At 55.0% G+C, this 115,343-nt stretch carries 103 protein-coding genes, 1 tRNA gene, 3 rRNA genes and 1 riboswitch (2 of these 108 only partly in view); of the genes, 53 read left to right on the top strand and 54 right to left on the bottom strand.

From position 1 onward, the window contains the following. The 12 genes from atpD to asnC form a co-directional block, all read right to left on the bottom strand. Positions 1-1,184: the 5' portion of a F0F1 ATP synthase subunit beta gene (gene atpD / locus SP99_RS22360; protein WP_003862362.1), read on the bottom strand. 199 nt of this gene lie to the left of the window's left edge; the window shows 1,184 of its 1,383 coding nt (coding positions 1-1,184); the start codon lies at positions 1,182-1,184; its stop codon lies beyond the left edge, outside the window. A 31-nt stretch (positions 1,185-1,215) separates the two neighbouring features. Continuing rightward, positions 1,216-2,079: a F0F1 ATP synthase subunit gamma gene (atpG, locus tag SP99_RS22355; RefSeq protein WP_025756959.1), complete on the bottom strand. Its 864-nt coding sequence runs from the start codon at positions 2,077-2,079 to the stop codon at positions 1,216-1,218. Positions 2,080-2,130: 51 nt separating this feature from the next. Beyond that, positions 2,131-3,672, bottom strand: coding sequence for a F0F1 ATP synthase subunit alpha (atpA, locus tag SP99_RS22350; RefSeq protein WP_025756958.1), 1,542 nt, complete (start codon positions 3,670-3,672; stop codon positions 2,131-2,133). Positions 3,673-3,684: 12 nt separating this feature from the next. After that, positions 3,685-4,218 (bottom strand): F0F1 ATP synthase subunit delta, encoded by a 534-nt coding sequence (gene atpH / locus SP99_RS22345; protein WP_013099407.1) that lies wholly within the window; start codon positions 4,216-4,218, stop codon positions 3,685-3,687. Positions 4,219-4,232: 14 nt separating this feature from the next. Next, positions 4,233-4,703 carry a F0F1 ATP synthase subunit B gene (atpF, locus tag SP99_RS22340; protein ID WP_003862370.1) on the bottom strand — a complete coding sequence of 157 codons (471 nt, stop codon included), beginning with the start codon at positions 4,701-4,703 and terminating at the stop codon, positions 4,233-4,235. A 47-nt stretch (positions 4,704-4,750) separates the two neighbouring features. Then, positions 4,751-4,990, bottom strand: a complete 240-nt coding sequence (gene atpE, locus SP99_RS22335) for a F0F1 ATP synthase subunit C (protein ID WP_000429386.1) — start codon at positions 4,988-4,990, stop codon at positions 4,751-4,753. A 49-nt stretch (positions 4,991-5,039) separates the two neighbouring features. After that, on the bottom strand, positions 5,040-5,855 hold the full coding sequence (gene atpB, locus SP99_RS22330; RefSeq protein ID WP_008500193.1) for a F0F1 ATP synthase subunit A: 816 nt from the start codon (positions 5,853-5,855) through the stop codon (positions 5,040-5,042). A gap of 8 nt (positions 5,856-5,863) precedes the next feature. Beyond that, positions 5,864-6,244 carry a F0F1 ATP synthase subunit I gene (gene atpI / locus SP99_RS22325; protein ID WP_008500194.1) on the bottom strand — a complete coding sequence of 127 codons (381 nt, stop codon included), beginning with the start codon at positions 6,242-6,244 and terminating at the stop codon, positions 5,864-5,866. Between the two features lie 616 nt (positions 6,245-6,860). After that, positions 6,861-7,484: a 16S rRNA (guanine(527)-N(7))-methyltransferase RsmG gene (rsmG, locus tag SP99_RS22320; RefSeq protein WP_047959742.1), complete on the bottom strand. Its 624-nt coding sequence runs from the start codon at positions 7,482-7,484 to the stop codon at positions 6,861-6,863. 105 nt (positions 7,485-7,589) lie between these two features. Further along, entirely contained in the window at positions 7,590-9,479 is a 1,890-nt protein-coding gene (mnmG, locus tag SP99_RS22315; RefSeq protein ID WP_045285347.1) for a tRNA uridine-5-carboxymethylaminomethyl(34) synthesis enzyme MnmG, read from the bottom strand. Between the two features lie 374 nt (positions 9,480-9,853). Continuing rightward, positions 9,854-10,303 (bottom strand): FMN-binding protein MioC, encoded by a 450-nt coding sequence (mioC, locus tag SP99_RS22310; RefSeq protein ID WP_003862381.1) that lies wholly within the window; start codon positions 10,301-10,303, stop codon positions 9,854-9,856. A 90-nt stretch (positions 10,304-10,393) separates the two neighbouring features. Beyond that, a complete protein-coding gene (gene asnC / locus SP99_RS22305) occupies positions 10,394-10,852 on the bottom strand; it encodes a transcriptional regulator AsnC (RefSeq protein WP_008500198.1) in 459 nt (152 codons plus the stop codon). Positions 10,853-11,003: 151 nt separating this feature from the next. Between asnC and asnA the strand changes: the two genes are divergently transcribed. Further along, entirely contained in the window at positions 11,004-11,996 is a 993-nt protein-coding gene (gene asnA, locus SP99_RS22300; RefSeq protein WP_045285348.1) for an aspartate--ammonia ligase, read from the top strand. On the opposite strand, the gene viaA is transcribed toward asnA, so the two are convergent. Continuing rightward, entirely contained in the window at positions 11,997-13,448 is a 1,452-nt protein-coding gene (viaA, locus tag SP99_RS22295; RefSeq protein ID WP_047959741.1) for an ATPase RavA stimulator ViaA, read from the bottom strand. Beyond that, positions 13,442-14,938 carry an ATPase RavA gene (gene ravA / locus SP99_RS22290; RefSeq protein WP_047959740.1) on the bottom strand — a complete coding sequence of 499 codons (1,497 nt, stop codon included), beginning with the start codon at positions 14,936-14,938 and terminating at the stop codon, positions 13,442-13,444. Before ravA ends, viaA begins: the two co-directional genes overlap by 7 nt. A gap of 222 nt (positions 14,939-15,160) precedes the next feature. Between ravA and kup the strand changes: the two genes are divergently transcribed. From kup to rbsR, 7 genes are all read left to right on the top strand, one after another. Then, a complete protein-coding gene (gene kup / locus SP99_RS22285) occupies positions 15,161-17,029 on the top strand; it encodes a low affinity potassium transporter Kup (protein ID WP_008500202.1) in 1,869 nt (622 codons plus the stop codon). 225 nt (positions 17,030-17,254) lie between these two features. After that, the gene (gene rbsD, locus SP99_RS22280) at positions 17,255-17,674 is read left to right on the top strand and encodes a D-ribose pyranase (RefSeq protein WP_008503495.1); all 420 of its coding nucleotides are present in this window, start codon (positions 17,255-17,257) and stop codon (positions 17,672-17,674) included. A gap of 7 nt (positions 17,675-17,681) precedes the next feature. Next, positions 17,682-19,187 (top strand): ribose ABC transporter ATP-binding protein RbsA, encoded by a 1,506-nt coding sequence (rbsA, locus tag SP99_RS22275; protein ID WP_047959739.1) that lies wholly within the window; start codon positions 17,682-17,684, stop codon positions 19,185-19,187. A gap of 4 nt (positions 19,188-19,191) precedes the next feature. Next, positions 19,192-20,157, top strand: a complete 966-nt coding sequence (gene rbsC / locus SP99_RS22270; protein ID WP_025756950.1) for a ribose ABC transporter permease — start codon at positions 19,192-19,194, stop codon at positions 20,155-20,157. 27 nt (positions 20,158-20,184) lie between these two features. Then, complete coding sequence (rbsB, locus tag SP99_RS22265) at positions 20,185-21,075, top strand: ribose ABC transporter substrate-binding protein RbsB (RefSeq protein ID WP_047959738.1); 891 nt, start codon at positions 20,185-20,187, stop codon at positions 21,073-21,075. A 106-nt stretch (positions 21,076-21,181) separates the two neighbouring features. After that, on the top strand, positions 21,182-22,111 hold the full coding sequence (gene rbsK / locus SP99_RS22260) for a ribokinase (protein WP_047959870.1): 930 nt from the start codon (positions 21,182-21,184) through the stop codon (positions 22,109-22,111). A 3-nt stretch (positions 22,112-22,114) separates the two neighbouring features. Beyond that, positions 22,115-23,107 carry a ribose operon transcriptional repressor RbsR gene (gene rbsR, locus SP99_RS22255; protein ID WP_025756948.1) on the top strand — a complete coding sequence of 331 codons (993 nt, stop codon included), beginning with the start codon at positions 22,115-22,117 and terminating at the stop codon, positions 23,105-23,107. Here the strand turns inward: rbsR and mdtD are convergent. After that, positions 23,073-24,506 carry a multidrug transporter subunit MdtD gene (gene mdtD / locus SP99_RS22250; protein WP_047959737.1) on the bottom strand — a complete coding sequence of 478 codons (1,434 nt, stop codon included), beginning with the start codon at positions 24,504-24,506 and terminating at the stop codon, positions 23,073-23,075. The genes rbsR and mdtD overlap by 35 nt on opposite strands. Beyond that, positions 24,503-25,210, bottom strand: coding sequence for a FadR/GntR family transcriptional regulator (locus tag SP99_RS22245; RefSeq protein WP_025756946.1), 708 nt, complete (start codon positions 25,208-25,210; stop codon positions 24,503-24,505). The genes mdtD and SP99_RS22245 overlap by 4 nt, the downstream gene beginning before the upstream one ends. A gap of 456 nt (positions 25,211-25,666) precedes the next feature. Here SP99_RS22245 and SP99_RS22240 point away from each other — a divergent pair. The 4 genes from SP99_RS22240 (at position 25,667) to rrf (ending at position 30,638) form a co-directional block, all read left to right on the top strand. Beyond that, positions 25,667-27,206, top strand: a 16S ribosomal RNA gene (locus SP99_RS22240). Positions 27,207-27,291: 85 nt separating this feature from the next. Continuing rightward, positions 27,292-27,367: transfer RNA gene (locus SP99_RS22235), tRNA-Glu, on the top strand. Between the two features lie 183 nt (positions 27,368-27,550). Then, positions 27,551-30,453 (top strand): 23S ribosomal RNA (locus SP99_RS22230). Positions 30,454-30,522: 69 nt separating this feature from the next. After that, positions 30,523-30,638, top strand: a 5S ribosomal RNA gene (gene rrf, locus SP99_RS22225). Together the 16S, 23S and 5S rRNA genes with 1 tRNA gene alongside form the textbook arrangement of a ribosomal RNA operon. 99 nt (positions 30,639-30,737) lie before the next feature. On the opposite strand, the gene mobB is transcribed toward rrf, so the two are convergent. After that, the gene (gene mobB / locus SP99_RS22220; RefSeq protein WP_047959736.1) at positions 30,738-31,241 is read right to left on the bottom strand and encodes a molybdopterin-guanine dinucleotide biosynthesis protein MobB; all 504 of its coding nucleotides are present in this window, start codon (positions 31,239-31,241) and stop codon (positions 30,738-30,740) included. Beyond that, positions 31,238-31,822, bottom strand: a complete 585-nt coding sequence (mobA, locus tag SP99_RS22215) for a molybdenum cofactor guanylyltransferase MobA (protein WP_047959735.1) — start codon at positions 31,820-31,822, stop codon at positions 31,238-31,240. Before mobA ends, mobB begins: the two co-directional genes overlap by 4 nt. A 68-nt stretch (positions 31,823-31,890) precedes the next feature. On the opposite strand from mobA, the gene SP99_RS22210 reads away from it, so the two are divergent. The 3 genes from SP99_RS22210 to dsbA all read left to right on the top strand — a co-directional run bounded on the left by SP99_RS22210 (position 31,891) and on the right by dsbA (position 33,873). Continuing rightward, complete coding sequence (locus SP99_RS22210) at positions 31,891-32,160, top strand: YihD family protein (protein ID WP_003861904.1); 270 nt, start codon at positions 31,891-31,893, stop codon at positions 32,158-32,160. A gap of 75 nt (positions 32,161-32,235) precedes the next feature. After that, positions 32,236-33,222 (top strand): serine/threonine protein kinase, encoded by a 987-nt coding sequence (locus tag SP99_RS22205; RefSeq protein WP_047959734.1) that lies wholly within the window; start codon positions 32,236-32,238, stop codon positions 33,220-33,222. Positions 33,223-33,249: 27 nt separating this feature from the next. Next, positions 33,250-33,873: a thiol:disulfide interchange protein DsbA gene (gene dsbA / locus SP99_RS22200; RefSeq protein WP_047959733.1), complete on the top strand. Its 624-nt coding sequence runs from the start codon at positions 33,250-33,252 to the stop codon at positions 33,871-33,873. Between the two features lie 23 nt (positions 33,874-33,896). On the opposite strand, the gene SP99_RS22195 is transcribed toward dsbA, so the two are convergent. After that, entirely contained in the window at positions 33,897-34,805 is a 909-nt protein-coding gene (locus SP99_RS22195) for an acyltransferase (RefSeq protein WP_025759568.1), read from the bottom strand. 440 nt (positions 34,806-35,245) lie between these two features. Between SP99_RS22195 and polA the strand changes: the two genes are divergently transcribed. Next, entirely contained in the window at positions 35,246-38,038 is a 2,793-nt protein-coding gene (gene polA / locus SP99_RS22190; RefSeq protein ID WP_025759567.1) for a DNA polymerase I, read from the top strand. Between the two features lie 166 nt (positions 38,039-38,204). Beyond that, positions 38,205-38,252, top strand: coding sequence for a small protein SpfP (locus SP99_RS25400; RefSeq protein WP_071892919.1), 48 nt, complete (start codon positions 38,205-38,207; stop codon positions 38,250-38,252). 98 nt (positions 38,253-38,350) lie between these two features. Here SP99_RS25400 and yihA read toward each other — a convergent pair whose 3' ends face one another. Further along, positions 38,351-38,980 carry a ribosome biogenesis GTP-binding protein YihA/YsxC gene (gene yihA, locus SP99_RS22185; RefSeq protein WP_045285688.1) on the bottom strand — a complete coding sequence of 210 codons (630 nt, stop codon included), beginning with the start codon at positions 38,978-38,980 and terminating at the stop codon, positions 38,351-38,353. Between the two features lie 579 nt (positions 38,981-39,559). Between yihA and yihI the strand changes: the two genes are divergently transcribed. Together yihI and hemN are read left to right on the top strand one after the other, a co-directional pair. Further along, positions 39,560-40,072, top strand: coding sequence for a Der GTPase-activating protein YihI (yihI, locus tag SP99_RS22180; protein WP_025759565.1), 513 nt, complete (start codon positions 39,560-39,562; stop codon positions 40,070-40,072). Positions 40,073-40,260: 188 nt separating this feature from the next. After that, on the top strand, positions 40,261-41,634 hold the full coding sequence (gene hemN / locus SP99_RS22175; RefSeq protein ID WP_047959732.1) for an oxygen-independent coproporphyrinogen III oxidase: 1,374 nt from the start codon (positions 40,261-40,263) through the stop codon (positions 41,632-41,634). A gap of 67 nt (positions 41,635-41,701) precedes the next feature. Here the strand turns inward: hemN and SP99_RS24810 are convergent, their stop codons facing one another. The 4 genes from SP99_RS24810 to glnA form a co-directional block, all read right to left on the bottom strand. Then, positions 41,702-41,812 (bottom strand): YshB family small membrane protein, encoded by a 111-nt coding sequence (locus SP99_RS24810; protein WP_032670298.1) that lies wholly within the window; start codon positions 41,810-41,812, stop codon positions 41,702-41,704. 110 nt (positions 41,813-41,922) lie between these two features. Then, on the bottom strand, positions 41,923-43,335 hold the full coding sequence (gene glnG / locus SP99_RS22170; protein WP_020883985.1) for a nitrogen regulation protein NR(I): 1,413 nt from the start codon (positions 43,333-43,335) through the stop codon (positions 41,923-41,925). A gap of 11 nt (positions 43,336-43,346) precedes the next feature. After that, a complete protein-coding gene (glnL, locus tag SP99_RS22165; RefSeq protein WP_045285690.1) occupies positions 43,347-44,396 on the bottom strand; it encodes a nitrogen regulation protein NR(II) in 1,050 nt (349 codons plus the stop codon). A gap of 170 nt (positions 44,397-44,566) precedes the next feature. After that, positions 44,567-45,976, bottom strand: coding sequence for a glutamate--ammonia ligase (gene glnA / locus SP99_RS22160; RefSeq protein WP_008501856.1), 1,410 nt, complete (start codon positions 45,974-45,976; stop codon positions 44,567-44,569). Positions 45,977-46,352: 376 nt separating this feature from the next. Between glnA and typA the strand changes: the two genes are divergently transcribed. From typA to fabY, 5 genes are all read left to right on the top strand, one after another. Further along, complete coding sequence (gene typA, locus SP99_RS22155) at positions 46,353-48,176, top strand: ribosome-dependent GTPase TypA (RefSeq protein WP_008501854.1); 1,824 nt, start codon at positions 46,353-46,355, stop codon at positions 48,174-48,176. Between the two features lie 131 nt (positions 48,177-48,307). Then, a complete protein-coding gene (gene yihX, locus SP99_RS22150; protein ID WP_047959731.1) occupies positions 48,308-48,907 on the top strand; it encodes a glucose-1-phosphatase in 600 nt (199 codons plus the stop codon). Continuing rightward, the gene (locus SP99_RS22145) at positions 48,901-49,782 is read left to right on the top strand and encodes a virulence factor BrkB family protein (RefSeq protein ID WP_045285692.1); all 882 of its coding nucleotides are present in this window, start codon (positions 48,901-48,903) and stop codon (positions 49,780-49,782) included. The genes yihX and SP99_RS22145 overlap by 7 nt, the downstream gene beginning before the upstream one ends. Next, on the top strand, positions 49,779-50,216 hold the full coding sequence (gene dtd / locus SP99_RS22140) for a D-aminoacyl-tRNA deacylase (protein ID WP_008501836.1): 438 nt from the start codon (positions 49,779-49,781) through the stop codon (positions 50,214-50,216). The genes SP99_RS22145 and dtd overlap by 4 nt, the downstream gene beginning before the upstream one ends. A 44-nt stretch (positions 50,217-50,260) precedes the next feature. Further along, a complete protein-coding gene (gene fabY / locus SP99_RS22135) occupies positions 50,261-51,202 on the top strand; it encodes a fatty acid biosynthesis protein FabY (RefSeq protein WP_025759561.1) in 942 nt (313 codons plus the stop codon). A gap of 12 nt (positions 51,203-51,214) precedes the next feature. Here the strand turns inward: fabY and SP99_RS22130 are convergent, their stop codons facing one another. After that, a complete protein-coding gene (locus tag SP99_RS22130; protein ID WP_047959730.1) occupies positions 51,215-52,132 on the bottom strand; it encodes an alpha/beta hydrolase in 918 nt (305 codons plus the stop codon). A gap of 199 nt (positions 52,133-52,331) precedes the next feature. Here SP99_RS22130 and SP99_RS22125 point away from each other — a divergent pair, with 199 nt between their 5' ends. Both SP99_RS22125 and SP99_RS22120 read left to right on the top strand, forming a co-directional pair. Beyond that, entirely contained in the window at positions 52,332-52,574 is a 243-nt protein-coding gene (locus SP99_RS22125; RefSeq protein ID WP_020686881.1) for a ribbon-helix-helix domain-containing protein, read from the top strand. Positions 52,575-52,576: 2 nt separating this feature from the next. Continuing rightward, a complete protein-coding gene (locus SP99_RS22120; RefSeq protein WP_082137929.1) occupies positions 52,577-52,948 on the top strand; it encodes a type II toxin-antitoxin system VapC family toxin in 372 nt (123 codons plus the stop codon). Between the two features lie 39 nt (positions 52,949-52,987). Here the strand turns inward: SP99_RS22120 and fdhE are convergent, their stop codons facing one another. The 4 genes from fdhE to fdnG are packed head-to-tail and all read right to left on the bottom strand — an operon-like array spanning position 52,988 to position 58,511. Next, the gene (gene fdhE / locus SP99_RS22115) at positions 52,988-53,917 is read right to left on the bottom strand and encodes a formate dehydrogenase accessory protein FdhE (protein ID WP_025759557.1); all 930 of its coding nucleotides are present in this window, start codon (positions 53,915-53,917) and stop codon (positions 52,988-52,990) included. Next, positions 53,914-54,549 carry a formate dehydrogenase cytochrome b556 subunit gene (gene fdoI / locus SP99_RS22110; protein WP_045285696.1) on the bottom strand — a complete coding sequence of 212 codons (636 nt, stop codon included), beginning with the start codon at positions 54,547-54,549 and terminating at the stop codon, positions 53,914-53,916. The genes fdhE and fdoI overlap by 4 nt, the downstream gene beginning before the upstream one ends. Continuing rightward, positions 54,546-55,448 (bottom strand): formate dehydrogenase subunit beta, encoded by a 903-nt coding sequence (fdxH, locus tag SP99_RS22105; protein WP_025759554.1) that lies wholly within the window; start codon positions 55,446-55,448, stop codon positions 54,546-54,548. Before fdxH ends, fdoI begins: the two co-directional genes overlap by 4 nt. Positions 55,449-55,460: 12 nt before the next feature. Then, a complete protein-coding gene (gene fdnG, locus SP99_RS22100; RefSeq protein ID WP_156167811.1) occupies positions 55,461-58,511 on the bottom strand; it encodes a formate dehydrogenase-N subunit alpha in 3,051 nt (1,016 codons plus the stop codon). Between the two features lie 371 nt (positions 58,512-58,882). Between fdnG and fdhD the strand changes: the two genes are divergently transcribed. Both fdhD and SP99_RS22085 read left to right on the top strand, forming a co-directional pair. Beyond that, positions 58,883-59,719: a formate dehydrogenase accessory sulfurtransferase FdhD gene (gene fdhD / locus SP99_RS22090; protein WP_047959728.1), complete on the top strand. Its 837-nt coding sequence runs from the start codon at positions 58,883-58,885 to the stop codon at positions 59,717-59,719. Positions 59,720-59,833: 114 nt separating this feature from the next. Then, the gene (locus SP99_RS22085; protein WP_010436865.1) at positions 59,834-60,046 is read left to right on the top strand and encodes a YdgH/BhsA/McbA family protein; all 213 of its coding nucleotides are present in this window, start codon (positions 59,834-59,836) and stop codon (positions 60,044-60,046) included. A 39-nt stretch (positions 60,047-60,085) separates the two neighbouring features. Here SP99_RS22085 and SP99_RS22080 read toward each other — a convergent pair whose 3' ends face one another. Together SP99_RS22080 and SP99_RS22075 are read right to left on the bottom strand one after the other, a co-directional pair. After that, on the bottom strand, positions 60,086-60,409 hold the full coding sequence (locus tag SP99_RS22080; RefSeq protein WP_047959727.1) for an AzlD domain-containing protein: 324 nt from the start codon (positions 60,407-60,409) through the stop codon (positions 60,086-60,088). Further along, on the bottom strand, positions 60,409-61,068 hold the full coding sequence (locus SP99_RS22075; RefSeq protein WP_032644337.1) for an AzlC family ABC transporter permease: 660 nt from the start codon (positions 61,066-61,068) through the stop codon (positions 60,409-60,411). Before SP99_RS22075 ends, SP99_RS22080 begins: the two co-directional genes overlap by 1 nt. A 102-nt stretch (positions 61,069-61,170) precedes the next feature. Here SP99_RS22075 and SP99_RS22070 point away from each other — a divergent pair, with 102 nt between their 5' ends. From SP99_RS22070 to yiiM, 6 genes are all read left to right on the top strand, one after another. Further along, positions 61,171-61,719: a helix-turn-helix domain-containing protein gene (locus tag SP99_RS22070; RefSeq protein ID WP_025760217.1), complete on the top strand. Its 549-nt coding sequence runs from the start codon at positions 61,171-61,173 to the stop codon at positions 61,717-61,719. A gap of 17 nt (positions 61,720-61,736) precedes the next feature. Then, positions 61,737-62,732, top strand: a complete 996-nt coding sequence (locus SP99_RS22065; protein ID WP_047959726.1) for a LacI family DNA-binding transcriptional regulator — start codon at positions 61,737-61,739, stop codon at positions 62,730-62,732. A 104-nt stretch (positions 62,733-62,836) separates the two neighbouring features. Beyond that, entirely contained in the window at positions 62,837-64,960 is a 2,124-nt protein-coding gene (locus SP99_RS22060) for an alpha-galactosidase (RefSeq protein WP_047959725.1), read from the top strand. Positions 64,961-65,004: 44 nt separating this feature from the next. Further along, entirely contained in the window at positions 65,005-66,270 is a 1,266-nt protein-coding gene (locus SP99_RS22055; protein ID WP_025760219.1) for an MFS transporter, read from the top strand. 162 nt (positions 66,271-66,432) lie between these two features. Next, on the top strand, positions 66,433-67,053 hold the full coding sequence (gene sodA / locus SP99_RS22050; RefSeq protein WP_047051664.1) for a superoxide dismutase [Mn]: 621 nt from the start codon (positions 66,433-66,435) through the stop codon (positions 67,051-67,053). Between the two features lie 70 nt (positions 67,054-67,123). After that, on the top strand, positions 67,124-67,798 hold the full coding sequence (yiiM, locus tag SP99_RS22045) for a 6-hydroxyaminopurine reductase (RefSeq protein WP_047959724.1): 675 nt from the start codon (positions 67,124-67,126) through the stop codon (positions 67,796-67,798). Positions 67,799-67,901: 103 nt separating this feature from the next. Here the strand turns inward: yiiM and cpxA are convergent, their stop codons facing one another. Then, positions 67,902-69,275, bottom strand: coding sequence for an envelope stress sensor histidine kinase CpxA (cpxA, locus tag SP99_RS22040; RefSeq protein ID WP_025758806.1), 1,374 nt, complete (start codon positions 69,273-69,275; stop codon positions 67,902-67,904). Further along, complete coding sequence (gene cpxR / locus SP99_RS22035) at positions 69,272-69,970, bottom strand: envelope stress response regulator transcription factor CpxR (protein ID WP_025758808.1); 699 nt, start codon at positions 69,968-69,970, stop codon at positions 69,272-69,274. Before cpxR ends, cpxA begins: the two co-directional genes overlap by 4 nt. 150 nt (positions 69,971-70,120) lie before the next feature. Between cpxR and cpxP the strand changes: the two genes are divergently transcribed. The 6 genes from cpxP to SP99_RS22005 all read left to right on the top strand — a co-directional run bounded on the left by cpxP (position 70,121) and on the right by SP99_RS22005 (position 76,245). Beyond that, positions 70,121-70,627, top strand: a complete 507-nt coding sequence (gene cpxP / locus SP99_RS22030; protein ID WP_025758810.1) for a cell-envelope stress modulator CpxP — start codon at positions 70,121-70,123, stop codon at positions 70,625-70,627. A 153-nt stretch (positions 70,628-70,780) separates the two neighbouring features. Beyond that, positions 70,781-71,674, top strand: a complete 894-nt coding sequence (gene fieF / locus SP99_RS22025; protein WP_023333865.1) for a CDF family cation-efflux transporter FieF — start codon at positions 70,781-70,783, stop codon at positions 71,672-71,674. Between the two features lie 174 nt (positions 71,675-71,848). Then, entirely contained in the window at positions 71,849-72,811 is a 963-nt protein-coding gene (gene pfkA / locus SP99_RS22020; protein WP_014172210.1) for a 6-phosphofructokinase, read from the top strand. Positions 72,812-73,025: 214 nt separating this feature from the next. Next, positions 73,026-74,015, top strand: a complete 990-nt coding sequence (locus tag SP99_RS22015) for a sulfate ABC transporter substrate-binding protein (protein ID WP_025758814.1) — start codon at positions 73,026-73,028, stop codon at positions 74,013-74,015. Between the two features lie 108 nt (positions 74,016-74,123). After that, entirely contained in the window at positions 74,124-74,867 is a 744-nt protein-coding gene (locus SP99_RS22010; RefSeq protein WP_047959723.1) for a CDP-diacylglycerol diphosphatase, read from the top strand. 73 nt (positions 74,868-74,940) lie between these two features. Next, positions 74,941-76,245, top strand: coding sequence for an SLC13 family permease (locus SP99_RS22005; protein ID WP_047959722.1), 1,305 nt, complete (start codon positions 74,941-74,943; stop codon positions 76,243-76,245). A 47-nt stretch (positions 76,246-76,292) separates the two neighbouring features. On the opposite strand, the gene tpiA is transcribed toward SP99_RS22005, so the two are convergent. Next, complete coding sequence (gene tpiA / locus SP99_RS22000; RefSeq protein WP_006808674.1) at positions 76,293-77,060, bottom strand: triose-phosphate isomerase; 768 nt, start codon at positions 77,058-77,060, stop codon at positions 76,293-76,295. 111 nt (positions 77,061-77,171) lie between these two features. Further along, a complete protein-coding gene (locus tag SP99_RS21995; protein WP_025758819.1) occupies positions 77,172-77,768 on the bottom strand; it encodes a DUF1454 family protein in 597 nt (198 codons plus the stop codon). A gap of 112 nt (positions 77,769-77,880) precedes the next feature. On the opposite strand from SP99_RS21995, the gene SP99_RS21990 reads away from it, so the two are divergent. Beyond that, positions 77,881-78,300 (top strand): DUF805 domain-containing protein, encoded by a 420-nt coding sequence (locus SP99_RS21990; protein WP_025758820.1) that lies wholly within the window; start codon positions 77,881-77,883, stop codon positions 78,298-78,300. Here the strand turns inward: SP99_RS21990 and fpr are convergent, their stop codons facing one another. The 4 genes from fpr to SP99_RS21970 all read right to left on the bottom strand — a co-directional run bounded on the left by fpr (position 78,301) and on the right by SP99_RS21970 (position 82,641). Next, positions 78,301-79,047 (bottom strand): ferredoxin--NADP(+) reductase, encoded by a 747-nt coding sequence (gene fpr, locus SP99_RS21985; protein ID WP_047959721.1) that lies wholly within the window; start codon positions 79,045-79,047, stop codon positions 78,301-78,303. Positions 79,048-79,143: 96 nt separating this feature from the next. After that, the gene (gene glpX, locus SP99_RS21980; protein WP_047959720.1) at positions 79,144-80,154 is read right to left on the bottom strand and encodes a class II fructose-bisphosphatase; all 1,011 of its coding nucleotides are present in this window, start codon (positions 80,152-80,154) and stop codon (positions 79,144-79,146) included. A 111-nt stretch (positions 80,155-80,265) separates the two neighbouring features. Then, complete coding sequence (gene glpK / locus SP99_RS21975) at positions 80,266-81,774, bottom strand: glycerol kinase GlpK (RefSeq protein WP_014885706.1); 1,509 nt, start codon at positions 81,772-81,774, stop codon at positions 80,266-80,268. Positions 81,775-81,795: 21 nt separating this feature from the next. Next, positions 81,796-82,641, bottom strand: coding sequence for an MIP/aquaporin family protein (locus tag SP99_RS21970; protein WP_014885705.1), 846 nt, complete (start codon positions 82,639-82,641; stop codon positions 81,796-81,798). Positions 82,642-83,040: 399 nt separating this feature from the next. Here SP99_RS21970 and zapB point away from each other — a divergent pair, with 399 nt between their 5' ends. Beyond that, the gene (zapB, locus tag SP99_RS21965) at positions 83,041-83,280 is read left to right on the top strand and encodes a septal ring assembly protein ZapB (RefSeq protein ID WP_008501806.1); all 240 of its coding nucleotides are present in this window, start codon (positions 83,041-83,043) and stop codon (positions 83,278-83,280) included. A 583-nt stretch (positions 83,281-83,863) separates the two neighbouring features. Here the strand turns inward: zapB and rraA are convergent. From rraA to priA, 7 genes are all read right to left on the bottom strand, one after another. Next, the gene (gene rraA / locus SP99_RS21960) at positions 83,864-84,349 is read right to left on the bottom strand and encodes a ribonuclease E activity regulator RraA (RefSeq protein WP_025758826.1); all 486 of its coding nucleotides are present in this window, start codon (positions 84,347-84,349) and stop codon (positions 83,864-83,866) included. 92 nt (positions 84,350-84,441) lie between these two features. Next, positions 84,442-85,362, bottom strand: coding sequence for a 1,4-dihydroxy-2-naphthoate polyprenyltransferase (gene menA, locus SP99_RS21955; protein ID WP_047959719.1), 921 nt, complete (start codon positions 85,360-85,362; stop codon positions 84,442-84,444). A 68-nt stretch (positions 85,363-85,430) separates the two neighbouring features. Continuing rightward, positions 85,431-86,765 (bottom strand): ATP-dependent protease ATPase subunit HslU, encoded by a 1,335-nt coding sequence (gene hslU / locus SP99_RS21950; RefSeq protein ID WP_047959718.1) that lies wholly within the window; start codon positions 86,763-86,765, stop codon positions 85,431-85,433. Positions 86,766-86,774: 9 nt separating this feature from the next. Further along, complete coding sequence (gene hslV, locus SP99_RS21945; protein ID WP_008501802.1) at positions 86,775-87,305, bottom strand: ATP-dependent protease subunit HslV; 531 nt, start codon at positions 87,303-87,305, stop codon at positions 86,775-86,777. 94 nt (positions 87,306-87,399) lie between these two features. Next, positions 87,400-88,398: a cell division protein FtsN gene (gene ftsN / locus SP99_RS21940; protein ID WP_047959717.1), complete on the bottom strand. Its 999-nt coding sequence runs from the start codon at positions 88,396-88,398 to the stop codon at positions 87,400-87,402. Positions 88,399-88,491: 93 nt separating this feature from the next. Continuing rightward, positions 88,492-89,517: a DNA-binding transcriptional regulator CytR gene (cytR, locus tag SP99_RS21935; protein WP_025758831.1), complete on the bottom strand. Its 1,026-nt coding sequence runs from the start codon at positions 89,515-89,517 to the stop codon at positions 88,492-88,494. Positions 89,518-89,636: 119 nt separating this feature from the next. After that, a complete protein-coding gene (gene priA / locus SP99_RS21930) occupies positions 89,637-91,832 on the bottom strand; it encodes a primosomal protein N' (RefSeq protein ID WP_047959716.1) in 2,196 nt (731 codons plus the stop codon). Positions 91,833-92,032: 200 nt separating this feature from the next. Here priA and rpmE point away from each other — a divergent pair, with 200 nt between their 5' ends. Then, positions 92,033-92,245, top strand: coding sequence for a 50S ribosomal protein L31 (gene rpmE / locus SP99_RS21925; RefSeq protein ID WP_003862040.1), 213 nt, complete (start codon positions 92,033-92,035; stop codon positions 92,243-92,245). A gap of 48 nt (positions 92,246-92,293) precedes the next feature. On the opposite strand, the gene metJ is transcribed toward rpmE, so the two are convergent. Further along, positions 92,294-92,611, bottom strand: coding sequence for a met regulon transcriptional regulator MetJ (metJ, locus tag SP99_RS21920; protein WP_003862042.1), 318 nt, complete (start codon positions 92,609-92,611; stop codon positions 92,294-92,296). A 276-nt stretch (positions 92,612-92,887) separates the two neighbouring features. On the opposite strand from metJ, the gene metB reads away from it, so the two are divergent. The 4 genes from metB (at position 92,888) to katG (ending at position 99,926) form a co-directional block, all read left to right on the top strand. Beyond that, on the top strand, positions 92,888-94,048 hold the full coding sequence (gene metB, locus SP99_RS21915) for a cystathionine gamma-synthase (RefSeq protein ID WP_021242813.1): 1,161 nt from the start codon (positions 92,888-92,890) through the stop codon (positions 94,046-94,048). A gap of 2 nt (positions 94,049-94,050) precedes the next feature. Then, the gene (locus SP99_RS21910) at positions 94,051-96,483 is read left to right on the top strand and encodes a bifunctional aspartate kinase/homoserine dehydrogenase II (RefSeq protein ID WP_047959715.1); all 2,433 of its coding nucleotides are present in this window, start codon (positions 94,051-94,053) and stop codon (positions 96,481-96,483) included. Positions 96,484-96,709: 226 nt separating this feature from the next. Continuing rightward, positions 96,710-97,597, top strand: a complete 888-nt coding sequence (gene metF / locus SP99_RS21905; RefSeq protein WP_023331596.1) for a methylenetetrahydrofolate reductase — start codon at positions 96,710-96,712, stop codon at positions 97,595-97,597. Positions 97,598-97,745: 148 nt separating this feature from the next. Beyond that, complete coding sequence (gene katG, locus SP99_RS21900) at positions 97,746-99,926, top strand: catalase/peroxidase HPI (protein ID WP_047959714.1); 2,181 nt, start codon at positions 97,746-97,748, stop codon at positions 99,924-99,926. Positions 99,927-100,009: 83 nt separating this feature from the next. On the opposite strand, the gene gldA is transcribed toward katG, so the two are convergent. The 5 genes from gldA to argE form a co-directional block, all read right to left on the bottom strand. Continuing rightward, positions 100,010-101,113, bottom strand: a complete 1,104-nt coding sequence (gldA, locus tag SP99_RS21895; protein WP_047959713.1) for a bifunctional L-1,2-propanediol dehydrogenase/glycerol dehydrogenase — start codon at positions 101,111-101,113, stop codon at positions 100,010-100,012. A gap of 12 nt (positions 101,114-101,125) precedes the next feature. Further along, positions 101,126-101,788, bottom strand: coding sequence for a fructose-6-phosphate aldolase (gene fsa / locus SP99_RS21890; protein WP_047959712.1), 663 nt, complete (start codon positions 101,786-101,788; stop codon positions 101,126-101,128). A gap of 128 nt (positions 101,789-101,916) precedes the next feature. Continuing rightward, positions 101,917-102,681, bottom strand: coding sequence for a helix-turn-helix transcriptional regulator (locus tag SP99_RS21885; protein ID WP_047959711.1), 765 nt, complete (start codon positions 102,679-102,681; stop codon positions 101,917-101,919). A gap of 95 nt (positions 102,682-102,776) precedes the next feature. After that, positions 102,777-105,428: a phosphoenolpyruvate carboxylase gene (gene ppc / locus SP99_RS21880; protein ID WP_025758842.1), complete on the bottom strand. Its 2,652-nt coding sequence runs from the start codon at positions 105,426-105,428 to the stop codon at positions 102,777-102,779. A 246-nt stretch (positions 105,429-105,674) separates the two neighbouring features. Continuing rightward, on the bottom strand, positions 105,675-106,826 hold the full coding sequence (argE, locus tag SP99_RS21875) for an acetylornithine deacetylase (protein WP_025758843.1): 1,152 nt from the start codon (positions 106,824-106,826) through the stop codon (positions 105,675-105,677). 88 nt (positions 106,827-106,914) lie between these two features. Between argE and argC the strand changes: the two genes are divergently transcribed. The 4 genes from argC to oxyR all read left to right on the top strand — a co-directional run bounded on the left by argC (position 106,915) and on the right by oxyR (position 111,372). Continuing rightward, positions 106,915-107,919, top strand: coding sequence for an N-acetyl-gamma-glutamyl-phosphate reductase (argC, locus tag SP99_RS21870; protein WP_047959710.1), 1,005 nt, complete (start codon positions 106,915-106,917; stop codon positions 107,917-107,919). A 6-nt stretch (positions 107,920-107,925) separates the two neighbouring features. Further along, positions 107,926-108,702 (top strand): acetylglutamate kinase, encoded by a 777-nt coding sequence (gene argB, locus SP99_RS21865; protein ID WP_094919457.1) that lies wholly within the window; start codon positions 107,926-107,928, stop codon positions 108,700-108,702. A 74-nt stretch (positions 108,703-108,776) separates the two neighbouring features. Then, positions 108,777-110,150: an argininosuccinate lyase gene (gene argH / locus SP99_RS21860; RefSeq protein ID WP_047959709.1), complete on the top strand. Its 1,374-nt coding sequence runs from the start codon at positions 108,777-108,779 to the stop codon at positions 110,148-110,150. A gap of 304 nt (positions 110,151-110,454) precedes the next feature. Continuing rightward, positions 110,455-111,372, top strand: coding sequence for a DNA-binding transcriptional regulator OxyR (gene oxyR / locus SP99_RS21855; protein WP_025758848.1), 918 nt, complete (start codon positions 110,455-110,457; stop codon positions 111,370-111,372). Here oxyR and sthA read toward each other — a convergent pair. Beyond that, the gene (sthA, locus tag SP99_RS21850) at positions 111,355-112,755 is read right to left on the bottom strand and encodes a Si-specific NAD(P)(+) transhydrogenase (RefSeq protein ID WP_025758849.1); all 1,401 of its coding nucleotides are present in this window, start codon (positions 112,753-112,755) and stop codon (positions 111,355-111,357) included. The two genes, oxyR and sthA, sit on opposite strands and share 18 nt — an antisense overlap. Before the next feature lie 196 nt (positions 112,756-112,951). On the opposite strand from sthA, the gene fabR reads away from it, so the two are divergent. Next, complete coding sequence (gene fabR, locus SP99_RS21845; protein WP_008501784.1) at positions 112,952-113,590, top strand: HTH-type transcriptional repressor FabR; 639 nt, start codon at positions 112,952-112,954, stop codon at positions 113,588-113,590. Between the two features lie 9 nt (positions 113,591-113,599). After that, positions 113,600-113,959, top strand: coding sequence for a YijD family membrane protein (locus tag SP99_RS21840; RefSeq protein ID WP_025758852.1), 360 nt, complete (start codon positions 113,600-113,602; stop codon positions 113,957-113,959). Positions 113,960-114,038: 79 nt separating this feature from the next. On the opposite strand, the gene trmA is transcribed toward SP99_RS21840, so the two are convergent. Continuing rightward, complete coding sequence (trmA, locus tag SP99_RS21835; protein ID WP_047959708.1) at positions 114,039-115,139, bottom strand: tRNA (uridine(54)-C5)-methyltransferase TrmA; 1,101 nt, start codon at positions 115,137-115,139, stop codon at positions 114,039-114,041. A gap of 104 nt (positions 115,140-115,243) precedes the next feature. After that, positions 115,244-115,343: riboswitch (cobalamin riboswitch) on the top strand (it continues 76 nt past the right edge of the window).

Raw genomic sequence — 115,343 nt, 5'->3', positions numbered from 1 at the left:
CGCGCACGTGCTACCACCAGTTTGTCTTCTTCAGACAGTTCATCCATACCCAGGATGGCGATGATGTCTTTCAGTTCCTGGTAACGCTGCAGCAGGGACTGTACGCCACGCGCGGTGTCGTAGTGTTCCTGACCAACAACCAGTGGATCCAGCTGACGGCTGGTGGAGTCCAGCGGGTCAACGGCCGGGTAGATACCCAGAGACGCGATCTGACGGCTCAGTACCACGGTTGCATCTAAGTGCGCAAAGGTGGTGGCTGGAGATGGGTCAGTCAAGTCATCCGCAGGTACGTATACCGCCTGAACGGAGGTGATAGAACCGGTTTTGGTAGAGGTGATACGTTCCTGAAGAACACCCATCTCTTCCGCCAGAGTCGGCTGATAACCTACCGCTGAAGGCATACGACCCAGCAGTGCAGATACTTCCGTACCAGCCAGGGTGTAACGATAGATGTTATCGACGAACAGCAGAACGTCACGGCCTTCGTCACGGAACTTCTCAGCCATCGTCAGGCCAGTCAGCGCAACGCGCAGACGGTTTCCTGGTGGCTCGTTCATCTGACCGTAAACCAGGGATACTTTGTCCAGAACGTTGGAGTCGGTCATTTCGTGGTAGAAGTCGTTACCCTCACGAGTACGTTCACCTACGCCCGCAAATACGGAGTAACCGGAGTGCTCGATCGCGATGTTACGGATCAGCTCCATCATGTTTACGGTTTTACCTACACCCGCACCACCGAACAGACCCACTTTACCGCCCTTCGCAAACGGACACATCAGGTCGATAACTTTGATGCCGGTTTCCAGCAGTTCCTGAGAGCTGGACAGCTCTTCGTAGGAAGGTGCCGCGCGGTGGATAGCCCAACGCTCTTCTTCACCAATGTCGCCTTTCATGTCGATTGGTTGACCCAATACGTTCATGATACGACCCAGTGTTGCTTTACCTACCGGGACTTCGATCGGATGCTCAAGGTCTTTTACTTCCAGACCACGACGCAGACCGTCGGAAGAACCCATCGCGATGGTACGCACGATACCGCCGCCGAGCTGCTGCTGAACTTCCAGCACCAGGCTCTCGTTACCATTCTGTACCTCAAGCGCGTCGTACACGCGTGGTACGGCGTCCTGAGGGAACTCGACGTCCACCACGGCGCCGATTACCTGGACAATCTTTCCAGTAGCCATCTTGAATCCTCTACGTAATTCGTAAACCTGGTTAAACCGCGGCGGCCCCCGAGACGATCTCGGTGAGTTCCTGAGTAATGCTGGCCTGACGAGCTTTGTTGTAAACCAACTGCAGCTCTTTAATCAGGCTGCCGCCATTATCGGTCGCGGCTTTCATCGCCACCATTCGTGCGGCCTGCTCGCTGGCCAGGTTTTCTACAACGCCCTGATAAACCTGTGATTCAACGTAACGACGCAGCAGGGTATCCAGCAGCGGTTTCGGATCGGGTTCATACAGGTAATCCCAGGCTTTTTGCTTCAGCTCGTCATCTTCTGATGCCGGTAACGGCAGCATCTGAGTGAGCGTTGGAACCTGAGACATGGTGTTAATGAATTTGTTGCTGACAACGTACAGTCTGTCCAGACGGCCTTCATCATAAGCCTGCAACATCACTTTAACCGGGCCGATCAGTTCGGACAGGGACGGGTTATCACCCATACCGGTCACCTGAGCGACAATGTTGCCACCAACGGAGTTAAAGAAAGAGACGCCTTTAGAGCCGATCAATGCGAGATCGCACTGAACGCCTTTTTCAGACCATGCTTTCATATCCGCCAGCAGTTTTTTGAACAGGTTAATGTTCAAGCCGCCACACAGACCACGGTCGGTCGACACCACCAGGTAGCCCACGCGCTTAACGTCGCGTTCTTCCAGGTAAGGGTGCTTATATTCCAGATTACCGTTCGCAAGGTGACCAATCACTTTGCGCATGGTTTCTGCATAAGGACGGCTGGCCGCCATGCGATCCTGCGATTTACGCATTTTGGAAGCGGCGACCATCTCCATCGCTTTAGTGATCTTTTGCGTGTTCTGGACGCTTGCGATCTTACTACGTATCTCTTTTGCGCCGGCCATGAGCTTCTCCTCAATGCCAGGCGGCTTGTCCTGAGACAAGCCGCCGGACGATTACCAGGATTGGGTTGCTTTGAAGGAATCGAGGATAGCTTTCAGCTTGCCTTCGATTTCGTCGTTATAGCCACCGGTCTGGTTGATCTCTTGCATCAGCGGAGCGTGATCACGGTCAGCGTAAGCCAGCAGAGCGGCTTCGAAGCTACCGATTTTCGCCAGTTCCACATCTTCGAGGTAACCGCGTTCAGCCGCGAACAGTACCAGGCCCTGCTGAGCAACAGACATTGGTGCGTACTGTTTCTGCTTCAGCAGCTCGGTCACTTTCTGACCGTGGCTCAGCTGTTTACGGGTTGCTTCGTCCAGATCGGATGCGAACTGAGAGAACGCAGCCAGTTCACGATACTGTGCCAGCGCGGTACGGATACCACCGGACAGTTTCTTGATGATCTTGGTCTGAGCAGCACCACCTACACGGGATACGGAGATACCCGGGTTAACTGCCGGACGAATACCGGAGTTAAACAGGTTGGTTTCCAGGAAGATCTGACCATCGGTAATAGAGATTACGTTGGTCGGAACGAACGCAGAAACGTCACCCGCCTGAGTTTCAATGATCGGCAGCGCGGTCAGAGAGCCCGTTTTACCCTTCACTTCACCTTTGGTGAAGTTCTCGACGTATTCCGCGTTAACGCGGGAAGCACGCTCCAGCAGACGAGAGTGGAGGTAGAATACGTCGCCAGGGAACGCTTCACGTCCAGGTGGACGACGGAGCAGCAGGGAAACCTGACGATAAGCAACAGCCTGTTTAGACAGGTCATCGTATACGATCAGCGCATCTTCACCGCGGTCACGGAAGTATTCGCCCATTGCGCAACCGGCGTATGGTGCCAGGTATTGCAGAGCAGCAGATTCAGAAGCGGTCGCCACAACAACAATGGTGTTAGCCAGTGCGCCGTGCTCTTCCAGTTTACGAACCACGTTAGAAATGGTGGACGCTTTCTGGCCGATGGCCACGTACACACATTTGATGCCGGAATCACGCTGGTTGATGATGGCGTCGATTGCCATCGCGGTTTTACCGGTCTGACGGTCACCGATGATCAGTTCACGCTGACCACGACCGATTGGGATCATGGCATCAACGGACTTATAACCTGTCTGAACAGGCTGATCTACGGACTGACGGTCGATAACGCCTGGTGCGATAACTTCGATTGGGGAGAAGCCATCGTGCTCAACCGGACCTTTACCGTCGATTGGCGCACCCAGGGTGTTAACAACGCGACCCAGCAGGCCACGGCCAACCGGCACTTCCAGAATACGGCCAGTACACTTAACCTTCATGCCTTCGGCGAGGTCAGCGTATGGACCCATCACAACGGCACCTACGGAGTCGCGCTCCAGGTTCAGTGCGATAGCGTAACGGTTACCCGGCAGGGAAATCATCTCACCCTGCATACAATCGGCCAGGCCGTGGATGCGGATAACACCGTCACTTACAGAAACAATAGTACCTTCGTTGTGAGCTTCGCTCACAACATTGAACTGAGCAATGCGCTGCTTGATCAGTTCGCTGATTTCGGTGGAATTCAGTTGCATGCTCCAGTCCCCTTAAGACTGCAAGACGTCTGCAAGGCGCTCAAGACGGCCGCGTACGCTGCCATCAATGACCATATCACCCGAACGGATGATTACGCCTGCCATTACAGACTTATCGATTTTGCAATTCAGCTTAACTTTGCGTGACAGACGTTTTTCCATCGCGGCGGTAATTTTCGCAAGCTGTTCATGACTCAGTTCAGTCGCAGAAGTGACTTCAACTTCAGCGGTAGCTTCACTAAGGGCACGTAAGTGCTCAAACTGCTCGAGAACATCCGGGAGCACACGGAGACGACCATTTTCTGCCATCACCTTGATCAGGTTCTGGCCGTTGGCATCCAGTTGCTCTCCGCACACGGCGATAAACGACGCGGCGAGAGTTTCAGGTGCTAACGCACCGGAAAGCAACTCGGCCATTTGTTCGTTTTTCGTCACCTCAGCGGCAAACGCCAGCATATTCTGCCAGCGATCGACATTTTGGTGTTCGACAGCAAAGTCAAAAGCTGCTTTGGCGTAGGGGCGAGCTACCGTAACAAATTCAGACATCAGCCCCTCCCTCCTTACAGTTCAGCGACAAGTTTGTCCACGATGTCGCTGTTAGCAGCTTCATCCACGGAACGTTCGATGATCTTCTCGGCGCCAGCAACAGCCAGAATCGCAACCTGCTTACGCAGTTCTTCACGAGCACGTTTACGCTCAGCTTCAATTTCAGCCTGAGCCTGTGTCACGATCTTAGTACGTTCCTGTTCTGCTTCAGCTTTGGCTTCGTCCAGGATCTGCGAACGGCGTTTGTTAGCCTGTTCGATGATAACCTGAGCTTCCGCTTTCGCTTTTTTCAGCTGGTCTGTCGCGTTGGCCTGTGCAAGGTCCAAATCTTTCTTAGCGCGTTCTGCAGAAGCCAGACCGTCAGCAATTTCTTTCTGACGTTTTTCGATGGCAGCCATTAAAGGCGGCCATACATACTTCATGCAGAACCAGACAAAGAGAATAAACGCGATGGCCTGGCCGAGGATTGTTGCGTTCATGTTCACAGCACAATACCTCTTTAATTTCTGTGGCTTAGGGTTTTAAACTACTACTACGCGACAGCAAACATCACGTACAGACCCAGACCTACAGCGATCATTGGGATAGCATCCACCAGACCCATAACGATAAAGAACTGAGTACGCAGCAGAGGAATCAGATCAGGTTGACGCGCAGCGCCTTCCAGGAATTTGCCCCCGAGGATGCCGATACCGATCGCAGCACCGATAGCCGCCAGACCCATCATCACAGCGGCAGCCATGTACAGCAGATCCATATTCAGGTTTTCCATGACAGTCTCCAGTTTGTTTCAATTAAAACGTAGTAGTGTTGGTAAAAAATCAGTGCTCTTCAGACGCCATCGACAGATAGACGATCGTCAGAACCATGAAGATAAAGGCTTGCAGCGTAATGATCAGGATGTGGAAAATGGCCCACGGCACATTCAGAACCCACTGTGACCACCACGGCAGAAGACCCGCGATCAGAATGAAAATCAGCTCACCCGCATACATGTTGCCGAACAGTCGCAGACCCAGTGAAACAGGTTTGGACAGCAGGCTAACGCCTTCCAGGATCAGGTTGACCGGAATAAACGCCCAGTGGTTGAACGGCTGCAAGGTAAGCTCTTTCACAAAGCCGCTTACGCCTTTCATTTTGATGCTGTAGAAAAGAATCAGGATAAACACGCCCAGCGCCATCGACAGGGTGATGTTCACGTCAGCAGACGGAACCACGCGCAGCGCAGGCAGGCCGAAGATGTGCTCGCCGATAAACGGCAGCAGATCGATAGGCAGCAGGTCCATCAGGTTCATCAGGAAGACCCAAACGAACACAGTCAGGGCCAGCGGAGCAATCAGCTTGCTCTTACCATGGTACATGTCTTTGACGCTGCCATGGACGAAGCCGATGATCATTTCGATGAATGTCTGGAATTTCCCTGGTACACCGCTGGTCGCTCTTTTAGCAACACCGCGGAACATGGCCAGGAACAGAAGACCCAAAACCACCGAGAAGAACATGGAGTCGATGTTGATCGTCCAGAAGGTGGCCGGGGGGTTATGTGGATCCACCAGCGAGAATGTACGCAGGTCCAGCTGAAGGTTATTCAGATGGTGACCTATGTAATCCTGCGGCGTCATATTTTCTGAAGCCATGATGCCTTTTACCCTTTGTTATTGATTACAGCTGGAGCCAGAACTTGTACCACCAGCACCAAAACCCACGTTGCTATCAGCGGCATGAAGACCACTTTCAAAACCGCCAGCGCCATCACCAGTAGAGCAAAGGTCAGCAACACCTTACACACTTCGCCGAGGGCGAAGGACCAGGCCACGCGGCCTTTGGCGGGTGTATGCGCCTGATGACGCCAGGCAAAAATCATAAACAACACGTTTGGCAGCACAACCGCCAAACCCCCGCACACGGCGGAGATGCCCCAGAAGGGGTCTTTGAGGCTAAACAGCAGTCCACTTGCTATCACAGCCAGAAACTGAATGAACAGAAGCTTACGAGCAACGTTTCTACTCAAGAGCGACACAGACATCACGTTTTTACTCCTGCTCCCTTCGAGGTATGCCGCGTGTCGTATAAAACGTCCTTTAAGGCTCAGAGTCAAGCATCAAAAAGCGGTCAAATTATACGGTGCGCACCCGTGATTTCAAACATTAAGTAGCGAAAAGGTGAATAAATGTTTAAATATTTTTCCCCACCGCTATTTTTTAACTTTCGCGCAAAGCACCAACCTTCGACCAAAACTGCAAACAGCGCGAAAACGTTGGCGATAAAGCGTGCACGGGATCACAAAACACACATTTGCGATAAGGTTGTATTTATCAAAGGCGCAAATCGTGAAAATTTATCTTTATGAAATTAAACGCAAAATACCGTAACTATTTTCAAAACAGCCCGGTACACAATAAAAACCTTTTATTGACATTCTTAATAAATAATTAACATTGCGTTCTGGTTACTGCCTTCCACTTTTAGCAGACTTATATTTTCACAGATGACTATCTTCACGGAAAATAACCGCCGCCACGTTAACCGTAAGAAAAACCTTAGTGAAAAAGAGGTTAACGGCTCACCGATAAATCCCCATGACTTGTGCTGTTTTTTAACATGGTCAGAACAGCACAAATTCCACATTTTTTATTAATTTTTTAAAAATTGTTTGGCTTAATTATCACCAGATGACGCTCACCTTCGAGCTGAGGAATGTGTAATTTCTCAATAGACTCGACCGCAAAACCGTCCGGAAGCTGTTCAATTTCCTCGCCAGGTAACTGTCCTTTCAGCGCATAAAAACGGCCATGCTCTGCCGGTAAGTGCTTACACCAGCTCACCATGTCATTAAGAGAAGCAAAGGCACGGCTGATAACCCCGTCAAACGGCGGCTCAGCCGGGAACTCCTCTACCCTGCTCTGCACGGGCGTGATGTTCTCAAGCTTCAGCTCATGCTGTACCTGACGTAAAAAGCGCACGCGCTTGCCAAGGCTGTCCAGTAGCGTGAAATGGCTATCAGGACGCACAATAGACAGCGGAATCCCCGGCAGGCCCGGGCCCGTGCCCACATCAATAAAACGCTCACCGTTCAGATACGGTGCCACCACGATGCTGTCGAGAATATGGCGAACCAGCATCTCGTCAGGGTCCCGAACAGACGTCAGATTGTACGCTTTGTTCCATTTGTTCAGCATATCGACATAGGCCACCAGCTGAGTTTTCTGGTGATCGGTGAGCGAAATGCCTGCCTGATCCAGCAGACGAGAGAGTTTATTGAGCACGGTGAATACCTGTTGAGATGCTTACTGGCGGGTGGCGTTTCGCTTACCCGCCCTACGGGTTCAGTAGGCCCGGTAAGCGCAGCGCCACCGGGCTATGTTCAAACGTTATGCGCTGCGGCGCAGCATGCCCTGCTTTTTTAGCCACACCAGCAGGATCGAAATCGCGGCGGGGGTGACACCGGAGATACGGGATGCCTGGCCGATCGACACCGGCTTATGATCGTTCAGCTTGGCGATCACTTCGTTGGAAAGGCCTGTCACCTGACGGTAGTCCAGCATTTCCGGCAGAAGCGTATTTTCGTTACGCTGCTGTTTTTCAATCTCATCCTGCTGACGCGCAATGTAACCTTCGTATTTCACCTGGATTTCAACCTGCTCTGCCGCTTCAGCGTCTTCCAGGCCTGGCGCAAACGCGGTGAGTTTCACCAGATTTTCATAGGTCACTTCCGGGCGACGCAGCAGATCTTCGCCGCTGGCTTCACGAGAGAGCGGCGCAGTTAAGTGAGCGTTCACTTCAGCTGCTGTTTCCGCCTGCGGATTAACCCATGTCGTTTTCAGGCGCTGACGTTCCTGCTCGATACGCTCCAGTTTCTCGTTGAAGCGTGCCCAGCGTTCGTCATCCACCAGACCCAGCTCACGGCCGATTTCGGTCAGACGCAGGTCGGCGTTATCTTCACGCAGCATCAGGCGATATTCCGCGCGAGAAGTAAACATACGGTATGGCTCTTTGGTACCCAGGGTGCAGAGGTCGTCAACCAGCACGCCCAGATAGGCCTGAGAACGGCCTGGTGCCCAGCCCTCTTTCTCGGCTGAGAAACGTGCGGCATTCAGACCGGCAAGCAGGCCCTGTGCCGCCGCTTCTTCGTAACCGGTGGTACCGTTAATCTGGCCCGCGAAGAACAGACCGTGGATAAATTTGCTCTCCAGGGTTGGCTTCAGGTCACGTGGATCGAAGAAATCGTACTCAATAGCGTAGCCAGGGCGAACGATTTTCGCGTTCTCCATCCCCTGCATTGAACGAACAATTTGCATCTGAACATCGAATGGCAAGCTGGTGGAGATACCGTTCGGGTAAATTTCGTTCGAGGTGAGTCCTTCAGGCTCAAGGAAGATCTGATGCTGGTTACGATCGGCGAAACGCATCACTTTGTCTTCGATCGACGGGCAGTAGCGCGGGCCGATCCCTTCGATCACGCCGGCATACATTGGGCTGCGATCGAGGTTATTGCGGATCACATCGTGGGTTTTCTCGTTAGTGTGCGTGATGTAGCACGGGACCTGCTGCGGATGCTGCGCCGCATTGCCCATAAACGAGAAGACCGGCATTGGGTTATCACCGTGCTGTTGCGCCAGCACGCTAAAATCAATGGTGCGCGCATCAATACGCGGAGGCGTACCGGTTTTCAGGCGACTGACGCGCAGCGGCAGTTCACGCAGACGGCGAGACAGCGGGATAGAGGGCGGATCGCCGGCACGGCCACCGCTGTAGTTATCCAGACCGATATGTATTTTACCATCAAGGAATGTCCCCACGGTCAACACCACGGCTTTCGCGCGGAATTTGAGGCCCATCTGGGTCACCGCGCCAACGACGCGATCGTTCTCGACGATAAGATCTTCAACAGCCTGCTGGAAGATCATCAGATTCGGTTGGTTCTCCAGTGCAGTTCGTACCGCCTGACGATAGAGCACGCGGTCTGCCTGCGCACGGGTCGCGCGCACTGCGGGACCTTTGCTCGCGTTTAGTATCCTAAACTGGATGCCTGCATGATCGATCGCTTTCGCCATCAGGCCGCCAAGTGCATCCACTTCTTTTACCAGGTGTCCTTTCCCAATGCCGCCAATCGCCGGATTACAGGACATTTGTCCCAGCGTGTCGATATTGTGTGTCAAAAGCAGGGTCTGCTGACCCATACGCGCTGCGGCCATTGCGGCCTCAGTGCCTGCGTGACCCCCGCCAATGATGATGACGTCAAAAGGATCCTGATAAAACATGGTGGTCTGCCTCGCGTAAAGCGGTATGAAAATGGATTGAAGCCCGGGCCGTGGATTCTACTCAACTTTAGTCTTTCGAGAAAGCATTGGGATCCTGGGCTATTAAAAAGAAGATCTTTTTATTTAGAGATCTGTTCTATTGTGATCTCTTATTAGGATCGCAAACCTGTGTGGATAAGTCCGATCTCATAAAGAAGATCATGCAGTTAGAAAGGATCGTTTGCTGTGAATGATCGGTGATCCTGGCCAGTATAAACTGGGATCAGATCGCGACTTTATGCACAGGTCAAAATCGACGCTACGGTTGTTCTTTGGATAACTACGGGTTAATACGAGCTTTTAACCAGAGTTATCCACATCCGTTCGCGCGATCTTTAATCGTTTTTGAGTAAATTTTTCCATTCCGCGAGCCAGATCTCAGCCGGATCTTCCGGAATGTCATGATCGAGGATGTTGATCTTGAGGGTTTCACCCAACTGTTTTGCCCCACAAGCGGTAACAGCGGCTTCAACTTTCTCGATAGCCCCGCAAAAAGTGTCATATTCACGGCTGCCGATCCCCACTGCGCCAAAACGGACGTTTGACAGGTCAGGCTGTTGTTCCAGCAGTTCGTCATATAAAGGTTGCAGGTTATCCGGCAGATCGCCCGCGCCGTGCGTGGAGGTAATCAGCAGCCAGACCCCGTCAGTCGGGAGATCTTCAAGCAACGGGCCGTGCAGGGTTTGTGTGGAAAAGCCCGCATCTTCCAGCTTTTCAGCCAGATGTTCCGCTACGTATTCCGCACCGCCAAGGGTGCTGCCGCTGATAAGGGTAATGTCCGCCATTGATCGCTCGCTCAGATAAAGAGACGGCCATTGTACGCTGTGAACGAGCTGGGATCTACCTGTGGAAAATGTGGGAATGAATTTGCCCGATCATGGGCGGATGGTACGCATGATCGGGTTTTGCAGTGAGATCAGTGTCTCAGTGGACTGAATTTCATCGATTGTTTGGATCTTGTTGATAAGTACCTGCTGGAGGGCGTCGATGGATCGGCACATGACTTTAATAAAGATGCTGTAGTGCCCGGTGGTGTAGTAAGCCTCGGTGACTTCATCCAGCGCGTTGAGCTTCGCCAGTGCAGAAGGATAGTCTTTGGCGCTTTTAAGAATAATGCCAATGAAGCAGCACACGTCATAACCCAGCTGCTTAGGGCTAACGTCAATACGCGCACCGGTAATGATCCCCGCCTGTTTCATCTTTTCTACGCGAACGTGAATGGTGCCGGGGCTGACGCCAAACTGTTTCGCCAGTTCGGCGTAGGCGGTACGGGCATTGGCCATTAACGCCTCCAGAATGCCGCGGTCGAGATTGTCGATCTGATAATTTTCCATAGCTTTTTCTTATGAAGATTAATGATTCCCTCTATTCTAGCGTCTTATTTTAACGAAACAAAAGTGAAGTAGGCTTTTTGTTGATGGGTTATTGAATAAGGTGGCATTTCTGTTGCTTAATCAATACCAACAGGACGCAGGAGTATAAATAATGAAAACCGCTTATATCGCAAAACAACGCCAGATCAGTTTCGTTAAATCCCATTTTTCCCGCCAGCTGGAAGAGAAGCTTGGGCTGATTGAAGTCCAGGCTCCAATCCTTAGCCGCGTGGGTGACGGGACCCAGGATAACCTCTCTGGATGCGAAAAAGCGGTACAGGTAAAAGTGAAAACACTGCCAGATGCCCAGTTCGAAGTGGTTCATTCCCTTGCGAAATGGAAGCGTCAAACCCTGGGACAACACGACTTTAGCGCGGGCGAAGGGCTCTACACGCACATGAAAGCCCTTCGTCCCGATGAAGACCGCCTGTCTCCCATTCATTCCGTTTACGTTGACCAGTGGGACTGGGAACGCGTCATGGGGGATGGCGAGCGTCACGTTGGGACGCTGAAATCTACCGTTGAAGCGATCTACGCCGGGATCAAAGCCACCGAAGCGGCCGTAAGCAAAGAGTTTGGTCTGGCACCGTTTCTGCCGGAGTCGATCCACTTTGTTCACAGCCAGGAACTGCTGAGCCGTTTCCCGGATCTGGATGCCAAAGGCCGTGAACGGGCGATCGCCAAAGAGCTGGGCGCGGTGTTCCTTATCGGTATCGGCGGCAAACTGTCTGATGGTAAACGCCACGACGTGCGTGCGCCGGATTATGATGACTGGAGCACCCCGGGCGAGCGCGACTATGCCGGTCTGAACGGCGATATTCTGGTCTGGAACCCGGTGCTGGAAGACGCGTTCGAGCTCTCTTCTATGGGGATCCGCGTGGATGCTGACGCGCTCAAGCGCCAGCTGGCGGTGACCGGTGATGAAGATCGTCTCACATTAGAGTGGCATCAGGCGCTGCTGCGCGGCGAAATGCCGCAGACCATCGGCGGCGGTATTGGCCAGTCCCGCCTGACTATGCTGCTGCTTCAGTTGCCGCATATCGGTCAGGTTCAGTGCGGGGTCTGGCCGCAGCAGGTACGCGAAAGCGTCGGCTCTCTTCTGTAATTAACGCTGCCAGCGTCTGAGCAGGCGGCTACGTAACCCGGTATCAAAGCGCCAGATATGATCGAAGATGCGCATGATGCCGGGTTTTCCATGGGCGGACATGGCCACCGCGTGGAAACGATGCTGATGTACCCGCTGCAACTCCTTCACTTTACTGACCACATCATCCGGCAGCCGCTGGGCAATAAAATCAGAAATCACCACCGCGTCAGCGTCGTACCAGTCGCCACCCTGCATGCGTTCCACAATGCTGCGAAAACAGCTGGCCAGATCGGTACCGCCGCGAAAACGCTGGCTTAAAAAGCGGATCGCCTGTTCGAGCCCCTGCTGGTTCGTCAGTTCATAACCCACCACTTCGCTGGAGAAAAGCATGATGAAGCAGCGACGGCGATCGGCCAGCGCCACGCGCATCAGTGCCAGACAAAACGCCTTCGCACACTGCTCGTTAAACCCGCCCATCGATCCGGATGTATCCACGCAAACAATGAATGGCCCGCGCGGCTGTTCATCAAAATCCTGATGAACGACCGGCCGCTGGCTGACTTTCTTACGCCAGGCTTCGCCGTGCAGGCGATAGGTAAGCAGCTGCTTTTCCACCAGCCGACGGTAAAATTCATACTCCAGCTCGGTCATCCCGAGTGTGCTCAGCTCCGTCGGCAGCAGACGCAAAATGTCATCGCTCTGCTGGAGCCCGTCGACCTGCTCGGGCACGGTAGCCGGTTCGCGCACCAGGGTGCGGAAAGTTTCCATTGGGGCATCTTTCTTTGGGACCGATTTTGCCTCCCTGGAGCGGCCCAGCTGTTCTGCAAGCTTCATCAGCTCGGGCTGCTGCGCCAGAAAATCCCCGTACCTGACGATCAGTTGATAGTCCCCGCGCCGCAGCTGGCCGGCGCTCATATCCCAGAGCCGTCCGGCGGCGTTCTCATTTTCCACCAGCACCTGCTCCAGCTGGCCGCTTAAGGTCATGCGTTCCTGCACTTCGCTGAGCAGTTGTTCACGCTCTTCATCCAGCAGCTGCTGGTTGAGGGTTGTGGCCTGCACCACCAGGCTTAGGCGCCAGCGCTGTAAAAAGAGCGTGTGCAGAGCAGGGGTAAAGGTGGCGTTATCCGTGACCAGCGCCCGGGCCTGGCTGGCGAACGGCGAGTGAACGTTATCGAGCAGCGTCAGGGTTTGCGGGAGCTGAACGATAAACTGCGACGTGGAGAGCCGCTGGCACTGCTGGTAACAGGCTACCTCTTCCGTTAACTCAGGAGGTACTTCGGTCTCTTTAAACCGCTGGCGCAGGTTTTCTCGCCAGCGTGGGAGATCGTCCGTCATCGCTTTTTTAAGCTTCGGAAATTTTTCAAAGAAGGCTGCCAGCTGCGGCGAAGCCAGAAGGGTAATCACCACCTCTTCGATCAACCCTTCCTCGCTGACGGCCAGCATGACGTTAAGCGTATCCAGAGTTAGCATTGACGCGCCTGTTTGATCTGCGCGCTGACATCCTGCAGGCTGGCTTCGATGCGACCTAACCAGTCGCTATGAATAAAGAGGCATTTTTGCTGCTCGCTGAAGCGGGTGTGCTGCTGGTGCCATTCTGTATCCAGCGCTTCCAGCTGCTGCTTAATCTCTTCAGGAACGCTGTCTGAGGCGGTGCCAGGAAGCGCAAGACGCGATCCCTGCAGGCTGACGTCGCGGATCACCAGGTGCTGGCTACTGTCCACTTCCATATTAAGCGGCTGCGCGAAACCGATGCCGTTGAGTTTTCCCCGGATCTCTCCGCCCTTATCCAGCCACTGGGCCAGCGCTTCACGCTCAAGCGTAATGTGCACGACCTGCATGTCATGCAGCTTGAGCGGCTGCTGAAGCAACAGCGTCAGCGTCGGGCTGGTCAGTTCAGCGGGTAACTCATAGTGCGGTTTGCGGGCGAACATTCCCCCCAGACGATTCACCTTCAGCGCGGTTTTATCGCTTTGCTGCTGCTGGAGCTGAATGCGCCGCTGGGCGATTGCCCCCAGTTGGTTGAGCATCGCCTGCTGCCCCCAGGCGTGTCCGGTCATCAAAACGTCAAGCTGCTGCTGCATCAGGTTCATGCCTTCTGCATCGTGCCAGAGGCAATCTTTCAGCAGGATCAGGTCGATGGGCGCAACGGCATCACGCCCGCTGAACAGGGCGCTGGCCTGCAACAGGCGGATTGCTTTTTTCCAGCGGCGATCGGAGACATAGGGCGCGGAGGGAAGGAGATCGAGCTGCTGACGCAGGAGGTAGATCAGCTCAAAGACCGCGTCCGGCAGTTTGATTTTGCCAATGTCCTGCTGCCACTGGTGATACTCCTCATCCGTCACTTGCAGTGAAGGGGCAACCGGGTTTTCATTCTCATCCTGCTGGCTGACCAGCATGGAACGGAAATTGGATTTATCCTGCACTTTGTCCAGCCACAGACGGATCAGCATACGGTCATACAGCGCTTCCAGGCTGCTGTCAGCTTCAGGCAGTTCGTTTGAGGCGGCCACCAGCAGGCGCATCGGGATTTTCTCTTCGCTGGCGCCGTTGCGGAACCGACGTTCGTTTATCGCTGTGAGCAGGGTGTTCAGAATCGCCGGTCCCGCTTTCCAGATCTCATCGAGGAAAACAATCTCCGCCTCCGGAAGATACCCCTCGGTCAAACGCTGATAACGCCCCTCATCTTTCAGCGCCTGGATGGAAAGCGGGCCGAAAACTTCTTCAGGGGTGGAGAATCGGGTCATCAGGTATTCGAAGGCGCGGGCATTCTGAAAAGCAAACTTTAACCTGCGGGCAATCAGGCTCTTGGCAATGCCTGGGGGGCCGAGCAGAAACACGCTTTCCCCGCTTAACGCCGCCAGCAAACAGAGGCGGATGGCGTGGCTACGCTCGAAAAGGCCTTTCTCCAGCGCGCTGCTGAGGCGGGAAATTCTTTCTGCTAATAAATGTGAGTGAGCCATAATAGTTTTGCATCCTTTCGCCGTCGTGGCGGCCAATTGAAGCGAGTATAGACGTTTCAGTCAGGGCTGGTAATAGACTGAAGTGCGGCGCAATTTTCTTTGCGCTACATTAATGCGGTTGCATTTAGGGGTTCGATTTTGCAACGAATCGTGCATACTGTGCGCTTTTTGTGGACCAAGGGACCAGGAACACATTTGTTATTCAAACGAAAAGACTAGTCTATGAGCACTGATAATAAGCAATCATTACCCGCAATAACGCTTGCGGCGATCGGGGTTGTCTACGGTGATATCGGCACCAGCCCGCTTTATACGCTTCGTGAATGTTTGTCCGGCCAGTTTGGCTTTGGTGTTGAACGCGATGCCGTATTTGGCTTCCTGTCCCTCATCTTCTGGCTGCTGATTCTGGTGGTTTCTGTTAAATATCTCTCCTTCGTGATGCGGGCGGATAACGCAGGTGAAGGTGGGATCCTGACGTTGATGTCGCTGGCCGGGCGCAACACCTCGGCCAGAATGACCTCTGTGCTGGTCATTATCGGTCTGATTGGCGGCAGCTTCTTCTACGGGGAAGTGGTGATAACGCCGGCTATTTCGGTGCTCTCGGCAATAGAGGGGCTGGAGATTATCGCGCCGCAGCTCGATACGTGGGTGGTTCCGCTGGCAATCATCGTTCTGACGCTGCTGTTTGTGATCCAGAAGCACGGTACCGGGCTGGTAGGGAAATTGTTCGCACCGATTATGCTGGCCTGGTTCCTGATCCTGGCAGCGCTTGGTTTACGCAGCATTATTGCTAACCCGGAAGTGCTGCATGCGCTGAACCCCTACTGGGCGGTGCATTTCTTCCTCGAGTACAAAGTGGTCTCCTTTGTTGCGCTGGGGGCGGTCGTGCTCTCCATCACCGGCGTTGAAGCGCTGTATGCCGACATGGGGCACTTTGGGAAACTGCCTATCCGTGTGGCATGGTTTATCGTGGTGCTGCCGTCGCTGGTGCTGAACTATTTCGGTCAGGGGGCGCTGTTGCTCAAAAACCCGGAAGCGATTAAGAACCCGTTCTTCCTGCTGGCGCCAGACTGGGCGCTGGTACCGATGCTAATCCTGGCGACGCTGGCGACAGTCATTGCCTCTCAGGCGGTGATTTCCGGGGTGTTCTCGCTGACGCGCCAGGCTGTGCGTCTGGGGTACCTCTCACCGATGCGCATTATCCATACCTCAGAGATGGAGTCGGGTCAGATCTACATCCCGTTCGTTAACTGGCTGCTCTATTTCGCGGTAGTGATTGTGATCGTCAGCTTCGAGCACTCCAGCAACCTGGCGGCGGCGTACGGTATCGCCGTAACGGGAACCATGGTGCTGACGTCCCTGCTCTCCACCACGGTGGCGTACCGAAACTGGCACTGGAATAAATTCCTTGTGGCAATGATTCTGGTGGGCTTCCTCTGTATCGACGTGCCGCTGTTCTCGGCAAACCTCGACAAGATTGTTTCCGGTGGCTGGCTGCCGCTGACGCTGGGTCTGGTGATGTTCATCGTTATGACCACATGGAAGAGCGAGCGTTTCCGTCTGCTGCGCCGTATGCATGAGCACGGAAATTCTCTTGAGGCGATGATTGCTTCACTGGAAAAATCACCGCCGGTCCGCGTACCGGGTACCGCGGTATACATGTCTCGAGCCCTGAACGTGATCCCGTTTGCGTTGATGCATAACCTCAAGCACAACAAGGTCCTGCATGAACGCGTCATTCTGCTGACACTGCGCACCGAAGATGCGCCGTATGTACACAACGTTCGCCGGGTGCAGATCGAGCAGTTATCACCGACCTTCTGGCGCGTGGTGGCGAGCTACGGCTGGCGTGAAACGCCAAACGTGGAAGAGGTATTCCACCGCTGTGGTCTGGAAGGGCTGAGTTGCCGGATGATGGAGACGTCATTCTTTATGTCGCACGAGTCGCTGATCATCGGCAAACGCCCGTGGTATCTGCGCCTGCGCGGCAAGCTGTACCTTATCCTGCAGCGTAACGCCCTGCGTGCGCCTGACCAGTTCGAGATCCCGCCTAACCGCGTGATTGAGCTGGGAACGCAGGTCGAGATTTAAGTCTCCGTGCGGCCTGATGCCCTCACCCCGACCCTCTCCCACGGGAGAGGGCGCAAACATAAAAAACGGTAACCTGACGGTTACCGTTTTGCATTTACCTCCCCTCCATTTCACTTAGCGAAACGTTTCGACGTTGATCACAAATCTGTTACGTCACGGTGGTTTTCTGAACACTCTTAAGACTAAACTGATATCAGCGAAACGTTTCGCTAGTGGAGCAAGAAAATGAAGAAAGGCACGGTTCTCAACTCAGAAATCTCGTCGGTTATTTCCCGTCTTGGGCATACCGATACGCTGGTGGTTTGCGATGCAGGCTTACCGGTTCCGCGCAGCACAACCCGTATTGATATGGCATTAACCCAGGGCGTGCCCTCGTTTATGCAGGTACTGGATGTTGTGACCGCGGAGATGCAGGTTGAGGCAGCCATTCTCGCCGCGGAAATCAAACAACATAATCCGCAACTCCACGAAACGTTGCTCAGCCACCTTGAGCAGCTGCAACAACACCAGGGAAACACCATAGAAATTCGTTACACAACGCACGAACAATTTAAACAACAAACCGCAGACAGTCAGGCGGTGATTCGCAGCGGGGAGTGTTCCCCGTATGCGAATATTATTCTCTGTGCTGGTGTCACCTTCTGAGGCCATCATGGACGCATTACTGCAACTCAAAGGGATCGATAAATCGTTCCCGGGCGTAAAAGCCCTCTCCGGTGCGGCGCTGAATGTCTACCCCGGGCGCGTGATGGCGCTGGTAGGTGAGAACGGCGCCGGCAAATCCACCATGATGAAAGTGCTGACCGGTATCTATCAACGCGATGCCGGTTCACTCATCTGGCTGGGTAAAGAGACCACATTCAACGGCCCGAAATCCTCCCAGGAAGCCGGTATCGGTATCATTCACCAGGAGCTGAACCTGATCCCGCAACTTACCATTGCGGAGAACATCTTCCTTGGCCGTGAATTTGTGAACAGGTTTGGCAAAATCGACTGGAAAACCATGTATGCCGAAGCGGACAAACTGCTGGCGAAGCTGAACCTGCGCTTTAAGAGCGACCGTCTGGTCGGCGATCTCTCTATCGGCGATCAGCAGATGGTGGAAATCGCGAAGGTGCTGAGCTTTGAGTCGAAGGTCATCATTATGGATGAGCCGACCGACGCCCTGACCGATACCGAAACTGAATCCCTGTTCCGCGTCATCCGCGAGCTGAAATCGCAGGGCCGCGGGATTGTCTATATTTCTCACCGCATGAAAGAGATCTTCGAGATCTGCGATGACGTTACCGTTTTTCGCGACGGGCAGTTTATTGCCGAGCGCGAAGTGGCCACGCTGACCGAAGATACGCTCATCGAAATGATGGTGGGACGCAAACTTGAAGATCAATACCCGCACCTGGATAAAGCGCCGGGCGAGATCCGCCTGAAGGTGGACAATCTCTGCGGTCCGGGGGTGAACGACGTGACCTTTACCCTGCGCCAGGGCGAAATCCTGGGCGTGGCGGGCCTGATGGGCGCCGGCCGTACCGAGCTGATGAAAGTGCTTTACGGCGCGCTGTCGCGCACCAGCGGGTATGTCACTCTCGACGGTCGTGAAGTGGTGACCCGTTCGCCGCAGGATGGCCTCGCGAACGGCATCGTCTATATCTCCGAAGACCGCAAGCGCGACGGCTTAGTGCTCGGCATGTCGGTGAAAGAGAACATGTCGCTTACCGCGCTGCGCTATTTCAGCCATAGCGGCGGTACGCTGAAACACAAAGACGAACAGCAGGCGGTCAGCGATTTTATCCGTCTCTTTAACGTCAAAACCCCGTCGATGGAGCAGGCCATCGGCCTGTTGTCCGGCGGGAACCAGCAGAAAGTGGCGATTGCGCGCGGGCTGATGACGCGCCCGAAAGTGTTGATCCTCGACGAGCCGACCCGCGGCGTAGACGTGGGGGCGAAGAAAGAGATCTATCAGCTGATTAACCAGTTCAAGGCCGACGGGCTGAGCATCATTCTGGTCTCTTCCGAGATGCCAGAAGTATTAGGCATGAGCGATCGCATTATCGTCATGCATGAAGGGCATCTCGGCGGTGAATTCACTCGCGAGCAGGCCACCCAGGAAGTTCTGATGGCTGCCGCTGTGGGCAAGCTTAATCGCGTGAATCAGGAGTAAGAAGATGACTACCCAGGCTGTCTCTGGTCGCCGTTATTTCACAAAGGCATGGCTGATGGAACAAAAATCGCTGATTGCCCTGCTGGTGCTGATCGCGATTGTGTCGACCATGAGCCCGAACTTTTTCACCGTTAATAATCTGTTCAACATTCTGCAGCAGACCTCCGTGAACGCCATTATGGCGGTCGGGATGACGCTGGTGATTTTGACCTCAGGGATCGATCTGTCCGTCGGTTCCTTGCTGGCGCTCACCGGTGCGATCGCCGCTTCCCTTGTCGGAATTGAAGTCAATGCGCTGGTGGCCGTGGCGGCAGCGCTGGCGGCAGGGGCGGCAATTGGTGCCGTGACCGGCGTGATTGTGGCGAAAGGCCGCGTCCAGGCGTTCATCGCGACGCTGGTGATGATGCTGCTGCTGCGCGGTGTGACCATGGTTTATACCAACGGCAGTCCGGTGAATACCGGTTTTACTGATAATGCCGATCTGTTTGGCTGGTTCGGTATTGGTCGTCCGCTGGGTATCCCTACTCCGGTCTGGATCATGGCTATCGTCTTCCTGGCGGCGTGGTACATGCTGCATCACACTCGTCTGGGTCGTTATATCTATGCCCTGGGCGGTAACGAGGCGGCAACGCGTCTGTCCGGGATTAGCGTGAATAAAGTCAAAGTTATCGTTTACTCCCTGTGTGGTCTGCTGGCTTCTCTGGCGGGTATCATCGAAGTGGCGCGCCTCTCCTCCGCGCAGCCAACGGCGGGGACGGGTTATGAGCTGGATGCCATTGCGGCAGTGGTGCTGGGCGGTACGAGTCTTGCGGGCGGTAAAGGTCGCATTGTTGGGACATTGATCGGCGCACTGATTCTTGGTTTCCTGAATAATGGTTTGAATTTGTTAGGTGTTTCCTCCTATTACCAGATGATCGTTAAGGCAGTGGTGATTTTGCTGGCGGTACTGGTAGACAACAAAAAACAGTAACTGACGACACTACAGGACATCTTAGATATGAACATGAAAAAACTGGCTACCCTGGTTTCTGCTGTCGCGCTGAGCGCAACCGTAAGTGCTAACGCCATGGCGAAAGACACCATCGCGCTGGTTATCTCCACGCTGAACAACCCGTTCTTTGTCTCCCTCAAGGATGGTGCGCAGAAAGAGGCAGACAAACTGGGTTACAACCTGGTGGTGCTGGATTCCCAGAACAACCCGGCGAAAGAGCTGGCTAACGTTCAGGACTTAACCGTTCGCGGCACCAAAATCCTGCTGATCAACCCAACCGATTCTGACGCCGTCGGTAACGCCGTTAAGATGGCAAACCAGGCGAAAATCCCGGTGATCACCCTGGACCGTCAGGCAACCAAAGGTGACGTGGTGAGCCATATCGCGTCTGACAACGTGCTGGGCGGTAAAATCGCCGGTGACTACATCGCGAAGAAAGCCGGTGAAGGCGCGAAAGTGATCGAACTGCAGGGGATTGCCGGTACGTCTGCCGCCCGCGAGCGCGGCGAAGGCTTCCAGCAGGCGGTGACAGCGCATAAATTCAACGTACTGGCCAGCCAGCCAGCTGACTTCGACCGTACTAAAGGTCTGAACGTCATGCAGAACCTGCTGACCGCCCACCCTGACGTGCAGGCTGTGTTCGCACAGAACGACGAAATGGCGCTGGGCGCGCTGCGTGCCCTGCAGACTGCCGGTAAATCTGATGTGATGGTTGTCGGATTTGACGGCACGCCGGATGGTGAAAAAGCGGTAAATGATGGCAAACTGGCTGCAACCATCGCTCAGCTGCCTGAGCAGATTGGCGCGACTGGCGTGCAGACTGCTGACAAAGTGCTGAAGGGCGAAAAAGTTCAGGCCAAATACCCTGTTGACCTGAAACTGGTTATTAAGCAGTAAAAGGCGATTCAGGCAGTCGCTGGCTGCCTGAGGGACACCAATAAAGAAAAGTGTGGCATACGCCACCGGGTAACACCGGTGGCGCTCTCAGATGGACAACCCAACCATGAAAACCGCAGGCAACCTCGTCGTCCTTGGCAGTATCAATGCCGATCACATTCTTAACCTTGAATCATTCCCGACGCCGGGCGAAACCGTCACCGGTAACCAGTATCAGGTGGCATTTGGCGGTAAAGGTGCAAACCAGGCCGTTGCTGCGGGGCGCAGTGGGGCGAATATCGCGTTTATCGCCTGCACGGGTGATGACGATACCGGCGAGCGTGTACGCAAGCAGCTGGCAGGCGATAACATCGATATCGCGCCAGTGAGCGTAGTTGCTGGGGAATCTACCGGTGTGGCGCTGATTTTCGTCAACGCAGAAGGTGAGAATGTCATCGGTATTCATGCTGGTGCTAACGCTGCATTAACCACTGAGCGTGTTGAGGCGCAACGTGAGCGTGTCGCAAATGCTGAAGCGTTACTGATGCAGCTGGAATCGCCGGTCGAAAGCGTCCTGGCGGCCGCTAAAATAGCGCATGAAAATCATACCACTGTCGTACTTAATCCTGCGCCTGCCCGTGTATTATCAGACGAATTGCTGGCGCTGGTGGACATCATCACACCCAACGAAACTGAAGCCGAAAAACTGACGGGCATTCGTGTTGAAAATGATGGCGATGCAGCGCGTGCCGCGCAGGCGCTGCACGACAAAGGCATTGGTACCGTGATTATCACCCTCGGCAGCCGTGGGGTGTGGGCAAGCGTAAACGGCGAAGGCCGTCGCGTGCCGGGTTTTAAGGTGAAAGCGATTGATACCATCGCGGCGGGAGACACCTTCAATGGTGCACTGGTGACCGCGCTGCTGGAAGGCAAAAACCTGGATGATGCGATCCGCTTCGCACATGCTGCCGCGGCTATCGCCGTTACGCGCAAAGGTGCCCAGCCTTCCGTTCCGTGGCGTAAAGAGATCGATGAATTCTTAAGTCAGCAGGGGTAACGCTTGGCCACAATGAAAGATGTCGCCCGCCTGGCGGGCGTTTCTACGTCGACAGTCTCTCACGTGATTAATAACGATCGCTTCGTCAGCGAGGCGATTCGGGAGAAAGTCGACGCTGCCATTAAAGAGCTAAACTATGCGCCGTCGGCGCTGGCGCGCAGCCTCAAGCTGAACCAGACGCGTACCATCGGTATGCTGATCACCGCCAGTACCAACCCCTTTTATTCTGAACTGGTTCGCGGCGTAGAGCGCAGCTGCTTCGAGCGTGGCTACAGTCTGGTGCTGTGTAATACCGAAGGGGACGAGCAGCGCATGAACCGTAATCTGGAAACGCTAATGCAAAAACGCGTCGACGGGTTACTGCTGCTCTGTACCGAAACGCATCAGCCCTCGAAAGAGATCATTCAGCGCTACCCTTCTATCCCTACGGTGATGATGGACTGGGCGCCGTTCGACGGCACCAGCGATCTTATTCAGGATAACTCTCTGCTGGGGGGCGACATGGCCACCCAGTATCTGATCGATAAAGGCCATACCCGCATTGCCTGCATTACTGGTCCACTGGACAAAACCCCCGCGCGTTTGCGTCTGGAGGGGTATCTTGCCGCAATGGCGCGGGCGGGGCTTTCTGTTCCAGAAGGCTACCGTATTACCGGTGATTTTGAATTTCATGGCGGCTTCGAGGCGATGCAGACATTGCTGGCGCAAGCGCAGCGCCCACAAGCGGTCTTTATTGGTAACGATGCCATGGCATTTGGGGCCTATAAGGCGTTGTACCAGGCGGGACTGCGTGTTCCGGACGATATGGCGATAATTGGCTACGATGATATCGAACTGGCCAGCTACATGACTCCCCCGCTGACCACAATCCATCAGCCGAAGGATGAACTGGGTGAACTGGCCATCGATGTGTTGATCCACCGGATGGCACAGCCCACACTGCAGCAGCAACGTCTGCAGCTTACTCCTGTTCTGATGGAACGGGGTTCGGTTTAGCCTTTGTTTTGTGGCGTTCTTTGATCAGGTTGCGTCCGTCTTTCGGTTTTAACAGCATAAAGACCAGCGCCGAAACCACGGTGAGCGCACCCATGGTAATAAAGGTATAGTGGAACTGCTCAACGGTGTTCGCGCTGTCAAAACCTTCATAAAACCGCAGTACCGCTGCACTCACGGCAACCCCTAAGCTTATCGACAGCTGTTGCGTTACGGCCAGCACGCTGTTGCCGCTACTGGCGTTCTCGTCAGTCAGATCGGCAAGGGTGATGGTGTTCATCGACGTGAACTGCGTTGACATGGCCATGCCCAGTACAAACAGCGGCAGGATCAACATCCAGACGGGAAGAGAGGCGGATTGCAGCGAGAACTGCGCAATCATCAGGCCGATAAAGACCGTCACACCAACCAGCGTCTTACGATAGCCAAACCAGCGCAGCACTTGCGTAACGGTTGATTTTGCCAGAATCGAGCCCATTGCCGTGGGCGCCATCATGCAGCCAGCAATCAGAGCCGGATAGCCGAAACCGACCTGGAGCATCAGTGGCATCAGGAACGGTACGCAACCCGTCCCCAGGCGCGAGGCAATGTTGCCCGCGATCCCGACGGAAAATGTTCGGGTGTTAAAGAGCCCCAGGGAGATTAACGGTGTCGGGTGGCGGCGCGCATGACGTATATAGAGAAGAAACAGCAGAACGCCGGCGAGAATAACGGAGAGTGCAATCCACGTTGCCACAATCTTCTCACCAAACAGCTCCATCCCGCTGGAGAAGAGCACCAGGCTCAGGCCAAACAGGAAAAAACCACCCATATCGAAACTGCGTCTTGGCGTGGTGAAGTTCGGCATATATTTGCGGGCATACAGCAGCCCTGCAACGCCAATCGGAATATTAATCAGGAAGATCCAGTGCCAGCTGGCCCATGTGACAAACACGCCGCCGAGCACCGGGCCAAGTATGGGACCGACCAGGCCCGGCATGGTGACAAAATTGAGCACGGGCAGCAGTTCACTTCGAGGGTAGGCTCGCAGCAAGGCAAGGCGTGCCACTGGCATCATCATCGCGCCGCCAATACCCTGCAATACGCGGAAGATCACCAGCTCTGTTAAGGATGTGGAGAGTGCACAGGCCAGAGAGCCGAGCGTAAACAGCGTCACGGCCAGCATGAAAACTCTGCGGGTGCCGAAGCGGTCGGCCAGCCAGCCGCTTACCGGGATCAACATCGCAACCGTCAGGGTGTAGCTGATGATGGCGGACTGCATTGCCAGTGGGGAACGGTTGAGGCTTTGCGCAATAGCGGGAAGCGCGGTGTTGAGGATGGTGGCATCCAGTGCCTGCATAAAAAACGCCATGGCTGCAATCCACGGCAATCCGGCCATGCTGCGCGCTTTTTTCTTCGTCATTTATTTACCTGCTGGTGGGTTGGTGCGGCCAGTAATGCCTGACACGCACTCAGGGCTTGCTGCCCGTCGCTTTCCTGAATGGCATCCACTATCGCCTGATGCAGATCCAGTTTTACCACTTCGTCCTGGGTAATAGAGGTAAAGTAAGTGTGGTACACCGAATGGAATAAAGAAGCAAAAGAGGTGAGGAACGGATTGGCGCTCATCATATAGATATGTTCATGCCATGCCATGTCGACCTCAACCCAGCGTTCGCGGTTGAAGTGTTTTTTCAGGAACACCATCTCTTCCATCAACGCGTTAAGCTGCGCTTTCTGCTCAGCCGTTCCAAGCGTGGCGGCAAGCAGACATGCCTGAGGTTCAAGGCTACTGCGCATTACCAGAAAGTGATCGATCACCTGATGAAAGTTGTCTTCCGTCATCCACCAGGAGAGCAGCTCCTGATCGAGAAAATTCCAGTTACTTTGTGGCATCACGCGTGTGCCAATACGAGGGCGTGGAAGTACCATACCTTTTGCCGTCAGGGTTTTTACCGCTTCGCGCACGGCGGTACGGCTCACCCCAAACTGCTCACCCAGCTCCATTTCACCCGGCAGGATGCTTCCCGGGGCATATTTACCCGCTAAAATCCGCTGAGCCAGCTTTTCGGCCAGCACATAGGAGAGGTTTTTTTGGGCGGCCAGCTGTTGCGCGCTTAATGGCATCGCTTTTATTCCTTAAAGATTCATGCTGATAATTATGCCATCTCGAATGTGATTGTGGTTGCAGATACATCAAATAGAACAATTTGTAGCTTGATTTCACCTCTGTTGGTGAAAAAAAACACGGATGGAAACTTTTTTTAAATTTCCTCTTGTCACGTCAGAATAACTCCCTATAATGCGCCTCCACTGACACGGAACAACGGCACACACGCCGCCGGGTCAGCAGAGAAAAGCGAAAATAATCACTTGACTCTGAAGCGGGAAAGCGTAATATGCACACCCCGCGCCGCAGCGAAAACGAAGCGGCACTGCTCTTTAACAATTTATCAGACAATCTGTGTGGGCACTCAAAGTGACATGGATTCTTAATGTCTTAGGACAATAAATGAATACCAAGTCTCAACGAGTGAACACGTAATTCATTACGAAGTTTAATTCATTGAGCATCAAACTTTTAAATTGAAGAGTTTGATCATGGCTCAGATTGAACGCTGGCGGCAGGCCTAACACATGCAAGTCGAACGGTAGCACAGAGAGCTTGCTCTCGGGTGACGAGTGGCGGACGGGTGAGTAATGTCTGGGAAACTGCCTGATGGAGGGGGATAACTACTGGAAACGGTAGCTAATACCGCATAACGTCGCAAGACCAAAGAGGGGGACCTTCGGGCCTCTTGCCATCAGATGTGCCCAGATGGGATTAGCTAGTAGGTGGGGTAACGGCTCACCTAGGCGACGATCCCTAGCTGGTCTGAGAGGATGACCAGCCACACTGGAACTGAGACACGGTCCAGACTCCTACGGGAGGCAGCAGTGGGGAATATTGCACAATGGGCGCAAGCCTGATGCAGCCATGCCGCGTGTATGAAGAAGGCCTTCGGGTTGTAAAGTACTTTCAGCGGGGAGGAAGGCGTTGTGGTTAATAACCACAGCGATTGACGTTACCCGCAGAAGAAGCACCGGCTAACTCCGTGCCAGCAGCCGCGGTAATACGGAGGGTGCAAGCGTTAATCGGAATTACTGGGCGTAAAGCGCACGCAGGCGGTCTGTCAAGTCGGATGTGAAATCCCCGGGCTCAACCTGGGAACTGCATTCGAAACTGGCAGGCTAGAGTCTTGTAGAGGGGGGTAGAATTCCAGGTGTAGCGGTGAAATGCGTAGAGATCTGGAGGAATACCGGTGGCGAAGGCGGCCCCCTGGACAAAGACTGACGCTCAGGTGCGAAAGCGTGGGGAGCAAACAGGATTAGATACCCTGGTAGTCCACGCCGTAAACGATGTCGACTTGGAGGTTGTGCCCTTGAGGCGTGGCTTCCGGAGCTAACGCGTTAAGTCGACCGCCTGGGGAGTACGGCCGCAAGGTTAAAACTCAAATGAATTGACGGGGGCCCGCACAAGCGGTGGAGCATGTGGTTTAATTCGATGCAACGCGAAGAACCTTACCTACTCTTGACATCCAGAGAACTTAGCAGAGATGCTTTGGTGCCTTCGGGAACTCTGAGACAGGTGCTGCATGGCTGTCGTCAGCTCGTGTTGTGAAATGTTGGGTTAAGTCCCGCAACGAGCGCAACCCTTATCCTTTGTTGCCAGCGGTTAGGCCGGGAACTCAAAGGAGACTGCCAGTGATAAACTGGAGGAAGGTGGGGATGACGTCAAGTCATCATGGCCCTTACGAGTAGGGCTACACACGTGCTACAATGGCGCATACAAAGAGAAGCGACCTCGCGAGAGCAAGCGGACCTCATAAAGTGCGTCGTAGTCCGGATTGGAGTCTGCAACTCGACTCCATGAAGTCGGAATCGCTAGTAATCGTAGATCAGAATGCTACGGTGAATACGTTCCCGGGCCTTGTACACACCGCCCGTCACACCATGGGAGTGGGTTGCAAAAGAAGTAGGTAGCTTAACCTTCGGGAGGGCGCTTACCACTTTGTGATTCATGACTGGGGTGAAGTCGTAACAAGGTAACCGTAGGGGAACCTGCGGTTGGATCACCTCCTTACCTTAAAGAACCTGCCTTTGCAGTGCTCACACAGATTGTCTGATGAAAAGTAAATAGCAAGGCGTCTTGCGATTGAGACTGACACGTCCCCTTCGTCTAGAGGCCCAGGACACCGCCCTTTCACGGCGGTAACAGGGGTTCGAATCCCCTAGGGGACGCCACTTGCTGGTTCGTGAGTGAAAGTCACCTGCCGTCATATCTCAAAACTGACTTGCGAGTCACGTTTGAGATATTTGCTCTTTAAAAATCCGGATCAAGCTGAAAATTGAAACGACACACATGTTATGTGTGTTCGAGTCTCTCAAATTTTCGCAATCATGAAGTGAAACATCTTCGGGTTGTGAGGTTAAGCGACTAAGCGTACACGGTGGATGCCCTGGCAGTCAGAGGCGATGAAGGACGTGCTAATCTGCGAAAAGCGCCGGCGAGGTGATATGAACCTTTGACCCGGCGATGTCCGAATGGGGAAACCCAGTGTGTTCCGACACACTATCGTTAACTGAATACATAGGTTAACGAGGCGAACCGGGGGAACTGAAACATCTAAGTACCCCGAGGAAAAGAAATCAACCGAGATTCCCCCAGTAGCGGCGAGCGAACGGGGAGCAGCCCAGAGTCTGAATCAGCTTGTGTGTTAGTGGAACGGTCTGGAAAGTCCGACGGTACAGGGTGATAGTCCCGTACACGAAAACACACAGGTTGTGAACTCGAAGAGTAGGGCGGGACACGTGGTATCCTGTCTGAATATGGGGGGACCATCCTCCAAGGCTAAATACTCCTGACTGACCGATAGTGAACCAGTACCGTGAGGGAAAGGCGAAAAGAACCCCGGCGAGGGGAGTGAAAAAGAACCTGAAACCGTGTACGTACAAGCAGTGGGAGCACCTTCGGGTGTGACTGCGTACCTTTTGTATAATGGGTCAGCGACTTATATTCTGTAGCAAGGTTAACCGTATAGGGGAGCCGAAGGGAAACCGAGTCTTAACTGGGCGTTAAGTTGCAGGGTATAGACCCGAAACCCGGTGATCTAGCCATGGGCAGGTTGAAGGTTGGGTAACACTAACTGGAGGACCGAACCGACTAATGTTGAAAAATTAGCGGATGACTTGTGGCTGGGGGTGAAAGGCCAATCAAACCGGGAGATAGCTGGTTCTCCCCGAAAGCTATTTAGGTAGCGCCTCGTGAATTCATCTTCGGGGGTAGAGCACTGTTTCGGCTAGGGGGCCATCCCGGCTTACCAACCCGATGCAAACTACGAATACCGAAGAATGTTATCACGGGAGACACACGGCGGGTGCTAACGTCCGTCGTGAAGAGGGAAACAACCCAGACCGCCAGCTAAGGTCCCAAAGTCATGGTTAAGTGGGAAACGATGTGGGAAGGCACAGACAGCCAGGATGTTGGCTTAGAAGCAGCCATCATTTAAAGAAAGCGTAATAGCTCACTGGTCGAGTCGGCCTGCGCGGAAGATGTAACGGGGCTAAACCATGCACCGAAGCTGCGGCAGCGACACTATGTGTTGTTGGGTAGGGGAGCGTTCTGTAAGCCGTTGAAGGTGACCTGTGAGGGTTGCTGGAGGTATCAGAAGTGCGAATGCTGACATAAGTAACGATAAAGCGGGTGAAAAGCCCGCTCGCCGGAAGACCAAGGGTTCCTGTCCAACGTTAATCGGGGCAGGGTGAGTCGACCCCTAAGGCGAGGCCGAAAGGCGTAGTCGATGGGAAACAGGTTAATATTCCTGTACTTGGTGTTACTGCGAAGGGGGGACGGAGAAGGCTATGTTAGCCGGGCGACGGTTGTCCCGGTTTAAGCATGTAGGCGGAGGTTCCAGGTAAATCCGGTACCTTTTAACGCTGAGGTGTGATGACGAGGCACTACGGTGCTGAAGTAACAAATGCCCTGCTTCCAGGAAAAGCCTCTAAGCATCAGGTAACATCAAATCGTACCCCAAACCGACACAGGTGGTCAGGTAGAGAATACCAAGGCGCTTGAGAGAACTCGGGTGAAGGAACTAGGCAAAATGGTGCCGTAACTTCGGGAGAAGGCACGCTGATATGTAGGTGAAGCCCCTGCGGGTGGAGCTGAAATCAGTCGAAGATACCAGCTGGCTGCAACTGTTTATTAAAAACACAGCACTGTGCAAACACGAAAGTGGACGTATACGGTGTGACGCCTGCCCGGTGCCGGAAGGTTAATTGATGGGGTTAGCGGTAACGCGAAGCTCTTGATCGAAGCCCCGGTAAACGGCGGCCGTAACTATAACGGTCCTAAGGTAGCGAAATTCCTTGTCGGGTAAGTTCCGACCTGCACGAATGGCGTAATGATGGCCAGGCTGTCTCCACCCGAGACTCAGTGAAATTGAACTCGCTGTGAAGATGCAGTGTACCCGCGGCAAGACGGAAAGACCCCGTGAACCTTTACTATAGCTTGACACTGAACACTGGTCCTTGATGTGTAGGATAGGTGGGAGGCTTTGAAGTGTGGACGCCAGTCTGCATGGAGCCGTCCTTGAAATACCACCCTTTAATGGCTGGTGTTCTAACGTAGACCCGTTACCCGGGTTGCGGACAGTGTCTGGTGGGTAGTTTGACTGGGGCGGTCTCCTCCCAAAGAGTAACGGAGGAGCACGAAGGTTAGCTAATCCTGGTCGGACATCAGGAGGTTAGTGCAATGGCATAAGCTAGCTTGACTGCGAGAGTGACGGCTCGAGCAGGTGCGAAAGCAGGTCATAGTGATCCGGTGGTTCTGAATGGAAGGGCCATCGCTCAACGGATAAAAGGTACTCCGGGGATAACAGGCTGATACCGCCCAAGAGTTCATATCGACGGCGGTGTTTGGCACCTCGATGTCGGCTCATCACATCCTGGGGCTGAAGTAGGTCCCAAGGGTATGGCTGTTCGCCATTTAAAGTGGTACGCGAGCTGGGTTTAGAACGTCGTGAGACAGTTCGGTCCCTATCTGCCGTGGGCGCTGGAGAATTGAGGGGGGCTGCTCCTAGTACGAGAGGACCGGAGTGGACGCATCACTGGTGTTCGGGTTGTCATGCCAATGGCACTGCCCGGTAGCTAAATGCGGAAGAGATAAGTGCTGAAAGCATCTAAGCACGAAACTTGCCCCGAGATGAGTTCTCCCTGAGCCTTTAAGGCTCCTGAAGGAACGTTGAAGACGACGACGTTGATAGGTCGGGTGTGTAAGCGCAGCGATGCGTTGAGCTAACCGATACTAATGAACCGTGAGGCTTAACCTTACAACGCCGAAGATGTTTTGGCGAAGAGACGACACAAGTTTCAGCTTTGATACAGATTAACAGAATTTGCCTGGCGGCTTTAGCGCGGTGGTCCCACCTGACCCCATGCCGAACTCAGAAGTGAAACGCCGTAGCGCCGATGGTAGTGTGGGGTCTCCCCATGTGAGAGTAGGGAACTGCCAGGCATCAAACAAGTGAAGAGGCCATCCGAAAGGATGGCCTCTTTGCGTTTCTGAACCAATGAATTTTGTAGGCCGGGTAAGGTAAAGCCGCCACCCGGCTAGTCAGGCCGCACTCCACGCCACAATAAATTCCGCAATCCCATCCACATCATTTAAATTCAGTACCGGAACCTCAAGCGGCAACACAACATCACTGGCGACGGCAATCACATGCTCATCAAGCGTTAATTCGCTGACATCATGCCCGGCATCGCTTCTGAACAGCAGGATCTTTGGCACGGCCTCATGCTTAAACCCCTCAACCAGCACCAGATCCAGCGTGGAATGATCCATTCGACTCACCAGGTACGCGAGATCCAGAGGCGCTTCATCCGGCGTTTCTGTCATTAATGCCCAGCGCTGAGAACTTGCCACCATCGTTTGCGCGGCACCCGCTTTACGCAACTCATAGCTATCTTTGCCCGGTTTATCGATATCCATATTATGGTGGGTGTGCTTAATCAGTCCGGGACGGATACCTCTGGTACACAGCGCAGGAATGAGCTTTTTTAACAACGTGGTTTTCCCGGTGCCACTCCAGGCAGAAATAGCCAGAACAGGTCTCATCTTTTCTCCTGCATCATCTGCAACTCTTCACACGTATTCACGTTCACAAACGCTGCTTTCACATCGCTAAAATCAACGGAATGGCCGCCAGACTCGCGCATAAAGACCATCACTCTGCGTTCGCCTGCCGTGAGGTACTCCTGCAGGGCAGGTGCGAGCGATCGGTGCATCAACGCAATAGCAGGATGGTCACGCTCCCCGTCGTGTACCCAAACCACGGGCGCTGTACCACGAAGCCCGAACAGCCGCTCGACAAGACAGGACGGAATAAAGGGCGTATCGCAGGGGCAGAAGATAAACCACTCGCCCTGAGATTGTTGCATAACGGAAAGCATACCGGCCAGCGGTCCCGGATAATCTTTCAGGTTATCCGGGTAAACGGCATACCCGCTGCGCTGGTAAGTGTCGATATGCCTGTTCGCACTGATGACCATTGTTGTCACCTGGTCTGCGAGTGTATCTGCGACACATTGCCATAGAGGTTTGCCGTTCAGACATTGTAACCCCTTATCTCTCCCACCCATTCGTGTCGCCCGGCCACCAGCCAGAACGACCCCAATGATTTCCTGGTTAAGATTCACGAATATCGCCTCTTTTATTGTGGGATTGACCCTGCTAACGTGTCACTCTAAATGAAAGGAGCACCACCATGAAATGTAAACGTCTGAATGAAGTTATTGAACTCCTCCAGCCCGCCTGGCAAAAAGAGCCAGAGCTGAATCTGATGCAATTTTTACAGAAACTGGCGAAAGAGTCAGGTTTTGACGGCGAACTGGCAGACCTTTCTGACGACATCCTGATCTATCATCTTAAAATGCGTGACTCTGCCAAAGATGCTGTTATTCCTGGTATTCAGAAAGATTATGAGGAAGATTTTAAGACTGCGCTGTTGCGCGCCCGAGGCGTAATTAAAGAGTAAAAGCTTGTAAGCGGCGGCACCGAAATCGCCACAAGATGATATCCTGAATCATTCGTATAATTTCCGGATGATCGGATGAACGACCAGGCTTTTACTTTCCAGACATTACACCCTGACACCATTATGGATGCCCTGTTTGAACAGGGCATTCGGGTGGATTCCGGGCTAACACCGTTAAACAGCTACGAAAACCGCGTCTATCAATTCCAGGACGAGGATCGTCAGCGCTTCGTCGTAAAGTTCTATCGTCCTGAACGCTGGTCCGCAGAACAGATTCAGGAAGAGCATCAGTTTGCCCACGATCTGCTGGATGACGATGTCCCCGTTGCCGCACCGCTAAAATTCAATAACCAAACGCTCCTGACGCACGAAGGGTTTTATTACGCGGTATTCCCGAGTCTGGGCGGTCGTCAGTTTGAAGCGGATAATATCGATCAGATGGAGTGGGTGGCTCGCTATTTGGGGCGCATACATCAGACGGGGCGCAAAAAAGCCTTTATTGTCCGCCCGACTATTGGCATTCAGGAATACCTTCTTGAACCACGTGGCATATTCGAAACATCTGCCATGATCCCCACTGCGCTAAAGGATGATTTCCTCAACGCTACCGATAAGCTTATTGCTGCGGTGAAAAACTGCTGGCGTGATGATATTTCCGTCCTGCGCCTGCATGGCGATTGTCACGCCGGAAATATTCTCTGGCGCGATGGCCCGCTCTTTGTCGATCTTGATGATGCGCGTATGGGGCCAGCGGTTCAGGACCTGTGGATGCTGCTCAATGGCGACAAAGCCGAGCAACGCATGCAGCTTGAAACCATTATTGAAGCCTATGAAGAATTTAGCCCATTTAATTCAGACGAAATTGCCCTGATTGAGCCTTTACGTGCTATGCGTTTTGTTTATTATCTCGCATGGTTAATCAGGCGTTGGGACGATCCCGCATTTCCTCGAAATTTCCCGTGGCTTACCGGAGAGGATTACTGGCGTAGCCAGATATCTACATTTACTGAGCAGGTCAAGGTTCTTCAGGAGCCCCCTCTGCAATTAACGCCGATGTATTAATTGGACACACCCAGGAGAGAGTTAATCATGAAAAAAATTTGGCTGGCGCTGGCAGGTATGATTCTGGCATTTAGCGCTTCTGCTGCGCAGTTTACCGACGGCAAACAGTACATCACGCTGGACAAACCGGTCGCTGGCGAGCCACAGGTTCTGGAGTTCTTCTCGTTCTATTGCCCACACTGCTATCAGTTTGAGCAGGTGCTGCATGTATCTGACAACGTGAAGAAAAAACTGCCGGAAGGCACCAAAATGACCAAGTACCACGTTGAGTTCCTGGGTCCATTGGGCAAAGACCTGACTCAGGCATGGGCGGTGGCTATGGCATTGGGCGTGGAAGATAAGATCACGTCGCCAATGTTTGAAGCCGTACAGAAAACCCAGACCGTTCAGACCACTGCGGATATCCGCAAAGTGTTCGTTGAAGCCGGCGTAAAAGGTGAAGAGTATGATGCAGCATGGAACAGCTTCGTAGTGAAATCACTGGTTGCCCAGCAGGAAAAAGCGGCGGCTGACCTCCAGCTCCAGGGCGTTCCGGCGATGTTTGTTAACGGCAAATATCAGCTGAACATGCAGGGCATGGACACCAGCAGCATGGATATCTTTGTACAGCAGTATGCAGATACCGTGAAATACCTGGTTGAGAAGAAGTAATCTCACTGATGTAAAAACGCCGGTCACTGACCGGCGTTTTTGTATGAAGATTTTATATTGTCTATCTGTTCGTCTTTCTCTTTCCAGAGCGTATTAAGCCACTGCTGGAAACGACGTTTGAAATTCTTATCATTTACGTAGTCACCGTGCAGTTCAGCGTCTATCGGCACCAGCTCAACACGGACAACAATGCGCGTCAGTTTACCGCTGAGCATATCGAAGAACGGCGTCTTATCGTTTTCCGGATAGCAGAGCGTGACGTTCAGCAGTTTATCGAACTGTGCGCCCAGCACATTCAGCGCCATCGCTATCCCCGCAGCCTTTGGCGGCAGCAGGTTCTGATAAGGGGAGCGCGTTTGCTGGCGCTTCTCTTGTGTAAACCGGGAGCCTTCAACGAAGTTCACGATGGTGGTGGGATGCGCGCGAAATTTTTCACAGGAACGGCGTGTTGTCTCCACGTCCTTACCGCGACGTTCTGGATGACGAATCAAATAGCTGCGCGAATAGCGTTTCATAAACGGCATATCGAGCGCCCAGCAGGCCAGTCCGATAAAAGGCACCCACGCGAGCTGCTGTTTCAGGAAGTATTTGTTCATGGGGATGTGTTTGCGGAAAAGCACACACAACACCACGATATCAGCCCAACTGTGATGATTACAGATCAGCAGATACCAGTTCTTTTTATTAAGGTTTTCCAGCCCTTCGACGTCCCACTTCAGATGCGGGTTCAGGCGCAGCAGGATCGCCAGACCTTCGCACCAGCAGTACATCATGAAGTTACAAAATGCGGATACGGCTCGCCACACCACAGGGACAGGCAGCAGCAGTTTAATGATCCCGGCGATAATGATCGGCACAGAGCAGGCGATAGTCACCAGGATAGTTAAAATGATGCTTAACAGTAAAGTTATTGCAGCGAGCAATCTCGACATGATTAGTCTTTTCAAGTAATTAGCTTTAAATGAGCGGCCGGCTATCTGGCGCTGGGCGCTGATTTTACCAGAAAACAGACAAAGTAATGGCGCTTTCATGTCAGGAGTGGGCCGCTTTCACCCTGGCGCAGAAGATTTCTCTATGATTCTTCGCTTATCAAGGCTTATATCCACATAGACTAAATTGTCATCAGTTGGCTCTATAGATAGGATCCAACACACTAACAATATGATTATTAAGATCTAAATATCATCCCATATGTCTTTTTTGCGTCTGTTATTCATATGAAGTGAAAATATACACAAACTTATCCACAGTTTTATTTTTGCGAGCGATCCTGACGATCGCAAAATCTTTTCCTGTATCTGGCGCTAATACCTGATGTTTTCATCCTTCTGTGGCATCCTTTAGGCATAAATTGATTAAAGGCACGGACATTATGGTTCAGATCCCAGAAAACCCTCTTATTCTCGTCGATGGCTCTTCTTACCTGTATCGGGCGTACCATGCGTTTCCTCCTCTGACCAACAGCGCAGGGGAACCTACCGGCGCAATGTACGGCGTGCTGAATATGCTGCGCAGCCTGATCCTTCAGTATCAGCCAACCCATGCGGCCGTCGTTTTCGATGCGAAAGGTAAAACTTTCCGCGATGAGTTGTTTGAGCATTACAAATCCCACCGTCCGCCAATGCCTGACGATCTGCGTGCGCAGATTGAGCCGCTGCACGCCATGGTGAAAGCGATGGGTCTGCCGCTGCTGGCCGTCTCAGGCGTTGAAGCGGATGACGTCATCGGTACGCTGGCGCGTGAAGCAGAAAAAATGGGCCGTCCGGTACTGATCAGCACCGGTGATAAAGATATGGCGCAGCTGGTGACGCCAGGGATCACCCTGATTAACACCATGACTAACACCATTCTGGGGCCGGAAGAGGTGGTCGCAAAGTATGGCGTGCCGCCAGAGCTGATTATCGATTTCCTCGCGTTGATGGGCGACTCCTCGGATAATATCCCTGGTGTGCCGGGCGTCGGTGAAAAAACGGCACAGGCGCTGCTGCAGGGGCTGGGCGGCCTGGATACGCTCTACGCGGAGTCGGATAAAATCGCCGGGCTCTCCTTCCGTGGGGCAAAAACCATGGCCGGAAAACTGGAAGAGAACAAAGAGGTGGCTTATCTCTCTTATCAGCTGGCGACCATCAAAACCGATGTCGAACTGGAACTGGGCTGTGAACAGCTGGAGGTACAACAGCCTTCCGCTGACGCGCTGCTGAGCCTGTTTAAGAAATACGAATTTAAACGCTGGACCACTGACGTGGAGGCCGGTAAATGGCTGCAGGCAAAAGGGGCTAAACCTGCTGCAAAGCCGAAGGAAACCATTGTTATTGATGCCGAAGAGCAGGCGGAAGAAGAAGCTGTGGCGCTTTCCTTCGACAACTATGAAACCATTCTTGAAGAATCGCAGCTTATCGCCTGGATTGAGAAACTCAAAAAGGCACCTGTCTTCGCCTTTGACACCGAAACGGACAGTCTCGATAACATCTCTGCCAATATGGTGGGCCTCTCCTTTGCGACAGAGCCGGGTGTTGCGGCCTATGTTCCTGTGGCGCATGATTATCTGGATGCGCCGGAGCAAATCTCGCGCGACCGTGTGCTTGAGTTGCTGAAGCCAATCCTGGAAGACGAAAAGGCGCTGAAGGTCGGGCAGAACCTCAAGTATGACCGCGGCATTTTGCAAAACTATGGCATTGAACTGCGTGGAATTGCCTTTGACACTATGCTTGAATCCTACATTCTGGATAGCGTCGCGGGCCGCCACGATATGGATTCCCTGTCTGACCGCTGGCTTAAGCACAAAACCATCACGTTTGAAGAGATTGCCGGTAAAGGGAAAAATCAGCTTACCTTTAACCAGATTGCTCTCGAAGAAGCCGGACGCTACGCTGCGGAAGACGCTGATGTCACGCTGCAGCTACACCTGAAGATGTGGCCAAAACTGCAGAAGCATGAAGGGCCGCTGAACGTATTCCAGAACATTGAGATGCCGCTGGTTCCCGTGCTTTCACGCATCGAACGTAACGGTGTCAAAATCGACCCGACGGTACTGCATAACCACTCCGGGGAGCTTGCCCAGCGCCTGACCGAGCTTGAGCAAAAGGCGCATGAGCTTGCCGGTGAGCCGTTTAATCTCTCCTCTCCGAAACAGCTGCAAACCATTCTGTTTGAAAAGCAGGGGATCAAACCGCTGAAGAAAACCCCTGGTGGCGCGCCATCAACTTCAGAAGAGGTTCTGGAAGAGCTGGCGCTGGATTATCCGCTGCCAAAAGTGATTCTGGAGTACCGCGGTCTGGCGAAGCTGAAATCGACCTACACCGATAAGCTGCCGCTGATGATCAACCCGAAAACGGGTCGTGTACACACCTCCTACCATCAGGCTGTCGCGGCAACGGGTCGTCTTTCGTCAACCGATCCAAACCTGCAGAACATCCCGGTACGTAACGAAGAAGGCCGTCGTATTCGCCAGGCCTTTATTGCACCCGATGACTATCTGATTGTTTCTGCGGACTACTCGCAAATTGAGCTGCGTATTATGGCGCACCTGTCCCGTGACAAGGGGCTATTGACGGCGTTTGCCGAAGGGAAGGATATCCACCGGGCGACCGCGGCGGAAGTCTTCGGTCTGCCACTGGAGAGCGTGACAAACGAACAGCGCCGCAGCGCGAAAGCGATCAACTTCGGGCTGATTTACGGCATGAGTGCATTTGGTCTTTCTCGCCAGCTTAATATCCCACGCAAAGAGTCGCAGAAGTATATGGATCTCTACTTTGAGCGTTATCCGGGCGTACTGGACTATATGGAACGCACCCGTGCTCAGGCGAAGGAGAAAGGCTACGTTGAAACCCTGGATGGCCGTCGTCTCTATTTACCGGACATTAAATCCAGCAACGCGGCACGTCGTGCGGGCGCAGAACGTGCAGCAATCAACGCCCCGATGCAGGGAACCGCAGCGGACATTATCAAGCGCGCCATGATCGCGGTGGATGCGTGGCTGGAACAGGAGAAGCCACGCGTGAAAATGATCATGCAGGTACACGATGAACTGGTATTCGAAGTGCACAAAGACGATCTTGATACCGTGTCGAAGAAGATCCACGAACTGATGGAAAGCAGCATGACACTTGACGTGCCGTTGCTGGTGGAAGTGGGAAGTGGTGAAAACTGGGATCAGGCTCACTAACGGTTCGGGCAATAACGCGCTTTTTATGTAAGTTAGCAACATAACGATGTGCGTTTTGTGACGATCATTAGAATTCCCTATGTAAAGAATGAAAAAAAACTACAAAAAGTGCTTTTTCTGCGGCAAAAAAAGGGGTAGAGTTAGCGACGTAGGGTACAGAGGTAAGATGTTCTATCTTTCAGACCTTTTACTTCACGTAATCGGATTTGGCTGAATATTTTAGCCGCCCCAGTCAGTAATGACTGGGGCGTTTTTTATTGTGGCAAAGAAAAATTCAGGTAAAAAAAAGCGCGGCCATTGCCGCGCCCGGTATCACTCTTCTTCCGCTTCCGTCGCGGGTTCCAGCTCGCTAAACCAGGTGTCGAGCTTCTGACGCAGCTTGTCCACGCCCTGCTTTTTCAGCGAGGAGAACGGCTCAACCTGTACGTCGCCGTTGAAGGCCAGCACCGCTTCGCGAACCATATTCACCTGCGCTTTGCGCGCACCGCTCGCCAGCTTATCCGCTTTTGTCAGCAGCACCAGCACGGCAATATCACTTGCGACAGCCCAGTCGATCATCTGCTGATCAAGGTCTTTCAGCGGGTGGCGAATATCCATCAGCACCACCAGACCTTTCAGGCACATGCGTTTTTCCAGGTATTCACCGAGCGCACGCTGCCACTTGATCTTCATCTCTTCCGGTACCTGGGCGTAACCGTAACCCGGTAAGTCGACCAGGCGTTTGCCATCGGCCACTTCAAACAGGTTAATCAACTGGGTACGGCCAGGTGTTTTTGAGGTACGCGCCAGGTTCTTCTGATTGGTCAGCGTATTCAGTGCGCTGGATTTTCCCGCGTTTGAACGGCCAGCAAAGGCCACTTCGATACCGGTATCAGAAGGCAGGTGGCGAATATCGGGCGCACTGGTGACAAAATGCGTCTGTTGGTAGTTCCAGGTAGTCACGTGGTCGTCTCCAAAAATCGTAATCTGCGGGGGATTATACCTGAATGCGGGCAAAAGACTTTTTTCATTGCACTCCGCCTGTAGGCTTAAGCCCTGGCCGCTGTGAGAGATCGGCTATAAGTACTATGGGAGATTTCAGAGAAATCGCAGGGGTAAAAAAAGACAAACTGTTTTAAATCATAATCTTATTTCCGGGTAATTATCTGAAAATCCGTTTTTGTACCGTTTCGTTGCTTGTTAGTTTAAGCGAACACGGTAAAGTATGCGGCAAGGCGAGGAAGCCAACAGGACAATGACTTAAGGATAAGGGTCAGGAGCGCCAGGAGGCGAAGACGCAGGATTGTCAGGATGACAAACGCCTGGAGGCGTTTTAACAGGAAAGGGAACCGTATCACGGACGGTAGTAGCCAAGGGATAAACAGGGTTTGTTGTTGGCAAACAAGGAATGTCTGACCCGCTAAGGGTTGTGAGTCAGGAAAAAAGGCGACAGATTGCTCTGTCGCCTTTTTTCTTTGCTTGCTTTCTGCTAGATTTCGCCGCAATTCTATACTGAAGAAAACGACTTAAAGATAAAACATCATGAAAAAACCGACCTCCGCAGCGGGCGCTAAACGCCCTGCCAAAGCACGCCGCAAAACGCGCGAAGAACTGAACCAGGAAGCGCGCGATCGCAAACGCGATAAAAAACATCGCGGTCATGCGGCGGGTAGCCGTGCAAACGGTGGCGGTACAGCAGGTGCTTCTGCGAAAAATAAGCCGCAGAAAGATCCACGTATCGGCAGTAAAACTCCCATTCCACTGGGCGTGACAGACACCCCGGTTACTAAGCAGCACAAACCAAAGAGCGAGAAACCTATGCTTTCACCGCAGGCTGAGCTGGATTTGCTGGAGAACGATGAGCGCCTGGACGCGCTGCTGGAACGTCTTGAAGAGGGGGAAACCCTGACTGCGGAAGAGCAGTCATGGGTGGATGCTAAACTGGATCGCATCGACGAGCTGATGCAGAAGCTGGGCCTGTCATACGACGATGACGAAGATGAAGAAGAAGAAAAGCAGGAAGATATGATGCGTCTTCTGAAGGGTGGAAACTAACATTTGCACCCGGCAGGAACGATAGTCCTGCTTATAACCCTTCCGGTTGTATGTTATCTGGTGTGGTTATTCGTTAAACTACGGCGGTTGTCGCGGCGACAGAAGTGGCTGCGCACCCGATTAATGGCCCGCAATGGGGTCAGAACGGGCCGCCGTATACGAACGCGACACCAACGGAAGGAGTGAGCATGTCTGTACCATCTATCGACTGGGATTTGGCCCTGATCCAGAAATATAACTATTCCGGGCCGCGTTATACGTCATACCCCACCGCGCTGGAGTTCTCTGATGCCTTTGGCGAGGATGATTTTCAGCAGGCTGTCGCGCGCTATCCTGAGCGTCCGCTGTCGCTCTACGTCCATATTCCGTTCTGCCACAAGCTCTGTTATTTCTGCGGCTGCAATAAAATTGTGACCCGTCAGCAGCACAAAGCCGACCAATACCTTGATGCGCTCGAACAAGAAATTGTGCATCGCGCGCCGCTGTTTGCCGGTCGTCACGTCAGCCAACTTCACTGGGGCGGTGGCACGCCAACCTATCTGAATAAAGCGCAGATCAGCCGTTTGATGATGCTTCTGCGCGGGCACTTCCATTTTAACGACGATGCTGAAATCTCGATCGAGGTCGATCCCCGCGAAATTGAGCTGGATGTGCTGGATCATTTACGCGCCGAAGGCTTCAATCGCCTGAGTATGGGCGTGCAGGACTTCAACAAAGAGGTCCAGCTTCTGGTCAACCGCGAGCAGGACGAAGAATTTATCTTTGCCTTACTCAACCATGCGCGTGACATTGGCTTCACCTCGACCAATATCGATCTGATCTACGGCCTGCCAAAGCAAACGCCGGAAAGTTTCGCCTTCACGCTGAAGCGCGTGTCCGAACTCAACCCGGATCGCCTGAGCGTCTTTAACTATGCGCATCTGCCGACGCTCTTTGCGGCTCAGCGCAAAATCAAAGATGCCGATCTCCCTTCTGCCCAACAGAAGCTGGATATTCTGCAGGAAACCATTACCTCGCTGACCGGGGCTGGCTATCAGTTTATTGGTATGGATCACTTTGCCCGTCCGGATGACGAGCTGGCTATTGCTCAGCGCGACGGGGTACTGCACCGTAACTTCCAGGGCTATACGACCCAGGGCGATACCGATCTGTTGGGGATGGGCGTCTCCGCCATCAGCATGATTGGCGACTGTTACGCGCAGAACCAGAAAGAGCTGAAGCTGTACTATCAGCAGGTGGATGAAACCGGAAACGCGCTGTGGCGCGGTATAGCGTTAACGCGTGACGACTGCATTCGTCGTGATGTGATTAAGGCACTGATCTGCAACTTCCGCCTCGATTTCAGCGATGTTGAGTCGCAATGGGATCTGCAGTTCAACGATTATTTTGCAGAGGATCTGAATCTTCTGGCACCGCTGGCGAAAGACGGGCTGGTGGCGGTCTCGGAGAGTGCGATTGAGGTCACGCCGAAAGGGCGTCTGTTGATTCGTAACATTTGCATGTGCTTTGACGCCTACCTGCGGCAGAAAGCGCGTTTGCAGCAGTTCTCGCGGGTGATTTAAGCGGCAAAAGCACGAAAGGTAAGCCGGGTAAGGCGTAGCCGCCACCCGGCTTTTCATTGACAGCTCGTTAGCTAAACAGCCCAACCAGCGCCGCACACAGCACAGCCGCAACGGCGGTTTGTGGCGTGTGGCTTTCAGCGGCTCCGCTAGAGAGCATATTCACCAATGTTTCCAGCATGATGTTCACCCCCAATTTCCGGGCACGATCATACAAAACTCAATGAAACAGTAAAGCGCAAAATAACGGCAATTTGCGCTCAATTAATAACCTTTACACAAGAGCGGATATTATTCCATACCCAGCTCTTTAAGCTTGCGCGTCAGGGTATTACGTCCCCATCCCAACAGGCGAGCGGCTTCCTGCTTATGGCCCTGGGTATGACGAAGCGCGGTGGTTAACAGCGTACGTTCCATCTCTGGCTGTGCTTCAGAAAGCAGGTTTTGATGACCGGAACGCAGCGCACGGTCGGCCCACTGTGCCAGCAGCGTCGCCCAGCTGTCCGGCAGCGCGTGCCCGGTACTGCTTTCGGGGGCCGTCGCTTCAAACAGCTCAGCCGGTAAATCCTGAATCAATACTTCCTGCCCGGCGGCCATCACGGTGAGCCAGCGGCAGGTATTTTCCAGCTGACGTACGTTGCCTGGCCACGCCAGACGCGTAAGCGCGGCATCGGTTTCAGGGTGAAGCTGTTTGGCCTCCACGCCCAGCTCACGGGCGGCCACCTGCAGGAAATGACGCGCCAGGCGAGGGATATCTTCACGACGTTCACGCAGCGGTGGCAGATGAACGCGAATCACGTTCAGGCGATGGAATAAATCCTCACGGAATTTACCTTCCTGCACCCGCTGCTCCAGGTTCTGGTGGGTCGCGGCAATAATACGCACATCCACCTTCACCGGCGCATAGCCGCCCACGCGATAAAACTGCCCGTCGGCCAGCACGCGCAGCAGGCGGGTCTGGACATCCAGCGGCATATCGCCGATCTCATCCAGGAACAGCGTGCCGCCGTCAGCCTGTTCGAAGCGCCCCTGGCGAATGGTATTCGCACCGGTAAATGCCCCTTTTTCATGGCCGAACAGTTCGGACTCAATCAGGTCCTTCGGGATTGCCGCCATATTCAGGGCAATAAACGGCGCTTTTGCCCGCGGGCTGTGGCGATGTAATGCATGCGCTACAAGCTCTTTACCGGTTCCTGATTCACCGTTAATCAATACGCTGATGGATGAGCGGGACAAACGGCCAATAATGCGAAACACATCCTGCATCGCCGGCGCTTCGCCGATGATATCTGTCGTTGGACCAAAATCGGGAGTATGGCGCGGCTGTTGCTGCTCCTGATAATGGCTAATCGCGCGCTCAACCAGCGCCACGGCTTCGTCGATATCAAACGGTTTGGGCAGGTAATCGAACGCCCCTTGCTGATAGGCGCTCACCGCGGCATCCAGATCGGAGTGTGCCGTCATGATGATGACCGGAAGCATGGGGTGGCGTTGTTTGATCTGCTTTAACAGCGCCAGCCCGTCCATACCCGGCATACGAATATCCGAAAGCAGCACGTCCGGCGTTTTAGTGGTGAGTGCGTCGAGCACTTCGCTGCCGCTCTCAAACGTCGTGCAGCTTAATCCAGCCCCTGTGAGCGCGCGTTCAAGCACCCAACGGATGGAGCTATCGTCATCGACTACCCAGACTATCCCTCGTTGCATAAACGTCACCTTTATTTTTTAATCGGCAGGAAAACCGAAAACTCGGTATGTCCCGGCCAACTGGTAAATTCAATTTTTCCAGAGTGTTGGTCGATCAAACTGCGGGCAATGGATAAGCCCAGGCCGGTCCCGCCTTCGCGCCCGCTGACCATCGGGTAGAACAGGGTATCCTGCAGATGCGAGGGAATACCGGGCCCGTTATCCTCAACGTCGATTCGGGCTGCCAGACGGTAGCGCACGCCGTGTAACGTCAGCTGGAAAGCGGTGCGGGTGCGTAAAACAATCTCGCCCCCTTCCGGCCCCAGCGCCTGCAGCGCATTGCGCACAATGTTCAACAGGACCTGTTCTATCTGGTCCGGGTCATGCGCCAGTTCCGGCAGGCTTGGGTCGTAATCACGCACCAGCGTGACGTTCTCCGGCAGCTCCATAGAGACGAGTTTCACCACCCGTTCAGCCACTTTATGGATGCTTTCTGTGACATGCATTCCCGGCTGTTGCGGCCCGAGAAGACGATCAACCAGATTACGCAGACGGTCTGCCTGCTCAATGATGACGTTGGTGTACTCCGCCAGCGCAGGGTCGGGCAGCGCCTTGGTCAGAAGCTGCGCTGCGCCGCGTAACCCACCCAGCGGGTTTTTGATTTCATGCGCCAGGCCCCGTACCAGATCGCGGGCGGCAATTTGCTGCGCATGCTGAAGCTGTTCCTGGCTCAGTCGACGCTGATTATCCATCGGCGCCATTTCCAGCAGGATCAATCCTTCAGGAAGACGTTGCGCGGTAAGCGACAGAATATGCGAACGCCCGTCGATCACCAGCGTCACTTCGTTATCGGTGAACCCCTGGCCCGCCTGCAAACTTTCCTGCATCAGGCCAATATTCAGTGAAAAATAGCTCAGGAGTTCCGGAAGCGGGGTGCCAAACAGTTTACGCGCGCTTTGGGCAAGCAGCTGCTGCGCCGCCGGGTTGGCGTAATGCACGGCCAGCTCGTCGTCGACCAGCAAAATGCTGTTAATCAAAGAATTGAGGATCTGCCCAGCATCGGGCAGCGTGCCAGTTGCCATTCAGCAGTCTCCTGGAGTTGTTTGCACTAATTTAGTGCAGTATAGCGTTTTCGGCGTAAAAAGCGCGTGAGATCAGGTTGTTGGTGGAGAAAAAAGCCCATCCGGAGATGGGCTAAAAGTTTCCACGGCAACTACTCCCGGCGCTTGTCACGCCGGGTAAAACAACTTAATTAAACGCTGTAGTACAGTTCGAACTCAACCGGATGCGGAGTCATGCGCACGCGGTCGTTCTCTTCGGTACGCAGGGCGATGTAAGCATCGATAGCGTCGTCAGTGAATACGCCACCTGCAGTCAGGAACTCGCGGTCTGCGTCCAGCGCCTGCAGGGCTTCTTCCAGAGAGCCAGCAACCTGTGGGATCTCTTTCGCTTCTTCTGGCGGCAGGTCGTACAGGTTTTTGTCCATCGCTTCGCCTGGGTGGATCTTGTTCTTGATACCGTCCAGACCCGCCATCAGCAGTGCTGCGAAGCACAGGTATGGGTTAGCCGCTGGATCCGGGAAGCGAACTTCGATACGACGCGCTTTAGGAGACGCCACCACCGGGATACGGATAGAAGCAGAACGGTTACGCGCAGAGTAAGCCAGCATCACTGGCGCTTCGTAGCCCGGGACCAGACGCTTGTAGGAGTTAGTGGTTGGGTTCGCCAGGGCGTTGATCGCTTTAGCATGCTTGATTACGCCGCCAATGTAGTACAGCGCCTGCTCAGACAGACCGGCATACTTGTCGCCAGAGAACAGGTTGGTACCGTTCTTGGACAGAGACATGTGGCAGTGCATACCGGAACCGTTATCGCCAAACATCGGTTTTGGCATGAAGGTCGCGGTTTTACCGAAACGGTGCGCAACGTTGTGCACAACGTATTTGTAGATCTGAATTTCGTCCGCTTTTTTGGTCATGGTGTTGAAGCGGGTAGCCACTTCGTTCTGACCAGCAGTTGCCACTTCGTGGTGGTGCGCTTCAACAACCAGGCCCATCTCTTCCATCACCAGACACATGGTGGAACGAATGTCCTGTGCAGAGTCGACCGGAGGAACCGGGAAATAGCCGCCTTTCACGCCAGGACGGTGACCTTTGTTACCACCTTCGTATTTGGTGGAAGAGTTCCATGCGCCTTCGATGTCATCGATAGCAACGTGGGAACCAGAAATAGACGCGCCGAAACGGATGTCATCGAACAGGAAGAATTCTGGCTCTGGCCCGAACAGAACGGTGTCTGCGATGCCGGTAGAACGCAGGTACTCTTCAGCGCGTTTCGCGATAGAACGTGGGTCGCGGTCGTAGCCCTGCAGGGTGCCTGGCTCGAGGATGTCGCAACGGATAATCAGAGTAGGTTCTTCGAAGAACGGATCAATGACCGCAGTGGTTGCATCTGGCATCAGAACCATGTCGGATTCGTTAATGCCTTTCCAGCCACCAATGGAGGAGCCGTCAAACATTTTGCCTTCTTCGAAGAATTCGGCGTTCACCTGATGAGCAGGGATTGTGACGTGCTGTTCTTTACCTTTGGTATCGGTGAAGCGCAGATCAACAAACTTCACTTCATGTTCGTTCAGCATCGTCAAAACGTGTTCAGCGGACATACTTAACTCTCCAGATTGGTCATTGTCGTCGTGGTAACGAGGTCTTCAGTTTCTGTTTGTACTGGCTGTTGCCATGTATTTTTTATAAAGCGAAATCTGTGCCAACTTTTAAAACACCCCAAAAAGGCGTTATCATGCGCACCATAGTGCAAAAGGGCTGCACCACAATGGTTATGTTGCACCAGTATAGTGCTTCAGTGTGAACACTGAGCACCATATTGGTGCAATTTTCGTTAAAGTGCCCTTTTTCGCTCCGTGAAAGCGATCACAAAGCATCTCTGCGATACTTGTTTGCGGAGGATGTTTGTGATCCTGTTTTGTAGTGCGATTAATCCGTGTACAATAACGCGCTATTTCTAATGCCTGAGGCAAAGTTGTGATCGAAAATTTGCGTAACATCGCCATCATCGCGCACGTTGACCATGGTAAAACTACCCTGGTTGATAAGCTGCTGCAGCAATCCGGTACGTTTGATGCGCGTGCCGAAACTCAAGAGCGTGTGATGGACTCCAACGATTTGGAGAAAGAGCGTGGGATTACCATCCTCGCGAAAAACACCGCTATTAAATGGAATGACTACCGTATCAACATCGTTGATACCCCAGGGCACGCCGACTTCGGTGGTGAAGTTGAGCGCGTGATGTCCATGGTGGATTCCGTGCTGCTGGTGGTTGACGCCTTTGACGGCCCTATGCCGCAAACGCGCTTCGTGACCAAAAAAGCATTTGCCCATGGCCTGAAACCTATTGTTGTTATCAACAAGGTTGACCGTCCTGGCGCACGTCCTGACTGGGTTGTTGATCAGGTATTCGACCTGTTCGTTAACCTCGACGCGACCGACGAACAGCTGGACTTCCCTATCATTTACGCTTCTGCGCTGAATGGTATCGCGGGTCTGGATCACGAAGATATGGCGGAAGACATGACCCCGCTGTATCAGGCGATTGTCGATCACGTACCGGCACCGGATGTTGATCTGGATGGTCCACTGCAGATGCAGATCTCCCAGCTGGATTACAACAACTACGTTGGCGTCATCGGTATCGGCCGTATCAAACGCGGTAAAGTGAAGCCAAACCAGCAGGTTACTATCATCGATAGTGAAGGCAAAACCCGTAACGGTAAAGTAGGCAAAGTGCTGACTCACCTGGGTCTGGAGCGTATCGACAGCGATCTGGCTGAAGCGGGCGACATCATCGCTATCACCGGTCTGGGCGAGCTGAACATCTCTGACACCATCTGCGATCCGCAGAACGTGGAAGCGCTGCCAGCCCTGTCTGTTGATGAACCAACCGTTACCATGTTCTTCAACGTCAACACCTCTCCGTTCTGTGGTAAAGAAGGTAAATTCGTTACCTCTCGTCAGATCCTTGACCGCCTGAACAAAGAGCTGGTGCACAACGTTGCGCTGCGCGTTGAAGAAACCGAAGACGCTGATGCATTCCGCGTTTCTGGTCGTGGTGAGCTGCACCTGTCTGTTCTGATCGAAAACATGCGTCGTGAAGGTTTCGAAATGGCGGTTTCCCGTCCGAAAGTTATCTTCCGCGAAATCGACGGCCGTAAACAAGAGCCGTTCGAAAACGTGACGCTGGACGTTGAAGAGCAGCACCAGGGTTCTGTGATGCAGGCGCTGGGTGAGCGTAAAGGCGACCTGAAAAACATGAATCCAGATGGCAAAGGCCGCGTACGTCTCGACTACGTGATCCCAAGCCGTGGCCTGATCGGCTTCCGTTCTGAGTTCATGACCATGACCTCTGGTACCGGTCTGCTGTACTCTACCTTCAGCCACTACGACGACGTGCGTCCGGGTGAAGTTGGCCAGCGTAACAACGGCGTACTGATCTCCAACGGTCAGGGTAAAGCGGTTGCGTTTGCGCTGTTCGGTCTGCAGGATCGCGGCAAGCTGTTCCTGGGTCACGGTGCTGAAGTTTATGAAGGCCAGATCATCGGTATTCACAGTCGTTCTAACGACCTGACTGTAAACTGCCTGACCGGTAAGAAACTGACCAACATGCGTGCGTCCGGTACTGACGAAGCAACGGTTCTGGTTCCACCGATCAAGATGACCCTGGAGCAGGCTCTGGAATTCATCGACGACGACGAACTGGTAGAAGTGACGCCACTGTCTATCCGTATCCGTAAACGTCACCTGACCGAGAACGATCGTAAACGTGCTATGCGCGGTGCGAAAGAAGAGTAATTCACTCCTCTCTGGTCAACAAAACCCCGTCCTTGTGGCGGGGTTTTTCTTTTTCTACCCGGCGTGGACTTCATAGCCAAACCTTATCTTTCCCGCTACAGTTACTTTTCCACGGCGAGCAGGAGATAAACATGCTTTATATCTTTGATTTAGGAAACGTAATCGTCGATATCGATTTCAATCGGGTGCTGGGCGCATGGAGCGATTTTAGCCGTGTTCCGCTGGCGACGTTAAAGCAGAATTTCACAATGGGCGAGACCTTCCACCAGCATGAGCGCGGTGAGATCAGCGATGAAGAATTCGCGGAACGTTTCTGCCAGGAGATGGATCTACCGTTAAGCTACGAGCAGTTTTCCCACGGCTGGCAGGCGGTTTTTGTCGCCATACGGCCTGAGGTGATCGACATCATGCATAAATTGCGCGAGCAGGGCCACCGGGTGGTTGTGCTGTCGAATACCAACCGCCTGCACACCACGTTCTGGCCTGAGGAGTACCCTGAGGTTAAGGCCGCCGCAGACAAAATCTACCTCTCTCAGGAGATGGGGATGCGTAAACCTGAAGCGCGAATTTATCAGGCTGTTCTCCAGGCGGAAGGATTTACCGCGGCCGATGCGGTCTTTTTCGACGACAATGCCGATAATATAGAGGGAGCTAACCAGTTGGGTATCACGTCTGTTCTGGTGACCGGAAAAGAGACGATACCAAACTACTTTGCGAAGCAGTTATGCTAAAAACCGTTCATCAAAAAGCCACGCACCATACTCGCCCGCTCAGGGCCTGGCTGAAACTGCTCTGGCACCGCATTGATGAGGACAACATGACCACGCTGGCAGGTAACCTCGCCTACGTGTCGTTGCTCTCATTAGTGCCGCTGGTGGCGGTTATCTTTGCCCTGTTTTCCGCTTTTCCGATGTTTGCCGACGTCAGCCTGCAGCTTCGCCATTTTGTCTTCGCCAATTTCATTCCCGCAACCGGGGATGTCATACAGAACTACATTGAGCAGTTTGTGGCTAACTCCAGCAAGATGACGGCAGTGGGGGCGTGCGGCCTTATCGTGACGGCGCTGTTATTGATGTACGCCATTGATAACGCGCTGAACACTATCTGGCGGAGTAAAAAGACACGGCCAAAGGTGTATTCCTTTGCCGTGTACTGGATGATCCTTACGCTTGGGCCGTTGCTGGCCGGGGCGAGTCTGGCGATCAGTTCGTATCTGCTTTCACTGCGTTGGGCCAGCGATCTCAACGGTGCCATCGATAACGTCTTGCGTATCTTTCCTCTGATTTTATCGTGGCTCTCTTTCTGGCTGCTCTACAGCGTGGTGCCGACCACCCGCGTGCCGAACCGTGATGCGGTTGTTGGCGCGCTGGTGGCAGCGGTACTCTTCGAACTGGGCAAAAAGGGTTTTGCCCTTTACATCACCATGTTCCCGTCCTATCAGCTGATTTATGGCGTGCTGGCGGTGATCCCTATTTTGTTTGTCTGGGTTTACTGGACCTGGTGTATCGTCTTGCTTGGTGCGGAAATAACTGTCACTCTCGGCGTATACCGCGAACTTAAAAAAGCAGCAGAAGCTGAAAAACAACAAGAAGCAGACCAACCATGATTGCATTGATACAGCGCGTAACCCGTGCCAGCGTCACCGTGGAGGGAGAGGTGACGGGTGAAATTGGCCCAGGACTTTTGGTGTTGTTAGGTGTCGAAAAGGATGATGACGAACAAAAAGCCAACCGCTTGTGTGAGCGCGTGCTGGGTTACCGTATTTTCAGCGATGCGGAAGGCAAGATGAACCTTAACGTCCAGCAGGCGGGTGGCAGCGTGCTGGTGGTTTCCCAGTTTACGCTGGCCGCTGATACCGAGCGCGGCATGCGCCCGAGTTTCTCTAAAGGCGCCGCGCCGGATCGTGCAGAAGCACTTTATGAATACTTTGTTGAGCGTTGTCGCCAGCAGGAAATGAATACGCAAACCGGACGATTCGCTGCAGATATGCAGGTTTCGCTGGTGAACGATGGCCCCGTCACATTCTGGCTCCAGGTATGAGCCAGCTGGCGGCGTGGCCGCGGGTAACAAGAGAGAGTACAGCTATGTATCACCTTCGAGTACCGCAAACGGAAGAAGAGTTAGAAGCTTATTACCAGTTCCGCTGGGAAATGCTGCGCAAGCCATTACATCAGCCTAAAGGGTCTGAACGTGACGCCTGGGACGCGATGGCCCATCATCAGATGGTGATGGACGAAGAGGGGAACCTCGTCGCCGTCGGGCGTTTGTATATCAACGCCGATAACGAAGCCTCTATTCGCTTTATGGCGGTTCATCCCTCCGTGCAGGACAAAGGTCTGGGAACGCTGATGGCGATGACCCTGGAGTCCGTTGCCCGCCAGGAAGGCGTTAAGCGCGTCACCTGTAGCGCCCGTGAAGATGCTGTCGAGTTCTTTGCCAAGCTCGGTTTTGTGAATCAGGGGGAGATCACGACCCCGCAAACCACGCCGATTCGCCACTTTTTAATGATTAAGCCCATCGCCACGCTGGATGATATTCTCCACCGCGCGGACTGGTGCGGACAGCTCCAGCAGGCCTGGTATCAGCACATTCCGCTCAGTGAAAAAATGGGCGTGCGCATTCAGCAGTACACCGGGCAAAAATTTATTACCACCATGCCGGAAACCGGCAATCAGAACCCGCACCACACGCTGTTTGCCGGCAGCCTGTTTTCACTCGCCACGCTCACCGGCTGGGGGCTTATCTGGCTGATGCTGCGTGAACGCCACCTTGGCGGCACGATCATTCTTGCCGACGCGCACATCCGCTATAGCGCACCCATAAGCGGCAAGCCGAGCGCCGTGGCCGATCTCGGCTCTTTGGGGGGCGATCTTGACCGTCTGGCGCGCGGCCGCAAAGCCCGTGTACAGATGCAGGTTGAACTGTTTGGCGATAAAACACCGGGCGCGGTGTTTGAAGGCACCTATATCGTTCTTCCGGCTAAGCCTTTTGGCGCGTATGAAGAGGGCGGGAACGAGGAGGAATAAGGTTCCCCGATGTTATCGCCGGGCGGAGTTGATCCGCCAGGCGATGTCCCGCATAACGTCTCGCGCTGACGGGCTGATGCCGCCAAGCTGAAAGAAGCCGTGGATGACACCCAGCCAATGCTGCGCTGTGCACATAACGCCTTGTTCTGTCATATGTTGATAAAGCGCCTGACCCTCGTCGCATAGCGGATCGTATTCGGCGGTAATAATATGTACCGGCGGCAGGCCGTTGAAATCATCCCGCCAGAGTGGGCTGGCTTCAGGGTCCCGGCGGTCTGTCTCTGCCAGGTACATGTCATAACCACTCAGTAGCGTATCGCGCGTGATAACGTAGTCCTGCCCATTATGGGTATAGCTTGCAAAGCTGGCTGTAGCGTCGAGCATAGGGTAGATGAGGATAAGCTGGGCCGGATTCCACTGTGTTTTAGCCTTGAGCCGCAGCGCGGTGACCAGCGCCAGATGGCCGCCTGCACTGTCACCACAAAGCGTGATGCGGTTTTTATCCACGCCTACTTTTTCTGCATGTTGCCAGACAAGATTCGCCGCTCTCTCTGCATCGTCATGCGCTGCGGGGAAGGTATGCTCCGGTGCCAGCCTGTACTGAACCGCAATCACCCGACACTGACCGTAATATGCCAGCTGGCGGAGCTGATTGTCATGGGTTGCAAACCCACCGCTGACAAAACAACCGCCATGGTAGTAGAGGGCACAAGGTAACGTTTCAGAGACATTGAGAGGGGAAAATACCCGAAAGGTAAGACCATCAATGACAAGCGTTTCAACCTGCACGCGGGTTTCGGTCTCGCCGGCAAGTACAGTGCTGGCTACATATCCTGCTCTCCGGTCATCAATACTCTGCTTACGCGCGCAAGGTCGGCCTGCAGCGATAAAATCCTGCACAAGCTTATCAATACCCTTTTCCAGTGCCATGGTGATGTCCTTTTGCTGTATGTATATACAGATTTATAGCCTGATTTAGTGCAGATGAAAACAGCGAAATCTGAGGATGCGAACGATATGGAAAGCGGCTCGCAAAATTGGTTACTCTCGAAAAAATGCCCTTTAACCCTAAATTGATAAGGTGTATTTTGCCTGAAAATTAACCGCAGATGATATACTAAGGTGATATATGAGTGTTTTGGCGGAACTGGATATGGGCAGAATACTGATCGATTTATCTGATGACGTGATTCAACGGCTGGATAACCTCAAGCAACTGCGAAATCAGCCGCGCGCTGAGCTGCTACGGGAGGCGATAGAGCTGTATCTCGACCAGCAGAGTTCGTCTGTTATCCGCGCTGCGCTTGGCTTGTGGGGAGACAAGAAAGAAGACGGGCTGGAGTATGAACGTAAGCTGCGTGAGGAGTGGTGATCATGAATAATATGGCCGTGTTTGATACCAATATTCTCATTGATCTCTTCAACAACCGTGTCGAAGCTGCGGATGCGATTGATCATGCCGCGTCACATCGAGGCATTAGCTTAATTACCTGGATGGAGGTGATGGTGGGCGCACGCAAGCATGGTCATGAAGCGAGAACGGCAGCCGTGATGGGCGCTTTCGAAATTATTGATGTGTCTCGGGATATCGCGGAAAGAAGCGTTTTACTGCGTGAAAAGCATGGAATGAAACTGCCTGATGCCATCATTCTGGCCACAGCCCAGAGCAGAAAATGTCCGTTGATTTCTCGAAATACGAAAGATTTTTCGGGTATTGATGAGGTCGTTACGCCTTATCAACTGTAGGCCGGGCAAGCACGCGCCGCCCGGCACTGTCACAGGGAATTACTCCCCTTCACCCGGGAACAGGAACGGGTTGATAGAGCTGCGGGCAAAGCCCTCCTGCTCCATTTTCGCATCCAGAATTAGCGAGGCGAGATCGTCAGCGACCGCTTCAACTTTCGGGTCTTTTTCCTGATACAGAATCTTCAGGTAGGTCCCGCAGTCACCGCAGCTTTCGGCTTTCACCGCCGCGTCTTCGTTTTCCAGCGACCAGTAGTTCAGATCGCGGGTCTGCTCGCAGTTGCTGCATTTCACACGCACCACGTGCCACTCAGTTTCACACAGGTTGCAGTGCAGGTAACGTAGCCCCTGGGTGGTGCCAATTTGTACCATGCTTGAGACCGGCATGGAGCCACACACCGGGCAGAACTGACGCGCTTCACCGTATTCGGCGCGAGCTTTGCCGGGGATCAGGCTTGCCATTTGCGCCCAATAAAGCGACAGCGCAGCCCAGATAAACGGCGCTTTATCGCTGCTGACCTGTGAGAAGTCGGACGCGAACAGCGCGCTCGCCATCTCTTCCAGCTCCTGCTCGGACGCTTTCTCCAGATTCTCGATGACCGCCAGCGCGGTACCGCTCATCTCAGGCTTCAGCTCGGCAATCAGCGAATGCAGCAGCTTATGCCAGTGCTTGTCGCGCGGCAGGACGTGGATATCGAGCGGCGGCTTGCCCTGCGCGTTGGCTTCTTTGATGCGCGCGGTCAGATCCATTTGCAGCGGATGGTCGTACAGCACCACTTCCTGCGCATGGGCAACCAGCGCGGCAAAACGCAGAAAATCGCCCAGCGGGTTGTTCTCTGCCAGCTCGCGCAGACGTTCTGCGCGGCGGTTGTAGAGGTTCTTGAGTCTGGGGAATAACAACGGCGGAATATATTCCGCCGTGCGTTTCTCGCTCGACCCCAGCTCATCTTGCGGGATTATGCGAATACTCATTCAGATGACTTTTCCTGTTTCTGGCGAACTTCTCGGTACCAGCGCGGGTGATGTTTCTTCGCCCACGTGCTGGTTACCCAGCCTTCCACCATCGCGGTAATGGTGCCTTTTACCCAAAGGGCGGCGTAGATATGCACCATGATAACCACAATTAACGCCACTGCGGCAAATGAATGCAGCATCAGCGCGAATCGGATCACCGGGATTGAGAAAGCAGGCGCAAAGTACGGACGCCAGATGATCACGCCGCTGACCAGCAACAGGACCAGGAAGATAATCGCCGCCCAGAATACGCATTTCTGGCCGAAGTTATAGCGCCCGGTGTCACCTACTTCCTCGTTGACGACGATCTTACGAATATTCTTCGCCCAAAAGATATCATCCCGATTGATTAGGTTATGGTGCCAGTAGCGGAAAAACATGATGATAAACGAGGCAAACATCACCACACCCACGAACGGGTGAAGGATGCGCGCCAGCTGTGGCGTTCCCAGTACCTGCATCAGCCAGTTGAAGGAGGGGAAGAAGAACCCCAGCCCGCTTATCGCCGCCAGCATGAAGCAGAAGGCGGTGATCCAGTGGTTGATGCGTTCCGGCGCGGTGTAGCGCACGATGGTGTCACGTTTTTTCATTTGCGCACCTCGTCTTTCTCTTCATGCAGGTTGTCGTCTTCCTCTTCCGCGCGGTTCGGTCCGACGCCGACGTAGTGGAAGATGCTCGCTGCGAAGGTGGCAGCAAAACCAACCGCTGCCAGCGGTTTCCAGATGCCTTTCCAGAATTTCACGGTGGCGCTGATCTCCGGGTTCTCCGGCAGGCCGTGATACAGATTCGGCTTGTCGGCGTGATGCAGAACGTACATCACGTGTGTACCGCCAACCCCGGCCGGATCGTACAGGCCTGCGTTGTCGTAACCACGGGTTTTCAGCTCGCCCACGCGCTCTGCCGCCAGCGTTTTCATATCCTCTTTTGAACCAAAGTGGATAGCGCCGGTTGGGCAGGTCTTCACGCAGGCAGGCTCCTGGCCGACGTTAACGCGGTCGACGCACAACGTACATTTGTAGACGCGGTTGTCTTCCGGGTTCAGTCGCGGCACGTTGAACGGACAGCCCGCGATGCAGTAGCCGCAGCCAATGCACTGCTCAGACTGGAAGTCGACGATACCGTTCGCATACTGAATGATAGCCCCTTCTGACGGGCACGCCTTCAGGCAGCCAGGATCCGCGCAGTGCATACAGCCATCTTTGCGGATAAGCCATTCCAGTTTGTCGTTCTGCTCCACTTCAGAGAAACGCATCACCGTCCAGGACTTGGCGGTCAGATCCGCCGGGTTGTCGTACACCCCGACGTTATGACCCACTTCGTCACGGATGTCGTTCCACTCCGAGCACGCCACCTGACACGCTTTACAGCCAATACAGGTGGTCACGTCGATGAGCTTAGCCACTTCCTGCTGGTGGTCCCGCGCCTGAGGCGCGGGCGTGAAACTGTTAGTCGCGGAACGACGGATAATGTCCTGAGATTGATAAGCCATAAGTCGTCTCCGTTACACCTTTTCCACGTTCACGAGGAAGGCCTTAAACTCCGGCGTCTGCGTGTTCGCATCGCCGACGAACGGCGTCAGGGTGTTCGCAATGAACCCTTTCTTCGCCACGCCCTCATAACCCCAGTGGATCGGAATACCGATGGTATCCACCTGCTGGCCGTGAACGTTCAGCGTGCGAATACGCTTGGTCACTACGGCCTTGGCTTTGATGTAGCCACGGTTAGAAGAGACCTTAACGGTATCGCCATGGGCAATGCCGAGCTTGTTCGCCAACTTCTCTCCGATCTCCACAAACTGTTCCGGCTGCGCGATGGCGTTAAGCAGCGCGTGCTTGGTCCAGTAGTGGAAGTGTTCGGTCAGACGATAAGTGGTGCCCACATACGGGAACTTGTCTTTTTTCCCCAGCGCGTCGAAATCGCCCTTGAAGATACGGGCTGCCGGGTTAGAGACCACGTTCGGGTGCAGCGGGTTGGTGCCCAGCGGCGTCTCAAACGGCTCGTAGTGTTCCGGGAACGGCCCTTCCGCCATCTTATCGATAGCAAACAGACGTCCCATCCCTTCAGGCTGCATAATAAACGGCCCGACATCGCTACCCGGAGGGGCAGTGCTGTAGTCCGGAATATCCACGCCGCCCCATTTCGCGCCGTCCCATTTCAGCAGCTGACGCTTCGGATCCCACGGGTTGCCCTGTGGGTCAGCGGATGCGCGGTTATAGAGGATACGGCGGTTGAGTGGCCATGCCCATGCCCAGCCCAGCGTATTGCCCAGGCCCGACGGGTCGGCGTTATCGCGGTTGGCCATCTGGTTGCCTTTCGGCGTCCAGCTACCGGCAAAGATCCAGCAGCCGCTGGAGGTGGTACCGTCATCACGCAGGTGCGCGAAGGTACTGAGCTGATCGCCTTTCTTCGCCAGCACGGTGCCGGTGGCCGGGTCGATAACGTCCGCCAGCGCCTTACCGTTGCTCTCCATCGCCACTTCTTCCGGCGCTGGATTTTCTGGCGTTGAGTAGTTCCAGGTCATGTTCAGGACCGGTTCCGGGTTCGCGCCGCCTTCTGCCGCGTACATCTTACGCAGGCGTAAGAAGATGCCGGCCAGGATTTCGCCGTCGTTCATGGCGATACCCGGGGCGTCCGCGCCTTTCCAGTGCCACTGCAGCCAGCGTCCGGAGTTGACGATAGAGCCGTTCTCTTCCGCGAAGCAGGTCGATGGCAGGCGGAACACTTCGGTCTGAATCTTCGATGGGTCGACATCGTTCGATTCACCGTGGTTCTGCCAGAACGTTGAGGTCTCGGTATTGAGCGGGTCAATTGTCACCAGGAACTTCAGTTTCGACAGCGACTCAACAACCTTGTTCTTGTTCGGGAACGATGCAACCGGGTTAAAGCCCTGGCACAGATAGCCGTTCACTTTGCCCTGGTGCATCATCTCGAAATACTGCAGAACGTCGTAACCTTTGTCCCACTTCGGCAGCCAGTCAAAGCCCCAGCTGTTTTCCGCCGTCGCTTTGTCGCCGAAGAAGGCTTTCATCATCGAGACGAAGAACTTCGGATAGTTGCCCCAGTAGTTCACCTGGCCTTCGAGCAGTGGTTTAGGCGTGCTGGCGGTCAGGTAGGTTTGCAGGTCGGTCTGTTTCTCGCTTGGCAGGTTCATATAGCCCGGCAGGCTTTGAGACAGCAGACCGAGGTCGGTCAGGCCCTGAATGTTGGAGTGACCGCGCAGGGCGTTCACGCCGCCGCCTGCCATCCCCATGTTACCGAGCAGCAATTGAACCATCGCCATGGTACGGATGTTCTGTGCGCCGATGGAGTGTTGCGTCCAGCCGAGGGCGTACAGGAACGACGCGGTTTTATCTTTCGCGCTGGTTTCGGCGATAAGCTCGCACACCTTCAGGAAATCCGCCTTCGGTGTACCACAGATGTTCTCGACAACTTCCGGCGTGTAGCGGGAGACGTGCTCTTTCAGCAGGTTCCACACGCAGCGCGGGTGTTGCAGGGTAGTATCGCGCTTCGCAAAGCCTTTCTCGTCCAGCTCGTAGTTCCAGCTGGTTTTGTCGTATTTGCGTTTTTCGGCGTCATAACCGCTGAACAGACCATCTTCGAAGTGGTAATCCTCACGCACGATCAGGCTGGCGTTGGTATAGGCTTCGGTGTATTCGCGGTTATATTTTTCGTGGGTCATCAGGTACAGCAAGACGCCTGACAGGAAAGTGATGTCAGTACCTGAACGAATAGGGGTGTAGAAATCCGCCACCGACGCAGTACGCGTAAAGCGGGGATCGATCACAATCAGTTTCGCACCGTTGTGGATTTTGGCTTCCATCGCCCAGCGGAACCCGACAGGGTGCGCTTCAGCGGCGTTACCGCCCATCACCACAATGAGATTGGCGTTCTTGATGTCGACCCAGTGGTTGGTCATCGCACCGCGACCAAATGTTGGAGCAAGACTTGCTACCGTTGGTCCGTGTCAGACACGCGCCTGGTTGTCGACCGCGAGCATACCGAGTGCGCGCGTGAATTTCTGGGTTAAATAACCGGTTTCGTTGCTGGAAGCAGAGGCGCACAGCATCCCGGTGGAGAGCCAGCGGTTGACCGTAACGCCGTCGGCGTTCTTCTCAATAAAGTTGGCATCGCGGTCTTCTTTAATCAGTTTAGCGATGCGGTCGAACGCCTCTTCCCAGCTGATTTGCTGCCATTTGTCGGAGCCAGGCGCGCGATATTCAGGGAATTTCAGGCGGCTTTCGGAGTGGATAAAGTCCACCAGACCCGCCCCTTTCGGGCACAACGCGCCGCGGTTGACCGGATGATCCGGGTCGCCTTCGATATGGAAAATAGACGCTTTGGCGTTTTTAGCACCGTCGCCGAGGCTATACATCAACAGCCCGCAACCGACAGAGCAGTACGTACAGGTATTACGGGTTTCGCGGGTGCGTAGCAGTTTATACTGCCGCGTTTCCGCCAGCGCTACGCCGGGCGCAAAGCCCAGTGCCGCTGCCGTGGTGCCTGCCATACCGCCAGCGCAGATCTTAAAGAACTGCCTTCTGCTGACCTGCATGGGTCACTCCTTGTTTCGACATTGCTTACATATAGTGTTTTGACTTCGCGGTTGAAGAAGGACCGCAAAGGAAAAAATTTGCGTTAATCCCTCAATTCCACGAGGGATATCATCAGAATACCACAATGTTGGTACCGCTGTTCTAATGGCGTTAATACAAAGTGAACGTATTATCACCATGCTGATTATAAAGTGTGATATTGATCACGTTAATAGCGCTGCATGTTAAAGTGGTGTAGCGGGTGCCAGGTTGCACCCCTTCTGAATGAGTAGGAGAATGGTTGTCGAATAGTTGATCCATACTATGCGTAAAGCCTGTGGTTTGTGCTGCAATAGCAGGCTTACCGTCGTGGTTGTTCAGGAATAGCGCTGTGTCTAAACAAAATCGTGCCCCCCATTCGTCACCCCTGCCTGCCGGCATTGTGGAATTGTCGGTATACAGGCCGCCCCACATTGCCCACGCCACGCCTGATTATCTGGCGGAAGAGGTACCTGTTGCACTCGTTTACAACGGCATCTCGCATGTGGTGATGATGGCTTCGCCAAAAGATCTCGAACTGTTCGCGACAGGATTCTCCCTTTCGGAAGGCATCATTGAGCACCCGCAGGAGATCTACGGCATGGACGTGGTGCAGGCATGCAACGGCCTTGAGGTGCAAATCGAACTCTCCAGCCGCCGCTTTATGGGGTTAAAAGAGCGCCGTCGCGCACTAGCCGGGCGCACCGGCTGCGGCGTGTGTGGTGTTGAGCAGCTCAACGATATTGGCAAGCCTGTTGTACCTCTGCCGTTCACGCAGACCTTTAATCTGGCACACCTCGACTATGCGCTTGAGCATCTCAACGATGTTCAGCCCATCGGCCAGCTGAGCGGCTGCACGCACGCAGCAGCGTGGGTATTGCCGTCGGGCGATATTGCCGGGGGACATGAGGACGTTGGCCGCCACGTGGCGCTGGATAAGCTGCTGGGTCGTCGTGCGCGGGAAAGTGAGGTCTGGCAGCAGGGCGCGGCACTTGTTTCCAGCCGCGCCAGCTATGAGATGGTGCAAAAATCGGCGATGTGCGGGGTGGAGATCCTGTTTGCCGTATCGGCGGCAACCACGCTGGCGGTAGAGGTGGCGGAGCGCTGCAACCTGACGCTGGTGGGCTTCTGCAAGCCGGGAAGGGCAACCATTTATACCCATCCACAGCGATTAATAGTTGATCAGTAATTTTGAATGATAATAGCAAATCCTTCCGCTTTTAGTTGTTCGTGATGAGGTCTAGTATTTATCACATCAAGGCACAGTGCCTTATCTAAACAACTTAATGAAAGGGTTTAAATCATGAAAAGCATCAAAACTTTTGTCGCTGTAATCGCTCTGGCTGCTTCTTTCGGTTCTTTCGCTGCGCAGACAGTAACCGCTTCCGCCTCTACGCTGGACGGTGCAGAAGCAAAAATTGCTGCACAGGCTCAGGAAGCAGGTGCATCATCGTACAAAATTACCCAGGCATTCAGCGGTAACCGCGTACATATGACCGCTGAACTGACCAAATAAGCTGTCACACCGTCGAAAGAGCGCCCCCGGGGCGCTTTTTTAGTTTATGCCCGCCAGACGCAGCAGCGCCGTCACTACCGCCGCCGCAACGATCACCACAATTAACGGCATTTTTCGCCAGGCAAGAAACACCGCAAACGCGACGCCCAATACGCGTGCCATGCCGGCAAAATGGTCACCTTCATAAAAGGTGGTCGCCAGCGCCACGGAAAACAGCAACACCGTTGCCGCATCTGACAGCAGCGCCTGTGAACGCTCCGATAATGCCAGCCTGCTGCCGAGTTTTGCCCCGCCAAGACGCATCAGATAGGTTCCCGCAGACAAAATTGCGATACCAAGAATAAAAAACGTCATATTTCCCATTATTTTTTCCTCGCCGCGAGACCCAGTAAAGAGAGCAGAACCGGTAAGCCCACCGGGGCAAACGGCACGGCGGCCAGCGACAGAACGGCACCGCTGCAGGCGCGGATGAGCGTGGTACGGTTTTTAAACGCGGGAACCACAAGTGCCAGCAATATGGCCGGGAAGACCGCATCCAGGCCGATGGTTTCCGGATCCGGGAGCAATTTGCCGACCATGGCGCCCAGCAGGGCCCCCAGTGGCCAGATAATGGCCACCCCTAAACCGCATAGCCAGTAGGCCGCCTTGCGCTGTTCGGGCGTTTTTTGCGACAGACCAAACACCACGCTTTCGTCGTTCATGATGTGGCATCCAAGAAGGCTCAACCCCCGTTTGCCCACCAGTTCACGCACCGTCACGCCAAACGGCACATGGCGCGCGTTGACCAGCAACCCCGCCGCCGCCGCTGCCAGCGGGTTCCCGCCGCTCGCCACAATACCAATAAACATAAATTCGGACGCGCCCGCGAGCACGGTAATGGAGAGCACAAACGGGACCCAGACCGGAAAACCGTAGGCCATTGCCAGGGAGCCGTATGACATCCCGACCACGCCGACCGCGAGGCAAACCAGGATGATCGCTTTAATGGTGTCGCCTTTCAGACAAGAGAGATGATGCTTCATACAATTTTAGCCATATCGAACGTTTATCCATTATAATGAACGCAACTGAACTGTTTTTCAAGATGAACGATTCGTTCGATTTATAGAACAAGAGGCCGTTTTATGACGCAGCCAATCAGCGTGATCGCCAAAAGTCTGGTGCGAGAACGCCTGCGAACCGGACTTTCACTGGCGGAAATTGCCCGTCGTGCCGGGATCGCTAAATCCACTCTTTCCCAGCTGGAGTCCGGCAACGGTAACCCTAGCCTGGAAACGCTGTGGTCGCTCTGCGTGGCGCTGGATATTCCTTTTGCCCGCTTGCTTGAGCCACAGCTTCCGACCACCCAGGTGATCCGCCGCGGCGAGGGGACGAAAGTGGTCGCCGGGCAGGCGAACTACGAAGCCATTTTGCTGGCGGCATGCCCCCCGGGTGCACGCCGTGATATCTACCTTCTGATGACCCAACCGGGTGCCGATCGTCTCTCTCAACCACATTCACCTGGCTCGGTTGAACATATTATTGTGACGCAGGGACGCGCGCTGGTCGGGCTGCTCGACGCCGCGGAAGAGCTTGGGGCAGGGGACTATATTTGCTACCCCGCAGATCAGCCGCATATCTTTAAAGCCCTGGAGCCAGACACCTACGCGCTGCTGGTGGCGGAACAAAATTAACGAAGATACGGAAAATCATGTCGCTTAAAGCAATTGCTAAAGAACTGGGGCTGTCTGTCACCACCGTCAGCCGTGCGCTTAACGGGTATGATGACGTCTCCGCCGAGACGCGTGCCCGCGTGGAAGCGGAGGCCCAGCGCCGTGGCTATCGACCAAATACGTTTGCCCGCCGCCTGAAGATGGGCAAAATTGATGCCGTCGGGCTCGTTTTTCCAGTGCATCCTGTTCCGCTCAATAACAGCGTTTTTATGGACATGGTCGGCGAAATTAGCCACGAACTGGCGCGACATGAAATCGACTTACTGCTCATCGCCGATGATGATCTGGCGGACAAGCACAGCTATATGCGCATGGTTCAAAGCCGGCGCGTGGATGCGCTGATTGTGGCGCATACGCTGGATCATGATCCGCGTCTTGAGCAACTTCAGGCCGCCGGGTTCCCGTTTCTGGCGCTCGGGCGCAGCCAGCTGCCGCAGCCGTATGCGTGGTTCGATTTCGACAACTATGCCGGCACGTATCACGCCACCCGCTGGCTGATCGAGAAAGGGCATCAACGCATTGCGCTACTGGGCGAAAGCAACAATCAGGCATTTATCGCCCAGCGTCGCCAGGGCTATCTGGACGCGTTACGGGAAGCCGGGCTATCCAGCGAGTGGCTGCGCGCCATGCCCCCTTCGCGCCGCTTGGGGTATGCCACCACGAAAGCGCTGCTCGCTCTGCCGCAGCCTCCCACGGCCATCATTACCGACTGCAACACCCACGGCGACGGCGCGGCAATGGCGCTGGCGCAGATGGGACGCCTTACTGGCGAAAATGCCGTCTCGCTGGTGGTCTACGACGGCTTACCCCAGGACAGCATTGTTGATATCGACGTGGCGGCAGTGATCCAGTCTACCCGTCAGGGCGTCGGAAAGCAGATTGCCGATATGGTGCGCCAGCTGATTAATGGCGACGATATCGACACGCTTCAGGTACTCTGGCAGCCGGAGTTCTTCCAGGGCCAGACGGCTTAAATCTCGTAAAATTCCAAACTCGATCACAGATCCGAAACGTTTTGGTTTGTATCCGAAACGTTTCGGATCAACACTCAGGTCATTCCGATGACAGGAGATGCCTGATGCACGATCCCATTTTACGACTTGTAAGCGACACGGTAGACGTGGTGATTAAAACGCACCCGTTTGCAGAAATTCTCTACTGGGGGCCGCACCTTCACCACTTTTCGCCGCAGGATGTCGCTACGCTCGCACGTCCGGTGGCCAACGGCAGGCTGGACGTTGATTCTCCGGTCACGCTGATGGCTGAACTGGGGCACGGCCTGTTTGGATCGCCCGGCATTGAGGGGCACCGACAGGGGCTGGACGGTTCCCCGGTTTTCACCACCACGGACGTACAGCAGCAGGGACAAACCCTGACAATTACGGCAGAAGATGAACATGCGGGCCTGCGCCTGACCAGCGAAATGGCGCTGGATGCCAGCGGCGTGCTGGCGGTGCGTCATGGCTTAACCAACCTGAAATCCCAGGTATGGCAGGTGGACCGTTTCGCCGTCACGCTGCCGGTCGCCGAGCGCGCGCGGGAGGTGCTGGCCTTCCACGGACGCTGGATCCGTGAATTTCAGCCGCACCGCGTCATGCTTGAGCACGACAGTTTCGTGATTGAAAATCGCCGGGGTAAAACGTCCCACGAACACTTCCCGGCGCTGATTTCGGGTACGCCATCGTTCAGTGAAATGCACGGCGACGTCTGGGGTGTGCATCTGGGCTGGAGCGGCAACCACCGCCTGCGCGCGGAAGCGAAAACCGATGGTCGCCGTTATATTCAGGCCGAAGCGCTCTACCTGCCGGGTGAGGTGGCGATTGAAGAGGGCGACACGCTCTGGACGCCGCGCCTGTATGCCAGCTACTCCGCGCAGGGACTGAACGGCATGAGCCAGCAGTTCCACCGTTACCTGCGCGACAACGTCATCCGCTTTCCGGAAAACAAACCGCGTCCTGTCCACCTCAACACCTGGGAGGGGATCTACTTCAGTCACGACCCGGACTACATCATGCGTATGGCCGACGAGGCCGCAGCGCTGGGCGTGGAACGCTTTATCATTGACGACGGCTGGTTTAAAGGCCGCAACGACGATCGTGCCGCGCTGGGTGACTGGTATCTGGACGAAAAAAAATACCCTGATGGCCTGACGCCGGTAATCAACCACGTCAAACAGCTTGGCATGGAGTTTGGCATCTGGGTTGAGCCGGAGATGATTAACCCCGATTCTGATTTGTATCGCGCGCACCCTGACTGGGTTCTGGCGCTGCCAGGCTACCCCCAGGTGACCGGGCGACACCAGCTGGTGCTTAACCTGAACATTCCGGACGCGTTTGATTACCTGCTGACGCGCATGAGCTGGCTGCTGGGCGAGCATGCGGTCGACTACGTGAAATGGGACATGAATCGCGAGCTGGTGCAGCCGGGACATAACGGCAAAGCCGCGGCCGACGCTCAAACCCGTCAGTTTTATCGTCTGTTAGACGTGCTGGGCGAACGCTTCCCGCACATCGAATTCGAATCCTGCTCCTCTGGTGGTGGACGAATCGATTATGAGGTCCTGACCCGCTGCCACCGCTTCTGGGCGTCCGACAATAACGATGCGCTGGAGCGAAACACTATCCAGCGCGGTATGAGCTATTTTTTCCCGCCGGAAGTGATGGGCGCGCATATCGGTCATCATAAATGTCATGCCACCTTCCGCCAGCACAGCATTGAATTCCGCGGTTTGACTGCGCTGTTTGGCCATATGGGGCTGGAGCTGGATCCACTCACCGTGGATGAGAAAGAGCTCGAGGGATATCGTCACTATGCCGCCTTGCACAAGCAGTGGCGTGAGGTGATCCATCGCGGTACCCAGTGGCGCGTGGATATGCCGGACGCCACCACGATGGCGCAGGGCATCGTGAGCGAAGATAAGACGTACGGACTGTTTATGGTCAGCCAGCTCGCGATGCCGGATTACACCCTGATGATGCCGCTGCGCATGCCGGGGTTAGAAGCCAGCGCGCAGTACCGCATCACGCTGCTCGATAACCCGAATATTCAGATTACGGGTGAGGGTGGGCACACCATGCGCAGGCTGCCGGCGTGGATGGACGCGCCGCAAACGGTGAGCGGTGAGTGGCTGATGCAGGCAGGGATTGCGCTGCCGATTCTGGATCCGGAAACCGCCATTCTGATTGGCGTGGAACGCGTGTAAGGGTGACGGGCCGGAGACCCGGCCCTCCGTTGAGGATAAAAATAATGAACACAACAACCTGTACCCACAAAGACAACCCTAACTTCTGGATTTTCGGGCTGTTCTTCTTTCTCTACTTCTTCATCATGGCCACCTGCTTTCCGTTCCTGCCCATCTGGCTGTCGGACATCATCGGGCTAAACAAAACCCATACCGGGATTGTTTTCTCCTGCATCTCGCTATCAGCTATCGCCTTCCAGCCGGTACTGGGGGTGATTTCGGACAAGCTGGGGTTAAAAAAACATCTGTTGTGGATTATCTCCGTGCTGCTGTTTCTGTTTGCCCCCTTCTTCCTGTACGTTTTCGCACCGCTGCTGAAAACCAATATCTGGCTGGGGGCGCTGAGCGGCGGGCTGTACATCGGCTTTGTTTTCTCGGCGGGATCGGGGGCGATTGAGGCCTATATCGAACGCGTAAGCCGCAACAGCTTCTTTGAATACGGCAAGGCGCGCATGTTCGGCTGTCTTGGCTGGGGGCTGTGCGCCTCAACGGGGGGCATCCTGTTTGGCATCGATCCGTCGTATGTCTTCTGGATGGGTTCGGGGGCGGCGCTGCTGTTGATGCTATTGCTGGTGGTCGCGAAGCCGAAGCCCAACCAGACGGCGCAGGTAATGAACGCCCTGGGCGCCAACCAGCCGCAGATTACAGCCAGAACCGTCTTTAACCTGTTTCGCCAGCGCAGAATGTGGATGTTTATCCTGTACGTGATTGGCGTGGCCTGCGTCTATGACGTCTTCGACCAGCAGTTTGCCACCTTCTTCAAAACCTTCTTCGCGACGCCTCAGGAGGGAACCCGCGCTTTTGGTTTTGCGACGACAGCCGGGGAAATTTGTAACGCCATCATCATGTTCTGCTCGCCGTGGATCATTAACCGCATCGGCGCGAAAAACACGCTGCTGATCGCCGGGGTGATTATGGCGACGCGCATTATCGGCTCGTCATTTGCCACCACCGCTGTAGAAGTGATCGCCCTGAAGATGCTGCATGCGCTGGAGGTGCCGTTCCTGCTGGTGGGGGCGTTCAAATACATCACCGGGGTGTTTGACACCCGTCTGTCGGCCACTATCTACCTGATTGGCTTCCAGTTTGCCAAGCAGTCGGCGGCGATTTTCCTTTCTGCCTTTGCCGGTAATATGTACGACCGAATCGGCTTCCAGGAGACGTACCTGATGCTGGGCTGTTTCGTGCTGGCGATTACGGTGGTGTCAGCCTTTACGCTGAGCAGCAGGCGTGAGATTGCGGCAGGCAATAAGGCGGTAGAAGTCCATTAACGTCCTGATCCCATTCACCCTTTTAGCTTTGGTCAGAAAATGAATAACCTTATAAAAACTACGGCATTGATAATCATTTTCAATATCATTTAATTAACTATAATGAACCAACTGCTTACGCGGCATTAACAGCTGTGCCGCCCGACAATAATGGAGAGGATTATGAGTTATACACTGCCATCCCTGCCGTATGCCTACGACGCACTGGAACCGCATTTCGACAAGCAGACGATGGAAATCCATCACACTAAACACCACCAGACCTATGTGAACAACGCGAATGCTGCGCTGGAAAACCTGCCAGAGTTCGCTAACCTGCCTGTTGAAGAGCTGATCACCAAGCTGGACCAGCTGCCAGCAGACAAGAAAACCGTTCTGCGCAACAACGCTGGCGGTCACGCGAACCACAGCCTGTTCTGGAAAGGCCTGAAAACCGGTACCACTCTGCAGGGCGACCTGAAAGCGGCTATCGAGCGCGATTTTGGTTCCGTTGACAACTTCAAAGCGGAATTCGAAAAAGCCGCTGCCACCCGTTTCGGCTCTGGCTGGGCGTGGCTGGTACTGAAAGGTGACAAACTGGCCGTGGTTTCTACCGCTAACCAGGACTCCCCGCTGATGGGTGAAGCGATCTCTGGCGCATCCGGTTTCCCAATCCTGGGCCTGGACGTGTGGGAACACGCTTACTACCTGAAATTCCAGAACCGTCGCCCGGACTACATCAAAGCGTTCTGGGACGTGGTGAACTGGGACGAAGCAGCAGCGCGTTTCGCCGCGAAAAAATAAGGTTGCATTGACGCCTGTGAGAAGCGAGTCTGATGACTCGCTTTTTTTGTATCTGCAGAAAGGAGCAGCGATGCATTATCCGGTGAATGTATTTACAGGCAAGGTAAGGGAGTACGACGGCAGCCGCCCGAGTGCCATCGCCAAAATTCAGGTCGACGGCGAGCTGATGTTAACCGACCTCGGACTTGCGGGTGACGAGCAGGCCGAAAAGAAAATCCATGGCGGACCCGATCGCGCGCTGTGTCACTACCCGCGCGAACACTATCAGCACTGGAGAACCGAGTTCCCCGAGCAGGCGGACCTCTTTGTCGCCCCCGCGTTTGGCGAGAACCTCTCCACCGAAGGGCTGACCGAAAAGAACGTGTTTATTGGCGATATCTACCGCTGGGGCGATGCCCTGATCCAGGTCACCCAACCGCGCTCGCCGTGCTTCAAGCTCAACTACCATTTCGGCATTCATGACATGTCCGCTCAACTGCAAAATACGGGTAAAACCGGCTGGCTGTACCGGGTGGTGCTGGCGGGGCAGGTGTCAGCGGATGCGCCGCTTGAGCTGGCATCACGTCTGAGTGAGGTGTCTGTTTATGACGCCTGCGCCATTGCCTGGCATATGCCGTTTGATGACGAGCAATATCATCGCCTATTGTCGGCGGCGGGGTTATCGACCAGCTGGACAAGAACGATGCAGAAGCGGCGTTTACACGGCAAGATCGAAGATAATTCGCGGAGATTGTGGGGGAAATAACGGCACCCCTCACCCTAACCCTCTCCCCAAAGGGGAGAGGGGACGGCTCGGTGCGGTCTTTTCACCCTCGCCCCTTTGGGGAGAGGGCCGGGGTGAGGGGGGATTACGAACGCTTATACAACGGCAGCCACAGCGTTAACCGCAACCCGCCCAGCGGGCTGTCGTCGGCTTTCACCCAGCCACGGTGTTGCTGCATGGCGGTTTCCACAATCGCGAGGCCTAATCCCGTACCGCCGGATTCACGGTCGCGCGCCTCGTCGGTGCGGTAGAACGGACGGAAGATCTGCTCGCGGTCTTCCGGGCTGACGCCAGGACCGTCGTCATCCACAATAACGGTAATCCCGTCTTTATCCACCGAGAAGGCGACCTCAATCTTCGTGTGCGAGTAGCGCAGGGCGTTACGCACGATATTCTCCAGCGCGCTTTCCAGCGTGTTGGGGTTACCATACAGCGGCCATGGCCCCGGCGGGAAGTTGACGGTGAACGATTTGCCCATCTGTTCCGCTTCAAACGCCGCGTTATCCAGCACTTCATGCCACAGGTGATTGGCTTTCACCGTTTCGCTCACCAGCGCGTTTTTCTGCTGATTGCGCGACATGACCAGCAGGTCGTTAATCATACTGTCCAGACGCTGGGCTTCCGTCTCGATGCGCTCCAGCTCTTTACTCTCACCGCTGCGGCGACGCAGCAGCGCGGTGCCAAGCTGCAGGCGTGTAAGCGGGGTTCGCAGTTCGTGTGAGATATCAGACAACAGACGTTGCTGGGCCGTCATCATGCGATCGAGGGCGCTGACCATCTGGTTAAAACTGGTTCCGGCGGCAAGAAACTCCTGCGGTCCGGCTTCCAGTTCGGGGTGTTGTCGCAGGTTACCCTGTGCCACTTCATCGGCGGCATTTTTCAGCTTACGGGCCGGTTTTGCCAGGCTCCACGCCAGCCATAACAGCAGCGGCGAGCTGACGAGCATCGTCACAATCAGCAGCAGGAGAGGACGGTCAAACAGCAGGTTGATAAAATCGGACTGGGAGTTGCTCGCCGGACGGATCAGGTAGAGCTGATAATTGTCTTCCCCGTCTCTGACGGAGAAAGGCCCCACCATCTCTACGCGGCCATATTTCTTCTTCTGGGGGTGATCGGCGTTATCCGCCTGACCAATGAAGTTGCGGATGATCTGCATTTCGTTGCGATCGGCCCCAATCACGCGGCCTTCGCTGGTGACCAGCAAAAGGCGTTGTCCGGGCGGAGCCCACTTATCGATAGCGCGAAACAGCCTGCGCCACCACATCAAATCGTTTGGCGGATCGTTTGCCAGCTCGGCTTCCACGTGCTGCTCGATCATCACGCCCTGACGTTGCTCGCTGTCGAGAAGCTCCGTCATCTGGCGTGAGTCGAGTTTTGGCAACATCAGGACGAGCATTAAAACCAGTGCCAGCGTCAGCCAGAAGATGGCGAAGATGCGGGCGGTTAAGCTTCCAATCATGAAGCGGAAACCATCAGATAACCGCGACCACGCAGGGTTTTAAACCACGGGTGACCGTCTTTACGCTCCGGCAGCTTACGGCGCAGGTTAGAGATGTGCATATCAATGGCGCGGTCAAACGGGGTGAGGCGTTTGCCCAGCACTTCCTGACTCAAATGTTCACGTGATACCACCTGGCCGAGGTGCTGCGCCAGCAGATACAGCAGGGTGAACTCCGTACCGGTCAATTCCAGCGTCTGGCCATCGAAGCTCGCTTCCTGACGGCCCGGGTTCAGGCTCAGGGAGTCCACTTCCAGGGTCGGTGAGCTGTTCTCGGTATTTTGCTGCTGCTCGCTCCAGTGGGAACGACGCAGGATAGCGCGAATACGGGCAACCAGTTCACGGTCGTTAAACGGCTTGGGTAAATAGTCATCCGCGCCCAGCTCCAGGCCGAGTACGCGGTCAAGTTCACTGCCGCGCGCGGTCAGCATAATAACGGGGGTCTGGTGTGTCTGGCGAAGCTCTTTCAACGTATCGATACCGTTTTTCTTCGGCATCATGACGTCGAGCAAAAGTAAATCGATGCTGTCGTCAAGGAGACTCAGCGCCTGCTCGCCATCATGGGCAACCAGGACGTTGAAACCTTCCATGTCGAGCAACTCCTTTAAAAGGGATGTGAGCTCTCGGTCATCATCAACTAACAGGATTTTATTCATTGTTTAAATACCTCCGAGGCAGAAATTACGACATCAAGGCTGTCTAATCCATGACTTTACGTTGTTTTACACCCCCTGACGCATGTTTGCAGCCTGAATCGTAGACTGTCTCTCGTTGAATCGCGACACGAAAGATTTTGGGAGCAAGTGATGCGCAAAGTTACCGCTGCCGTCATGGCCTCAACGCTGGCGTTCAGTGCGTTTAGCCAGGCTGCTGTAGCTATCATCAGCGATAACGGTTCCTCACAAGAGGACACAACGCAGCACAGTAGCCAGAGCCATATGTTTGACGGCATAAGTTTAACCGAACATCAGCGTCAACAGATGCGAGATCTGATGCAGAGGGCACGACACGACCAGCCCCCTGTTAATGTTAGCGAAATGGAGACAATGCATCGCCTTGTCACCGCAGAAAATTTTGACGAAAGCGCTGTACGCGCTCAGGCCGAAAAAATGGCACAGGAACAGGTTGCTCGCCAGGTTGAAATGGCGAAGGTCCGCAACCAGATGTTCCATCTGCTAACGCCCGAGCAGCAAGCGGTTTTGAACACCAGACATCAGCAGCGAATGGACCAGCTGCGTAAGGTTGCACGGATGCAGCGAAGCTCAGAAACGACGTTTTTCAGTAGCAATAGCAGTACCCGAAGTAACCAGTAAACCCTGTTTTCCTTGCCATAGACACCATCCCTGTCTTCCCCCACATGATGTGGGGGTTTTTTTTGCCCCGCATTCTGATTTGTTAACCGTTTATTCATCCTTAGACCCCTCCTGCTTCCGTTATACTAGCGGCATGACATGACAGGAGCGTTTATGAATCAATCCTATGGAAGACTGGTCAGCCGGGCCGCCATCGCGGCGACCGTCATGGCATCCAGCCTGTTACTGATTAAAATCTTTGCCTGGTGGTATACCGGCTCGGTCAGTATTCTGGCGGCGCTGGTCGACTCGCTGATGGACATTGCCGCCTCGTTGACCAACCTGCTGGTGGTGCGCTACTCGCTGCAGCCGGCGGATGAAGAGCACACCTTTGGGCACGGTAAAGCGGAGTCGCTGGCCGCGCTGGCGCAAAGTATGTTCATTTCCGGGTCTGCGCTGTTCCTCTTTTTAACCGGTATTCAGCACCTCGTCTCGCCGACGCCGATGAACGATCCCGGCGTAGGGGTGGTGGTGACGGTCGTTGCACTTATATGCACACTTGTTCTGGTAACGTTCCAGCGCTGGGTGGTTCGCAAAACGCAAAGCCAGGCTGTACGGGCAGATATGCTTCATTATCAATCTGATGTTATGATGAATGGGGCTATTCTTATTGCGCTCGGTCTGGCCTGGTATGGCTGGCATCGGGCCGATGCGTTGTTTGCGTTAGGGATTGGCATCTATATTTTATATAGCGCCTTGCGGATGGGGTATGAAGCGGTGCAATCACTGCTTGACCGCGCCCTCCCGGACTCAGAACGCAATGAAATTTTTTCTATCGTGACCTCCTGGCCTGGTGTCAGCGGTGCACACGATCTGCGAACGCGGCAGTCAGGGCCGACCCGCTTTATTCAGATTCATATTGAAATGGAAGACAACCTGCCACTGGTTCAGGCTCACGTTATTGCTGAGCAGGTCGAGCAGGCGATATTGCAGCGTTTTCCTGGTTCAGACGTCATCATTCACCAGGATCCCTGCTCGGTTGTACCCGGACATGTTGGGCTTTCGTAATTCGTTGTAAAAAAGTGAGCCAGGCCGGCATTTTGTGTATAAATTACCGCCATTTGGTCTGACCTGAATCAATTCAGCTGGAAGGGATTGATATACTATTTGCAGTATTCGTTGGTCGATAAGTTTCTTCCGGCAACAGATTTCAATTTTGCATTCCTAAGTTCAGAGGTAGTCATGATTAAGAAAATCGGTGTGTTGACAAGCGGCGGTGATGCGCCGGGCATGAACGCGGCAATTCGTGGGGTTGTCCGTTCAGCGCTGACGGAAGGTCTGGAAGTTTTTGGTATCTATGATGGTTACCTGGGTCTGTATGAAGACCGTATGGTACAGCTCGACCGTTACAGCGTGTCTGACATGATCAACCGTGGCGGTACCTTCCTTGGGTCTGCGCGCTTCCCGGAATTCCGTGACGAACACGTGCGTGAAGTGGCTATCGAGAACATGAAGAAACGTGGCCTGGACGCCCTGGTGGTTATCGGTGGTGACGGCTCGTACATGGGTGCAAAACGTCTGACAGAAATGGGCTTCCCATGCATCGGTCTGCCAGGCACCATCGACAACGATATCAAAGGCACTGACTACACCATCGGTTACTTCACCGCGCTGGGTACCGTTGTGGAAGCGATTGACCGTTTGCGTGACACCTCTTCTTCTCACCAGCGTATCTCTATCGTTGAAGTGATGGGGCGTTACTGTGGTGACCTGACCCTGGCCGCGGCGATTGCGGGGGGTTGTGAATTCGTGGTGGTTCCGGAAGTGGAATTCAGCCGTGAAGATCTGGTGGCTGAAATTAAAGCGGGCATCGCGAAAGGGAAAAAACACGCGATCGTGGCCATCACCGAGCATATCTGTGACGTTGACGAGCTGGCGAAGTACATCGAAACCGAAACCAAACGTGAAACGCGCGCAACCGTACTGGGTCACATCCAGCGCGGTGGTTCCCCGGGTCCTTATGACCGTATTCTGGCGTCACGTATGGGCGCGTATGCTATCGAACTGCTGCTGCAGGGTCACGGCGGCCGCTGCGTCGGTATTCAGAACGAAAAACTGGTTCACCACGACATTATCGACGCCATTGAAAACATGAAGCGTCCGTTCAAAGGTGACTGGCTGGACTGCGCGAAAAAACTGTACTGATCGGCATCCAGAGTAAATGCAAAACGGTAACCCCTGGGTTACCGTTTTTTATGTTTGCTCCCTCTCCCGTGGGAGAGGGCTGGGGTGAGGGCATCAGGCCACTTGTCCACTATTTATTCCTCAAAGTTATAGCCAATCTTTTTTTATTCTTTAATCCTCGATTCCGTTTCTGGCACGCTGCAATCATCAAAACACTACACAAGAGAGCTGGGCGATGAATAAATGGGGCGTGGGTTTAACATTATTGCTGGCATCGACCAGCGTTCTGGCTAAGGACATCCAGTTACTGAACGTGTCATACGACCCGACGCGTGAGCTGTACGAGCAATACAACAAAGCGTTTGCGGCGCACTGGAAGCAGGAAACCGGCGACAACGTGGTGGTTCGCCAGTCTCACGGTGGGTCCGGTAAACAGGCGACCTCCGTCATCAACGGTATTGAAGCCGACGTGGTGACTCTCGCGCTGGCCTACGATGTCGACGCTATTGCCGAGCGTGGCCGCATCGACAAAAACTGGATCAAACGCCTGCCGGATAACTCCGCACCATACACATCGACCATTGTTTTCCTCGTGCGTAAAGGCAACCCAAAACAGATCCACGACTGGAACGACCTGATTAAACCTGGCGTGTCAGTGATCACCCCGAACCCGAAAAGCTCTGGCGGCGCGCGCTGGAACTACCTGGGCGCGTGGGGCTACGCACTGCATCACAACAATGGCGACCAGGCCAAAGCGCAGGAGTTCGTGAAAGCGCTGTATAAAAACGTTGAGGTGCTGGACTCCGGCGCGCGTGGCGCCACCAACACCTTCGTCGAGCGTGGAATTGGCGACGTGCTGATTGCATGGGAAAACGAAGCCCTGCTGGCCACCCACGAACTGGGCAAAGATAAATTCGAGATTGTGACCCCAAGCGAGTCGATTCTGGCTGAGCCGACCGTCTCTGTGGTCGATAAGGTGGTTGAGAAAAAAGATACCAAAGCGGTGGCAGAAGCTTACCTGAAGTATCTCTACTCACCAGAAGGGCAGGAAATTGCGGCGAAAAACTTCTATCGCCCACGCGATCCGGCGGTGGCGAAGAAATACGAAACCGTCTTCCCTAAACTGAAACTCTTCACCATTGATGACGTGTTCGGTGGCTGGACGAAAGCGCAGAAAGAGCACTTCTCTAACGGCGGCACCTTCGACCAAATCAGCCAGCGCTAAAAATCAATCAATGACACGGTAACCCGGCGTGAGAAATCCGCCGGGTTTTTTTATTTGGTCATCATTTTGCGTTACTCTTTTGCCTCTATCGAAAACAGGGAACGCGTTGTGAAAAAAATTATCTTACTGATCCTGATTGTTATCGCCCTTGCCGCGGGTGGCGTGTACTGGATGAAAGCGGGTAATCCGAATGCGTTGCGACATATCGTTCTCGACCAGTGTGTGCCGAATCAGATCCAGCACCGGAATCCGGCGCCGTGTGCGCAGGTGAAAACAGATGCAGGCTACGTGGTGTTTAAAGACCGCAACGGGCCGCTGCAGTATCTGCTGATGCCAACCTACCGCATCAACGGCACCGAAAGTCCGCTGTTGACCGAACCTCATACGCCGAACTTTTTCTGGCTGGCCTGGCAGTCGCGAAGCTTTATGACCCTGAAGCGCGGATCCGAGGTGCCTGACAGCGCCATTTCGCTGACGATTAACGCCCCGACGGGCCGTACGCAGAATCATTTCCATATTCATATCTCCTGCCTGCGCCCGGACGTGCGCGAAAAGCTCAATGCGTCTCAGGGAGAAATCACCACCCAGTGGCTCCCGTTCCCGGGTGGGCTGGAAGGGCATGAATATCTTGCGCGTCGGGTGACGGAGAATGAGCTGGTCCAGCGCAGCCCGTTTATGATGCTGGCAGAAGAGTTGCCCGAAGCGCGTGACCATATGGGGCGCTTCGCGCTGGCGATGGCGCAGCAGTCGGATGGTTCGTTTGTTTTGCTGGCGACGGAGCGCAATCTGCTGATGCTGAACCGCGCGTCGGCAGAGGAATTGCAGGATCATCAATGCGATATCCTGAAGTAACCCCACCATAAATAGCGTTTACTCAACCTGCCTGTCGCCGTAGACTTGCTGAAAAATTCTACAGGAGACAGGTATGTCGCTCTGGTCAACGTATCCTCTGCTGCTGCCCTCGCTGATCGTTGGCGTCACCATCGTGCTATGGGCGACGTCGCTCTTGCCGGAGTTTATCACTGCCCTGCTGTTCTTCACCGCGGCGATGACGGCGAAAATTGCTCCGCCTGAGGTCATCTTCGGCGGTTTTGCCTCGTCGGCTTTCTGGCTGGTGTTCAGCGGTTTTGTGCTCGGCGTGGCGATCCGCAAAACCGGGCTGGCGGACAGGGCCGCCCGGGCGCTGTCCGCAAAGCTCACCGACTCCTGGGTATTGATGGTGGCGAGCGTGGTGCTGCTGAGCTACGCGCTGGCGTTTGTTATGCCGTCGAATATGGGGCGTATTGCGCTGCTGATGCCGATTGTCGCCGCGATGGCAAAGCGCGCCGGTATTGCTGACGGCTCCCGCGCCTGGTTTGGTCTGGCGCTGGCGGTGGGGTTCGGGACGTTTCAGCTTTCGGCGACGATCCTGCCTGCAAACGTCCCTAACCTGGTGATGAGCGGCGCGGCGGAAGGCTCGTACGGTATCCACCTGAACTATGTCCCGTATCTGCTGCTGCACACGCCGGTGCTGGGTATTCTCAAAGGCCTGATCCTGATTGGCCTTATCTGCTGGCTTTTTCCCGGTCATCCAAAACCCCCGAAGGAACAGACGTTATCTGAACCCATGGGCCGGGATGAAAAACGTCTTGCCTGGCTGCTGGCGATAGTGCTGGGGATGTGGGTGACGGAGAGCTGGCACGGCGTGGGGCCCGCGTGGACGGGGCTGGCGGCCTCGGTCATCGTTATGCTGCCGCGCGTGGGCTTTATCACCGGAGAGGAGTTTTCTGCCGGTGTGAATATGCGTACCTGTATCTATGTTGCCGGTATTCTGGGGCTGGCGATTGTCGTCACGCAAACCGGGATTGGAACGGCGGTGGGCGAGGCGTTGCTCCGCATTATGCCGCTGGATGCAGAGAGACCGTTCACCAGCTTCCTGGCGCTGACCGGTATTACCACCGCGCTCAACTTTATTATGACCGCCAACGGCGTTCCGGCGCTGTATACCACCCTGGCGCAGAGTTTTTCGGATGCGACAGGTTTCCCTTTGCTGTCAGTGATCATGATTCAGGTACTGGGTTATTCCACGCCGCTGCTGCCGTATCAGGCGTCGCCGATTGTGGTGGCGATGGGGTTAGGGAAGGTGCCTGCAAAGGCGGGGATGGTGCTCTGTCTGGCGCTGGCAATTGTCACGTATCTGGTGCTGCTGCCGCTGGATTATTTGTGGTTTAGCGTTTTAGGTCGTTTGTAGCGATTTTGTAGGGCGGGTAAGCGCAAGCGCCACCCGCCACAACAGCATTACGCCTGTTTAGCCGCTTCTGCCGCTTTAACGATCACCGCGAAAGCGTCAGCTTTCAGGGATGCACCGCCAACCAGCGCGCCATCGATGTCTGGCTGGGTGAACAGCTCAGCAGCGTTGGATGCGTTAACGGAACCGCCGTACTGGATAATCACTTGCTCAGCCACTTTCGCGTCGGCTTTGGCAATGTGATCACGGATGAATTTGTGAACCGCCTGAGCCTGCGCAGGGGTAGCTGATTTACCGGTACCGATCGCCCAGACTGGCTCGTATGCGATGACCGCACCTTCGAACGCTGCCGCGCCCTGGGTTTTCAGCACCGCGTCGATCTGACGTGCGCAGACTTCTTCGGTTTTGCCTGCTTCGTTTTCTGCTTCGGTTTCACCGATGCACAGAACCGGAATCAGACCCTGCTCTTTCAGCACAGCGAATTTCTTCGCGATGAACTCGTCTGATTCTTTGTGGTAGGTGCGACGCTCAGAGTGGCCGATGATGATGTATTTCGCGCCGATATCTTTCAGCATTTCAGCGGACGTTTCACCGGTGAACGCGCCGGACAGGTTAACGTCAACGTTCTGCGCGCCCAGTACGATGTGGCTGCCGTCAGCGGCACGTTTAGCCAGATCCAGGTACATATCCGGCGGAGCGATAGCAACCGCACAGCCCGTCACGCCAGCCAGCTCTTTACGCAGGTTCGCAACCAGCTCGTTTACCATGTGGCGGCTGCCGTTCAGTTTCCAGTTACCCATCACTAAAGGATGTCGCATTTCAATTCTCCACGCTAAATAAGCGAATTAAGGAATATGGCCACCCTGACGGGCAGCATGGTCTGTGAATCAGTATAGAGATTTTCCCCCGAAAGGCTTTGCTTTTTGTCATTAATTCGCCCCGCCGAGGGTGTCAGATAGTGCCAGCTTAATCGGTTCAACTGCGAAGGTCAGTCCTTTTTCGCCGTTGTCCGCCACAACATAGCGAATCGCGCCTTCGGTATCGGCGTAGTAACGCTTGTTTTTACCGGCAGTGAGGAGTTTTTGCAGCTTTTGCTGGCTTTGTTTTTTCGTCAGCGCGGGGGTAAAAGCCTGCAACACAGCGCTCATATACTCCAGCGCCTTTGCCTTAGCGGCTTTCTGCTCCGGCCCCTGTATCGGCAGCCAGGTGATTTGCATGCTTTTGATTTTTAACGTACCGCGCTCCAGCGCCGTGGAGGCATACAAATTCTCGTTAATCTTGCTGGCTGCACGGGTCAGGGTAGGGGTATCGCGGGAACCATCAATGGCGCGAAATTCATCCAGTGGCAGCGTTGGGTTGGCCTGATTGAAGGTTTCACGAAACTGGCTGATGGACTGATCGAACGACGGCGCACCCGCCAGCAGATACGGTGCGGTGGTCGGGGCCGTCGTTTCAGCGGCGTGCAGGGGAAAACCCGCGCTGAGCAGTGCTAAACACAGGAAGAGAGAACGTGCCGAACTTTTCATCAACATTGCCCCTGGCCGTAAGTGCTCATGATTAAAACGATATCTGGTCGGCTTGTCAAAAGGTCACAACTCCAGGGTAAAATGCGCGCAATACGATAATAAGGAACCTTACATGACCATACAGCAGTGGCTGTTTTCATTCAAAGGGCGTATTGGACGCCGTGATTTCTGGATCTGGATGGTGACGTGGGTTGTCGCCATGCTGCTTCTGTTTTTTGTTGCTTATAACGCCTGGCTAAGCACGCAAACGGCGGCCTTTGCGCTGGTCTGCCTGCTATGGCCAACGGCCGCCGTGGTGGTGAAACGTCTGCACGATCGTGGTCGTTCCGGCGCGTGGGCATTTCTGATTATTCTGGCGTGGATGCTGGTGGCGGGAAACTGGGCGATGCTGCCGTCCATCCTGCCGTGGGTGGTGGGCAGGCTGCTGCCGTCGGTCATCTTCGTGATGATGGTTATCGATCTGGGCGCGTTTATCGGCACCCAGAGCGAAAACAAATACGGTAAAGATACCGTTGAGGTGAAGTACCGCTGATCACCAGTAGTGTTCAGCAGTCATATGACCCGGCCGGCGGCGAAGGTGTTTCGTCATCTGCCGGGTATCTTTCAGAAGCTGCTGCGTGTCGCGAACCATCTGCGGGTTGCCGCACAGCATCACGTGGCTGGTTTCGGCGCTCATTGGCATACCCACTGCCTCTTCCAGGGCACCACTTTCAATTAACGCTGGTACGCGGCCAGTCAGCGTTCCTGCTACGGTTTCGCGGCTGACCACCGTCTGAATCTTTAACTTTCCGCCATACTGCTGTTCCAGCGCCTGCATCTGCGGCAAATAGCTCAAGTCTGCAGCGTAGCGCGCAGCGTGAACCAGCACGATGTTTTTAAAGCGTTCCAGGTCTTTGCCGTACTGCAGAATAGAGAGGTAGGGGCCAATGGCCGTACCGGTGGCCAGCATCCAGAGGGTGTCACAGTCAGGGATTTCCTCGAGCACAAAGAAGCCGGCGGCTTCACTCACAATTTGCACCTCGTCTCCGGGCTTAAGGGCGGCAAGGCGCGGGCTGAGTTTGCCGTCCGGAACGGTGACCAGATAAAACTCGAGGTCCGGGTTATCAGGGGCGTTAACGTATGAGTAGGCGCGCTGTACGCGCTCGCCGTCGACATCCAGCCCCAGCTTCGCAAATTGCCCGGCTTTAAACGGGTGGACGGGAGCATGCAGGGTGAGACTAAATAGCGCATCGGTCCAGAACTGTATTTTTGTGACTTTACCTGTTACCCAGTCCGCCATGATCTTCTCCTGTGCTGTTTCTCTGTTCTATCTTCCGTACTTACCGGGGAGATTTCCAGCCCCTTTGGGCCGGAAAGCTCTATCGATCAAACGGTTTTACAGAATGTGCGTCTGCACGTCCGGGTCTTTGCGGTCGAGATAGTGGATTGACTGAATGCGACGAATGGTGCGCGATTTACCGCGGATCAGCAGCGTTTCAGTGGTCGCCATATTGCCTTTGCGGGTAATGCCGTCCAGCAGGTCGCCTTTAGTAATACCGGTTGCCGAGAAGACAACATTATCGCTACGAGCCATCTCGTTCAGCGCGAGCACTTTATTGGCCTCGATACCCATCCCTTCGCAGCGTGCCAGCTCATTTTCCCCGATACGGCGGTTTTCTTCGCTGTCGCCTTTCACCTCATGACGTGGCAGCAGACGGGCCTGCATATCGCCATCCAGCGCGCGGATCACTGCCGCTGATACCACGCCTTCCGGCGCGCCTCCGATGCCGTACAGCACATCCACTTCGCTGTCTGGCATGCAGGTCAAAATGGAGGCGGCAACGTCGCCATCCGGAATGGCAAACACCCGCACGCCGAGCTTTTGCATCTGCGCGATGGTGGCGTCGTGGCGCGGTTTGGCCAGAATAGTCACGGTAAGTTCGCTAAGGGGTTTGGCCAGCGCTTTGGCGATGTTGCGCAGGTTCTCTTCCAGCGGCAGGCTGAGGTCGATAGCGCCCTTCGCGCCAGGACCGACAATCAGCTTCTCCATATACATATCCGGCGCGTTGAGGAAACAGCCTTTATCGCCTACAGCCAGCACCGCCAGGGCATTGGCCTGACCCATCGCCGTCATGCGGGTGCCTTCGATCGGGTCGACGGCGATATCCACGGCATCGCCGTTGCCGGTACCCACTTTTTCACCAATATAGAGCATCGGCGCTTCGTCGATCTCGCCTTCGCCGATCACGATAGTACCGTCGATGTTGACCTGGTTAAGCACAATGCGCATGGCATGGACGGCCGCGCCGTCTGCGGTATTTTTGTCACCACGACCCAGCCATTTATAGCCTGCAAGGGCGGCGGCTTCGGTGACGCGGGAAAACTCAATAGCAAGTTCACGTTTCATGAGGTACTCGTGCAATCAAAAGGAATTGCACGAAGTTTATCACAGAGTGGGGAGACGAGTTCCCTCTCCCCGATGGGGAGAGGGTTAGGGAGAGGGTTAGGGAGAGGGGGATTACTCGTCGTGCTCTTCCCACGCCAGGGCGCGTTTCACCGCTTTTTTCCAGCCGCTGTAGCGGAAGTTACGTTCGGTGGTTTCGATGCCAGGACGGAATTCGCGTTCGATAACCGCTTTCTCCTGCAGCTCGTCCAGGTTCTGCCAGAAGCCGACGGCCAGACCGGCAAGGTACGCCGCGCCCAGCGCAGTGACTTCACGCACTTCAGGACGCTCCACGCGGGTGCCCAGAATGTCGGACTGGAACTGCATCAGGAAGTTGTTCGCCACCGCGCCGCCGTCCACGCGCAGGGCGTGCAGACGAATGCCGGAGTCCGCCTGCATCGCTTCCAGCACGTCACGCGTCTGGTAGGCGATGGATTCAAGGGTGGCGCGAATAATGTGGTTAGAATTCACACCACGCGTCAGGCCGAAAATCGCGCCGCGCGCATACGGGTCCCAGTACGGTGCGCCCAGACCGGTGAACGCAGGCACCACGTACACGCCGTTGGTGTCTTTCACTTTGGTCGCGAAGTACTCGGAGTCGAATGCATCGCTGATCAGCTTCATCTCGTCACGCAGCCACTGGATAGACGCACCGGCCATGAACACCGCACCTTCCAGGGCATAGTTCACTTCGCCGCGTGGGCCGCAGGCGATGGTGGTCAGCAGGCCGTTTTCTGATTTCACTGCTTTCTCGCCGGTGTTCATCAGCATAAAGCAGCCGGTGCCGTAGGTGTTCTTCGCCATCCCTTCCTTAACGCACAGCTGGCCGAACAGCGCCGCCTGCTGGTCACCGGCGATACCGGCGATAGGAATACGCGTACCGCCTTTACCGCCGATGTTGGTCTGGCCGTACACTTCAGAAGACTTGCGCACTTCAGGCAGCATCGCGCGTGGGATATCCAGCGCGTCCAGCATCTTGTCATCCCACTCCAGGGTGTTGATGTTGAACAGCATGGTACGCGAGGCGTTGGTGTAGTCGGTGACGTGAACGCGTCCCTGTGTCATCTTCCAGATAAGCCAGGTATCGACGGTGCCGAACAGCAGCTCACCGCGTTTGGCACGCTCGCGTGACCCTTCCACGTGGTCGAGGATCCACTTCACTTTGGTGCCGGAGAAATACGGGTCAACCACCAGACCCGTGGCGCTGCGGACGTACTCTTCCATGCCATCGCGCTTCAGCTGCTCGCAGATCTCAGAAGTACGACGGCACTGCCAGACGATGGCGTTGTAAATCGGCTTTCCGGTTTCACGTTCCCAGACAATCGTTGTTTCACGCTGGTTGGTGATACCAATTGCGGCGATCTCGTCGGAACTGATATCGGCTTTCGCCAGCACTTCGACCAGCGTGGAGCTTTGTGATGCCCAAATCTCCATCGGGTCGTGTTCTACCCAGCCTGGACGAGGATAAATTTGTTCAAATTCGCGCTGTGACACGCTGACGATGTTCGCGTCATGATCCATTACGACAGCGCGGGAGCTGGTAGTGCCCTGGTCGAGCGCAACGATATATTTTTTTTCGGTCATGGTATGTGTCCCGTAGTCAGATTACAGCGAAGCTTTTTGTTGTGCGGTAGAAGTCGTCTCCTTCTCCTCTTCCACACAGGTGTCGCACGGTAAGTGGCGACCAATTAATTTGCGGTAGCTAAATGCGCCCAGCGCAGCCCCGACAACCGGTGCAAACAGCGGTACCAGGAAGTAAGGAATGTCTTTGCCACCGGTAAAGGCGACGTCGCCCCAGCCTGCGATAAAGGCGAACGCTTTCGGTCCGATATCACGCGCCGGGTTCATCGCGAATCCGGTCAGTGGGCCCATGGATGCGCCAATTACCGCAATCAGCAGGCCAATCAGCAGAGGAGCCAGCGGGCCGCGCGGAATGCCGTTTCCGTCGTCGGTCAGCGCCAGGATTACGCCCATCAGAATAGCGGTAATCACCATTTCAACTGCGAATGCCTGCACAAAATTGATATGCGGGTTTGGATAGGTTGAGAAGATGCCTGCCAGATCCAGACTTTCGACGCTGCCGCGCACCATATGATGCGTCTGTTCGAAGTCGATGAAAAGATTGTAATAAAGCCCGTAAACTAACGCCGCTGCGCAAAACGCGCCGGCAAACTGAGAAAGAATGAAAGGAACAACTTTGCGTCCGTCGAAGCACGCGAACAGCCACAGTGCGATAGTCACCGCCGGGTTAAGATGTGCACCAGAAACCCCTGCAGTCAGGTAGATGGCCATCGCCACGCCCAGACCCCAGATGATACTGATTTCCCACTGACCAAAACTGGCACCCGCCACTTTCAGTGCAGCGACACAACCCACTCCGAAGAATATCAACAACCCGGTACCAAGGAACTCGGCAATGCACTGGCCTTTTAAGGTTGATGTCTGACTCATAATCGGAATCCTGAAGAAATTGATGTTTATTGTTAGCATGGCCGCCCGTGACAGCCACGATGTCCTGTAGACATAGTGTTAATTTATCGTTAACGAGCAAAAACGAGAAATATCGAAATCAAAATGTGTGGTCTGTGTCAATAAAATGAGCGTTTTCGCGCCATAAAGCACATTTTTACAACAGCGCCGGAATGTGAGCTGAATCATTTCATTAACGAATGAGTTAACAATTTAGGGGTATATGACGCGAACGCACCAGGACCAGACCTAAAAGTGTTGCAAACCGCGATCTGCGCGGCGTGTCGCTGGACACAGAGCGCCGCGCTCCATACAATCGATGGAATATGTCGTGCGCGTTTATGTTAAAGCGTCGCCTTGCAATTCAGGAGAGGTAGCATCATGTCTTTAGAAGTGTTTGAGAAACTGGAATCGAAAGTACAGCAGGCGATTGACACCATCACGCTGCTGCAGATGGAAATTGAAGAGCTGAAAGAGAAGAACAACAGCCTGGCGCAGGAAGTTCAGAATGCGCAGCACAGCCGCGAAGAACTGGAGCGCGAAAACAACCAGCTGCGCGAGCAGCAGAACGGCTGGCAGGATCGCCTGCAGGCGCTGCTGGGACGTATGGAAGAAGTCTGATTCCCATAGGGATGAACAAAGTAGGCCGGGTCAGGCGAAGCCGCCACCCGGCTTTTTTATGGTTTTCGCTCACTGACATCAAACCATAAAAAAGGCCGCCAATGGCGGCCTTAACGCTACTTGTCCTGCGCTGTCATAGCATAAGCAACAAACCCACCAGGTTCATCACTCTTTACCACGAGTACGCTGGCGACAATGAACGCGATACATAAATAGCGTTTCATTATGCGGTCCCTGCAGCTAACCGCTCCACCGTTCACCACCGGTGATAAGTCGGTGGACACAAGCCTTGGTATAGGCTGCTTTACGGTTGTGAATATACCTTTCCCTGGACCGATGCCCATTTGCGAGATGGCGGAAAGGGACGCTGCATCATAATGAGCATCAAACGTGGAGTTAAGGTATTCAGACACAATTAGGATTTTATAAAGATTCTCAGGGATTGCCCAAGGTTTGAACGAGAGTATGATGAAGATCCTTGGTATTAGGCTGCAAGACCACCCAACGGACCGCGAATCCCGAGGGACAAAAAAACCGCCACATTGCTGTTGGCGGTTTTTTTATGGTTCACGCTGACTGTTTACTACTCAATATCCAGCGGATCTTCGGACAGGATAATGCCGGTATTATCGGCGTAGAGATGGTCGCCTGAGAAGAAGGTCACGCCACCGAAGTTAACGCGCACGTCGCTTTCGCCGATGCCGTCACCCGCCGCCCCTACCGGTATGGCAGCGATGGCCTGAATCCCGATATCCAGCTCCTCAAGATCGTCCACCTGGCGCACGGAACCGTACACCACAAGGCCTTCCCACTCATTCTGGACGGCAATGCCGGCCAGCTCCGCATCAATTAATGCACGGCGCACGGAACCGCCGCCGTCGACCACCAGAACGCGACCACGGCCGTTCTGTTCGAGAAGATCGTACAGCAACCCGTTATCCTCGAAACATTTCACCGTGACGATTTGACCGCCAAACGACGACCGCCCACCAAAGTTGGAGAATAACGGTTCAACGACGTTGACATCTTCCTGGTAGATGTCACAAAGCTCGGAGGTATCGTATTTCATAGGGTTAACGCTCAGTTGCTGCGAATGTGTTCAGTATATCGTGCGAAATGCGTTGTTGGCAAAATCATCAATTGTTAATTGATATTTGTCAGCTAACGCAGCGTCTGGCTTAAGACAATCCCGATGACGAACAACAGGTTAGTCAGCAGCGCGCCTTTTACCGTGCGCTCCAGCATCGGCGGCATGGCAGCCGGGCTGCGTTCACGCATGACAAAGCGGGCCTGGTTAATCAACAGCGGCGCGGCAAGCAAAAACAGCCAGCCCCACAGACTGTGCAGGGAAATCAGGTTGAACAGCGCGAGGCAGACCAGGGCACCCAGCAGCAGGCAGGCATGGTAGCGACGCGCATTCACTGGCCCCAGACGGACCGCCAGGGTGTTTTTGCCGTTCTCGCGATCGCTGTCGATGTCGCGCAGGTTGTTGATGTTGAGCACTGCTGTCGCCAGCAGACCGCAGGCGGTCGCGGGCAGGAACAGGGCCGGGATCACCGTATGCGCCTGCAGATACCAGCTTCCCATCACGCTCAGCCAGCCGAAGAACACCAGCACGGAGATATCCCCGAGACCAATATAACCGTAGGGGCGCGTACCGACGGTATAGGTGATGGCGGCAATAATGGCCAATAGCCCCAGCACCAGGAAGCCAATAAAATCGCTGGTAGTATTAGACGCCACCGTCACCAGTGCCAGGCCGGATACGCAGATCAGCACCACGGTGATTATCAGCGCACGTTTCATCTGCGCCTGAGTAATCACCCCTTTTTGCATTCCACGCAGTGGCCCGATACGGTCCGGCTTGTCACTGCCTTTCACCGCATCGCCATAATCGTTGGCAAGGTTGGAGAGGATCTGCAGCAGACCCGCGGTAATCAATGCCAGTGCGGCCACCAGGGGATCAAAATAACCTTGCCACCAGGCAAGCGCCGTACCGACAATAATCGCGGCAAAGGCCAGAGGAAGGGTTTTAGGGCGCAAACTTTCGAGCCACGCCTGAGTACGGCTGATGTCAGTCATAAGTATTTAGCCAATAAAAATGGGGGCATTAGCCCCCATTAAACGTGATGAGAATGCAGTAACCGCGATTATAGGATAAAACGGCTCAGATCTTCATCTGCCACTAACGCATCCAGATGTTTACTCACATACTCTGCGTCAATGGTAACGGTTTGACCGCTGAGGTCGCTCGCGTCATAAGAGATATCTTCCACCAGGCGTTCCAGCACGGTGTGCAGACGACGCGCACCGATGTTCTCGGTGGTTTCGTTCACCTGCCATGCGGCCTGAGCAATACGCTTGATACCGTCTTCGGTGAATTCGAGGTTCACGCCTTCGGTCGCCATCAGCGCTTTGTACTGAACGGTAGCAGAGGCGTTTGGCTCGGTCAGGATACGTTCGAAATCTTCGGTGGTCAGCGCCTGCAGCTCAACGCGGATGGGCAGACGTCCCTGCAGTTCCGGGATCAGATCCGACGGGCTGGCGACCTGGAACGCACCTGAAGCGATAAACAGGATGTGGTCCGTTTTCACCATGCCGTGCTTGGTAGAGACGGTGCAGCCTTCCACCAGCGGCAGGAGGTCACGCTGAACGCCTTCGCGGGAAACATCCGGGCCGGAACTGTTGCCGCCGCGCTTACAAATTTTGTCGATTTCGTCGATAAACACGATACCGTGCTGCTCAACCGCGTCGATAGCGTCCTGCTTCAGCTCTTCCGGGTTCACCAGCTTCGCCGCTTCTTCTTCAATCAGCAGCTTCATCGCGTCTTTGATTTTCAGCTTACGCGCTTTTTGCTTCTGGCCGCCCAGGTTCTGGAACATGGACTGCAGCTGGCTGGTCATCTCCTCCATTCCCGGAGGCGCCATGATTTCCACACCCATTGGCGCGGCAGCGAGATCGATCTCAATCTCTTTGTCGTCCAGCTGACCTTCACGCAGTTTTTTACGGAACGCCTGACGTGCCGCAGACGGTTCAGCCTGCTGTTCAGCCTGGCCCCAGTTATTTTTCGCCGGTGGGATCAGCACGTCGAGAATACGCTCTTCAGCCATCTCTTCTGCGCGATAGCGGTTTTTCTCAATCGCCTGGACGCGCACCATTTTGATCGCCGAATCGGTAAGATCGCGGATGATGGAGTCCACTTCTTTACCCACATAGCCCACTTCGGTGAACTTGGTGGCTTCCACTTTGATGAACGGCGCGTTAGCCAGTTTCGCCAGGCGACGTGCGATCTCGGTTTTACCGACGCCGGTCGGGCCGATCATCAGAATGTTTTTTGGCGTCACTTCATGGCGCAGCTCTTCGTCGAGCTGCATGCGGCGCCAGCGGTTACGCAGGGCAATCGCCACGGAACGCTTCGCGTTGTCCTGGCCGATAATATGTTTGTCCAGTTCGCTGACAATTTCGCGTGGGGTCATTTCAGACATGGGAGATCCTTACGCTTTGGAGGTCAATTCTTCGATGGTGTGATTGTGGTTGGTATAGATGCAGATATCACCTGCAATATCCAACGCCTTCACCGCGATATCACGCGCGTTCATGTCGGTGTTCTCCAACAGCGCGCGGGCTGCAGCCTGGGCATAAGGGCCGCCAGAGCCGATGGCAATCAGGTCATTTTCCGGCTGAATCACGTCACCGTTACCGGTGATGATAAGCGAAGCGGTTTCATCTGCCACCGCCAGCAGCGCTTCGAGCTTGCGCAGCATGCGGTCGGTACGCCAGTCTTTTGCCAGCTCCACGGCGGCTTTCACCAGATGACCCTGGTGCATTTCCAGTTTACGTTCAAACAGTTCAAACAGCGTGAAGGCATCAGCCGTGCCGCCCGCAAAACCGGCGATCACTTTGTCGTTATAGAGACGACGCACTTTCTTCACGTTGCCTTTCATGACGGTATTACCCAGCGTGGCCTGGCCATCACCGGCGATTACCACATGGCCGTTACGGCGTACACTTACTATTGTTGTCACGAGCAGACCCCCTGGTTACAGAATCGGGAAACAGGAGCCCTGAGCCTGTGCCCAGGGCTGAATAGAATGATAGATGGGGGGGAATTTGGGGGTTTCAACCCCCGGATGCGAGTCGAATGCAGTTTGTGTGACCGGCAAGTTTCAAACGAGAAATGGTGCCATCGGCATTTTCTTTGCCTTTGACCGGACCAATCACCACGCGATTCCAGCCGTTATTGGTGGTAATTCGCGAGTCAAACCCTTCAAAAGCCAGCTGCGCACGCACCGTTTCCGCCTGCTCGGCGCCTTTGAACGAACCACACTGAACCATCCAGCGACGTTCGTCTTTTTTCTCTGCCGTCTGCTTAGGTGCTTCGGTCTCTTTGGTGATCGGCGCGGCCTGCTGCGTTTTCGGCTGCTGTGCGGTGGTATGCGCAGGCGTCTGCAGCAGATCCTGATACGGCTGAGCCGCCTGCTTCTGCGGCTGGGCCTTCGGCTGTTGCTGAGCAGGTTGGGACTGCGCCGTACGCGTCTGCTGCTGGTACGGCTGTTCCGTGACCCGCGGCTGCGCTTTAGGCTGCTGTACCGGCTGGGTTTGCGCCCACTGCTGTTGTTGCTGTTGCTGCTGAATCTGCTGTTGCGCCTGACGTCGCTGCAGCGTCTGCTGGCGCTGTTCCGGCGTCTGCTCATTCCACGGCACTTCATTCAGCTGCGTAGGCTGCTGGCGCATATCGGCCTGCATTTGTGCCAGCAGCTGACGCTGTTCATCCGTCAGTTGATTCGCATTCTGCACTTCACCACCCGCAGAAGGTTCGGTTGGCGCACGTACCCCAGGCTGACGGCTTTCCAGCTCTTTGATATAGCGCCAGCGCTCTTCAGGCTTCGGAGGAAGGCCATTTCCGGCCACTTTACTGGCCTGAAGCGCCTCAGACTCTTCTTTTTTATGGTGCGTGATAAAGTACAGGCCACCAATAAAGGCGACGACTACAGCCGCAGCAATAGCGACCATTGCTGGCGAGACAGCAGGCAGGTTACGTTGCTTTTTCCTTGAGCTACTCTTTTTGCGTCGCGAAGGTGCCGGCTGGCCGCGACGTACATAATCTCGTTGTGCCACTATCGTTTCGCTGTATTTATTCGTTCGTCAGTCCGCCATGTTACTTAAGCGGCGGGGCTTTGACCAGATAAGGGTGTCCTAAAGACGTTTACTTTAAGTCAATGCCTGGGTCGTGCCACGGACAATCAGTTCGCAGTCCAGCAACCGTGAGCCGCTGCTAACTGTTTGACCGTGAAGCTGATCCAGCAGAAGAAGCATCGCTTCGCGGCCGATTTGGTAGCGCGGCTGAGAAACCGTTGAGAGCGGCGGATCGCAAAATTCTGAAAGCGAAATATTATCGAATCCGATGATGGATAAATCTTTCGGTATCCGCAGACCGCGACGTTTGGCGTACGAAAGCGCGCCCAGCGCCATCACATCGCTGTGACAAAATACGGCGGTTGGCGGCTCTGGCAGATCCAGCAGCCTTTCCAGTGCTTGACCACCGGCTGCGAAGGTAAAGTCACCGCGCGCAATGTAGTGCGGATCGACGATGGCGCCGGTACGGCGCAGCGCCTGCACGTAGCCCTGCAGACGGTAGTGACACAGCGGCATCTCTTCCGGCCCGGCAATGCAGCCAATCCGTTTATGTCCCAGTTCCTGGAGATAGTTCACGGCGTTGAACGCGGCGGTGAGGTTATCGATATGGACCGTCGGCAGCTCCAGCTCGGGCGCAAACTCGTTGGCCATCACCATCGGCGGTAAATTCCGCTGTTCTTCAATGCTGGCGTCGAACGGCAGGCGCGAGCCAAGCAGCAGCATACCGTCAATCTGCTTGGTGATAATGAGGTCGATAAAAGTTTTTTCTTGCTGGTTCTGGTGGGCACAGTCGCCAATCAGCACCAGGTAGCCCTGTTCCGCCGCGGTGACTTCAATTCCGCGAATAATTTCGCTGAAGAAGGGGTCGCAGATGTCCGGCACAATCACCAGAATGGTACGCGACTCGTTGCGCTTCACGTTACGCCCCATTGCCTGCGGAAAATAACCCACTTCCAGCGCAGCCTGCTCCACCCGGTTACGGGTCGCCTGGGAGACTTTATCCGGGTTCATTAATGCGCGGGACACGGTTGCCGTTGAGACTTGTGCTTTCTCGGCAACGTCTTTCATGGTCGCCGCAGCAACCTCTTTCCTGGACTTCAACGTCTTCTCCTCGCCTGAACACCGAACTTCTGACGTCACCATTTTTACAGATAGTTAATGGAATCGGTTACAGAATTTTCATAAAAAGTGTGAGGAGCGTTAAATTTTTCGATCCGCCTTCAGCCTTCGATGGGATCGACATCCAGAACCCACTTCACTTTTCGCGCTTCGGGCAGAGTGTTAATCAGCACCAGCGCGCCGCTGACGATATGCTGAAGACGAACCCGCGAGGGGTGCTGGAGCAAAATTTGCCAGCGAAAACGTCCCCCGCGCTTGGGGGCCAGCGCCGGAACCGGACCTAAAATCCACAGTTGATTATCCACCAGCGGGCTGGCCTGCAGGAGGTTTCTCAGCTGCTGCAGGAAAAGCGGCGCCTGCTGGTTGTTATGGTCTTCCGCGCGGATGATAACGTGGCTGGTCCACGGGGGAAGCTGCATGGTCTGGCGTTCGGCCAGCGCCTGCTCGGCGAAGGCGTCATAGCCTTTGTGCAACAGGGTTTGCAGCAATGGGTGCTCCGGGTGGTGCGTTTGCAGAACGACTTCTCCCTGCTTGCCGGCGCGCCCCGCACGTCCCGCCACCTGGGTATAGAGCTGGGCAAAACGCTCGGCTGAGCGGAAATCGGCAGAGAACAGCGCGCCGTCCACATCCAGCAGGGCGACCAGTGTCACGTCCGGAAAGTGATGGCCTTTGGCCAGCATTTGGGTGCCAATCAGTATGCGTGCGCCTCCGCGATGCACTTCCGCCAGCTGCTGTTCCAGCGCCCCTTTGCGGCTGGTGGTATCTCTGTCGATACGGGAAATGGGCACATCCGGGAAGAAGGGGGCCAGAGCCTGTTCCAGCTGCTCCGTCCCCAGACCAACCGGCACAATATGCGTAGACCCGCACGAGGGGCACTGGCGTGGCACCGGGCGCTGGCTGTCGCAGTGGTGGCAGCGCAAATGACGCTGGGCCTGGTGGAAGGTGTAGTAATGGTCACAGCGCGGGCACTCGGCAATCCAGCCGCAGTCGTGGCACAGCAGGGCGGGGGCAAACCCGCGTCGGTTAAGGAACAGAATGACCTGGTTCCCCGCCTGCAAATGCTGGCGCATGCGGGTAATAAGCGCGGGCGCTAACCCTGCCTGAACCTGCTGACCTTTCAGATCCAGCACGTGCTGAATGGCCGGCCGGGCATTCCCCGCGCGGCGCGTCAGGCGCAGCATATGGTATTTACGCTGACGCACGTTGTGCAGCGTTTCGAGCGCAGGCGTGGCGGAGCCGAGAATAATGGGGATTTGCTCGCTGTGGGCGCGATAAACAGCCAGATCGCGGGCGTGATAGCGCCAGCCTTCCTGCTGTTTATAGGAGCTGTCGTGCTCTTCGTCGATCACGATAACGCCAAGGTTTTTAAACGGCGTAAACAGCGACGAGCGGGTGCCGATCACAATCGCCGCTTCGCCGTTCTTCGCTTTCAGCCAGGCGCTGAGCCGTTCGCTGTCGTTCAGGCCGGAGTGCAGCACTTCAACCGGCGCATTGAAGCGTTCGCGAAAGCGGGCGATGGTTTGCGGCGTCAGGCCAATTTCCGGCACCATCACCAGCGCCTGCTTGCCCTGAGCGAGCACGTTTTCCAGCACGCTCAGATAGACTTCGGTCTTGCCGGAGCCGGTGACCCCCCCCAGCAGCCAGGCAGAGAAATGGTCGGAGGCGCTATGGATCGCGCCGACGGCGGTGGCCTGCTCGGTATTCAAACGCAGGCGATCCCCTGAGACGGAGAAACTCTCCCGCCAGTCGTACAGGGCAGGTGCTTCGCTTGCCAGTTCGCTCAGCCCTTTCTTTCTTAAGGCCTGTAGCGCCGTTTCGCTGACCTCGAGCTCATCAACCTGGTGACGCCAGATTTTTCCCTGACGCAGGGCCGCCAGCGCCTGCTGCTGTTTCTGCGAGCGCTTCAGGCTGTTGATATCCACCGCCTGGCCCTGCTCGGTCGCAAACCAGTACCACATTGGCGCATGGGTGGCGCTCTTGCCCTGGCGCAGCATAATCGGCAGGGCGTGGAACAGAACGTCGCCAATCGGGTGATGATAATAATCCGCCGCCCACAGCAGCAGTCGCCAGGTGCTGATGGAGTAAACCGGCTCGTTGTCCAGCACTTCAACAATCGATTTCAGTTCGTTAAGCGGTAATTCGCTTTTATCGCTGACGGAGACGACGATCCCCACACGCTGCTGTTTGCCGAACGGCACGGTCACGCGACAGCCCGCTTTTGCGCTCATGCTGTCAGGCAGCAGGTAGTCAAAGGTGCGGGGAAGCGGAACGGGCAGGGCAACGTGAGCGACGGGCATCGAATCTTCCTGACTTGAAAAGTGGCGCGTTAGTATACACATTAGTGAAAGCGGCGTGCGGATCAGTTTGCATACGTTGGTCAAATTCTGTATGATTCGCCGCCTTTGGTGTACTTTACGCCAAAGAACTTACAATCAACATCGCGTGGTGTCTGGCGTTAGGGCTGGAAGAGCGACGCGGCCTTAACTGAGGTTCTCCCATGAAAAAAGATATTCACCCGAAATACGAAATGATTACTGCAAACTGCTCTTGCGGTAACTCTATCCAGATCCGCTCTACCGTGGGTCACGATCTGAACCTGGACGTGTGCGGCAAATGCCACCCGTTCTACACTGGTAAGCAGCGTGATGTTGCAACCGGTGGCCGTGTTGACCGCTTCAACAAGCGTTTCAGCATCCCGGGCGCTAAGTAAGTTTCCCGAAAAAAAGGCACCGCAAGGTGCCTTTTTTGTATCCGCTTCTCAGTATTCCCACGTCTCCGGGTCAATACCCAGTTCACGCATGATCACCTTCGCCTCTTCCGGGATTTCGTCACTACGCTCTTTGCGCAGATCGTCATCGTTCGGCAACGGTTGACCGGTAAACGCATGCAGAAACGCTTCGCACAGCAGTTCGCTGTTGGTTGCGTGGCGCAGGTTGTTCACCTGACGACGCGTACGTTCATCGGTGAGGATCTTCAACACCTTCAGAGGAATGGAAACCGTAATTTTCTTTACTTGCTCACTCTTCTTACCGTGCTCAGCGTATGGGCTGATATATTCGCCGCTCCATTCAGCCATGAGATACCTTTAATCCTCTCAGTCATTTATCTAAAGGTGCAAAACCTGTAACCACCCGTTTTGAACCGCAATCTTGCCTAGTTTACCGTAGAGACGATACCGTGGCACGGATATTGCCGCTGCAGCGTGCACTAAAGCATATAATTTTAACGGCTATTTGCGCATTGCTCAATCTATACGCAAAGAAGTTTAGATGTCCAGATGTATTGACGTCCATACTTTCAGTGTTTACTCTGGTGCCTGACTTTTCACCTCATTCGCCAGGAAGCCCTCACCATGACGCGTAAACAGGCCACTATCGCAGTGCGTAGCGGATTAAATGATGACGAGCAGTACGGCTGCGTTGTCCCGCCCATTCATCTTTCCAGTACCTATAATTTCACCGGATTTAATGAACCCCGCGCGCATGATTACTCGCGTCGTGGCAATCCTACGCGTGACGTGACCCAGCGCGCGCTGGCGGAACTGGAAGGTGGCGCAGGGGCAGTATTAACCAATACCGGGATGTCTGCCATTCATCTGGTAACCACCGTGTTCCTGAAACCGGGAGATCTGCTGGTGGCGCCGCACGATTGCTACGGCGGTAGCTATCGTCTGTTTGATAGCCTGGCGAAACGCGGCTGCTATCGCGTGCTGTTTGTCGATCAAAACGACGAACAGGCGCTGAAACAGGCGCTGGCAGAGAAACCGAAGCTGGTGCTGGTGGAAAGTCCAAGCAATCCATTGTTGCGCGTTGTCGATATTGCGAAAATTTGTCAGCTCGCAAGGGATGCGGGAGCGATAAGTGTAGTGGATAATACCTTCCTCAGTCCGGCCCTTCAGAACCCACTCGCACTGGGTGCCGATCTGGTATTGCATTCATGCACAAAATATCTGAACGGCCATTCTGACGTGGTTGCGGGCGTGGTGATTGCTAAAGATCCTGATGTTGTCACCGAACTGGCATGGTGGGCGAATAACATTGGCGTCACCGCCGGGGCTTTCGACAGTTATCTGCTGTTACGCGGCATTCGCACGCTGTCGCCGCGTATGGACGTGGCGCAGCGCAATGCCCAGGCGATTGTTGATTTCCTGAAAACCCAGCCGCTGGTGAAGAAGCTCTATCACCCGTCGCTGCCTGAAAACCAGGGGCATGAGATTGCCGCGCGTCAGCAGAAAGGGTTTGGCGCGATGTTAAGTTTTGAACTGGACGGTGACGAGCAAACGCTGCGTCGCTTCCTGAGCGGGCTGTCATTGTTTACGCTGGCGGAATCCTTAGGTGGGGTTGAAAGCTTGATCTCCCACGCCGCGACCATGACGCACGCAGGTATGGCACCCGAAGCACGTGCCGCCGCCGGGATTTCTGAGACGCTACTGAGGATCTCAACCGGTATTGAAGATTCTGAAGATTTAATTGCCGATCTGGAAAATGGCTTCCGGGTCGCAGCCAAGGGGTAATCATGAGTGTGATAGCGCAGGCAGGGGCGAAGGGTCGTCAGCTGCACAAGTTTGGTGGTAGTAGTCTTGCTGATGTGAAATGTTATCTGCGTGTCGCAGGGATCATGACCGAGTATTCGCAGCCGGGGGACATGATGGTTGTCTCTGCGGCAGGCAGCACCACCAACCAGTTGATTAGCTGGCTGAAACTGAGCCAGACCGATCGCCTTTCTGCGCATCAGGTGCAACAGTCCTTACGTCGTTATCAGAGCGAGTTGATTGCCGGCCTGCTGCCTGCGGACGTGGCTGATGGGCTGATCAGCGCCTTTACCCATGACCTTGAGCGTCTGGCTGCGCTGCTCGACAGCGGTATTACCGATGCGGTGTATGCTGAAGTGGTGGGCCACGGTGAAGTGTGGTCCGCGCGTCTGATGGCCGCTGTGCTACAACATCTGGGGGTGGACGCCGCCTGGCTCGACGCGCGCGATTTCCTGCGCGCTGAACGCGCCGCACAGCCGCAGGTGGATGAAGGCTTGTCCTACCCGCTGCTGCAACAGCTGCTGGTGCAGCACCCGGGCAAACGGATTGTGGTGACTGGCTTTATCAGCCGCAGCAGTGCGGGCGAAACCGTACTGCTTGGCCGTAACGGCTCCGACTACTCGGCAACGCAGATTGGCGCCCTGGCGGGCGTCTCTCGCGTCACCATCTGGAGCGACGTGGCGGGTGTTTACAGCGCGGACCCGCGTAAAGTGAAAGATGCCTGCCTGCTGCCGCTGCTGCGTCTGGATGAAGCCAGCGAGCTGGCCCGTCTGGCCGCACCCGTGCTGCACACCCGTACGCTGCAGCCGGTTTCCGGTAGCGATATCGACCTGCAGCTGCGCTGCAGTTACACCCCAGATCAAGGCTCCACGCGCATTGAGCGCGTGCTGGCGTCCGGTACCGGCGCGCGTATCGTCACCAGCCATGACGACATCTGTCTGATTGAGTTCCAGGTGCCGGCGGGTCAGGACTTCAAACTGGCGCATAAAGAGATCGACCTGGTGTTAAAGCGTGCTCAGGTACGCCCGCTGGCCGTGGGGGTTCACAATGACCGCCAGCTGCTGCAGTTCTGCTACACCGCTGAAGTGGCGGACAGCGCCCTGAAAATCCTCGATGAAGCGGGTCTGCCGGGCGAGCTTCGCCTGCGTCAGGGACTGGCAATGGTGGCGATGGTGGGGGCGGGCGTCACCCGTAACCCGCTGCACTGCCACCGCTTCTGGCAGCAGCTGAAAGGCCAGCCGGTGGAATTTACCTGGCAGTCGGAAGAGGGCATTAGCCTGGTCGCCGTCCTGCGCAAAGGTCCTACCGAAAGCCTGATTCAGGGCCTCCATACCTCTCTGTTCCGCGCCGAAAAACGCATCGGCCTGGTGCTGTTTGGTAAAGGCAACATCGGTTCCCGCTGGCTGGAGCTGTTTGCCCGCGAGCAGGTCACGCTCTCGGCGCGTACCGGCTTTGAATTCATTCTCGCAGGCGTCGTGGACAGCCGCCGCAGCCTGCTGAACTACGAGGGGCTGGATGCCAGCCGCGCGCTTGCCTTCTTTAATGACGAAGCCGTCGAGCAGGATGAAGAGTCGCTGTTCCTGTGGATGCGCGCGCACCCGTATGACGATCTGGTGGTGCTGGACGTTACCGCCAGTGAACAGCTTGCCGATCAGTATCTTGATTTTGCCAGCCACGGCTTCCACGTTATCAGTGCGAACAAACTGGCAGGGGCAAGCAGTACCGATAAATACCGTCAAATCCACGACGCGTTTGAAAAAACAGGACGCCACTGGCTCTACAACGCCACGGTTGGAGCTGGCCTGCCGGTTAACCACACGGTACGTGACCTGATTGAAAGCGGTGACAGCATTCTGGCGCTGAGCGGTATCTTCTCCGGCACGCTCTCCTGGCTGTTCCTGCAGTTTGACGGCACCGTGCCGTTCACTGACCTGGTGGATCAGGCGTGGCAGCAGGGCTTAACGGAACCCGATCCGCGCGTTGACCTCTCCGGTAAAGACGTCATGCGTAAGCTGGTGATCCTGGCGCGTGAAGCCGGTTATGACATTGAGCCGGATTCCGTCCGCGTCGAGTCACTGGTGCCTGCTGGCTGTGAGGAGGGCTCGGTGGATCATTTCTTTGAGAATGGTGAAGAGCTTAACGAGCAGATGGTACAGCGTCTGGAAGCGGCGAACGAGATGGGGCTGGTGCTGCGTTACGTAGCGCGTTTCGAGGCGAATGGAAAAGCGCGTGTCGGTGTCGAGGCGGTGCGTCCTGAACATCCGCTGGCGGCGCTGCTACCGTGCGATAACGTCTTTGCCATCGAAAGCCGCTGGTACCGCGATAACCCGCTGGTGATCCGCGGTCCTGGCGCGGGGCGTGATGTGACCGCCGGGGCAATCCAGTCCGACATCAATCGTCTGGCTAAGTTACTGTAATCCCCCTCACCCTAACCCTCTCCCCAAAGGGAGAGGGGACTGCCCGGTGCGGTCTTTTCCCCCTCATCATGAATTTCCTTCATCTTCCCTGAGCAAACCTCACCGTTATTGTTGATTATTTATGTTGACGTCCCTGCGCTTTTCCGTCATTTTTACATCTGGACGTCTAAACGTATAGAAGTTCACAACACAACAGACAATGACAAGCGATTGATAGAGGTAAGGTATGAGCTTTTTTCACGCCAACCAGCGGGAAGCACTGAATCAGAGCCTGGCCGAAGTAAACGGCCAGATTAACGTCTCTTTTGAATTTTTCCCGCCGCGCACCAGTGAAATGGAGCAAACCCTGTGGAGCTCTATCGATCGTCTCAGCAGCCTGAAACCGAAGTTTGTCTCGGTGACCTACGGCGCGAACTCCGGTGAGCGTGACCGCACGCACAGCATCATTAAAGGCATTAAAGATCGTACCGGCCTGGAGGCGGCACCGCACCTCACCTGTATTGACGCGACCCGCGACGAACTGCGTGCCATCGCTCAGGACTACTGGAACAACGGCATTCGTCATATCGTCGCCCTGCGTGGCGACCTGCCGCCGGGTAGCGGTAAGCCGGAAATGTATGCGGCGGATCTGGTCGCTCTTCTGAAAGATGTCGCGGACTTTGATATCTCCGTTGCCGCTTATCCTGAAGTACATCCGGAAGCAAAAAGCGCCCAGGCCGATCTGCTTAACCTGAAGCGTAAAGTGGATGCCGGGGCAAACCGTGCCATTACGCAGTTCTTTTTTGATGTGGAAAGCTACCTGCGCTTTCGCGACCGCTGCGTCTCCGCGGGCATCGACGTTGAAATTATCCCGGGCATTTTGCCGGTCTCTAACTTCAAACAGGCGAAGAAGTTTGCCGATATGACCAACGTGCGCATCCCGCTGTGGATGTCCAAAATGTACGAAGGGCTGGACGATGATCCGGAAACCCGCAAGCTGGTGGGCGCCAATATCGCGATGGATATGGTGAAGATCTTAAGCCGCGAAGGGGTGAAAGACTTCCATTTCTATACCCTGAACCGCGCGGAGATGAGCTACGCCATTTGTCATACGCTCGGTGTTCGCCCGGCATAATAAGCATAAAGCCCTCATATCATGAGGGCTTTTTTAGTCGCGTGAAAAGTTAAAAGGTATTAGCTATCGAATCTGTGGATTAATTCAACTATATCTTATTGCTAGTGGTGTATATCGTAACGGTAACACTGTAAAAGGGAGCATAGCGATGAGCACGTCAGACGATTCCAATAAAGCGGCATCAGTCGGCAAATGCCCGTTCCATCAGGGCGGCGTCGATCACAGCGCGGGGGCAGGTACAGGCAGCCGTGACTGGTGGCCAAAACAACTCCGCATCGATCTTCTTAACCAACATTCCAACCGTTCTAACCCTCTGGGTGAAGACTTCGACTACCGCAAAGAATTCAGCAAGCTTGATTACTCTGCCCTGAAAGGCGACCTCAAAGCACTTTTAACCGACTCTCAACCGTGGTGGCCTGCCGACTGGGGCAGCTATGCGGGCCTGTTTATCCGTATGGCCTGGCATGGCGCGGGTACCTATCGCTCCGTTGACGGGCGCGGTGGGGCAGGACGCGGTCAACAGCGCTTTGCGCCACTGAACTCCTGGCCGGATAACGTTAGCCTGGATAAAGCGCGCCGTCTGCTGTGGCCCATCAAGAAAAAATACGGACAAAAAATTTCCTGGGCTGACCTGTTCATCCTCGCGGGTAACGTGGCGCTGGAGAACTCCGGCTTCCGCACTTTTGGTTTTGGTGCCGGGCGTGAAGATGTCTGGGAACCGGATCTGGACGTGAACTGGGGTGATGAAAAAGCCTGGCTGACCCACCGCGATCCGGAAGCGCTGGCGAAGCGCCCTCTGGCTGCCACCGAAATGGGGCTGATTTATGTTAACCCGGAAGGGCCAAACGCCAGTGGCGAACCGCTGTCAGCGGCAGCGGCGATCCGCGCAACCTTCGGCAACATGGGGATGAACGATGAAGAGACCGTCGCGCTGATTGCGGGCGGCCACACTCTCGGTAAAACCCACGGCGCAGGTGAAGCCACCCACGTGGGTACCGACCCGGAAGCCTCACCGATTGAAGCGCAAGGTCTTGGCTGGGCCAGCACGCATGGCACAGGGGTTGGCGCTGACGCCATCACCTCCGGTCTGGAAGTTATCTGGTCACAAACGCCGACCCAGTGGAGCAACTACTTCTTCGAGAACCTGTTCAAATACGAATGGGTACAGACCCGCAGCCCGGCAGGCGCGATTCAGTTTGAAGCCGTGGATGCACCGGAAATCATGCCTGACCCGTTCGACCCGTCGAAAAAACGTAAGCCAACGATGCTGGTTACCGACCTGACGCTGCGTTTTGACCCGGAATTCGAAAAGATTTCTCGCCGTTTCCTGAACGATCCGCAGGCTTTCAACGAAGCCTTCGCGCGCGCGTGGTTCAAACTGACTCACCGCGATATGGGGCCAAAATCGCGTTACCTTGGTCCGGAAGTGCCGAAAGAAGATCTGATCTGGCAGGATCCGCTGCCGGAGGCGGTATTCAATCCGACCAAAGAAGACATTGAAAGCCTGAAGTCGGAAATTGCTGCGTCCGGCCTGTCTGTCAGCGAACTGGTTTCTGTTGCCTGGGCGTCAGCCTCAACCTTCCGCGGTGGCGATAAGCGTGGCGGCGCCAACGGCGCGCGTCTGGCGTTGGCCCCTCAGCGTGACTGGGACGTGAACGCCGCAGCGGTTCGCGCACTGCCGGCGCTGGAAGCTATCCAGCGCACCACCAACAAAGCCTCCCTGGCCGATATTATCGTGCTGGCGGGCGTGGTAGGTGTTGAGCAGGCTGCCAAAGCTGCGGGCGTGTATGTCACCGTACCGTTCACGCCGGGCCGCGTGGATGCGCGTCAGGACCAGACGGATATCGAGATGTTTAACCTGCTTGAGCCGATTGCCGATGGCTTCCGCAACTACCGTGCGCAGGTGGATGTGTCCACGACGGAGTCATTGCTGATTGATAAGGCCCAGCAGCTGACACTGACCGCACCGGAGTTGACGGTGCTGATCGGTGGCCTGCGCGTATTGGGTGCAAACTTTGATGGCAGCAAGAACGGTGTGTTCACCAACCGTGAGGGCGTGCTGAGCAATGATTTCTTCGTGAACCTGCTGGACATGAATACCCAGTGGAAGGCGACCGATGAATCCAATGAGCTGTTTGCCGGAAGCGATCGCGCCAGTGGTGAAGTGAAATATACCGCCACCCGCGCCGATCTGGTCTTCGGTTCTAACGCCGTGCTGCGCGCGCTGGCAGAGGTTTACGCCAGTGACGATGCGCATGAGAAGTTTGTCCGCGACTTCGTTGCAGCATGGGCGAGGGTGATGGATCTGGATCGGTTTGACGTGAAGTAACCATGATGCCGGGTGGCGGTTACGCCTACCCGGCTTACGGACAAAAAAGTCCCCGCCGATGCGGGGATTTTTATTCATGCTAGTTACTCCCACTCCTGCAGGAAACGCTGTCCATACTGGTCGGCCACCAGCAGTGCCGCGTAAACCTGATCAGGCGACACGCCGCCCGGCATGTTGTGGATGGTTTCCCCTTCCGCGCAAGACGCTTCGGCAATCAGACGCATTTTGGCCGGAATGTCGTCTTTGATATTCAGCTGCGCCAGCGTAATGGGCAGCCCAACGCTGTGGCAAAGCGCTGCGACGGTCTCTATTTCTTCTACCGGCGCGTTTTCCAGCACCAGCTGCGTCAACGTCCCAAACGCCACTTTTTCACCGTGATAGAAATGATGTGCGTCCGGTACCGCCGTCATACCGTTATGAATAGCATGTGCCGCTGCCAGACCGCCGCTCTCAAAACCTACACCGCTGAGATAGGTATTGGCTTCGATAATGCGTTCCAGCGCTGGTGTGACCACATGCTGTTCTGCGGCCAGCATCGCTTTTTCACCTTCTTCAACCAGTGTGTTGTAGCACAGCTCGGCGAGCGCCAGTGCCGCCTGGGTACATTTACCGCCGGCCATCGTGGTCGCGCCGCTGCGTGAGCAGGCGCGTGCTTCAAACCAGGTCGCCAGCGCATCGCCAATCCCGGCGGCCAGCAGACGCGCAGGCGCACCCGCAACCACTTTCGTATCGACAATCACCATGTTCGGGTTGTGCGGCAGCATCAGGTAGCGATCGAACTCGCCGCTGTCGGTGTAAATGACGGAGAGGGCGCTGCACGGCGCATCGGTAGAAGCGATAGTCGGCGCAATCGCAACGGGCACGTCCATAAAGTGAGCCAGCGCTTTGGCGGTATCCAGCGTTTTACCACCACCGATACCCAGCACCGCCATACAGTCGGTACTGTCAGCGAGTTTTTTCAGACGATCGATTTCATTTTGTGAACATTCGCCGCCAAAGGGTGCGATTTCGGCATGCAGCTCTGCTTTTTTAAAGCTTTGTCGCAAGGTCTCTTCGGCAAAACCCAGTACAAATTTATCACCGACGACCAGCCAGCGCTGTGCCAGAGGTTTCAGATAGTCGCCGAGACGGGTCAGCACATCCGCGCCCTGGATATATTTCCCCGGCGATTGAATGATACGGTCCATAACAATTCTCCCTTAGAGGTTGAGGTTACCAAACGCGTTTTTCCAGTCCTGCTCGAACTTCTCTATGGCTGACTCTACCGCCGGGGTGCCGAGCATGTGTTGCGCTACATCTAAAGGAAGCGTGATTGCCTCACATCCCGCGAGCAGACAGTCCAGCGCCTGACGCGGCGTTTTGAAGCTGGCGGCCAGCACGTTGCTCTCTGGTGCGTGCAGCTCCAGCAGGGTTTGCAGCTCCTGGACCATGCGGATGCCGTCACCGCCCTGCGCGTCGACGCGGTTGACATACGGCGCGACATACTTTGCCCCTGCCAGCGCGGCGAGCAAGCCCTGGGCAGCGCTGTACACGGCGGTGCCCAGGGTGGTGATGCCCTCTTTTTTCAGCGCCTTAATCGCGATAAGCCCCTGTTCGGTCACCGGGATTTTCACCACGATACCCGGAATGGCGTTACTCAGACGTTTGGCTTCCGCCACCATGCCTTCTGCCTCGCGGCTCAGGGTCTGCGCAAACAGCGTGCCTTCGGGCCCGATGGCGTTTTGCAGGCGTGGCAGTACATCCCAGAGGGATTCACGGCTGGCGGCAATAATGCTCGGGTTGGTGGTGACGCCCGCGATGGGAAAAATCCGCGCCAGGCGTTCTACTTCCGCCACGTTGGCGGTATCCAGGTACAGTTCCATTATTTTTCCTTAAGTCAGAAAGGTTGATGACAGGATAAAGCGGGGCTGCAGACTGGAGATACAGGTCAATTTTGCCAAATACTGGACAAATGTAATGTGCTTAACGAAGTGAGATGCCGATCACAATGCTAGTTTTTGGCCGTCAACTGGCTGTGATACTGACGGCGATATTCGGAAGGGGAACGTTCTGTGTGTTTGCGAAAGAGACGGCAGAAATAGTTGCTGTCCATAAATCCGCAGCGCGCTGCAATATCCTTGATTTTTAAATCGTATCCCTTGAGCAGCTGGCGCGCGTGTTCCAGACGCGTTTGTGTCAGGTATTCATTGAACCCGACGTTCCCGGTCTTCTGAAAAAGATGGGAAAGGTAGTTGGGGGAAATATAAAACGCCTCGGCAACGGAATCTCGGGTCAGCGCTGAGGCATGATGTTCGTCAATAAAGAGACGAATGGCTTCAAAGAGCGCGCGGCTGCGGCTATCAGTGTGGATCTCGCTGCCAAGCAGATCGCGGCAGTGGCTGAGAAGACTTAATACCACCAGCCTGGCCGTGTCCTGCTCAGTCGGCTGCATGTGCAGTTCATTGAGCGTTTGCAGGAGAAACGCGCCCGTTCTGGGACCTCGTCTGGCAACCTGCTGCTGTTGTAAAAGGGTATTACCCCGGTGGAGCTGAAGCGTCAGCTGCTGTTTACCGAAGCTTATTCTGAGAGAGTTTGAAGAATGAAGTGGAACGTACCCGGATGCGGAAAAGCATACTTCGCAGCGGGTTTCCAGGCTAACTGAGAGACAAGGTGATGTTCGGATATGCTTCCCGGCAGGCGCGACAAAGTGCACCTGATACAGGGGTAATGTGCCGTTAATCAGATCCGTCAGGATGTGCGTGATATCGTGGTACATGAGGTGGGAACCGGGATATTGCCGGGTGGCGCTAACGCTTACCCGGCCTACTTGTCGTAGGCCCGTGCAAGCGCAGCGCCGCCGGGCATAAAGCATTAGCCGGTGTTACGCATACCCGCCGCAACACCCGCAATCGTCACCATCAGCGCCTGTTCAACGCGTGGATCTGGCTCTTTCCCTTCCTCTTCTGCCAGACGGGAACGGTGCAGCAGTTCTGCCTGCAGGACGTTCAGCGGGTCGGTGTAGATGTTACGCAGCTGAATAGACTCGGCAATCCACGGCAGGTCCGCCATCAGGTGTGAGTCGTTGGCGATATCCAGCACCACTTTAATGTCGCCTTCGAGCAGTTCGCGCAGCTCTTTGCCCAGCGCCCATAGTTCAGGTTTCACCAGACGCTGATCGTAGTATTCCGCCAGCCACAGGTCCGCTTTCGAGAAGACCATCTCCAGCATACCCAGACGGGTAGAGAAGAACGGCCAGTCGCGGCACATGGTTTCCAGCTCGCTCTGTTTGCCATCTTCCACCACTTTTTGCAGCGCGGCACCGGCACCCAGCCAGGCGGGCAGCATCAGACGGTTCTGCGTCCAGGCGAAGATCCACGGAATCGCACGCAGGGACTCTACGCCACCGGTCGGGCGACGCTTGGCTGGACGTGAACCCAGCGGCAGTTTACCCAGCTCCTGCTCTGGTGTAGCTGAGCGGAAGTAAGGGACGAAATCTTTGTTTTCACGCACGTAGCCGCGGTACAAATCGCAGGAAATGTCTGACAGCTCGTCCATGATATGGCACCAGGAGGCTTTTGGCTCCGGCGGTGGCAGCAGGTTCGCTTCCAGAATGGCACTGGTATAAAGCGACAGACTACTGATGGTCACTTCCGGCAGGCCGTATTTGAAGCGGATCATCTCACCCTGCTCGGTCACGCGCAGGCCGCCTTTCAGGCTTCCCGGCGGCTGCGACAACAGTGCCGCATGCGCAGGCGCGCCACCGCGGCCAATGGATCCACCGCGTCCGTGGAACAGGGTCAACTCAATACCGGCTTTCTCGCAGGTTTTGATCAGCGCATCCTGCGCCTGATACTGCGCCCAGGATGCGGCCATCACGCCCGCATCTTTTGCGGAGTCGGAATAGCCAATCATTACCATCTGTTTGCCCTGAATGAAGCCGCGATACCAGTCGATATTCAGCAACTGGGTCATGACGTCGTTGGCATTGTTCAGGTCGTCGAGGGTTTCAAACAGCGGAGCGACCGGCAGGGCATAGTCGATACCGGCTTCTTTCAGCAGAAGGTGAACGGCCAGCACGTCGGACGGGGTTTTCGCCATGGAGATCACATAGGCGGCCACCGATCCTTTCGGCGCATCCACGATCGCTTTACAGGTGTTGAGCACTTCGCGGGTTTCGTTGCTTGGCTCCCAGTTGCGCGGCAGCAGAGGGCGCTTCGAGTTTAGTTCGCGGATCAGGAAGGCCTGTTTGTCGGCTTCGGACCAGCTTTCATAGTCGCCGATACCGAGATAGCGGGTCAGCTCGCCCAGGGCTTCGGTATGGCGGGTACTCTCCTGACGCACGTCGATACGCACCAGCGGCACGCCAAAACACTTCACGCGACGCAGGGTATCGAGCAGTTCGCCGTTGGCGATGATGCCCATTCCACAGGCCTGCAGTGATTTATAACAGGCGTAGAGAGGCTCCCAGAGCTGCTCGTTCTGGCTCAGCAGACCTTCCGGCTTCGGCAGGCGCTGGCCTTTCAGGCGCGCTTCCAGCCAGGCCTGGGTGGCCATCAGCTGACTGCGCAGTTTTTTCATCAGGAAACGGTACGGTTCGCTGGCGCCTTCTTCTCCGGCCAGCGCGCGCAGTTCCGGCGTCGCTTCAACCATCGACAGTTCGGAGATCAGCACCTGAATGTCTTTCAGGAACAGGTCGGTCGCTTTCCAGCGGCTTAGCAGCAGGACGTGACGGGTAATTTCCGCGGTGACGTTCGGGTTACCGTCGCGGTCACCGCCCATCCAGGAGGTGAAACGGACCGGAACAAAGTCGACCGGCAGGCGGTAGCCCAGATTCTCTTCCAGCTGCTCGTTCAGCTCGCGCAGATAGTTAGGTACCCCTTCCCACAGGCTGTTTTCCACCACCGCAAAGCCCCATTTGGCTTCGTCGACCGGGCTTGGGCGGTGCTTGCGAATTTCATCGGTGTGCCAGGACTGGGCAATCAGCTGGCGCAGACGGCGCATCAGCTGGTTACGTTCGTAGTCGGCAATGTCTTTATTATCCAACTGCTTGAGGCAGTTATTCACTTCCACCATTTTGTGGATCAGGGTGCGACGGGTGATTTCGGTTGGGTGGGCGGTCAGCACCAGCTCCAGCGAAAGCGACTCTACCGCTTTTTTGATGGTGGCTTCGTTAAGGTCTGGCTGCTCTTTCAGTTTACGAAGGGTGCGGGCAATGACTTCCGGGTTGCTGGCCGCTTCGCCATTTGGCGAAATGCTGTGGTATTGCTCAGCGGTGTTTGCCAGGTTCAGGAACTGGCTGAATGCGCGTGCAACGGGCAGTAGCTCATCGTTAGAGAGGTTCTGCAATGTGGTTAGCAGCTCCTGACGACTGGCTTCGTTACCGGCACGGGAAGCTTTAGACAGCTTGCGGATGGTTTCAACGCGGTCGAGGATGTTTTCCCCCAACGCATCTTTGATGGTATCTCCAAGCACTTTGCCGAGCATACTGACATTACTACGCAACGCGGAATATTGTTCGTTCATAAAAACCCAGTCACCCCATCATTTTTGTTTATGCCCAGACGAAACGCATCCGGGCATTATTTTGTCATCTCCCTTTATAAAGCCACGTAAAACCCCCGTCGTCAATTGCTGCGAAAACGGTTCAGCAAACGAATAAATGCGGGTAATTTACGAAATTTAATTCGCATTGCGTCAGATAAGAGATGCTTATGGGAATGTGACGGAGATCGCGAGATTTTCCCCTCCCGGAAGAGAGGGGAAAGGTCATTAATGCCAGCAGAAGTGATGTACAACCTGGGTGATCAGCTCGCGAGTAGGCTTGATAAAGCGGGTTTCCAGATATTCGTCCGGCTGGTGCGCCTGGTTGATGGAGCCAGGGCCGAGTACCAGCGTCGGGCACAGGGTCTGAATAAACGGCGCTTCGGTGCAGTAGTTCACCACGTCGGTTTTTTCACCGAGTAATTTTTCTACCACTTCGACCAGCTGATGATCCGGAGGGCACTCATAACCCGGGATCGGCGGATGCAGTTCGGAGACCGTCAGGCGGCCCGGCCAGCGCTCGCTGACCGGGGCCAGCGCTTCATTCAGCAAGCCGTCGAGATCGCTCAGCGTCATGCCCGGCAGCGGGCGGATATCCATATGCAGTTCACAGCAGGCACAGATACGGTTGGAGGCATCGCCGCCGTGCAGGCTGCCGAGGTTCAGGGTCGGATACGGCACGGTGAACGCGTCGTAGTGATAGCGCTCTTTCAGATCGTCGCGCAGGGTCATGATGCGCCCGATGGCGTCATGCATCAGCTCAATGGCGTTGACGCCGCGCGCCGGATCGCTGGAGTGACCGGACTGGCCCAGGACACGCACTGCGGTAGAGATATGGCCTTTATGCGCACGGATTGGCTGTAACGAGGTTGGCTCACCGATGATCGCGCAATCCGGGCGAATCGACGTGTTTTCCGAGAAGTAGCGTGCACCCGCCATGCTGGTCTCTTCATCGGCGGTTGCCAGGATGTAGAGCGGCTTTTTCAGTTTTGTCACGTCCACGTCACGCAGCGCGTCGAGGATAAAGGCGAAGAAGCCTTTCATGTCGGCCGTGCCCAGCCCGTAGAGTTTGTTGTCATGCTCGGTCAGGGTAAACGGGTCGCGGGTCCAGCGGCCATCATCAAACGGCACGGTGTCGGTATGACCCGCAAGCAGCAGGCCGCCTGCGCCGGTTCCGGTGCTGGCGAGCAGGTTAAATTTGTGGCGGGTTCCGGGAACGGGCTGAACCTCAACGTTAAAGCCAAGATCGCTGAACCAACCCGCCAGCAGATTGATTAAAGACGCATTGCTCTGATCCAGTGCTTCTTCCGTTGCGCTGATGGACGGTGTGGCAATCAGGGCGCGGTAAATCTCGATAAATGGTGGTAAGTTCATTTTCATTGTTGACACACCTTAGGTCGTGATAGTATCAATATTCATGCAATAAATGTGAATAAAAATACATTATCGTTGAGCATAAAGGAACCCGATGTTGAATACGCTGATTGTAGGCGCTAGCGGTTATGCGGGCGCAGAGCTTGTAAGCTACGTAAATCGTCACCCTCATATGACCATAACCGCTTTGACTGTGTCAGCGCAAAGCAATGATGCGGGAAAGTTAATTTCCGATTTGCATCCGCAACTTAAGGGCATGGTTGATCTGCCTTTGCAGCCCATGTCTGACATCAGCGAGTTCACCGACGGCGTCGACGTCGTGTTTTTAGCCACCGCGCATGAGGTCAGCCACGACCTGGCGCCGCAGTTCCTGGCAGCCGGCTGCGTGGTGTTTGACCTCTCCGGCGCGTTCCGTGTTAACGACGGCGCGTTTTACGAAAAATATTACGGCTTCACTCACCAGCATCCGGATCTGCTTGAAAAAGCGGTGTATGGTCTGGCGGAGTGGAGCGCAGACAAGCTGAAAGAAGCGGATCTGATTGCCGTTCCGGGTTGCTACCCGACGGCGGCGCAGCTCTCTTTGAAACCGCTGATCGACGCCGGGCTGCTCGATCTGAACCAGTGGCCGGTGATCAACGCCACCAGCGGCGTGAGCGGAGCCGGGCGCAAGGCCGCTATCTCCAACAGCTTCTGCGAAGTGAGCCTTCAGCCGTATGGCGTGTTTAATCACCGCCATCACCCTGAAATCACCACGCATTTGGGCGCGGACGTGATTTTCACGCCGCATCTGGGCAGCTTCCCGCGTGGGATCCTCGAAACCATTACCTGCCGCCTGAAACCGGGTGTGACCAGCGAACAGGTGAAGGCGATCTTCACGCAGGCGTATGCAGATAAACCGCTGGTGCGTCTGTATGACAAAGGCGTGCCGGCGCTGAAAAATGTGGTCGGTCTGCCGTTCTGCGATATCGGCTTTGCCGTTCAGGGCGAGCATCTGATCGTGGTGGCCGCAGAAGACAACTTACTCAAAGGCGCTGCCGCTCAGGCAATGCAATGTGCAAATATTCGTTTCGGTTTCCCGGAAACGCAGGCTCTTATTTAAGGTGTGATGATGAACCCATTAATTATCAAACTCGGTGGTGTACTGCTGGACAGCGAAGAAGCGCTGGAGCGTCTTTTTACCGCGCTGGTTAACTATCGCGAATCACACCAACGTCCGCTGGTGATTGTGCACGGCGGCGGCTGCGTGGTGGATGAGCTGATGAAAGGGCTCAACCTGCCGGTGAAAAAGAAAAACGGTCTGCGGGTGACGCCTGCCGATCAGATTGACATCATCACTGGTGCGCTGGCGGGTACGGCGAACAAAACGCTGCTCTCCTGGGCAAAGAAACACCATATTGCGTCCGTTGGCCTCTATCTGGGCGATGGCGATAGCGTAAAAGTGACCCAGCTCGACGAAGAGCTCGGCCATGTTGGACTGGCGCAGCCAGGTTCGCCTAAGCTGATAAACACGCTGCTGGAAGGCGGTTTCCTGCCGGTGGTGAGCTCTATCGGCGTGACCGAAGAGGGCGCGCTGATGAACGTGAATGCGGACCAGGCGGCGACCGCGCTGGCCGCGACGCTGGGCGCGGATCTGATCCTGCTCTCCGACGTGAGCGGTATTCTGGACGGCAAAGGCCAGCGCATCGCGGAAATGACTGCGGCAAAAGCCGAACAGCTGATCGCCCAGGGCATTATTACCGACGGGATGATCGTCAAAGTCAATGCGGCGCTGGATGCCGCACGTACGCTCGGTCGCCCGGTGGATATCGCCTCCTGGCGTCATGCGGAGCAGCTTCCGGCACTGTTTAACGGCACGCCGATTGGCACACGTATTTTAGCGTAAGTTTTTAATGAATGACCGTAGGCCGGGTAAGCGTAGCGCCACCCGGCGGAACTAACGAATAAAGGAACGATGTTATGGCACTTTGGGGTGGGCGTTTTACACAGGCAGCGGATCAGCGGTTCAAACAGTTCAACGACTCTTTGCGCTTCGACTACCGCCTGGCCGAACAGGATATCGTCGGCTCTGTGGCCTGGTCCAAAGCGCTGGTAACGGTGGGCGTACTGAGCGCAGAGGAACAGCTGCAGCTGGAAGAGGCGCTCAACAATCTGCTGGAAGAAGTGCGTCTGGATCCGCAGCAAATCCTGCAGAGCGATGCCGAAGATATTCACAGCTGGGTGGAAGGCAAGCTGATCGACAAAGTCGGCCAGCTGGGTAAAAAGCTTCACACTGGCCGGAGCCGTAACGACCAGGTCGCCACCGACCTGAAGCTGTGGTGTAAAGATACCGTTGGCGAACTGCTGGCGGCCAACCGTCAGCTGCAGAGCGCGCTGGTGGAGACCGCACAGAACAACCAGGATGCGGTGATGCCGGGTTATACTCATCTGCAGCGCGCGCAGCCGGTGACCTTTGCGCACTGGTGTCTGGCCTATGTTGAGATGCTGGCGCGCGATGAAAGCCGTCTGCAGGATACCCTGAAACGTCTGGACGTCAGCCCGCTGGGCAGCGGCGCGCTGGCCGGTACGGCGTATGAAATCGACCGTGAACAGCTGGCAGGTTGGCTGGGCTTTGCCTCTGCTACCCGCAACAGCCTGGATAGCGTCTCCGATCGTGACCACGTGCTGGAACTGCTCTCTGACGCGTCTATCGGTATGGTGCACCTGTCGCGCTTTGCGGAAGACCTGATCTTCTTTAACTCTGGCGAAGCGGGCTTCGTCGAGCTGTCTGACCGTGTGACGTCTGGCTCTTCGCTGATGCCGCAGAAGAAAAACCCGGATGCGCTGGAGCTGATCCGCGGTAAGTGTGGCCGTGTACAGGGTGCGCTGACCGGCATGATGATGACCCTGAAAGGGCTCCCGCTGGCATACAACAAAGATATGCAGGAAGACAAAGAAGGGCTGTTCGACGCACTCGACACCTGGCTGGACTGTCTACATATGGGCGCGCTGGTGCTGGACGGCATTCAGGTGAAGCGTCCACGCTGCCAGGAAGCGGCCCAGCAGGGCTACGCGAACGCGACTGAACTGGCGGATTATCTGGTAGCGAAAGGCGTACCGTTCCGTGAAGCGCACCATATTGTCGGTGAAGCGGTGGTGGAAGCGATTCGTCAGGGGAAACCGCTGGAAGAACTGGCCCTTGCTGACCTGCAGAAATTCAGCGCGGCGATCGGCGATGATGTGTATCCGATTCTTTCGCTGCAGTCCTGCCTGGATAAGCGTGCTGCGAAAGGCGGCGTGTCGCCGAAGCAGGTGGCGCAGGCGATAGCGGATGCGAAAAACCGGTTGGTTTGAACCGTGCGGGCTGGTGCCCTCACCCCGGCCCTCTCCCACAGGGAGAGGGAGAAAAACAAAGCCTGGCTTAGCGCCAGGCTTTTTTACGCAAAAAAAAAGCGGACCACGGGGTCCGCAAAAGTTCACGTTGGCTTTAGTTGTTCGAGTTTTGAGAGAAACTCGATGACGGGGCGGGGACGTCAAGGGTCAAACACGTGCCGCCTCGTCTATGTGATGTATTATTCAACAGAATGCTTGATAGGGATAATCGTTCGTTGCTATGCTATCTATCGCCATGAACTATCGTGGCGACGGAGGATGAATAATGAATATTCGTGATCTTGAATACCTGGTAGCGTTAGCCGAGCATCGTCACTTTCGCCGCGCGGCAGATTCCTGCCACGTCAGCCAGCCCACGCTGAGCGGTCAGATCCGCAAGCTGGAAGACGAGCTGGGTGTGATGTTGCTGGAGCGCACCAGTCGTAAGGTACTGTTCACACAGGCAGGTTTACTGCTGGTGGATCAGGCGCGCACCGTGCTGCGCGAGGTCAAAGTGCTCAAGGAAATGGCAAGCCAGCAGGGAGAGGCGATGTCTGGCCCACTGCATATTGGCCTGATCCCAACCGTTGGTCCGTACCTGCTGCCGCACATCATTCCGATGCTGCACCAGACGTTCCCGAAACTCGAAATGTACCTGCATGAAGCGCAAACCCATCAGCTGCTGGCACAGCTGGACAGCGGCAAGCTCGACTGCGCCATTCTGGCGCTGGTGAAAGAGAGTGAAGCCTTCATTGAAGTGCCGCTGTTCGATGAGCCAATGATGCTGGCGATCTACGAAGATCACCCGTGGGCGAACCGCGATCGTGTGCCGATGGCCGATCTCGCCGGTGAAAAGCTGCTGATGCTGGAAGACGGCCACTGCCTGCGCGATCAGGCGATGGGCTTCTGCTTCGAAGCGGGCGCTGATGAGGATACCCATTTCCGCGCAACCAGCCTGGAAACGCTGCGTAATATGGTCGCGGCGGGAAGCGGAATCACGCTGCTGCCTGCGCTGGCGGTACCGCGCGAACGCAAACGCGATGGTGTGGTTTACTTGCCGTGCATTAAGCCAGAGCCGCGTCGAACCATTGGTCTGGTCTATCGCCCGGGCTCACCGCTGCGCAGCCGCTATGAGCAGCTGGCAGAGGCCATCCGTGGTGCGATGGATGGCCATTTCGACAGTGCGTTAAAACAGGCGGTTTAAACCGTTTAAGGCAGCGACCCGATAGGCTTCGGCCATAGTCGGGTAGTTAAAGGTGGTGTTAACGAAGTACTCAATGGTGTTGCCACCACCTTTCTGCTCCATGATGGCCTGGCCGATATGAATGATTTCCGCGGCGCGTTCACCAAAGCAGTGAATCCCGAGGATCTCTTTCGTCTCGCGATGGAACAGGATCTTCAGCGTCCCCACGCTCATCCCCACGATTTGCGCCCGCGCCAGATGTTTAAACTGCGCGCGCCCTACCTCGTAAGGCACCTTCATTGAGGTCAGCTGCTGCTCGGTTTTGCCGACAGAACTGATTTCCGGGATGGTATAGATGCCCGTCGGGATATCTTCGATCAGATGCGCCGTCGCTTCGCCTTTTACCAGCGCCTGAGCCGCGATGCGCCCCTGGTCATAAGCGGCAGAGGCCAGACTTGGGTAGCCAATCACGTCGCCAACCGCGTAGATATGCGGCAGGGCGGTCTGATACATGCTGTTGACCTTCAGCTGACCACGGCTGTCGGTTTCAAGGCCGATATTTTCCAGCTGCAGCGAATCGGTGTTACCGGTACGGCCGTTGGCATACAGCAGACAGTCAGCTTTCAGCTTCTTGCCGGACTTGAGGTGCATGATCACCCCGTCGTCACAGCCTTCAATCTTCTCATACTCTTCGTTGTGGCGAATCACCACGCCGCTGTTCCAGAAGTGGTAGGAGAGAGAGTCTGACATCTCCTGATCGAGGAACGCCAGCAGGCGATCGCGGGTGTTGATCAGGTCAACTTTGACATCCATTCCGCGGAAGATCGACGCATATTCACAGCCAATGACTCCCGCACCATAGATAATGACGTGACGGGGTTCATGGTGCAGGCTCAGAATGGAGTCACTGTCGTAGACGCGCGGATGTGAGAAGTCCACGTCGGCCGGATGGTAAGGGCGTGAACCGCAGGCGATGACAAATTTTTCGGCGGTAAGGGTTTCAACCGAACCATCGTGGCACTCGAGTGCCAGCGTGTGTTCATCCACAAAATGCGCGTTGCCCTGCAAAATCTCACAGTGGTTACGCTCATAAAATCCCTGACGCATACGTGTCTGCTGGTTAATGACGGTATCCGCGTGGTTCAGGATGTCAGCAAAGGATGAACGAAGAAGTCGGGAGTGGTCGCTGTAAAGAGGGTTCTGGTTAAATTCGATAATGCGGCTAACGGCGTGGCGGAGGGCTTTGGAAGGGATGGTGCCCCAGTGGGTGCAACCGCCGCCGACATTATGGTAGCGCTCAATGACCGCTACTCTGGCTCCCTGTTTCACCAGACCCATAGCAGCACCTTCACCGCCGGGACCGGAACCAATAACTATTGCGTCGTAATCGTAGGAATGTGGCATGGCAAGGCTTACCTGTTCTTATACATAAAAGCAACAGAATCATAACATCATTGCCCGAGTAACCCAATTATCGTTGTGCTTTTTTCCGGCAGTGGAGCACAAACCGCACGTAAACAATCATTCACAAAGCTGAGCAAACAGATTAATTTTATTCTCTGGTATAGTGCCATCAGGCCTTTGGAAGGATTCAACTATCGTGATGGGCGTAAGAGCACAACAAAAAGAGAAAACCCGGCGTTCGCTGGTGGAAGCCGCATTCAGTCAACTGAGTGCTGAGCGAAGTTTTGCCAGTTTGAGCCTGCGCGAAGTCGCACGCGAGGCCGGGATTGCGCCAACGTCCTTCTATCGTCATTTCCGTGATGTGGATGAACTGGGCCTGACCATGGTCGATGAAAGTGGTCTGATGCTGCGCCAGTTGATGCGCCAGGCGCGTCAGCGTATCGCCAAAGGGGGCAGCGTCATCCGCACCTCCGTATCGACCTTTATGGAATTTATCGGCAATAACCCCAACGCGTTTCGTCTGCTTTTGCGCGAGCGTTCGGGGACATCAGCGGCGTTTCGTGCCGCCGTCGCGCGTGAAATTCAGCACTTCATCGCGGAACTTGCCGACTATCTTGAACTCGAAAATCATATGCCGCGTGCGTTTACTGAGGCGCAGGCCGAGGCGATGGTGACGATTGTGTTCAGCGCGGGTGCCGAAGCGCTGGATGTCAGCATTGAACAACGTAAGCAGCTTGAAGAGCGACTGGTATTGCAGCTCAGGATGATCTCCAAAGGTGCATACTACTGGTATCGCCGTGAACAAGAGAAACTGGCACATCAAACCGAAGAATGAAGGTGAGTAATGAAACAGTCAGGTCAGGATAAAGGGACGCTGTTGCTGGCATTGATCGCTGGCTTATCCATTAATGGGACGTTTGCCGCTATTTTTAGCTCCATTGTTCCGTTTTCAATTTTCCCGCTTATTGCGCTGGTGCTGACCGTTTACTGTCTGCATCAACGTTACCTGAACCGCACGATGCCGGTCGGGTTGCCGGGACTGGCGGCGGCCTGCTTTATTCTGGGTGTACTGCTCTACAGCACGGTGGTGCGCGCGGAGTATCCGGATATCGGCTCTAACTTCTTCCCTGCGGTACTGTCTGTTGCGCTGGTATTCTGGATCGGCGCTCGCATGCGTAGCCGCAAAAGCCAGTTGCCGGAGTAATGAATGATTTGTAGGGCAGGTAAGCGAAGCGCTACCTGCCAAAAACGCCGGATGGCGTAACGCTTATCCGGCCTGTAGATCACCGTGCGGTAAGTAAAACGCCGCACTCCATATGGTGGGTATACGGGAACTGATCGAACAGTGCCAGACGTTCAACTTTGTGCGTCTGGCCTAATGTTTCAAGGTTCTTGCACAGTGTCTCCGGGTTGCAGGAGATGTACAAAATACGCGGGTACGCCTGCACCATCTTTTCGGTTTCGCTGTCGAGTCCACTGCGCGGCGGGTCGACAAAAATCGTCTCACACTGGTAGCTCTTCAAATCAATCCCTTCCAGACGGTTAAACTGGCGTACGCCGTTCATGGCCTGGGTAAACTCTTCAGCGGCCATACGGATGATCTGTACGTTATCAATATGGTTGGCAGCAATGTTGTACTGCGCGGCGGCAACTGACGGCTTGGCAATTTCCGTTGCCAGCACGCGATCGAAGTTACGTGCCAGCGCCAGGGAGAAGTTGCCGTTACCGCAGTACAGTTCAAGCAGATCGCCCGTTGACCCTTCCGTTGCCTTCAGCGCCCACTCCAGCATCTGCACATTCATTGCGGCGTTCGGCTGGGTAAAACTGTTCTCCACCTGACGATAAATCATCTCTTTACCCGCCACCGGCAGACGCTCGTCGACGTAATCCTGATCGAGCATGATTTTGGTTTTTGTCGCGCGGCCAATCAGATGAACGTTGATGTTCTGCGCCCGCAGCGCATCACGCAGCGCTTCGGCCTGCTCGCGCCACTCGTCATTCAGCGCTTTGTGATACAGCAGGGAGACGATAGCCTGGTTACTTTGCGTGGTCAGATAGTCAATCTGGAACAGCTTGTGGCGCAGCACCGGGTTATCACGTACGCCGTCGATCAATAGCGTCATGAGCTGGTTGATAAGCTCGCTCGCGGCCGGGAAGCTGTCCACGCGAATGCGGGATTTCGTCTGCTGATCGAAAATAATGTGGTACAGGTCATCCCCGTCATGCCAGATGCGGAACTCGGCGCGCATACGATAGTGGCTGACAGGCGAGCGAAACACCTCGGGAACGGGCGCGTTGAACGGCGTCATCATACTTTGCAGGCGGACAACTTTCTCTGCCAGCTGCGCGTCGTACTGTTCGGTCGGGAGGTGTTCGGGGGTCATGATGCGTCCTGAGTGATAAAGAATTACGCGGGGATTGTAGGGATTGTTCAGGGGATGTCCAGATTTAATGGCTAATAGCTGTCTGGACATCTATACGTGTCTAATTGTAGCATTCTGTTTCCGGTCTCATGAGAGTGAAAAGGGAATCCAGTGTAAATCTGGAGCTGACGCGCAGCGGTAACGACTGGCGGGATGAGCGTTGTA

It is taken from the genome of Enterobacter sp. BIDMC92 (assembly GCF_001030225.1).
Lineage (GTDB): Bacteria > Pseudomonadota > Gammaproteobacteria > Enterobacterales > Enterobacteriaceae > Enterobacter > Enterobacter sichuanensis.
Note: the sequence above shows the minus strand (reverse complement) of the source record. Positions and strands in the feature narration are given on the sequence as shown.

Coding starts and splice junctions, on each gene's coding strand:
- atpG (WP_025756959.1), bottom strand. CDS start 2,079: ATGGCCGGCGCAAAAGAGATACGTAGTAAGATCGCAAGCGTCCAGAAC.
- atpA (WP_025756958.1), bottom strand. CDS start 3,672: ATGCAACTGAATTCCACCGAAATCAGCGAACTGATCAAGCAGCGCATT.
- atpH (WP_013099407.1), bottom strand. CDS start 4,218: ATGTCTGAATTTGTTACGGTAGCTCGCCCCTACGCCAAAGCAGCTTTT.
- atpE (WP_000429386.1), bottom strand. CDS start 4,990: ATGGAAAACCTGAATATGGATCTGCTGTACATGGCTGCCGCTGTGATG.
- atpB (WP_008500193.1), bottom strand. CDS start 5,855: ATGGCTTCAGAAAATATGACGCCGCAGGATTACATAGGTCACCATCTG.
- atpI (WP_008500194.1), bottom strand. CDS start 6,244: ATGTCTGTGTCGCTCTTGAGTAGAAACGTTGCTCGTAAGCTTCTGTTC.
- mnmG (WP_045285347.1), bottom strand. CDS start 9,479: ATGTTTTATCAGGATCCTTTTGACGTCATCATCATTGGCGGGGGTCAC.
- mioC (WP_003862381.1), bottom strand. CDS start 10,303: ATGGCGGACATTACCCTTATCAGCGGCAGCACCCTTGGCGGTGCGGAA.
- asnC (WP_008500198.1), bottom strand. CDS start 10,852: ATGGAAAATTATCAGATCGACAATCTCGACCGCGGCATTCTGGAGGCG.
- asnA (WP_045285348.1), top strand. CDS start 11,004: ATGAAAACCGCTTATATCGCAAAACAACGCCAGATCAGTTTCGTTAAA.
- viaA (WP_047959741.1), bottom strand. CDS start 13,448: ATGCTAACTCTGGATACGCTTAACGTCATGCTGGCCGTCAGCGAGGAA.
- ravA (WP_047959740.1), bottom strand. CDS start 14,938: ATGGCTCACTCACATTTATTAGCAGAAAGAATTTCCCGCCTCAGCAGC.
- kup (WP_008500202.1), top strand. CDS start 15,161: ATGAGCACTGATAATAAGCAATCATTACCCGCAATAACGCTTGCGGCG.
- rbsD (WP_008503495.1), top strand. CDS start 17,255: ATGAAGAAAGGCACGGTTCTCAACTCAGAAATCTCGTCGGTTATTTCC.
- rbsA (WP_047959739.1), top strand. CDS start 17,682: ATGGACGCATTACTGCAACTCAAAGGGATCGATAAATCGTTCCCGGGC.
- rbsC (WP_025756950.1), top strand. CDS start 19,192: ATGACTACCCAGGCTGTCTCTGGTCGCCGTTATTTCACAAAGGCATGG.
- rbsB (WP_047959738.1), top strand. CDS start 20,185: ATGAACATGAAAAAACTGGCTACCCTGGTTTCTGCTGTCGCGCTGAGC.
- rbsK (WP_047959870.1), top strand. CDS start 21,182: ATGAAAACCGCAGGCAACCTCGTCGTCCTTGGCAGTATCAATGCCGAT.
- mdtD (WP_047959737.1), bottom strand. CDS start 24,506: ATGACGAAGAAAAAAGCGCGCAGCATGGCCGGATTGCCGTGGATTGCA.
- SP99_RS22245 (WP_025756946.1), bottom strand. CDS start 25,210: ATGCCATTAAGCGCGCAACAGCTGGCCGCCCAAAAAAACCTCTCCTAT.
- mobB (WP_047959736.1), bottom strand. CDS start 31,241: ATGAGACCTGTTCTGGCTATTTCTGCCTGGAGTGGCACCGGGAAAACC.
- SP99_RS22210 (WP_003861904.1), top strand. CDS start 31,891: ATGAAATGTAAACGTCTGAATGAAGTTATTGAACTCCTCCAGCCCGCC.
- SP99_RS22205 (WP_047959734.1), top strand. CDS start 32,236: ATGAACGACCAGGCTTTTACTTTCCAGACATTACACCCTGACACCATT.
- dsbA (WP_047959733.1), top strand. CDS start 33,250: ATGAAAAAAATTTGGCTGGCGCTGGCAGGTATGATTCTGGCATTTAGC.
- SP99_RS22195 (WP_025759568.1), bottom strand. CDS start 34,805: ATGTCGAGATTGCTCGCTGCAATAACTTTACTGTTAAGCATCATTTTA.
- polA (WP_025759567.1), top strand. CDS start 35,246: ATGGTTCAGATCCCAGAAAACCCTCTTATTCTCGTCGATGGCTCTTCT.
- yihI (WP_025759565.1), top strand. CDS start 39,560: ATGAAAAAACCGACCTCCGCAGCGGGCGCTAAACGCCCTGCCAAAGCA.
- hemN (WP_047959732.1), top strand. CDS start 40,261: ATGTCTGTACCATCTATCGACTGGGATTTGGCCCTGATCCAGAAATAT.
- SP99_RS24810 (WP_032670298.1), bottom strand. CDS start 41,812: ATGCTGGAAACATTGGTGAATATGCTCTCTAGCGGAGCCGCTGAAAGC.
- glnG (WP_020883985.1), bottom strand. CDS start 43,335: ATGCAACGAGGGATAGTCTGGGTAGTCGATGACGATAGCTCCATCCGT.
- glnL (WP_045285690.1), bottom strand. CDS start 44,396: ATGGCAACTGGCACGCTGCCCGATGCTGGGCAGATCCTCAATTCTTTG.
- glnA (WP_008501856.1), bottom strand. CDS start 45,976: ATGTCCGCTGAACACGTTTTGACGATGCTGAACGAACATGAAGTGAAG.
- yihX (WP_047959731.1), top strand. CDS start 48,308: ATGCTTTATATCTTTGATTTAGGAAACGTAATCGTCGATATCGATTTC.
- SP99_RS22145 (WP_045285692.1), top strand. CDS start 48,901: ATGCTAAAAACCGTTCATCAAAAAGCCACGCACCATACTCGCCCGCTC.
- dtd (WP_008501836.1), top strand. CDS start 49,779: ATGATTGCATTGATACAGCGCGTAACCCGTGCCAGCGTCACCGTGGAG.
- fabY (WP_025759561.1), top strand. CDS start 50,261: ATGTATCACCTTCGAGTACCGCAAACGGAAGAAGAGTTAGAAGCTTAT.
- SP99_RS22130 (WP_047959730.1), bottom strand. CDS start 52,132: ATGGCACTGGAAAAGGGTATTGATAAGCTTGTGCAGGATTTTATCGCT.
- SP99_RS22125 (WP_020686881.1), top strand. CDS start 52,332: ATGAGTGTTTTGGCGGAACTGGATATGGGCAGAATACTGATCGATTTA.
- SP99_RS22120 (WP_082137929.1), top strand. CDS start 52,577: ATGAATAATATGGCCGTGTTTGATACCAATATTCTCATTGATCTCTTC.
- fdhE (WP_025759557.1), bottom strand. CDS start 53,917: ATGAGTATTCGCATAATCCCGCAAGATGAGCTGGGGTCGAGCGAGAAA.
- fdoI (WP_045285696.1), bottom strand. CDS start 54,549: ATGAAAAAACGTGACACCATCGTGCGCTACACCGCGCCGGAACGCATC.
- fdxH (WP_025759554.1), bottom strand. CDS start 55,448: ATGGCTTATCAATCTCAGGACATTATCCGTCGTTCCGCGACTAACAGT.
- SP99_RS22085 (WP_010436865.1), top strand. CDS start 59,834: ATGAAAAGCATCAAAACTTTTGTCGCTGTAATCGCTCTGGCTGCTTCT.
- SP99_RS22080 (WP_047959727.1), bottom strand. CDS start 60,409: ATGGGAAATATGACGTTTTTTATTCTTGGTATCGCAATTTTGTCTGCG.
- SP99_RS22075 (WP_032644337.1), bottom strand. CDS start 61,068: ATGAAGCATCATCTCTCTTGTCTGAAAGGCGACACCATTAAAGCGATC.
- SP99_RS22070 (WP_025760217.1), top strand. CDS start 61,171: ATGACGCAGCCAATCAGCGTGATCGCCAAAAGTCTGGTGCGAGAACGC.
- SP99_RS22065 (WP_047959726.1), top strand. CDS start 61,737: ATGTCGCTTAAAGCAATTGCTAAAGAACTGGGGCTGTCTGTCACCACC.
- SP99_RS22060 (WP_047959725.1), top strand. CDS start 62,837: ATGCACGATCCCATTTTACGACTTGTAAGCGACACGGTAGACGTGGTG.
- SP99_RS22055 (WP_025760219.1), top strand. CDS start 65,005: ATGAACACAACAACCTGTACCCACAAAGACAACCCTAACTTCTGGATT.
- sodA (WP_047051664.1), top strand. CDS start 66,433: ATGAGTTATACACTGCCATCCCTGCCGTATGCCTACGACGCACTGGAA.
- yiiM (WP_047959724.1), top strand. CDS start 67,124: ATGCATTATCCGGTGAATGTATTTACAGGCAAGGTAAGGGAGTACGAC.
- cpxA (WP_025758806.1), bottom strand. CDS start 69,275: ATGATTGGAAGCTTAACCGCCCGCATCTTCGCCATCTTCTGGCTGACG.
- cpxR (WP_025758808.1), bottom strand. CDS start 69,970: ATGAATAAAATCCTGTTAGTTGATGATGACCGAGAGCTCACATCCCTT.
- cpxP (WP_025758810.1), top strand. CDS start 70,121: ATGCGCAAAGTTACCGCTGCCGTCATGGCCTCAACGCTGGCGTTCAGT.
- fieF (WP_023333865.1), top strand. CDS start 70,781: ATGAATCAATCCTATGGAAGACTGGTCAGCCGGGCCGCCATCGCGGCG.
- pfkA (WP_014172210.1), top strand. CDS start 71,849: ATGATTAAGAAAATCGGTGTGTTGACAAGCGGCGGTGATGCGCCGGGC.
- SP99_RS22015 (WP_025758814.1), top strand. CDS start 73,026: ATGAATAAATGGGGCGTGGGTTTAACATTATTGCTGGCATCGACCAGC.
- SP99_RS22005 (WP_047959722.1), top strand. CDS start 74,941: ATGTCGCTCTGGTCAACGTATCCTCTGCTGCTGCCCTCGCTGATCGTT.
- tpiA (WP_006808674.1), bottom strand. CDS start 77,060: ATGCGACATCCTTTAGTGATGGGTAACTGGAAACTGAACGGCAGCCGC.
- SP99_RS21995 (WP_025758819.1), bottom strand. CDS start 77,768: ATGAAAAGTTCGGCACGTTCTCTCTTCCTGTGTTTAGCACTGCTCAGC.
- SP99_RS21990 (WP_025758820.1), top strand. CDS start 77,881: ATGACCATACAGCAGTGGCTGTTTTCATTCAAAGGGCGTATTGGACGC.
- fpr (WP_047959721.1), bottom strand. CDS start 79,047: ATGGCGGACTGGGTAACAGGTAAAGTCACAAAAATACAGTTCTGGACC.
- glpX (WP_047959720.1), bottom strand. CDS start 80,154: ATGAAACGTGAACTTGCTATTGAGTTTTCCCGCGTCACCGAAGCCGCC.
- glpK (WP_014885706.1), bottom strand. CDS start 81,774: ATGACCGAAAAAAAATATATCGTTGCGCTCGACCAGGGCACTACCAGC.
- SP99_RS21970 (WP_014885705.1), bottom strand. CDS start 82,641: ATGAGTCAGACATCAACCTTAAAAGGCCAGTGCATTGCCGAGTTCCTT.
- zapB (WP_008501806.1), top strand. CDS start 83,041: ATGTCTTTAGAAGTGTTTGAGAAACTGGAATCGAAAGTACAGCAGGCG.
- rraA (WP_025758826.1), bottom strand. CDS start 84,349: ATGAAATACGATACCTCCGAGCTTTGTGACATCTACCAGGAAGATGTC.
- menA (WP_047959719.1), bottom strand. CDS start 85,362: ATGACTGACATCAGCCGTACTCAGGCGTGGCTCGAAAGTTTGCGCCCT.
- hslU (WP_047959718.1), bottom strand. CDS start 86,765: ATGTCTGAAATGACCCCACGCGAAATTGTCAGCGAACTGGACAAACAT.
- priA (WP_047959716.1), bottom strand. CDS start 91,832: ATGCCCGTCGCTCACGTTGCCCTGCCCGTTCCGCTTCCCCGCACCTTT.
- rpmE (WP_003862040.1), top strand. CDS start 92,033: ATGAAAAAAGATATTCACCCGAAATACGAAATGATTACTGCAAACTGC.
- metJ (WP_003862042.1), bottom strand. CDS start 92,611: ATGGCTGAATGGAGCGGCGAATATATCAGCCCATACGCTGAGCACGGT.
- metB (WP_021242813.1), top strand. CDS start 92,888: ATGACGCGTAAACAGGCCACTATCGCAGTGCGTAGCGGATTAAATGAT.
- SP99_RS21910 (WP_047959715.1), top strand. CDS start 94,051: ATGAGTGTGATAGCGCAGGCAGGGGCGAAGGGTCGTCAGCTGCACAAG.
- metF (WP_023331596.1), top strand. CDS start 96,710: ATGAGCTTTTTTCACGCCAACCAGCGGGAAGCACTGAATCAGAGCCTG.
- katG (WP_047959714.1), top strand. CDS start 97,746: ATGAGCACGTCAGACGATTCCAATAAAGCGGCATCAGTCGGCAAATGC.
- gldA (WP_047959713.1), bottom strand. CDS start 101,113: ATGGACCGTATCATTCAATCGCCGGGGAAATATATCCAGGGCGCGGAT.
- fsa (WP_047959712.1), bottom strand. CDS start 101,788: ATGGAACTGTACCTGGATACCGCCAACGTGGCGGAAGTAGAACGCCTG.
- SP99_RS21885 (WP_047959711.1), bottom strand. CDS start 102,681: ATGTACCACGATATCACGCACATCCTGACGGATCTGATTAACGGCACA.
- ppc (WP_025758842.1), bottom strand. CDS start 105,428: ATGAACGAACAATATTCCGCGTTGCGTAGTAATGTCAGTATGCTCGGC.
- argE (WP_025758843.1), bottom strand. CDS start 106,826: ATGAAAATGAACTTACCACCATTTATCGAGATTTACCGCGCCCTGATT.
- argC (WP_047959710.1), top strand. CDS start 106,915: ATGTTGAATACGCTGATTGTAGGCGCTAGCGGTTATGCGGGCGCAGAG.
- argB (WP_094919457.1), top strand. CDS start 107,926: ATGATGAACCCATTAATTATCAAACTCGGTGGTGTACTGCTGGACAGC.
- argH (WP_047959709.1), top strand. CDS start 108,777: ATGGCACTTTGGGGTGGGCGTTTTACACAGGCAGCGGATCAGCGGTTC.
- oxyR (WP_025758848.1), top strand. CDS start 110,455: ATGAATATTCGTGATCTTGAATACCTGGTAGCGTTAGCCGAGCATCGT.
- sthA (WP_025758849.1), bottom strand. CDS start 112,755: ATGCCACATTCCTACGATTACGACGCAATAGTTATTGGTTCCGGTCCC.
- SP99_RS21840 (WP_025758852.1), top strand. CDS start 113,600: ATGAAACAGTCAGGTCAGGATAAAGGGACGCTGTTGCTGGCATTGATC.
- trmA (WP_047959708.1), bottom strand. CDS start 115,139: ATGACCCCCGAACACCTCCCGACCGAACAGTACGACGCGCAGCTGGCA.